This is a genomic window from Terribacillus aidingensis (assembly GCF_040703035.1).
In the GTDB taxonomy this organism is placed as follows: domain Bacteria; phylum Bacillota; class Bacilli; order Bacillales; family Amphibacillaceae; genus Terribacillus.
The window spans coordinates 2,243,250-2,358,592 of record NZ_CP159996.1; the positions used below are offsets into that span (position 1 = coordinate 2,243,250).

111 protein-coding genes, 3 rRNA genes, 2 riboswitches and 2 other annotated features (2 of these 118 cut by a window edge) are annotated in these 115,343 nt (G+C 44.3%); of the genes, 30 read left to right on the top strand and 84 right to left on the bottom strand.

Features of this window, described 5'->3' with window-relative positions; genetic code table 11:
* Nucleotides 1-1,788 carry the 5' portion of a diguanylate cyclase gene (locus tag ABXS78_RS11880; RefSeq protein ID WP_366247398.1) on the bottom strand. The gene continues 39 nt to the left of window position 1, outside the view, so only the first 1,788 of its 1,827 coding nucleotides appear in the window; it begins with the start codon at nt 1,786-1,788; its stop codon lies off the left edge, out of view.
* Nucleotides 1,789-2,175: 387 nt separating this feature from the next.
* Here ABXS78_RS11880 and rpsD point away from each other — a divergent pair, with 387 nt between their 5' ends.
* Nucleotides 2,176-2,778, top strand: a complete 603-nt coding sequence (rpsD, locus tag ABXS78_RS11885) for a 30S ribosomal protein S4 (RefSeq protein WP_095224590.1) — start codon at nt 2,176-2,178, stop codon at nt 2,776-2,778.
* A gap of 99 nt (nt 2,779-2,877) precedes the next feature.
* Here the strand turns inward: rpsD and ABXS78_RS11890 are convergent, their stop codons facing one another.
* Entirely contained in the window at nt 2,878-3,627 is a 750-nt protein-coding gene (locus ABXS78_RS11890) for a glucose 1-dehydrogenase (protein ID WP_095224589.1), read from the bottom strand.
* A gap of 127 nt (nt 3,628-3,754) precedes the next feature.
* Nucleotides 3,755-4,591, bottom strand: a complete 837-nt coding sequence (locus ABXS78_RS11895) for an STAS domain-containing protein (protein ID WP_366247400.1) — start codon at nt 4,589-4,591, stop codon at nt 3,755-3,757.
* A gap of 191 nt (nt 4,592-4,782) precedes the next feature.
* Here ABXS78_RS11895 and ABXS78_RS11900 point away from each other — a divergent pair, with 191 nt between their 5' ends.
* Nucleotides 4,783-5,646 (top strand): manganese catalase family protein, encoded by an 864-nt coding sequence (locus ABXS78_RS11900; protein ID WP_366247402.1) that lies wholly within the window; start codon nt 4,783-4,785, stop codon nt 5,644-5,646.
* Nucleotides 5,647-5,686: 40 nt separating this feature from the next.
* Here ABXS78_RS11900 and ABXS78_RS11905 read toward each other — a convergent pair whose 3' ends face one another.
* The 11 genes from ABXS78_RS11905 to tyrS all read right to left on the bottom strand — a co-directional run bounded on the left by ABXS78_RS11905 (nt 5,687) and on the right by tyrS (nt 15,915).
* Nucleotides 5,687-6,553, bottom strand: coding sequence for a DUF2382 domain-containing protein (locus ABXS78_RS11905; RefSeq protein ID WP_366247403.1), 867 nt, complete (start codon nt 6,551-6,553; stop codon nt 5,687-5,689).
* 139 nt (nt 6,554-6,692) lie between these two features.
* Nucleotides 6,693-7,736 carry a galactitol-1-phosphate 5-dehydrogenase gene (locus tag ABXS78_RS11910; RefSeq protein WP_366247404.1) on the bottom strand — a complete coding sequence of 348 codons (1,044 nt, stop codon included), beginning with the start codon at nt 7,734-7,736 and terminating at the stop codon, nt 6,693-6,695.
* Between the two features lie 15 nt (nt 7,737-7,751).
* Nucleotides 7,752-7,898 carry a hypothetical protein gene (locus ABXS78_RS11915; protein WP_176465832.1) on the bottom strand — a complete coding sequence of 49 codons (147 nt, stop codon included), beginning with the start codon at nt 7,896-7,898 and terminating at the stop codon, nt 7,752-7,754.
* A 15-nt stretch (nt 7,899-7,913) separates the two neighbouring features.
* Entirely contained in the window at nt 7,914-8,585 is a 672-nt protein-coding gene (gene deoC, locus ABXS78_RS11920; protein ID WP_366249931.1) for a deoxyribose-phosphate aldolase, read from the bottom strand.
* 6 nt (nt 8,586-8,591) lie between these two features.
* Nucleotides 8,592-9,629: a zinc-binding dehydrogenase gene (locus tag ABXS78_RS11925; RefSeq protein ID WP_366247405.1), complete on the bottom strand. Its 1,038-nt coding sequence runs from the start codon at nt 9,627-9,629 to the stop codon at nt 8,592-8,594.
* 20 nt (nt 9,630-9,649) lie between these two features.
* Nucleotides 9,650-10,909 (bottom strand): PTS galactitol transporter subunit IIC, encoded by a 1,260-nt coding sequence (locus ABXS78_RS11930; RefSeq protein WP_366249932.1) that lies wholly within the window; start codon nt 10,907-10,909, stop codon nt 9,650-9,652.
* Nucleotides 10,910-10,971: 62 nt separating this feature from the next.
* Nucleotides 10,972-11,256, bottom strand: a complete 285-nt coding sequence (locus ABXS78_RS11935; protein ID WP_038562271.1) for a PTS sugar transporter subunit IIB — start codon at nt 11,254-11,256, stop codon at nt 10,972-10,974.
* Nucleotides 11,256-11,744: a PTS sugar transporter subunit IIA gene (locus ABXS78_RS11940; RefSeq protein WP_366247406.1), complete on the bottom strand. Its 489-nt coding sequence runs from the start codon at nt 11,742-11,744 to the stop codon at nt 11,256-11,258. The genes ABXS78_RS11935 and ABXS78_RS11940 overlap by 1 nt, the downstream gene beginning before the upstream one ends.
* Nucleotides 11,737-13,821: a BglG family transcription antiterminator gene (locus ABXS78_RS11945; protein WP_366247407.1), complete on the bottom strand. Its 2,085-nt coding sequence runs from the start codon at nt 13,819-13,821 to the stop codon at nt 11,737-11,739. The genes ABXS78_RS11940 and ABXS78_RS11945 overlap by 8 nt, the downstream gene beginning before the upstream one ends.
* A 179-nt stretch (nt 13,822-14,000) precedes the next feature.
* Entirely contained in the window at nt 14,001-14,513 is a 513-nt protein-coding gene (locus ABXS78_RS11950) for a general stress protein (RefSeq protein WP_366247408.1), read from the bottom strand.
* Between the two features lie 124 nt (nt 14,514-14,637).
* Entirely contained in the window at nt 14,638-15,915 is a 1,278-nt protein-coding gene (tyrS, locus tag ABXS78_RS11955; protein ID WP_366247409.1) for a tyrosine--tRNA ligase, read from the bottom strand.
* A 52-nt stretch (nt 15,916-15,967) separates the two neighbouring features.
* Nucleotides 15,968-16,173: a binding site (T-box leader), on the bottom strand.
* A 119-nt stretch (nt 16,174-16,292) separates the two neighbouring features.
* On the opposite strand from tyrS, the gene ABXS78_RS11960 reads away from it, so the two are divergent.
* On the top strand, nt 16,293-19,001 hold the full coding sequence (locus tag ABXS78_RS11960; protein WP_366247410.1) for a transglycosylase domain-containing protein: 2,709 nt from the start codon (nt 16,293-16,295) through the stop codon (nt 18,999-19,001).
* 35 nt (nt 19,002-19,036) lie between these two features.
* On the opposite strand, the gene ccpA is transcribed toward ABXS78_RS11960, so the two are convergent.
* Together ccpA and ABXS78_RS11970 are read right to left on the bottom strand one after the other, a co-directional pair.
* Nucleotides 19,037-20,032: a catabolite control protein A gene (gene ccpA, locus ABXS78_RS11965; protein WP_095224578.1), complete on the bottom strand. Its 996-nt coding sequence runs from the start codon at nt 20,030-20,032 to the stop codon at nt 19,037-19,039.
* Nucleotides 20,033-20,203: 171 nt separating this feature from the next.
* A complete protein-coding gene (locus ABXS78_RS11970; RefSeq protein ID WP_366247411.1) occupies nt 20,204-21,298 on the bottom strand; it encodes a bifunctional 3-deoxy-7-phosphoheptulonate synthase/chorismate mutase in 1,095 nt (364 codons plus the stop codon).
* 168 nt (nt 21,299-21,466) lie between these two features.
* Between ABXS78_RS11970 and ABXS78_RS11975 the strand changes: the two genes are divergently transcribed.
* Nucleotides 21,467-23,590 (top strand): cell division protein FtsA, encoded by a 2,124-nt coding sequence (locus tag ABXS78_RS11975; RefSeq protein ID WP_366247412.1) that lies wholly within the window; start codon nt 21,467-21,469, stop codon nt 23,588-23,590.
* A 29-nt stretch (nt 23,591-23,619) separates the two neighbouring features.
* Here the strand turns inward: ABXS78_RS11975 and ABXS78_RS11980 are convergent, their stop codons facing one another.
* From ABXS78_RS11980 to ABXS78_RS12020, 9 genes are all read right to left on the bottom strand, one after another.
* Nucleotides 23,620-23,754, bottom strand: coding sequence for a hypothetical protein (locus ABXS78_RS11980; protein ID WP_366247413.1), 135 nt, complete (start codon nt 23,752-23,754; stop codon nt 23,620-23,622).
* 11 nt (nt 23,755-23,765) lie between these two features.
* Complete coding sequence (gene ytxJ / locus ABXS78_RS11985) at nt 23,766-24,101, bottom strand: bacillithiol system redox-active protein YtxJ (protein ID WP_366247414.1); 336 nt, start codon at nt 24,099-24,101, stop codon at nt 23,766-23,768.
* A gap of 61 nt (nt 24,102-24,162) precedes the next feature.
* On the bottom strand, nt 24,163-24,597 hold the full coding sequence (locus ABXS78_RS11990) for a YtxH domain-containing protein (RefSeq protein WP_095224573.1): 435 nt from the start codon (nt 24,595-24,597) through the stop codon (nt 24,163-24,165).
* Nucleotides 24,598-24,627: 30 nt separating this feature from the next.
* Nucleotides 24,628-25,110, bottom strand: a complete 483-nt coding sequence (locus tag ABXS78_RS11995) for a DUF948 domain-containing protein (RefSeq protein ID WP_084160718.1) — start codon at nt 25,108-25,110, stop codon at nt 24,628-24,630.
* A 163-nt stretch (nt 25,111-25,273) separates the two neighbouring features.
* Nucleotides 25,274-26,578, bottom strand: a complete 1,305-nt coding sequence (murC, locus tag ABXS78_RS12000; RefSeq protein ID WP_366247415.1) for a UDP-N-acetylmuramate--L-alanine ligase — start codon at nt 26,576-26,578, stop codon at nt 25,274-25,276.
* Nucleotides 26,579-26,821: 243 nt separating this feature from the next.
* Entirely contained in the window at nt 26,822-29,533 is a 2,712-nt protein-coding gene (locus ABXS78_RS12005; RefSeq protein ID WP_366247416.1) for a DNA translocase FtsK, read from the bottom strand.
* Between the two features lie 178 nt (nt 29,534-29,711).
* Entirely contained in the window at nt 29,712-30,311 is a 600-nt protein-coding gene (ytpR, locus tag ABXS78_RS12010; protein ID WP_366247417.1) for a YtpR family tRNA-binding protein, read from the bottom strand.
* A 1-nt stretch (nt 30,312) separates the two neighbouring features.
* Complete coding sequence (locus ABXS78_RS12015) at nt 30,313-31,134, bottom strand: DUF1444 domain-containing protein (RefSeq protein WP_366247418.1); 822 nt, start codon at nt 31,132-31,134, stop codon at nt 30,313-30,315.
* A gap of 18 nt (nt 31,135-31,152) precedes the next feature.
* Nucleotides 31,153-31,470, bottom strand: coding sequence for a thioredoxin family protein (locus ABXS78_RS12020; protein ID WP_366247419.1), 318 nt, complete (start codon nt 31,468-31,470; stop codon nt 31,153-31,155).
* Nucleotides 31,471-31,714: 244 nt separating this feature from the next.
* On the opposite strand from ABXS78_RS12020, the gene ABXS78_RS12025 reads away from it, so the two are divergent.
* Nucleotides 31,715-33,874 (top strand): methyl-accepting chemotaxis protein, encoded by a 2,160-nt coding sequence (locus ABXS78_RS12025; protein WP_366247420.1) that lies wholly within the window; start codon nt 31,715-31,717, stop codon nt 33,872-33,874.
* Nucleotides 33,875-33,892: 18 nt separating this feature from the next.
* Here ABXS78_RS12025 and ABXS78_RS12030 read toward each other — a convergent pair whose 3' ends face one another.
* Nucleotides 33,893-34,420, bottom strand: coding sequence for a DUF84 family protein (locus tag ABXS78_RS12030; protein WP_366247421.1), 528 nt, complete (start codon nt 34,418-34,420; stop codon nt 33,893-33,895).
* 25 nt (nt 34,421-34,445) lie between these two features.
* Nucleotides 34,446-35,513, bottom strand: a complete 1,068-nt coding sequence (locus ABXS78_RS12035; RefSeq protein WP_366247422.1) for a M42 family metallopeptidase — start codon at nt 35,511-35,513, stop codon at nt 34,446-34,448.
* A gap of 143 nt (nt 35,514-35,656) precedes the next feature.
* Here ABXS78_RS12035 and ABXS78_RS12040 point away from each other — a divergent pair, with 143 nt between their 5' ends.
* Nucleotides 35,657-35,974, top strand: coding sequence for a PepSY domain-containing protein (locus tag ABXS78_RS12040; protein WP_038562329.1), 318 nt, complete (start codon nt 35,657-35,659; stop codon nt 35,972-35,974).
* Nucleotides 35,975-36,571: 597 nt separating this feature from the next.
* Here the strand turns inward: ABXS78_RS12040 and trmB are convergent.
* Nucleotides 36,572-37,210 (bottom strand): tRNA (guanosine(46)-N7)-methyltransferase TrmB, encoded by a 639-nt coding sequence (gene trmB / locus ABXS78_RS12045; RefSeq protein ID WP_366247423.1) that lies wholly within the window; start codon nt 37,208-37,210, stop codon nt 36,572-36,574.
* 85 nt (nt 37,211-37,295) lie between these two features.
* Between trmB and ABXS78_RS12050 the strand changes: the two genes are divergently transcribed.
* On the top strand, nt 37,296-37,580 hold the full coding sequence (locus ABXS78_RS12050; RefSeq protein ID WP_366247424.1) for a YtzH-like family protein: 285 nt from the start codon (nt 37,296-37,298) through the stop codon (nt 37,578-37,580).
* Here the strand turns inward: ABXS78_RS12050 and ABXS78_RS12055 are convergent.
* From ABXS78_RS12055 to pepV, 5 genes are all read right to left on the bottom strand, one after another.
* On the bottom strand, nt 37,577-38,362 hold the full coding sequence (locus tag ABXS78_RS12055) for a phosphotransferase family protein (protein WP_366247425.1): 786 nt from the start codon (nt 38,360-38,362) through the stop codon (nt 37,577-37,579). The two genes, ABXS78_RS12050 and ABXS78_RS12055, sit on opposite strands and share 4 nt — an antisense overlap.
* A gap of 164 nt (nt 38,363-38,526) precedes the next feature.
* The gene (locus ABXS78_RS12060; RefSeq protein ID WP_366247426.1) at nt 38,527-39,438 is read right to left on the bottom strand and encodes an NERD domain-containing protein; all 912 of its coding nucleotides are present in this window, start codon (nt 39,436-39,438) and stop codon (nt 38,527-38,529) included.
* Between the two features lie 6 nt (nt 39,439-39,444).
* Nucleotides 39,445-39,996 carry an RNA 2',3'-cyclic phosphodiesterase gene (gene thpR / locus ABXS78_RS12065; protein WP_366247427.1) on the bottom strand — a complete coding sequence of 184 codons (552 nt, stop codon included), beginning with the start codon at nt 39,994-39,996 and terminating at the stop codon, nt 39,445-39,447.
* Complete coding sequence (locus ABXS78_RS12070) at nt 39,993-41,177, bottom strand: MFS transporter (protein ID WP_366247428.1); 1,185 nt, start codon at nt 41,175-41,177, stop codon at nt 39,993-39,995. The genes thpR and ABXS78_RS12070 overlap by 4 nt, the downstream gene beginning before the upstream one ends.
* Nucleotides 41,177-42,592, bottom strand: a complete 1,416-nt coding sequence (gene pepV / locus ABXS78_RS12075; protein ID WP_366247429.1) for a dipeptidase PepV — start codon at nt 42,590-42,592, stop codon at nt 41,177-41,179. Before pepV ends, ABXS78_RS12070 begins: the two co-directional genes overlap by 1 nt.
* Before the next feature lie 168 nt (nt 42,593-42,760).
* Here pepV and ABXS78_RS12080 point away from each other — a divergent pair, with 168 nt between their 5' ends.
* Complete coding sequence (locus tag ABXS78_RS12080) at nt 42,761-42,979, top strand: DeoR family transcriptional regulator (RefSeq protein ID WP_093879353.1); 219 nt, start codon at nt 42,761-42,763, stop codon at nt 42,977-42,979.
* Between the two features lie 62 nt (nt 42,980-43,041).
* On the opposite strand, the gene ABXS78_RS12085 is transcribed toward ABXS78_RS12080, so the two are convergent.
* Together ABXS78_RS12085 and ABXS78_RS12090 are read right to left on the bottom strand one after the other, a co-directional pair.
* Entirely contained in the window at nt 43,042-43,764 is a 723-nt protein-coding gene (locus ABXS78_RS12085) for a pseudouridine synthase (RefSeq protein WP_366249933.1), read from the bottom strand.
* Entirely contained in the window at nt 43,764-45,413 is a 1,650-nt protein-coding gene (locus tag ABXS78_RS12090; RefSeq protein WP_366247430.1) for a polysaccharide biosynthesis protein, read from the bottom strand. Before ABXS78_RS12090 ends, ABXS78_RS12085 begins: the two co-directional genes overlap by 1 nt.
* Nucleotides 45,414-45,518: 105 nt before the next feature.
* Here ABXS78_RS12090 and ABXS78_RS12095 point away from each other — a divergent pair, with 105 nt between their 5' ends.
* Nucleotides 45,519-46,787: an NAD(P)/FAD-dependent oxidoreductase gene (locus tag ABXS78_RS12095; protein WP_366247431.1), complete on the top strand. Its 1,269-nt coding sequence runs from the start codon at nt 45,519-45,521 to the stop codon at nt 46,785-46,787.
* A 48-nt stretch (nt 46,788-46,835) separates the two neighbouring features.
* On the opposite strand, the gene ABXS78_RS12100 is transcribed toward ABXS78_RS12095, so the two are convergent.
* The 8 genes from ABXS78_RS12100 to ABXS78_RS12135 all read right to left on the bottom strand — a co-directional run bounded on the left by ABXS78_RS12100 (nt 46,836) and on the right by ABXS78_RS12135 (nt 58,383).
* Nucleotides 46,836-47,357, bottom strand: a complete 522-nt coding sequence (locus ABXS78_RS12100; protein WP_366247432.1) for a GNAT family N-acetyltransferase — start codon at nt 47,355-47,357, stop codon at nt 46,836-46,838.
* Between the two features lie 70 nt (nt 47,358-47,427).
* A 5S ribosomal RNA gene (rrf, locus tag ABXS78_RS12105) occupies nt 47,428-47,540 on the bottom strand.
* A 237-nt stretch (nt 47,541-47,777) separates the two neighbouring features.
* Nucleotides 47,778-50,702, bottom strand: a 23S ribosomal RNA gene (locus ABXS78_RS12110).
* Between the two features lie 178 nt (nt 50,703-50,880).
* Nucleotides 50,881-52,442 (bottom strand): 16S ribosomal RNA (locus ABXS78_RS12115).
* Together the 16S, 23S and 5S rRNA genes form the textbook arrangement of a ribosomal RNA operon.
* A 217-nt stretch (nt 52,443-52,659) precedes the next feature.
* Nucleotides 52,660-52,965 (bottom strand): rhodanese-like domain-containing protein, encoded by a 306-nt coding sequence (locus ABXS78_RS12120; RefSeq protein ID WP_366247433.1) that lies wholly within the window; start codon nt 52,963-52,965, stop codon nt 52,660-52,662.
* A gap of 59 nt (nt 52,966-53,024) precedes the next feature.
* Nucleotides 53,025-55,439: a leucine--tRNA ligase gene (gene leuS, locus ABXS78_RS12125; protein WP_366247434.1), complete on the bottom strand. Its 2,415-nt coding sequence runs from the start codon at nt 55,437-55,439 to the stop codon at nt 53,025-53,027.
* Nucleotides 55,440-55,513: 74 nt separating this feature from the next.
* Nucleotides 55,514-55,727, bottom strand: a binding site (T-box leader).
* Nucleotides 55,728-55,768: 41 nt separating this feature from the next.
* Nucleotides 55,769-57,430, bottom strand: coding sequence for a methyl-accepting chemotaxis protein (locus ABXS78_RS12130; protein ID WP_366247435.1), 1,662 nt, complete (start codon nt 57,428-57,430; stop codon nt 55,769-55,771).
* 5 nt (nt 57,431-57,435) lie between these two features.
* Nucleotides 57,436-58,383, bottom strand: coding sequence for a BMP family ABC transporter substrate-binding protein (locus tag ABXS78_RS12135; protein WP_366247436.1), 948 nt, complete (start codon nt 58,381-58,383; stop codon nt 57,436-57,438).
* A gap of 182 nt (nt 58,384-58,565) precedes the next feature.
* Between ABXS78_RS12135 and ABXS78_RS12140 the strand changes: the two genes are divergently transcribed.
* Nucleotides 58,566-59,135, top strand: a complete 570-nt coding sequence (locus ABXS78_RS12140; protein WP_366247437.1) for a class I SAM-dependent methyltransferase — start codon at nt 58,566-58,568, stop codon at nt 59,133-59,135.
* A 93-nt stretch (nt 59,136-59,228) separates the two neighbouring features.
* Here ABXS78_RS12140 and ABXS78_RS12145 read toward each other — a convergent pair whose 3' ends face one another.
* From ABXS78_RS12145 to ABXS78_RS12180, 8 genes are all read right to left on the bottom strand, one after another.
* Nucleotides 59,229-60,206 carry an alpha/beta hydrolase gene (locus ABXS78_RS12145; protein ID WP_366247438.1) on the bottom strand — a complete coding sequence of 326 codons (978 nt, stop codon included), beginning with the start codon at nt 60,204-60,206 and terminating at the stop codon, nt 59,229-59,231.
* A gap of 166 nt (nt 60,207-60,372) precedes the next feature.
* A complete protein-coding gene (locus ABXS78_RS12150) occupies nt 60,373-61,656 on the bottom strand; it encodes an SLC13 family permease (RefSeq protein WP_095224275.1) in 1,284 nt (427 codons plus the stop codon).
* Between the two features lie 374 nt (nt 61,657-62,030).
* Nucleotides 62,031-63,194: a sialidase family protein gene (locus ABXS78_RS12155; RefSeq protein WP_366247439.1), complete on the bottom strand. Its 1,164-nt coding sequence runs from the start codon at nt 63,192-63,194 to the stop codon at nt 62,031-62,033.
* Between the two features lie 22 nt (nt 63,195-63,216).
* On the bottom strand, nt 63,217-63,474 hold the full coding sequence (locus ABXS78_RS12160) for a YhcH/YjgK/YiaL family protein (RefSeq protein ID WP_366249934.1): 258 nt from the start codon (nt 63,472-63,474) through the stop codon (nt 63,217-63,219).
* Nucleotides 63,423-63,665 carry a YhcH/YjgK/YiaL family protein gene (locus ABXS78_RS12165; RefSeq protein WP_366247440.1) on the bottom strand — a complete coding sequence of 81 codons (243 nt, stop codon included), beginning with the start codon at nt 63,663-63,665 and terminating at the stop codon, nt 63,423-63,425. Before ABXS78_RS12165 ends, ABXS78_RS12160 begins: the two co-directional genes overlap by 52 nt.
* Before the next feature lie 173 nt (nt 63,666-63,838).
* Complete coding sequence (gene pdxA / locus ABXS78_RS12170; RefSeq protein WP_366249935.1) at nt 63,839-64,843, bottom strand: 4-hydroxythreonine-4-phosphate dehydrogenase PdxA; 1,005 nt, start codon at nt 64,841-64,843, stop codon at nt 63,839-63,841.
* A gap of 78 nt (nt 64,844-64,921) precedes the next feature.
* Complete coding sequence (locus ABXS78_RS12175; RefSeq protein WP_366249936.1) at nt 64,922-66,088, bottom strand: iron-containing alcohol dehydrogenase; 1,167 nt, start codon at nt 66,086-66,088, stop codon at nt 64,922-64,924.
* Nucleotides 66,089-66,528: 440 nt separating this feature from the next.
* Complete coding sequence (locus ABXS78_RS12180; RefSeq protein ID WP_095224279.1) at nt 66,529-67,611, bottom strand: tetraprenyl-beta-curcumene synthase family protein; 1,083 nt, start codon at nt 67,609-67,611, stop codon at nt 66,529-66,531.
* A gap of 88 nt (nt 67,612-67,699) precedes the next feature.
* Here ABXS78_RS12180 and ABXS78_RS12185 point away from each other — a divergent pair, with 88 nt between their 5' ends.
* Nucleotides 67,700-68,209, top strand: coding sequence for a gamma carbonic anhydrase family protein (locus ABXS78_RS12185; RefSeq protein ID WP_366247441.1), 510 nt, complete (start codon nt 67,700-67,702; stop codon nt 68,207-68,209).
* A 35-nt stretch (nt 68,210-68,244) separates the two neighbouring features.
* On the opposite strand, the gene asnB is transcribed toward ABXS78_RS12185, so the two are convergent.
* Both asnB and metK read right to left on the bottom strand, forming a co-directional pair.
* On the bottom strand, nt 68,245-70,152 hold the full coding sequence (asnB, locus tag ABXS78_RS12190) for an asparagine synthase (glutamine-hydrolyzing) (RefSeq protein WP_366247442.1): 1,908 nt from the start codon (nt 70,150-70,152) through the stop codon (nt 68,245-68,247).
* A 134-nt stretch (nt 70,153-70,286) separates the two neighbouring features.
* Complete coding sequence (metK, locus tag ABXS78_RS12195) at nt 70,287-71,486, bottom strand: methionine adenosyltransferase (RefSeq protein ID WP_366247443.1); 1,200 nt, start codon at nt 71,484-71,486, stop codon at nt 70,287-70,289.
* 183 nt (nt 71,487-71,669) lie between these two features.
* A riboswitch (SAM riboswitch) is annotated at nt 71,670-71,774 on the bottom strand.
* 196 nt (nt 71,775-71,970) lie between these two features.
* Between metK and pckA the strand changes: the two genes are divergently transcribed.
* The gene (gene pckA, locus ABXS78_RS12200; RefSeq protein WP_366249937.1) at nt 71,971-73,545 is read left to right on the top strand and encodes a phosphoenolpyruvate carboxykinase (ATP); all 1,575 of its coding nucleotides are present in this window, start codon (nt 71,971-71,973) and stop codon (nt 73,543-73,545) included.
* 31 nt (nt 73,546-73,576) lie between these two features.
* On the opposite strand, the gene ytkD is transcribed toward pckA, so the two are convergent.
* Together ytkD and ABXS78_RS12210 are read right to left on the bottom strand one after the other, a co-directional pair.
* Nucleotides 73,577-74,053 (bottom strand): RNA deprotection pyrophosphohydrolase, encoded by a 477-nt coding sequence (gene ytkD, locus ABXS78_RS12205; protein ID WP_095224284.1) that lies wholly within the window; start codon nt 74,051-74,053, stop codon nt 73,577-73,579.
* A gap of 27 nt (nt 74,054-74,080) precedes the next feature.
* Nucleotides 74,081-74,596: a hypothetical protein gene (locus ABXS78_RS12210; RefSeq protein ID WP_095224285.1), complete on the bottom strand. Its 516-nt coding sequence runs from the start codon at nt 74,594-74,596 to the stop codon at nt 74,081-74,083.
* A gap of 296 nt (nt 74,597-74,892) precedes the next feature.
* On the opposite strand from ABXS78_RS12210, the gene ABXS78_RS12215 reads away from it, so the two are divergent.
* Complete coding sequence (locus tag ABXS78_RS12215; RefSeq protein ID WP_366247444.1) at nt 74,893-75,021, top strand: hypothetical protein; 129 nt, start codon at nt 74,893-74,895, stop codon at nt 75,019-75,021.
* A 563-nt stretch (nt 75,022-75,584) separates the two neighbouring features.
* A complete protein-coding gene (locus tag ABXS78_RS12220) occupies nt 75,585-76,406 on the top strand; it encodes a DUF6612 family protein (protein WP_366247445.1) in 822 nt (273 codons plus the stop codon).
* A 38-nt stretch (nt 76,407-76,444) separates the two neighbouring features.
* Here the strand turns inward: ABXS78_RS12220 and ABXS78_RS12225 are convergent, their stop codons facing one another.
* From ABXS78_RS12225 to ABXS78_RS12260, 8 genes are all read right to left on the bottom strand, one after another.
* On the bottom strand, nt 76,445-77,197 hold the full coding sequence (locus tag ABXS78_RS12225; RefSeq protein WP_366247446.1) for a SurA N-terminal domain-containing protein: 753 nt from the start codon (nt 77,195-77,197) through the stop codon (nt 76,445-76,447).
* A 123-nt stretch (nt 77,198-77,320) separates the two neighbouring features.
* The gene (locus ABXS78_RS12230; RefSeq protein ID WP_366249938.1) at nt 77,321-77,488 is read right to left on the bottom strand and encodes a YqaE/Pmp3 family membrane protein; all 168 of its coding nucleotides are present in this window, start codon (nt 77,486-77,488) and stop codon (nt 77,321-77,323) included.
* Between the two features lie 67 nt (nt 77,489-77,555).
* The gene (gene menC, locus ABXS78_RS12235; protein ID WP_366247447.1) at nt 77,556-78,653 is read right to left on the bottom strand and encodes an o-succinylbenzoate synthase; all 1,098 of its coding nucleotides are present in this window, start codon (nt 78,651-78,653) and stop codon (nt 77,556-77,558) included.
* Complete coding sequence (locus ABXS78_RS12240) at nt 78,653-80,128, bottom strand: o-succinylbenzoate--CoA ligase (protein ID WP_366247448.1); 1,476 nt, start codon at nt 80,126-80,128, stop codon at nt 78,653-78,655. The genes menC and ABXS78_RS12240 overlap by 1 nt, the downstream gene beginning before the upstream one ends.
* Before the next feature lie 71 nt (nt 80,129-80,199).
* Nucleotides 80,200-81,018: a 1,4-dihydroxy-2-naphthoyl-CoA synthase gene (menB, locus tag ABXS78_RS12245; protein WP_038565044.1), complete on the bottom strand. Its 819-nt coding sequence runs from the start codon at nt 81,016-81,018 to the stop codon at nt 80,200-80,202.
* The gene (gene menH, locus ABXS78_RS12250) at nt 81,018-81,833 is read right to left on the bottom strand and encodes a 2-succinyl-6-hydroxy-2,4-cyclohexadiene-1-carboxylate synthase (protein ID WP_366247449.1); all 816 of its coding nucleotides are present in this window, start codon (nt 81,831-81,833) and stop codon (nt 81,018-81,020) included. Before menH ends, menB begins: the two co-directional genes overlap by 1 nt.
* Nucleotides 81,826-83,571 carry a 2-succinyl-5-enolpyruvyl-6-hydroxy-3-cyclohexene-1-carboxylic-acid synthase gene (gene menD, locus ABXS78_RS12255; protein WP_366247450.1) on the bottom strand — a complete coding sequence of 582 codons (1,746 nt, stop codon included), beginning with the start codon at nt 83,569-83,571 and terminating at the stop codon, nt 81,826-81,828. Before menD ends, menH begins: the two co-directional genes overlap by 8 nt.
* Nucleotides 83,568-84,923, bottom strand: coding sequence for an isochorismate synthase (locus ABXS78_RS12260; RefSeq protein WP_366247451.1), 1,356 nt, complete (start codon nt 84,921-84,923; stop codon nt 83,568-83,570). The genes menD and ABXS78_RS12260 overlap by 4 nt, the downstream gene beginning before the upstream one ends.
* A 212-nt stretch (nt 84,924-85,135) precedes the next feature.
* Between ABXS78_RS12260 and ABXS78_RS12265 the strand changes: the two genes are divergently transcribed.
* The 3 genes from ABXS78_RS12265 to ABXS78_RS12275 all read left to right on the top strand — a co-directional run bounded on the left by ABXS78_RS12265 (nt 85,136) and on the right by ABXS78_RS12275 (nt 86,962).
* Nucleotides 85,136-86,083, top strand: coding sequence for a 1,4-dihydroxy-2-naphthoate polyprenyltransferase (locus ABXS78_RS12265; protein WP_175074694.1), 948 nt, complete (start codon nt 85,136-85,138; stop codon nt 86,081-86,083).
* Nucleotides 86,084-86,175: 92 nt separating this feature from the next.
* Nucleotides 86,176-86,562 carry a PaaI family thioesterase gene (locus ABXS78_RS12270; RefSeq protein ID WP_366247452.1) on the top strand — a complete coding sequence of 129 codons (387 nt, stop codon included), beginning with the start codon at nt 86,176-86,178 and terminating at the stop codon, nt 86,560-86,562.
* A gap of 16 nt (nt 86,563-86,578) precedes the next feature.
* Nucleotides 86,579-86,962 carry a TraR/DksA C4-type zinc finger protein gene (locus tag ABXS78_RS12275; protein WP_366247453.1) on the top strand — a complete coding sequence of 128 codons (384 nt, stop codon included), beginning with the start codon at nt 86,579-86,581 and terminating at the stop codon, nt 86,960-86,962.
* 205 nt (nt 86,963-87,167) lie between these two features.
* Here the strand turns inward: ABXS78_RS12275 and ABXS78_RS12280 are convergent, their stop codons facing one another.
* Nucleotides 87,168-87,746, bottom strand: a complete 579-nt coding sequence (locus ABXS78_RS12280) for an ECF transporter S component (RefSeq protein WP_366247454.1) — start codon at nt 87,744-87,746, stop codon at nt 87,168-87,170.
* Between the two features lie 189 nt (nt 87,747-87,935).
* Nucleotides 87,936-88,081, bottom strand: a riboswitch (FMN riboswitch).
* Between the two features lie 58 nt (nt 88,082-88,139).
* Nucleotides 88,140-89,198: a M20/M25/M40 family metallo-hydrolase gene (locus tag ABXS78_RS12285; protein ID WP_366247455.1), complete on the bottom strand. Its 1,059-nt coding sequence runs from the start codon at nt 89,196-89,198 to the stop codon at nt 88,140-88,142.
* Between the two features lie 110 nt (nt 89,199-89,308).
* Here ABXS78_RS12285 and ABXS78_RS12290 point away from each other — a divergent pair, with 110 nt between their 5' ends.
* The gene (locus ABXS78_RS12290; protein ID WP_366247456.1) at nt 89,309-89,866 is read left to right on the top strand and encodes a thioredoxin family protein; all 558 of its coding nucleotides are present in this window, start codon (nt 89,309-89,311) and stop codon (nt 89,864-89,866) included.
* 80 nt (nt 89,867-89,946) lie between these two features.
* On the opposite strand, the gene ABXS78_RS12295 is transcribed toward ABXS78_RS12290, so the two are convergent.
* On the bottom strand, nt 89,947-90,738 hold the full coding sequence (locus ABXS78_RS12295) for an aminoglycoside phosphotransferase family protein (protein WP_366249939.1): 792 nt from the start codon (nt 90,736-90,738) through the stop codon (nt 89,947-89,949).
* 79 nt (nt 90,739-90,817) lie between these two features.
* Here ABXS78_RS12295 and ABXS78_RS12300 point away from each other — a divergent pair, with 79 nt between their 5' ends.
* Nucleotides 90,818-91,819 (top strand): potassium channel family protein, encoded by a 1,002-nt coding sequence (locus ABXS78_RS12300; protein WP_176465812.1) that lies wholly within the window; start codon nt 90,818-90,820, stop codon nt 91,817-91,819.
* Nucleotides 91,820-91,858: 39 nt separating this feature from the next.
* Here the strand turns inward: ABXS78_RS12300 and ABXS78_RS12305 are convergent, their stop codons facing one another.
* Nucleotides 91,859-93,205: a glucose-6-phosphate isomerase gene (locus tag ABXS78_RS12305; protein ID WP_095224302.1), complete on the bottom strand. Its 1,347-nt coding sequence runs from the start codon at nt 93,203-93,205 to the stop codon at nt 91,859-91,861.
* A 145-nt stretch (nt 93,206-93,350) separates the two neighbouring features.
* On the opposite strand from ABXS78_RS12305, the gene ABXS78_RS12310 reads away from it, so the two are divergent.
* On the top strand, nt 93,351-93,584 hold the full coding sequence (locus ABXS78_RS12310) for a DUF378 domain-containing protein (protein WP_095224303.1): 234 nt from the start codon (nt 93,351-93,353) through the stop codon (nt 93,582-93,584).
* Between the two features lie 44 nt (nt 93,585-93,628).
* On the opposite strand, the gene yugI is transcribed toward ABXS78_RS12310, so the two are convergent.
* Complete coding sequence (gene yugI / locus ABXS78_RS12315) at nt 93,629-94,000, bottom strand: S1 domain-containing post-transcriptional regulator GSP13 (RefSeq protein WP_366247457.1); 372 nt, start codon at nt 93,998-94,000, stop codon at nt 93,629-93,631.
* A gap of 266 nt (nt 94,001-94,266) precedes the next feature.
* On the opposite strand from yugI, the gene ABXS78_RS12320 reads away from it, so the two are divergent.
* The 3 genes from ABXS78_RS12320 to kapB all read left to right on the top strand — a co-directional run bounded on the left by ABXS78_RS12320 (nt 94,267) and on the right by kapB (nt 96,704).
* Nucleotides 94,267-95,079 carry an alpha/beta hydrolase gene (locus ABXS78_RS12320; RefSeq protein WP_366247458.1) on the top strand — a complete coding sequence of 271 codons (813 nt, stop codon included), beginning with the start codon at nt 94,267-94,269 and terminating at the stop codon, nt 95,077-95,079.
* A 69-nt stretch (nt 95,080-95,148) separates the two neighbouring features.
* Entirely contained in the window at nt 95,149-96,327 is a 1,179-nt protein-coding gene (locus tag ABXS78_RS12325) for a PatB family C-S lyase (RefSeq protein ID WP_366247459.1), read from the top strand.
* Nucleotides 96,324-96,704 carry a sporulation phosphorelay system protein KapB gene (kapB, locus tag ABXS78_RS12330; protein ID WP_366247460.1) on the top strand — a complete coding sequence of 127 codons (381 nt, stop codon included), beginning with the start codon at nt 96,324-96,326 and terminating at the stop codon, nt 96,702-96,704. Before ABXS78_RS12325 ends, kapB begins: the two co-directional genes overlap by 4 nt.
* A gap of 34 nt (nt 96,705-96,738) precedes the next feature.
* Here kapB and ABXS78_RS12335 read toward each other — a convergent pair whose 3' ends face one another.
* The 3 genes from ABXS78_RS12335 to ABXS78_RS12345 form a co-directional block, all read right to left on the bottom strand.
* Nucleotides 96,739-97,917: a cation:proton antiporter gene (locus ABXS78_RS12335; protein ID WP_366249940.1), complete on the bottom strand. Its 1,179-nt coding sequence runs from the start codon at nt 97,915-97,917 to the stop codon at nt 96,739-96,741.
* Nucleotides 97,918-97,919: 2 nt separating this feature from the next.
* Entirely contained in the window at nt 97,920-98,417 is a 498-nt protein-coding gene (locus ABXS78_RS12340; protein WP_366247461.1) for a TrkA C-terminal domain-containing protein, read from the bottom strand.
* 80 nt (nt 98,418-98,497) lie between these two features.
* Nucleotides 98,498-98,758, bottom strand: a complete 261-nt coding sequence (locus ABXS78_RS12345) for a phosphocarrier protein HPr (protein WP_038564989.1) — start codon at nt 98,756-98,758, stop codon at nt 98,498-98,500.
* A 192-nt stretch (nt 98,759-98,950) separates the two neighbouring features.
* Here ABXS78_RS12345 and deoD point away from each other — a divergent pair, with 192 nt between their 5' ends.
* The 3 genes from deoD to ABXS78_RS12360 all read left to right on the top strand — a co-directional run bounded on the left by deoD (nt 98,951) and on the right by ABXS78_RS12360 (nt 100,910).
* Nucleotides 98,951-99,661 carry a purine-nucleoside phosphorylase gene (gene deoD, locus ABXS78_RS12350; protein ID WP_038564986.1) on the top strand — a complete coding sequence of 237 codons (711 nt, stop codon included), beginning with the start codon at nt 98,951-98,953 and terminating at the stop codon, nt 99,659-99,661.
* A 108-nt stretch (nt 99,662-99,769) separates the two neighbouring features.
* Nucleotides 99,770-100,360: a biotin transporter BioY gene (locus ABXS78_RS12355; RefSeq protein ID WP_366247462.1), complete on the top strand. Its 591-nt coding sequence runs from the start codon at nt 99,770-99,772 to the stop codon at nt 100,358-100,360.
* Nucleotides 100,361-100,436: 76 nt separating this feature from the next.
* Nucleotides 100,437-100,910 (top strand): divergent PAP2 family protein, encoded by a 474-nt coding sequence (locus ABXS78_RS12360; RefSeq protein ID WP_366247463.1) that lies wholly within the window; start codon nt 100,437-100,439, stop codon nt 100,908-100,910.
* Here ABXS78_RS12360 and ABXS78_RS12365 read toward each other — a convergent pair.
* Together ABXS78_RS12365 and ABXS78_RS12370 are read right to left on the bottom strand one after the other, a co-directional pair.
* A complete protein-coding gene (locus tag ABXS78_RS12365) occupies nt 100,887-101,075 on the bottom strand; it encodes a hypothetical protein (protein ID WP_366247464.1) in 189 nt (62 codons plus the stop codon). The two genes, ABXS78_RS12360 and ABXS78_RS12365, sit on opposite strands and share 24 nt — an antisense overlap.
* 80 nt (nt 101,076-101,155) lie before the next feature.
* Nucleotides 101,156-102,373 (bottom strand): NAD(P)/FAD-dependent oxidoreductase, encoded by a 1,218-nt coding sequence (locus tag ABXS78_RS12370; protein ID WP_366247465.1) that lies wholly within the window; start codon nt 102,371-102,373, stop codon nt 101,156-101,158.
* Between the two features lie 299 nt (nt 102,374-102,672).
* Between ABXS78_RS12370 and ABXS78_RS12375 the strand changes: the two genes are divergently transcribed.
* Together ABXS78_RS12375 and ABXS78_RS12380 are read left to right on the top strand one after the other, a co-directional pair.
* Nucleotides 102,673-103,656, top strand: a complete 984-nt coding sequence (locus ABXS78_RS12375; protein WP_366247466.1) for an NAD(P)/FAD-dependent oxidoreductase — start codon at nt 102,673-102,675, stop codon at nt 103,654-103,656.
* Between the two features lie 103 nt (nt 103,657-103,759).
* A complete protein-coding gene (locus ABXS78_RS12380) occupies nt 103,760-104,557 on the top strand; it encodes an MBL fold metallo-hydrolase (protein WP_366247467.1) in 798 nt (265 codons plus the stop codon).
* Between the two features lie 9 nt (nt 104,558-104,566).
* On the opposite strand, the gene ABXS78_RS12385 is transcribed toward ABXS78_RS12380, so the two are convergent.
* From ABXS78_RS12385 to ABXS78_RS12395, 3 genes are all read right to left on the bottom strand, one after another.
* On the bottom strand, nt 104,567-106,042 hold the full coding sequence (locus ABXS78_RS12385) for a sugar porter family MFS transporter (RefSeq protein WP_366247468.1): 1,476 nt from the start codon (nt 106,040-106,042) through the stop codon (nt 104,567-104,569).
* A 261-nt stretch (nt 106,043-106,303) separates the two neighbouring features.
* The gene (locus ABXS78_RS12390; RefSeq protein ID WP_366249941.1) at nt 106,304-107,740 is read right to left on the bottom strand and encodes a sugar porter family MFS transporter; all 1,437 of its coding nucleotides are present in this window, start codon (nt 107,738-107,740) and stop codon (nt 106,304-106,306) included.
* 212 nt (nt 107,741-107,952) lie between these two features.
* Nucleotides 107,953-108,417, bottom strand: a complete 465-nt coding sequence (locus tag ABXS78_RS12395) for a GNAT family N-acetyltransferase (RefSeq protein WP_366247469.1) — start codon at nt 108,415-108,417, stop codon at nt 107,953-107,955.
* Nucleotides 108,418-108,680: 263 nt separating this feature from the next.
* On the opposite strand from ABXS78_RS12395, the gene ABXS78_RS12400 reads away from it, so the two are divergent.
* Nucleotides 108,681-109,286, top strand: coding sequence for an alpha/beta fold hydrolase (locus tag ABXS78_RS12400; RefSeq protein WP_366247470.1), 606 nt, complete (start codon nt 108,681-108,683; stop codon nt 109,284-109,286).
* Nucleotides 109,287-109,356: 70 nt separating this feature from the next.
* Here the strand turns inward: ABXS78_RS12400 and ABXS78_RS12405 are convergent, their stop codons facing one another.
* The 4 genes from ABXS78_RS12405 to ABXS78_RS12420 all read right to left on the bottom strand — a co-directional run bounded on the left by ABXS78_RS12405 (nt 109,357) and on the right by ABXS78_RS12420 (nt 111,320).
* Entirely contained in the window at nt 109,357-109,716 is a 360-nt protein-coding gene (locus ABXS78_RS12405; protein WP_095224319.1) for an iron-sulfur cluster assembly accessory protein, read from the bottom strand.
* Nucleotides 109,717-109,774: 58 nt separating this feature from the next.
* Nucleotides 109,775-110,638: a diaminopimelate epimerase gene (gene dapF, locus ABXS78_RS12410; RefSeq protein ID WP_366247471.1), complete on the bottom strand. Its 864-nt coding sequence runs from the start codon at nt 110,636-110,638 to the stop codon at nt 109,775-109,777.
* Nucleotides 110,639-110,698: 60 nt separating this feature from the next.
* The gene (locus ABXS78_RS12415; RefSeq protein ID WP_038564957.1) at nt 110,699-110,935 is read right to left on the bottom strand and encodes a YuzB family protein; all 237 of its coding nucleotides are present in this window, start codon (nt 110,933-110,935) and stop codon (nt 110,699-110,701) included.
* 73 nt (nt 110,936-111,008) lie between these two features.
* On the bottom strand, nt 111,009-111,320 hold the full coding sequence (locus tag ABXS78_RS12420; RefSeq protein ID WP_366247472.1) for a YuzD family protein: 312 nt from the start codon (nt 111,318-111,320) through the stop codon (nt 111,009-111,011).
* A 157-nt stretch (nt 111,321-111,477) separates the two neighbouring features.
* Between ABXS78_RS12420 and ABXS78_RS12425 the strand changes: the two genes are divergently transcribed.
* Nucleotides 111,478-111,702: a NifU family protein gene (locus ABXS78_RS12425; protein ID WP_038564952.1), complete on the top strand. Its 225-nt coding sequence runs from the start codon at nt 111,478-111,480 to the stop codon at nt 111,700-111,702.
* A gap of 118 nt (nt 111,703-111,820) precedes the next feature.
* On the opposite strand, the gene thrB is transcribed toward ABXS78_RS12425, so the two are convergent.
* The 4 genes from thrB to ABXS78_RS12445 form a co-directional block, all read right to left on the bottom strand.
* Nucleotides 111,821-112,723, bottom strand: coding sequence for a homoserine kinase (gene thrB / locus ABXS78_RS12430; protein ID WP_366247473.1), 903 nt, complete (start codon nt 112,721-112,723; stop codon nt 111,821-111,823).
* Nucleotides 112,723-113,778, bottom strand: coding sequence for a threonine synthase (thrC, locus tag ABXS78_RS12435; protein ID WP_366247474.1), 1,056 nt, complete (start codon nt 113,776-113,778; stop codon nt 112,723-112,725). The genes thrB and thrC overlap by 1 nt, the downstream gene beginning before the upstream one ends.
* 5 nt (nt 113,779-113,783) lie before the next feature.
* A complete protein-coding gene (locus ABXS78_RS12440) occupies nt 113,784-115,079 on the bottom strand; it encodes a homoserine dehydrogenase (RefSeq protein WP_366247475.1) in 1,296 nt (431 codons plus the stop codon).
* An 88-nt stretch (nt 115,080-115,167) separates the two neighbouring features.
* Nucleotides 115,168-115,343 carry the 3' end of a hypothetical protein gene (locus tag ABXS78_RS12445; RefSeq protein ID WP_366247476.1) on the bottom strand. Its footprint extends 775 nt past the window's final position, so the window shows 176 of its 951 coding nt (coding positions 776-951); its start codon lies off the right edge, out of view; its stop codon occupies nt 115,168-115,170.

The window sequence follows — 115,343 nt, forward strand, 5'->3', positions numbered from 1 at the left end:
ATAAAGCTTACGGTCCGCTCTGGAGAACAGGTTATGTACGGCCGGACGATCTTCATCTGTCCATGTAGATACCCCGCAGGAAACCGTAACTGCAGGACGTGTCGAGCCCGCAATACTTTGAACGATTCTTTCTGCCTTCTTTATTGTCTGATCAAAAGACGCATGTGGCAGGTAGATTGCAAGCTCTTCTCCGCCCCATCTTGCTGCCACATCTGACGGGCCGAGCAAATCCTTGATAAGATTGGCCACTTGGATCAGGAGATAATCACCCGTGTTATGCCCATACGTATCATTCACTTTTTTGAAGTCATCCACATCAATCAGGATAAAGCCGCCTTGCGCATCTTCCTGTATATGCTCACGCATCCGTTCATCCAGATAACTTCTTGAAAATAGATTCGTAAGATAGTCTGTAATGACTAAATTCTCAAGCCTCTCACGAAGCATGGAATTGACTATCGACAACGAAGAATGCTGCACAAGTGATTCGATCAAACGGAATGATTCAAAAGTGAAAAAGCTAGGGTTGCGATGAAGTACAAGCACTACACCTTGCAGCTGTTCCGACCTTACCATCGGAATCGCCAGTAAAGACCGATAAGGAAGCGGCACATTCGGATATCGTTCCTGGAAATTGCTGATAAACATCGCTTCTCCTTGTGCATTCCGGCAATGCTGTGCAATCCATTCCAGGAAACCCCGGGAATTTTTTTCAAAGAAAAAACCTGTACTGCCATTCAATATGTCACCTGCGTCTTGATCTCCTCTATATAGGATGAATCCAATTTCTTCCCCGCCGAACGTATCTCGAATTTGCTGATGCATCAAACTGATTGTATCTGATAGACGCAAGTTGGCATTCATTTTCTTTGATGTTTCATTAATTAGCTGCAGATCACTTATCAGTTTCTTGGAGTGTTGATACAATCTGGCATTCTCAAGTGCATTCCCTGCCGAATCAGCTAGCTTCGTAATAAAACTATGATCCGCTTTTGTATATGCAATAGCTGTTGGAACCGAGATATGCAATACACCATATATACCCTGCTTTCCGTTCAAAGGCACATACCGATTGACCACTTCTCCATTTGCACTCGCTTCCACTTGCACTTCACCTGTCATATATGCCCGCGTACTGGCTTCATGGACAGAATAATCATAAACCAAATTTTTGATTGGCAAATCTGTATCACCGTGATAATCTTGGGCGAGTAAAAGTGCATAAACAAATTGCGGATAAGTGCGCTGCAAAGTCGTGATCAACACTCTCAGCACATCATGCATATCAATAGAAGCATGCAGATTTGTCGTTGCTTCATATAATTGTACAGTATGCTTTTCATCTTCTTTCGCTTGAAACGTACGGATAAGGTGCGTAACATAACTACCGATTTCCCAGGCAAGTTCCCTGCAATCAGGAATCTTTTCTCCGCCTCCCCCGATATACAGAAATCCGATGACTTCTTCATTCGGACGATGTAAGGGTAAGACTCTATCCAATACATGCGGGAATTCCCTTAACATATCAGGTATACAAACCCCCTGGCGAATATAACCAATAGATAGACGGAATCCGCTCTGCCTCGGCCCGGCGTAGCTTATTCGGTCCAATTGCTGCTGCCATTCATCATATAAATATAGCGCCATACTGTCTGCCTGCAGGAGATTCTTCATATTTTCGGTCATAAGCGCAAGTATCTCTCTGTAACTATAGCTTTCTCCCGATACGAGGAGCTGGTAGAAATAAAGCTTTGCTTGTTCAAGATTACTGTCAGTTAGCCGCTCCATTTGCATCTCCCCTACATTTTGGTAGTTTTATTCTATTATATAAGATAATAGACTCAATTCTCAATTGATATCCTAGTTCTTTTTACTTACAATCATATTCATAATATCTCCTTTGTCTAATTACCTTGACTTTAACCAGACAGAAAGCTTATAATACTCTTTGTGTAAAATAAATGGCGGCCTATGTGAACTCCCATTTGTCTGATTTTGTTCCTTTCTTGGCAAGGTGTACTAAGAGACGAATCTTCGTTTCTCCTTGTTTCAGAAGGTGTATCGTGTAACTCTCTGCTGTCGGAGCGATGGTACATGAAAACATAATCAACAGGTGATTCGAGCACACTCTGTTTTTATTTTATGCAAATAAAATAATAAAGGTGGAATTTATCCATGGCACGTTATACAGGTCCATTATGGAAAAAATCCCGTCGTCTTGGTATCTCCCTAAGCGGAACAGGTAAAGAGCTTGACAAACGCCCTTACCCACCAGGACAACACGGTCCAAACCAACGCAGAAAGCAATCCGAATACGGTTTGCAGCAAGCTGAGAAACAAAAACTTCGTTACATGTACAACATGAACGAACGCCAATTCCGTCGTGCATTCGAGGAAGCTGGTAAAATGAAAGGTATCCATGGTGAGAACTTCATGACACTTCTTGAGTCTCGTCTTGATAACCTTGTATTCCGTCTAGGCTTGGCTCGTACTCGCAGACAAGCTCGTCAGATCGTTGGCCACGGCCACATCACTGTAGACGGTAAACGCGTAGATATCCCATCTTACCGCGTAAAACCTGGTCAAGTTATCGGTGTTCGTGAGAAATCACTTAAACTTGATATCATCGCTAGTTCTGTTGAAGCGAATAACTTCGTACCAGATTACTTGACATTCGATGCAAACAGCTTGCAAGGAACTTACTCTCGTTACCCAGAGCGTTCTGAGCTTCCAGCTGAAATCAACGAAGCACTTATCGTAGAGTTCTACTCCCGTTAATTGCTTGAAAGACTCCGGATTGCCCTTAGGCATCTCCGGAGTTTTTTTATGTATAAAAAAGACGCCTTACTATAAGCAAGACGCCTCCTTTTTATAAAATTATTTCGTATTCGTAAAACCGCCATCAATACGGATAACTTCCCCATTGATGTACTGTGCTTTAGAAGTAAGAAGGAATGTAACAAGTTCTGCTACTTCTTCCGGTGTTCCAAGACGTTTCTGCGGGATGCCGCCAGTCGCATTTTCTTTCATTTTCGGATTGGCAGCATAAAACTCTGCCACCATCTTCGTTTCTGTAGGACCTGGCGCTATTGCGTTTACACGCAAACCATCCTTCGCATATTCTGCAACCAAGCTTTTGGTCATACCGACTATCGCATGTTTTGTCGCTGCATACGTCACAACAGAGTCCTGACCGATTACACCAGCACTGGATGATGTATTAACGATGGAACCTCCGCCATTTTTCACCATTACTTCTGCTACATAACGGACACCATAAAGTGCACCTAGCAAATTGATCGCAACGATGCGTTCAATTTCTGCAACATCAGAATCCAAGAAATATTTACCGCTTCCTGAAATCCCGGCATTATTGAAGAAGTAATCGATAGAACCGAAATGCTCGACAGTTTTATCTACATAATTCTTAACATCTGCTTCTTTGGAAACATCTGCTTGGATGAAGATTGCTTCTGCTCCAGCTTGTTTCACTAATTCAACAGTCTCGCCAGCACCTTTTTCACTTACGTCAACCACAGCAATGTTCACGCCTTCTTCCGCAAGTCGTACAGCCGTAGCTTGGCCTAAACCGCTGCCTGCCCCTGTAATGATTGCTACTTTACTCATATGTAACCCCTCCGATAGTAGATAGTTTGAACTATACAAATACTATTGTACTACTTTCTCCTGAAATTATGAAGAAAGTCGACTTTTGTCGAAAAAATAAGAGCACTTTAGAAGTGCTCTCTTTCAATCACTTTATTTTCTGCAGCATAATCTTCTCTACTGCATTCTTCAAGGAATGCGTCGTCTTCAGCTGGTTGAACGGAATACCTAGCTGGGTGGAAGTTTGGGCGATTTCAGGACGCATACCGGAAATAATAGTCTCGACTCCGAGCAGCTTCAACGATTCAATAATAGAGAAAATCCGCTGGGCCACCATCGTGTCGATAACGACGACACCCGACATATCAATGAACAGATGATCGACTCCCAGCTTCGAGCAGCTATGCAGTACGTTATCCATCATATACTGAGCTCGATTCGTATCGATTTCTCCTACAAGCGGCAATAGCGCCACAGTAGGTGTCAATGAAATTACAGGTGTGCTAAGCTCCAGTATCATATCCTGCTGTGCCTGTAATTTGAACTCAGATTGCTTTGCATTTTCACGGATGAACCAGACGATCACCTGACTAAACGAATCGGTTATTTTCTGATAATAATCCAAAGCTGTCTGCGCATCTACTTTCTTCTCCGTGCAGAATTCCCGAAGAACCTCGAGATACAATGCCTGATTGCGATAAAATTCATTTATGATTGCTTCAATCGGTGTATCCAAGTGCCGATCATCCTTGGCAATAGAAACGATCCAATCCTCAAATGCATCACACGAATTAGTGGTATCCTGATTCAAAACTTCACAAAATTGCTCGTGAAATCCTCTATTCTGTGCTTTCAGCTGTGCAATTGCGTCCGGATCTGTTACCGAATATACGCCGCTCGATTTGTCAGCTGCAGCGTACCACTTCTCTACTAAGTGATCTATATTTTCCAGATAGTGCTGATGTAATTCCTGTTGATATAGCATTTCTCTGCTCCTTATTTCTTTCTTCAAGTAATCTAAACACATTTTACTATAGCATCTTTTTTTGATGTAAATCTATACAGAACAGATGATATAAAGGAAAAATAATACCATTTTCCTAAGTTAAGATGAATAATGGGAAACATGACAGAGGACAATAAGATTAAATCGACAGGAAGTTGAGGTGCTCTTCAATGTATTATTACAAAGAGGAATTAATCAATATCATCAAACCGGATAAGCCCGATCCCGCTGCTGCGAAAGTATTGCAGGAAATCCTAGGCGGTCATTATGGAGAAATGCGTACTATGATGCAATTCTTCTTCCAAAGCTCGAACTTCCGCGGAAAACAGAAACAGTTCCGTGATCTTCTGCGCGGTATCTTCCTGGAAGAAATAGCTCATGTTGAGCTAGTGCAAAATACAATCAATGCCTTGCTGGACGAGTCTGGTGAAGGTGGAGCAGGAAACACTGCGCCCGATGGAGCTCCACTTGATGGTCCAATCGAACAGACGCCTAACGTAAACCCGCATCACTATATCATCGGTGCACAGTCTTCTATTCCATTTGATGCGGCAGGTAATCCATGGAATGGCTCATGGGTTTACAGCCATGGCAACTTGATTGCTGACCTGCTAAATAACGTCGTGCTGGAATCAACTGGCGTTTTGCAGAAGACACGTATATATGAAATGAGTTCCAATGCTACATTCCGGGAAACTTTAGCTTTCCTTATCGTTCGGGATAATGCACACCAGAACGCTTTTGCAAAAGCATTGGAAACACTCGGTGTGGATTGGGGCAGAATCTTACCGGTGCCGAATTATGACATCAACAAATATCCCGAATGTAAAAAATTCGTAGATATGGGCTTCCATAATACACAATTCAATTTCCGTCTTGATCAAACCCGTATCGCAGAAATTATCCAGGGAACCGTACCTAGCAGAAATGGCGGGGAATTCTCAGTTTCCCAACCGCCAGCTGGCTACCCTGTACCTGAATTGCCGGAACTTCCAAATGAGCATAGCACCGGAATAAGTGACTTGAATCGATAAGACAAAAAAGCTCACCAGCATATACTGGTGAGCTTTTGGATTATTTTAGACCATTATTTTTATTTGTAGTATCTTTAATCTCTGCTTCTTCACGTCTTACGTTTTCACGTACATGGACATTTTCTTTGACGTCTTTCTTGTTGACGACAATCTCTTCTTTAATGACGTCTTTCTTATCCACATCTACTTTTTCTTCGAATACCGGCACATGAATTTCATCTTTTTCTGTGTAAGCTTCAGCTGTTTTACCTCGTTCACTTACTTTATTGACTGGGCGGCGTTCGATACTCACTTCCTGTTTTGTTACAGGAACCTCAAATTCTTCTTGATCCGTCACCGTACGTTTATCAATATTAACCTCACCGGATTTCACTGTATTCGTATCAACATCGACTACCTCTTCATGCAATTCCATTTGTTCTGTCTGGGATGCATTAGGTTGTCCTGTTTTACCGCTATTCAAATCCGCAAAAGCAGTATTGCCAGTTTGTGTTGTGTTATTTCCAGGTGTTGTATTTTTTTCTTGTGCTCTTAATGTGTCACTATTTGTTGCTGAGACATCTGCCTGCAATTTTTGCTGTGCTGAGGGATGAACAAACAACAGGATTTTTCCGCTCTTCAATTCATCTACATAACGGTCAGTTTCTTTTTGGTTCAAGTTAAGATCCTCTAATGCCTTCTCCTCTGGATCATCTCCGGAAAACAAAGCAGATACCTTATCGCCAAAGGAACCTTTAGCCTCCTTATAGTTCACGCTCAATCTGTCAGCCAGAATAGAAGACTCAGGTTTCTTGTCTGTAATGACTGTTACTTTGTTTTCTTGAATACCTTTGGATTTCAATTCGTTCACTCTTACAATCACATCATTTTCATTTTGGAAGGTTTCGATTTTATTTTGCGCTAACATGTTGTATGCCTCCTAAATAGTTTTGAAGTGTTTCATGTTTTTTGTATTCCCGGCATAGCATTTTATAAACATGCCCTCTAATTTTCAGACCTCATTGCACAAAAAAGAAGATGTATTCTCATACATCTTCTTAGTTATATTACGGATGAAATAGCACCTTCACGGCATCAATACTTCGATCGGTAAGCTGCTTAAAAATTGCAGGACCTTCACTTAAAGGTATGTGATGACTTATCATTTTCTCTCCATTTATTTGGCCAGTTTTCATGTAATGAATAGCATTTGTCCACTCTTGACCAGGAAATGGAGCAGATAAAGCATTCCAAGAGCCGTGAATTGTAAGCTCATTTCTGACGATTTTCTCAAAATAAAATCTCTCAATTCGTATATCAGCGTATGGGATACCCAAATAGACAATCTCTCCACCTTTTTTAGGAAGTGATAATACTTGTGCAGATGTCACTGGTGAACCGGCTGATTCGATTGCCAGGTCAACTCCAGTTCCATCTTTGTATGCCAGTATCGCTTCATGAGGTTCAGCTGCCGAACCATCAATCACATAATCGGCACCAATTTCTAAAGCAATATCCAATTTTCTTTTATCGATATCGATGGCAATGACTGTCTTCGCTCCAAAGATTCTAGCCCATTGTATCGCAAGCAGCCCGATACTTCCGGCTCCCATTACAGCAACAGTTGCTCCAGGTTTGATTTGTGTCCGATAGAAACCATGAGCTACAACAGCAGCAGGCTCAATAAGTGCTGCCGTCTCATCATTCACTTCAGGAGGAAGTGGTATAACATGATTTGCTGGCAGCTTTACATACTCTGCAAAAGCACCAGGTACCTTGGATCCGATGACCATTAAATCCTCACATCGCGAAGGCTGACCGCTCTTGCAATAGCAGCAGTTTCCACATGCATGTGTCGGACAGGCAGCCACTCTATCTCCTCTTTTTACATTAGTGACAGCCGCTCCCGTTTCCTCCACCACCCCTGAGAATTCATGACCGAATGTCATACCAGCTCTATAGGGACCAAGCTTTTTATAACGCGACAGATCGGAACCGCAAATACCTGCAGCAGTGATTTTTATGATTACATCGTTTTCCGCTTCAATCGTTGGGCGCGGAGATTGTTCAAACCTTATATCTTCAACTCCATACAGATTCAGCGTCTTCATTCATGTCCCATCCTTTTATGTCTGCTTCGTTCTCTTCTTCGTGAACAGTTTCAGGCATACGCCACCTATAATTAGGCCATTAAAAATCAATTGATGTGCAAAATAGAAGGCACTTACTTCCCTCAAGGATCCGAGCATAAAATCAAGCATCATATCTACCATCTTTACACCTCCAAATTAGTAGTCGGCTTTTGATTTTCTGTTCTGAATAATTGCTACAGCCCCGCTTGCACCGATTCGCGTTGCACCTGCCTCAATCATTTTGACTGTATCTTCATAGGTTCTAATGCCTCCCGCAGCCTTTACACCTATCTTACCTTGTGAAATGTTGGATAAAAGTTCAATATCCTCTACTGTCGCACCTCCACCGTTGAATCCGGTCGCTGTTTTAACAAAATCCGCTCCTGCTGCCATGACAATTTCCGTCACCTCTCGTTTCTCAGCTAGGTTTAACAAAGAGGTCTCGATGATGACCTTCGTTGTCAATCCTCCCGCAGCTCTTACCACAGCATCGATATCCTGATAAACAGCATTGAATTCTCTGGATTTCACCGCTCCCAGGTTCACAAGCATATCGATTTCCGAAGCTCCATCTTCAATCGCCGCTTTCGTTTCTTCTACTTTAACTCTTGTAGTGGCACCGCCTAGCGAAAAGCCAATAGGTGCTCCTACTTTAATGCCATGGGGTGACAGGATTGTATAAGCATAGGGGACATACCATGGATTTACGAAGACTGTCCGGAATCCATGAGTTATCGCTTCTAGACAAAATGTTTTTATAATCTCTTTACTGGCAACTGGAGACAGCAGTGTGTAATCGATCAACTCAATCAGCTTTTCTTTTTCCATCATTTTTCACCTTTCTTTCGTTGGTGTCAGAAGGACTTTAATTGCTTCTCCCGATTTGATTAATTGATAAGCCTTCTCCCATTCTGTTATATCGAAAATGTGGGTGACAAGCGCAGCTGCATCCACGGCACCGCTCTCCATCAGATGCAGCGAAGGTTCCCAGTCAGCGGGCTTCTGGCTCCTGCTGCCAATGATCTTCAATTCCTTTTGAATAACCTGCTCCATATCAAACGGAATGGCTGCCTCGGCAAACAAACCTACTTGAGCGTACTGTCCCTTTTTTCGAAGAAGTGACAACCCCTGACGCGCAGCTGGAATCGCACCTGAACATTCAAAAACGACATCCGCTCCATATCCATCTGTCAGTCCTGAAATAATCTCTTCCAGCGATTCTTCCTGTACGTTGATCACATAGTCAATTCCAAGCTCCTTTGCTTTTTCCAACCGAACTGTATCAGATGACAAGCCGGTGATAAGTACCGTAGCCCCTTTGCTTTTAGCAACTTGCGCGGTCAAAAGACCAATAGGCCCTGGTCCTATAACGACTACAATGTCATTTGGTCTAATCGTTGTTTTAGCTACTGCATGATGTGTGCAAGCTAGCGCTTCTGTCATTGCTGCTGACTGATCATCAACATTATCCGGAATATGGTGAATGCTTTCAGCCCTTGCAATCACATAAGTTGCAAAGCCGCCATCCTGCTGTGTTCCAAGTCCTTTTCGATACTTGCATAAGTTATAATCCTTCTGCTGACAATAGCTGCATTGCCCGCATATATAGAAAGTCGTCTCGGAAGTAACCCGATCTCCTGGCTTCAGATGGCTTACATTACTCCCTACATCGACTACGACGCCAGCAAATTCATGTCCTAATGTGACAGGAGCAGCTACTCGGTAGCTTCCTTCATACGTGTGGATATCAGATCCGCATATGCCAGCATAAGTAACTTTTATTTTTACTTGATCATCTTCTGGGTAAGGCTCCGGTTTATTTTCAATGATAAGGTTGCCAAAGCCTAACTCCTTTTTCACTAAAGCATGCATGTAGAGCTCCTCCTAATTCATTAATTGAATATTGCGAAAACCTTCCATATAATCCAGTTGACTAAGTTGCCTCCCTGATCAATGCTAGATACCATCGCCGAGCCTTCTGGCATTTCAATATTGGCAGCAGTTGTCATGTCTGTGAAAATAGGAGCTATATCTGTGGCCATATACAGAGATAAGGCAATCATGATTGTACCAGTTATTACAGAATGGATAATGTTTCCTTTGGCTGCTCCAACGATGAAAGCAACGATAAATGGTATAGTGGCCAAATCCGCAAAAGGCAAAACGGCATTTCCAGGCAGGATAACTGCCAGCAGAACGGTAATTGGCGTTAAGATCAGAGCGGTCGAGATGACTGCTGGATGCCCCAATAATACTGCTGCATCCAACCCGATATTAATTTCACTGTTACCGAATCGCTTACTTAGCCAGTTCCTGGCAGACTCTGATACTGGCATCAGCCCTTCCATAAGAATTTTCACCATTCGAGGCATCAAAACCATGACAGCAGCCATTGCCATTCCGATTTCAATAATATCTCCAATTCCATAACCGGCTAATGCACCTATAGCAGCGCCTAGTAATAATCCAATTACCATCGAGTCCCCGAAAATACCGAATCTCTTTTGAATCGTTTCAGGATCGGCATGTATCTTATTCAGGCCTGGTATCTTCTCAATCAGCTTAACAATGAGTATCCCCGGAGCATAAGAAATTGTACTGCCTGTCGCAACAGTCACGCCTGGCATCTCATAGAACTCCTCTACCATTGGCTGCGTCCAATCCGCCACTTTCAAACAGACAATCTGAAAAATGACAGCTGCGATAAGCCCTTGTACTACACTTCCAGAAACGGTATATACAACTGCAGCCATAAATGTATAGTGCCAATAATTCCAAATATCCACGTTCATAGTTTTTGTCGTCTTCGTTACGAGCATGATGACATTGACAACAAGACCAAGCGGTATAATAAATGCAGCCACGACAGATGCCCAGGCTATAGAAGAAGTGGCTGGCCATCCAACATCGATTACATTAAGATCTACTCCCAAACGATCAACCATCTGCTGTGCAGCAGGTCCTAGGTTCAGCGTCAGCAAGTCGACGACGAGGAATATACCGACAAAAGCGACTCCGATTGTAAGCCCAGAACGGAATGCCTTCCCTGGCTTCTGACCGAATAAAAGTCCCAGAAGAAAGATTGCTACCGGCAGTATAACGGTAGCACCCAAATCAAGAAATCCTTGTAAAAAATTCACAAATGTATCCATCATTCAGCCCCACTTCTTGAAATGAGGTCGATCCCAGTTAGATTGGAACCGACTCCCACTTTTCATTTTTTCAGTTCTTTTAAGATCTCTTCCTTCGTTTCTTCCAAACCGATTCCTGTCAAGAATGAGCGTGCATTGATCACTGGGAATGGATAAGCTGTTTTTACCATGGCAGTGGTTACTAGTAAATCTGCCGTATCCACATAAGTATTCACTTCGGCAATTTTAATTTGGATCAGGTTAACATCAATCTTATTCTCTTTCGCCATCTCTTCAATCGCACTATTCACGACAGTTGAAGTGGCAATACCAGCACCACAGGCAACCAATACTTGTTTTTTGGCCATTATCTGTCACCTCCTTTAGTGGCAGACAAGCTAAGCTTCCTATCTATCAGCTTGACTACATCTTCTTTTGATTTGGAATCAAACAATGCTTGCAACGTCGTTTCATTTTGGAGAAAGTCCATCAAATCTCTTAATAATGTCAGCTGTGCATGCGACTGCTTCATCGCCAGCATGAAAATGATGCTCACAGGTGTATCCATGGAAGCTTCCCCCATCACTCGGAAGGCAACAGGTTCCTTCAATAGGGCGATGCTAATTGCATCCTTTTTTACATGCTCAATGTCCGTATGCGGAATAGCGACTGATAGAGAGGATGAAGTCGGCAGCCCTGTTGGATATTCCTTCTCCCTCTCAATAACTCCAGTCACAAAGCTAGTTTTGACGAGTTCCTCTTTAACAAGGTTTTCTGCCATTTCTCGTAATATCTCTTCTCGCGTACCTTTTGCTTGCAGGAATACTAGATTCTCATCCAGATAAAAATCAGCCATAATGGAACTCCTTCTCCTTTACTATGTCATCGGAATATTGTTGAATGATCCGCTTCATCTCCGGTATGGTGGTACCATTTATCAAAGCTTTCATATCAGCTTCGGACTTTGATAGCTTCATCAACTGCATTAGTGCATGGATATGCTCCTTCTTATCCTTTGCCGCGATGACTACGATAATATGGATACGATGATTCAAATACTGTACGCCATTTTTGATCTTCAACAGGCTCATTCCAGTACGGACGACACCATCTTCTGGTGAAGCATGCGGGATAGCTATGCCAGGTCCGATCACGATATACGGATCTTCTTCACAGCCCTTAATCATGGCATCAATATATCTTTCTTCGATAATTCCTTTATCAAGCAAGATATTGGCACAAGATCGAACAGCATCTTCCCATGATCCTAATTGATATGTCATTTTCAAATGCCTATCTGTAAGAAAGTCACTTAGCTGCAGAGGCTGCGTTTCTTCGGGTGTTGTTGGAACCACATGCTGATCCACTTGGCAGAGATATGCGTGAAGTTCCTCTTCCAATGCTTGCTCGTTTTTCACTATTGAATGATTTTTAATGATTTGCATAATGTCACTTGATCTCACTTCTTTAGAAATAAATCCGTGTATATAAGAAAGAACCTGTTTCCGGAGAAGTCTTTTCTCATGAACATCCAGCATAGTTTTCGTAATGAACAGCTTTCGTGAAGTTTCCAGTAATACCGGAGAAAAAACAAGATCATATTCGAGATTGTATGTGGTGAATTCGCGAACAGACATGCTATCCAAGAATATGAATTCTGGGAATAAGCCACTCAATTCATGGAACATCAGCTTGGATACAGAAACACCATGCGGACACACGACTATTGCTTTCACCTTTTCACCGATACTTTCTCCCTGCTGCCTAATCCATCCCCCGATAAGTAATGTAATATATAATTGCTCATTCTCTGGTATCTCACTATGGATAAAGAGCTCCAATGGTTCAAGAGATCGTTTAACCAGTTGATGCAAAGCTCGAAACTCTCCACTCAATACACCTGGAACAGGCGTAGTGTCTGTAAGATGATATTTGATTCGGTAATAGGCCGGCTTTATATGCTGCATCAATTTATGAAGCAACTGTTTCCTTTCCTGAACACGGATACAAGCTACTTTCTCAAAAAGACTGAGCATACTATCCACAGCTGGATATAGGTCTGGAAATGTATCCGCCGCTTCCATATGAGTTGTTATCACATTGGCAGACAACAGATGGAGTGTGATAAAAAGTCTCTCTGCTTCTGGCAACCCTTCTTGATCAAATAATAATTCCTCCGCAGCTTGATATTCTTTCGTACCTGCCAATTCCTTATTACTAATAGGAGAATCAGTTAAGCACTTACCTTTTCGAATCCGCTCTAGAATCAAGAACAATGTAATTGGCATCGTCTTCATTTTCTCATCTGTGTATTTAATAGATAGTTTTTGCTCTACCTGTTCAATTCTACTGCGGAAGTCATACAAGCAATTTTCTTCCAATTCTAAAACATCCATCAAAATGGAATGTCCACCGTCCGTCCCGATCAGTTCCATCAGAGTGGACATTAAAGCATTCCGAATCTGCATTTCATTGCCCTCTATATGGTAGCCTTGCTTTCGTGAATATCGAATTTGTAATTGGAAGGGTTCAAGCTGCTTCTGCAGGCTTTTTAAATCTCGAAGAATTGTATTTCTGCTGATATCCAACGAAATAGAAAAATAATCCAGTGAAAGGTCGTCCTTACTTACCAGCATACAAAGAAGCAGATGCATACGTTGACGGACAGACAATATAGAAGAATGACTTTGCTCAACAGACTCCTTCACATGGTTTAGCGTTGTAAATACTTTTTCGTCGATAAGGAAATAGCCTTGTGAAGTTCGCTCGATCAATGGCAAGCCCATTTGATTGAGCCAGCTGTTGACCTTATTAATGGTGTAGCCTAACTGTCTTTTTGAAAGGTCGAATCTTTTTTCGATTAAGTTACTCGATACACTTGGATTACTGAGTAAAGCATCCAGGATAGCTGCGTTACGTTCATTAAGATTCATCAAATCCTCCTTTCTATAAATAGCTTAGCATGCGTTCCACATATTTGTGTATGCGCTTTCATTATCATCAATGGGAGAATGAATGTACAGCATGAGACGGAACCCCATCTTTATTTGATTTGATTGCACATAAAAAGGCTTCATCAGCACCTAGGCACTGATGAAGCCTTTAAATAATACTATCTTCTCGTTCTATTCAGTTCATTTGCGTTCTGATCGTTTGTATTTGGTTCTGCATGCAAACCGTCATTTGGTTTATCGGTTGCATATAGACCATCTGCCGTCAAGCCTTTTTCTCCTTCTGTTGCATGGTCACTTCGATCCTTTGGAGTTGCTGTGCTGGCAGCAGCAGTAGTAGGGTTTACAGGTTTATTTTCTGCATACAGCAATACTTTCCCTGCTTTTAGTTCATCAGCATAACGGTCTTTCTCCGTTTCTGAAAGACTCAGGTTCTTCAGGACTTTCTCTTCTGGATCTTCACTGGAAAAGAAGGACGCGAATTTTGTGCCAAAGGAACCATTTGCTTCCTTATAATGAACATCTCTCTTATTTCCTAGAATACTATTATCAGGTTTCTTATCTACAATGACCGTGATATCCTCCTCCGGTACGCCAGCAGAGATCAATTCATTTACTCGTACAATTGCATCGCTCTCATTGATGAATGTTTCGATTGTATTTGTATTAACCATTATTGTTGCCTCCTATTTAATTTACGTTCTGGTAAATGCGAAAGCACTAGATGGTTATTACATTCCCGCTCCTCTTCTAATGAAACATAAAAAGCACTGTCCGGCTGGGACAGTGCTTTTCATATTAAGCAAATTTCAATAATGTATACTTTTTCTTTCCGCGGCGGATGATGATGAATCGTTCGTCGATTCGATCCGCTTTTGTGAGAACACGGGATACGTCTTCTTCTTTTTCACCGTTGATTCGGATTGCACCATTAGAGATGTCTTCTCTTGCCTGGCGTTTTGAAGAAGAGATTCCTGCTTCCACTAACATATCAACAAGCGGTTTGTCTTCGTCGGCTGCCGTATGAGACGGGACATCCTTGAATCCTTGTTCGATTTCAGCACCATTCAGGGAAGCAATATCTCCGCTGAATAGAGCCTGTGAAATCTTGATTGCCTGCTCCAATGCTTCTTTACCATGTACAAGCGTTGTCATCTCTTCCGCCAGCTTCGTTTGAGCAAGACGTTTTTCCGGCTCATTTTCCACGCTTTGTTCATACGCTGCTATTTCCTCAAGAGACATGAAAGTGAAATATTTCATGAACTTGATTACATCGCGATCATCTGTGTTGAACCAGAATTGGTAGAATTCATAAGGAGTTGTACGTTCTGGGCTTAGCCACACAGCTCCCCCAGCTGTTTTACCGAATTTTGTCCCGTCAGCTTTCGTAATAAGCGGAACAGTTAGGGCAAATGCCTTATCCTGCTCTTCTTCATTATTGCCAGCGTGAGTCCGGCGGATCAATTCCATTCCAGCTGTAATATTCCCCCATTGATCACTTCCGCCAATTTGCAGCGTCACATTTTCTTTTTCGTACAAGCGCAGGTAATCCAAGGATTGTAAGATCATGTACGTGAATTCGGTAAAGGAAATACCATTTGCCAATCTGGACTCGACTGAATCTTTCGCCAGCATATAATTGACTCCAAAATGTTTCCCGATATCGCGAAGGAAATCAATGATGCTCATAGCCCCGAGCCAGTCTGCGTTATTCACTGCTTTGGCAGCATTTTCACCTTCATCAAAGTTCAAAATGCTGGCAAGCTGTTTCTGGATACCTTGGCTGAAGCTTTCTACTGTTGCGACATCATTTAAGTTGCGTTCATCAGAACGTCCGCTTGGATCCCCGATCATTCCTGTGCCTCCGCCGATAAGCGCTATCGGACGGTGACCTGCTTGCTGGAATCGTTTCAGCATAAGCATAGGAACAAGATGTCCGATATGCAAGCTGTCGGCTGTTGGGTCAAACCCACAGTACAAACTTACCTGCTGGCTGGATAGATGCTTCTCCAATCCTGCATCATCACTCGTCTGCTGAACCAGACCTCTGTCTTTCAAATCCTGTAAAATAGACATATTGACCACTCCTCACTCACATTTGAGAATAAAAAAAACCCCATCCCTAAAAAAAAGGGACGAGGAATAACTCGCGGTACCACCCTTGTTGCAGTGTAAACTGCCACTCGGTTTGCTAACGGATATACATCCGTCCCCTGCTTGAACAGGAGAAGCTCCAGCTTGTAATTGGCAAAACAACTGTATACTGACTCGCACCGGCCGTCAGCTCTCTGCAACAGGGAATCGTTCCGCTACTATAACCTTCAACGCAATATTTTATAATGACTGTTCCTACATTATTACCATATGCTTGATTAAAATGCAACACGGATTTTGGACTCACTACGGAAATTGACTATTATGGTATAATAGACAAACCAATTCGGGGGTGAAATATGCAAATCAAAGTAATATGGACGAGAATTAGCAAAAGAATTGCGGAAGCTTGGAAAGCAGGCCGAATTCAGCGGAATTCTCGTATCACATATGACGTCATCTGGAACTTATTCCTCTTTTTCCTGCTTATAGCTGGCGTCGGAATTTTCTTTGCTGCTGGGGCCGGTGCAGGTTATTTTGCATCACTTGTGAAAAATGAGCCTGTTCGTTCCTATGACTCTATGAAAGAAGATATCTACAATTACGAGGAGACCTCTTCCATCTTCTTTGCTGATAATGTTTTCCTCGGCGATATCAAAACTGACCTTTATCGTGAAGATGTGAAGCTGGATGACATTTCTCCATATGTCATCCATGGAATAATCGCAACGGAGGATGATAATTTCGAAACGCATGATGGTGTTGTGCCGAAATCTATTCTCCGTGCACTGATGCAGGAAGCGACGAATTCAGAAACAAAAACCGGTGGCAGTACGCTGACACAGCAGCTTGTCAAAAATCAGATACTGACCAACGAAGTATCCTTTGAACGGAAAGCGAAGGAAATCATTCTGGCGATGCGCTTGGAAAAAGTGATGAATAAGGATGAGATTCTGGAAGCTTACATGAATATCGTTCCGTTCGGGAGAAATCTTTCCGGGCATAATATTGCCGGCGTACAGACAGCCGCTCAAGGTATCTTCGGTGTGGATGCAAAAGATCTCTCCCTGCCTCAAGCTGCTTTCTTAGCAGGATTGCCACAAAGTCCGACGGCTTATTCACCGTTTACGAATAGCGGAGAGATAAAGGAAGAAACTGCCCTTCAGCCGGGTTTGAACAGGATGAAGCAAGTGCTTAACCGGATGCTGGATGAAGGCTATATCAACCAGAACGAATATGACGAAGCAATTGGTTATGATATAACTAAAGATTTTGCAGAAGCGAAACCTGCATCCGATGACGACTATGGCTATTTGACTACCGAGGTCGAGCAGCGTGCCGCAGATATTATTGCGATTCAGCTCGCTGAACAGGATGGTCATTCCGAGAAAGACTTGAACAAAGATAATGACCTGAAAAACGAATATCTTGAAAAAGCAGAACGAGATATTCGCCAAAAAGGTTACCAAATCCATACGACAATTAATAAAGATATGTATGTGGCGCAGCAGAAAATAGCGAAAGACTATGCGTATTATCAGCCTGATCACTGGGTGGAACGGACGAATAGTGACGGGAAAACAGAAACTGTTTCAGAGCCTATTGAAGCTGGATCCATCATGATTGAAAATAAGACTGGTAAAATACTAAGTTTTGTCGGCGGACGTGATTATGAGAAAAACCAAGTCAATCATGCAACTGATACGAAGCGCTCAAACGGCAGTACGATGAAACCGCTGCTTGTATATGCTCCAGCAATGGAAGAAGGTACTTTGCAGCCGGGGAGTGTAATGGGTGACTTAAGTAAGAAATTCACTGTACCAGGCCAGACAAAAACATGGAACCCTGGAAACTACGGTGGTGTATATCATGGACTTGTGACTGCACGAAAAGCTTTGGAGGAATCTTATAATGTACCTGCAGCTAAAGCCTATAAGTCGATAGTCAACCTAGATCCTGCTAGCAAGTACTTAGAGAAAATGGGGATCACAACTTTGACCGAAGGAGATCACTCACAACTTGCTGCTTCCTTAGGCGGCTTGGACTATGGTACAACAGTAGAGGAAAACGTAAACGCCTATGCAACATTTGGTAACAACGGAGAATTCACAGATGCTTATATGATTGAATCTATCACGACAAAGGACGGCAAGGAAGTATACAAGCATGAGTCCAAGTCGAATAAAGTATTCAGCCCGCAGACAAATTATTTAATGCTAGATATGATGCGCGGCGTTCTTGATAACGGAACAGCAACCTATGCTAAATCACAGCTCTCCAATAAGAATGTCGATTGGGCAGGTAAAACTGGTACATCCCAGGATTATCATGATTCCTGGTTCGTTGCTACCAATCCGAATGTTACTGTCGGTGTATGGATGGGTTATGATAAACAAGATTCCATTCAAACATCAGGAATGGGATATAGCCAGCGAAATCAGCTGCTTTGGACACAGTTAGTAAACAGTGCAACCAAAATCGATTCCGAACTAATGGCTCCAAGCCAATCATTCAAGCAGCCAGATGGATTGACGAAGGCGTCTTATTGCGCAATTGGCGGCGGGAAACCAACTGATCTTTGTAAGCAAGCCGGAATGGTTAAAACCGATCTGTTCGATAAAGATCATGTACCAGCCAAAGCAGATGACAGCTTGATTAAACAAAACGGTAAAATCGTTCTCAACCCTGATTTTGTAAAAGAGAACGAATTACAGGGAGTAAGCATCGAACAGCTCTTCCCTAACAATGAGAAAGTTCAAAAACTCATTGGAACTGCTGCAAGCGGCAGCACTGCAAAAAAATCGGATGATACAAATGACACTGTGAAGACCAGTTCCGGTGCACCGCTTCCGCCAACAAATGTCTCAAAAGCGGAGAACAAGCTGACGTGGACGCAGTCAAAGACTGATGACGTGAAAGGATATCGCATTCTGCAAAAGCAGGGAAATGATTTCAAGCAGATCGGATTCAGCGATCAATCCTCGTTTAATCTTCCTGACACTGATTCCACTTATCAAATCAAAGCTGTTGGCAAGGACGACAAAGAATCCGAAACAATTACCCTATAAAAAAAACTAGCGTATCCGATTGGATACGCTAGTTTTTATTTTGTGGAATTTCGTTCGATGATGCGATGAGGAAGGATAACGTTCTTTTCTGATACTTCCTCTTTATTCATAAGCTTCGTCAATAGACGCATTGCTACCGCGCCTATATCGTAAGTAGGCTGTACAACGGTGGAAAGTGTCGGACGGACCATCGTTGCAAGTCTTGTATTGTCATACCCTACCACTTCAATATCCTCTGGTACACGCAAGCCATTATCCTGGAAGCCATGGATGACACCAAGCGCCATTTCATCAGAAGATACGAATACAGCAGAAGGACGATCTGCCAAGTCTGCCAGCTGTTTCGCAGCTTCAAGACCGGAATTGTACGTATTGTTAGCTTTTACGATGTATTCCTGTTTCACTTCGCCATTATTTTCCGTTACAGCGCGAAGATAACCTTTGTATTTTTGGTTATTCGTTTCAGCTTCTGCCGTTCCTGCAACGAATGCCGGATGCTTATGATTGTGATCGACAAGCAATTTAGTTGCTTCATAAGCTGCTTGTTCATAGTCGATAGCGACAGTTGGTATCTCGCCTGTACCTTGCCCAGTTGCTGCAATGACGATTGGTACAGGGGATTTATCGAACTGCTGCAGCAGCTCATCGCTGATCTTACCGCCCATAAAGACGATACCGTCCACTTGTTTCTCCAGCATGCTGTTGAAGAGTGTCAATTCTTTGTCCGGGTTTTGATCGGAATTGCTCAGGATCATATTGTATTTATACATGGTTGCAATATCTTCGATCCCGCGCGCAAGCTCGGAGAAGAAAATACTGGAGATATCCGGTATGATTGCTCCGACTGTTGTAGTTCGTTTGCTTGCAAGCCCCCTAGCTACTGCATTCGGACGATAACCTAGCTGTTCAATTGTGCTAAGTACCTTTTTCCGAGTTGCAGGTTTTACGTTCGGGTTGCCGTTTACCACACGGGAGACAGTTGCCATCGATACGTTCGCTTCGCGGGCAACGTCGTATATGGTTACATTCATTGTGTCATTTCCTCCTATATACCTTACACGATTCCAATCACCTAAAGATGATAATAACAATTTGTATGTTTATTCACATATTCTTTACCCATTATACCAGAGTTTAGAGCATTTCAGTAGAAAGAGATTCAAAAAACCCTTGATACTATAGGATTGCTACGATACCAGCTGTCAATTTCCGGAAGGGACACGACTGGCATAACTGCTATGGGCAATAAGATCACGATAAAATGCATCAAAGCGCGGTAAATCCATTTGCTGGGCTGCATCAGAAAGGGCAACCGCCGGATCTGGATGAACCTCTGCCATGATACCGTCAGCTCCGATTGCTAGAGCTGCTTTTGCTGCCGGAAGCAGCAAATCGCGCCGGCCAGTGGAATGCGTGACGTCAACCATTACCGGAAGATGCGTTTCTTGTTTCAGAATCGGTACAGCAGTAATGTCCAACGTGTTCCTTGTTGCAGTCTCATACGTACGGATACCTCGTTCACAAAGGATAATGTCATTATTTCCGCGGGAGCTGATATATTCTGCTGCATGTATGAACTCAGAAATGGTAGAACTCATGCCGCGCTTTAAGAGAATCGGTTTCTTTATGTCCCCAGCTGCTTTCAGGAGCTCGAAGTTCTGCATATTTCGGGCACCAATCTGGATGACATCCAAATACTCGGCTGCTTTTTCGATATCCTCGGGTGCTACAATCTCACTGATGACAGCCAAATCATACGTATCGGCAATCTTTTTCAATATCCGAAGTCCTTCTTCACCCAATCCTTGAAAATCATAAGGTGAAGTACGCGGCTTGAAAGCCCCGCCACGCAGGAGCTTCAGGCCCTTCTCCTGCAACGATTCGGCAACTTTGGCTGTTTGCTGATAGCTCTCCACAGAACATGGTCCGAAAACGAACTGCGGCTCTCCATCTCCGATTTTCGTGCCTTTAATGGTAATAACGGTGTTTTCTGGTTTGCGGCGCCGTGATACAAGCAGTGCCTTATGCATCTCATCTTCCTGCAGCTCAAGGCTTGCTTTGAAAATTTCCTTGAACAAATGCTGAAGTGTAGCATCCTGGAATGGCCCTTTATTGTTATCGGATATGACATTCAGCATATCTCTTTCCCGCACCGGATCAAAGCGCTTCGTGCCTTGTTTTTTCTTCACTTCGCCAATTTCCTGGACTAGTTTGCCTCGTTCGTTTATCAAAGCAAGCAGCTCAAGGTTCACTTCATCCAATTTCTGTCGCAATACCGTTAATTCATCCATATTCATCGCTCTCTCCCACTCTCTATCTAGTATATCCAGCTCAGGTAATTAGCAATCATTATAGCTAAAAGTTTACGCGCTGTCATCCACAAATAGTGTAGAATAATATGTAGGAGTTTCATCAGGCTTCGCGTTCAGTGAAGCTAAGAGTTCAATGCAGAAAGGAATATCGTTTTGAAGGAAAGAATTTTCGCTTTGGATATTGGAACTAGATCCGTTGTCGGCATGCTTCTAGAAGAAGATGCTGGTGTTTATACATTGATAGATTACGAGATGGTTGAACATGATGAGCGTTCCATGCTTGATGGCCAGATCCATGATGTAGTAGCCGTCGCACAAGTTATCTCGGAAGTGAAACATAAACTTGAGGAAAAACACGGGCAGCTGCATAAAGTATGTGTCGCAGCTGCAGGTCGTTCGCTGCAGACAAAACGTACCAAGATACAGCATTCGATAGCGGAACGAGGAGTTTTGGATAAAGAGCAAGTGCAGCATCTGGAGCTAAGTGCTGTACAGCAGGCACAGTATGAAATCGCCCAGTCAAAAGATAAAAGTACCGATTATTATTGTGTCGGTTACTCTGTTCTGCATTATCAGCTCGATGAGCAGGAAATTGGATCGCTGATAGATCAGCAAGGTAATGAAGCAAGTGTAGAGATTATTGCCACCTTCCTGCCGAAGGTCGTTGTGGAATCTTTGATATCAGCTTTGAAACGCAGTGATTTGGAGATGGATGCTCTTACATTGGAGCCAATTGCTGCAATCAGCGTCTTAATCCCACCATCTATGCGTCGTTTGAATGTGGCATTAGTTGATATCGGCGCTGGTACGAGCGACATTGCCATTACGAATGAAGGAACAATTACTGCTTATGGTATGGTTCCAAAAGCAGGTGATGAAATTACAGAAGCAATAAGTGATCATTATTTGCTTGATTTCCATGTAGCCGAAGCTGCAAAACGTGATTGGGCTGAAAAAGGTACTATCACAACAATGGATATACTCGGCTTCGAACAGCAGCTGGAAGCAGAACAAGTTAAACAGGACGTAGGGCATGCGGTGGATCAGCTTGCAGAAGCAATTGCAGGATCGATCATTCAGTTGAATGCAGTCGCACCAAAAGCCGTCATGCTCGTCGGTGGCGGAAGCCAGACACCGGGACTGGCTGCACACCTGGCAAGACAGCTTGAATTACCAGAGAATAGAGTCGCTATTCGAGGAACAGAAGCAATACAGCAGCTTGCGAAAACAGATAATGTACCATCAGGTCCTGCGTTCATTACTCCGATTGGCATTGCCTTAGCTGCAAAACAAAATCCTGTCCATTACGTAAGCATACAGGTTAACGGACGCGTCACACGTCTATTTGACATGAAAAAACTGACAATAGGTGATGCATTGCTGGCAGCCGGGATTCAGGTAGCGCGTCTTTATGGGAAACCTGGGGCTGCCTGTATGATCACTTTCCAAGGAAAGCCGCTAACCCTTCCTGGCACACTAGGACAAGCGCCAGTTATAAGGCTCAACCAACAGCCTGCTAATCTTGATTCACCGATCCAGGATGGAGACAAGCTGGATGTAGAAGCTGGAGTAGATGGCTCGCCGCCGCAAGTGACTGTAAGTGATATTACGGGAGATTTAGACCCGATTACAGTCTTTTATAATGGAAAAGCTTATCAGGTGAAACAGCAGCTGCTTGTAAATGGACAGCCCGTCCATCCTGCGCATCAGCTCAAAGACAGGGATGAAGTAAACTTACAGCGAACAACAACTGTAGAACGCTTCTTGCATGAACAGCAGCTTCCTTTGCCAGCTTTGCCTGATGACATGGAATATAACGTCTACATAAATGATAAGCTTGTATCCATTGACTCGTTCAGTCAGGTGTTTACCATTAATGAAATTCCAGCCCGATTACGTGATCAGGTGAAAGATGGAGATAGCATCCGCATCCGTGAACGCAGCTTGCCTACTGCCTCTGAGCTGCTTTCTCATCTGCAAACGGAAAACCAAGCGACCTTGACAGTTGAATTCAACGGAAAAACACTTAAGCTTACACCTCCAGCTGCACAGCTATATATTGGAGATAAGCCGGTGGAACAGGAAGAGCGGATTCCAAGTGGTACCCGACTTCAAATGCGTGTAGCTACAGATCAATTCATCATCCAGGACATTTTTCGCTTTGTTGATATAGATTTGACAAAGATCAGCGGAAACTTCCAATTATTAAAAAATGGAGACAAAGCTTCCTTCCATGATGCTTTGTCTCCACACGATAAAATCGAGCTGACTACTTAAAAAAGCTGTACGCATTAGCGTACAGCTTTTTAGTGATTTTTACTATAGCGTTTATAGTGAATATCGTGGACAAGACGGATCTGATATGGACGCTTGAAAAAGATACCATATTCGCCCACTCGGAGAACTTCTTCATTTTTACCCGATTTGTGTTCATGTTTCATGTATAACCCACCTACTGATTGAATCTTTTTTCCTGTTCCCGTAAAACGGTCTCTGTAATGTCATGGTGTGATGTATGCCAGATCACTTGATTATTTGCAAAAAGCAATGCCTGCGGAGATTCGTGTCTCACCTCATAGCGGTCTGCAATCGTATTGGATAGATCCCGTGCTTCTTGGACATATAACGTGTACATCGGTATCTGTGTATCTAGACTGTATCGGTCATATTCCTGCTTCGCCCTTGCACTGATCGGGCAAGTCAGACTATGCTTGAGCACGTAAAATGATGCATCCCTGTTCAGGACATCTTGAAATTCCTCTTGGCTTTGAATGACTTTTGCTTCCATTTGTCAAAACTCCCTTCGAAAATAAACAGACTCCTAAGCGAGATGCTTAGGAGTCTTATAATTAAAGATCCTTATTACGTTCAATCGTGGATTTTTGCTGTTCCATTTCCAATTCCCTTGCAGCTTCCTCGATTGCGCGTGCTACTTCTTCCGCTGCATCTTCTGCTTCCTTATCGTTTGAAGCTGTGTCATCTGCTTGGTCTTTGGATGTTAGGTTTTTGACTTTGTCCTGTACAGTCTGAGAGGATTCTTTCACCTTATCAGCTACTACACGGGATTTCTCAGTGACAACATCTTTCCATTGTGCACCTTTTTCACTGTACTGTGTTTTCATTTCGCCCGCGCGCCCTTTCAGGGAGCTAGCTTGTTCCGTAATATCACTGCGTAGTTCTTTACCGGATTTAGGTGCAAGAACTAGAGCTGTCACAGCTCCTACTACGCTGCCGATGATCGAACCAATCAGAAAATCTCTTCCGTTCGTCTTTTTCGTTGACATACTGCATTGCCTCCTATCGCGTCGCTTGGTTTAATGGGATGTTTCTTTTACTGGTAGCGGCTGCTCTGTTGGCTGCACTGCAGGTACAGAGGCGACCTCATTGGCTTCATTCTGCTTCTTTTTCTTCCATAAGTCAAGTATAACTGAGCCCCATTTTAGTACTTGGCCAGTTTGTTCTGTATGCTGTTCTGCTGATAGAGCCACTTTGTTGGACACATTGCGAATAGAATTGTTGAGGCTGTGTACTGTATCACCGATGCCTTCAATTCCGTCAACAAGAGTGTTAAGCTTCTGCGCTTTCTCTCCGATGTCTTCTGCAAGGTGATTTGTCTTGCTGAGCAGTTCTGCTGTTTCGCTCGTAATACCCTGCATTTGCTTTTCGACACCTTCCAATGTGCTTGCTACATCATTTAGTGTGCGTGAAGCAGCTTTCAATGTTTTTGCGAGGTAGATTACTAAGACTGCGAATGCGATTGCTGCAATCAATGCAGCGATGTACCCTAGAATTTCCATAATGATTAGTCAGCTCCTTCTTGGTATGTAGTATGAGTAGTTGAAGCACATCTCATGCTTTATACTCCTTCGTCTAACTACGTTATTCCCCAGGTGTACGTCGTTAAACATAAAAGTATAAATAAAAAAAGGGAGTATTACTCCCTTTTTTAAGTGTAATGGATTATTGGACAGCTTGCAACGACTCTTCATAGCGAGCCTGGAATTTCTGTATGTCACCGGCTCCCATGAATAGAAGGACACTGTCTTCATACTGCTTAAGTACGTTTACATCTTCAAGCTGCAGCACCTCACAGCCTGGTATAAGCTCCTGGAGATCCTGGATAGACAAATTTCCTTTTGCTTCCCGTGCAGAGCCAAAAATATCACAAAGATAAACGACATCTGCATTTTTCAGACTATCTGCAAACTCTTGCAGGAAAGTCTTTGTCCTTGAGAAGGTATGAGGCTGGAATACCGCAACAATCTGCTTATCTGGGTATTTCTTTTGAGCAGATTCGATTGTTACTTCGATCTCCTTCGGATGATGAGCATAGTCATCCACCAATACTTGGCTGCCGGCTTTCTTTTCAGAGAACCGTCGTTTCACACCTGTGAAACCATACATTTCCTTGATTTGATCAGGTGTCATACCTTCTTGATGACATACTGCTGTCACTGCCAGTGCATTAAGAACTTGGTGGTTCCCGTATCCTGGAATGGTAAACGTATGGTAGAAGCTGCCTTCTATATATACGTCGAATGTCGTGCCATTCGGCTCTTCATGTACATTCTTGGCCTGGTACGTATTAGAAGCATCAAATCCATAATAATGAACTGGTACATTTGCTTGAAGGTCACGCAAATATGGATCATCACCGCAAGCAATGATACCGTACTTCACTTGATCAGCTAATTGCTGAAAAGCCTGAAAAACGTCCTCGATATTCTGGAAATAATCAGGATGATCGAAATCGATATTCAGCATGACCGCATAATCCGGCTTGTAAGCCAGGAAGTGGCGGCGATATTCACATGCCTCAAAAACAAAGTAGTCACTCTTCGGCTGTCCGCTTCCAGTTCCATCTCCGATCAAATAGGAAATCGGGTGAGACTGTTTCAGTGTATACGCCAAGAGACCTGTAGTAGATGTTTTACCATGTGCTCCGGTAACTGCTATACTGCGGAATTTATCAGCATATGCACCTAGGAAGTCATGATAGCGGTAGATCGGGAGACCAAGTCGTTTGGCTTCCACGATTTCCTCGTGTTCATCAGAGAACGCGTTCCCTGCAATAATTGTCAGATTAGGTTTGATATTATCTTTAGTAAATGGCAAGATTGTAATGTTTTTATCTTTCAGAGCCTGATCCGTGAAGAAAACTTTCTCCACATCGGAGCCTTGGACTTTCTCACCTGCATCATGCAGGATCTGCGCCAATGCACTCATACCAGATCCTTTAATACCAACGAAATGGTAAGTTGTCATAATAGGAACCTCCACATAGTAATATATCGCTTTTGTATGGTGTCAGTATAAGTATGTAAAGCGTTGTGTGTCACATATACATGAAAAAAAGCATACTAGCAACAGTATAGCATTTTGTCGGTATTTTATAAATGCAGAATCTCTTCTGTTACGCTTTTTACAGTATATACATAGCACCCTTTATTGGTGTCTCGGATAACAATACAGCCTGGACGGTCCATAGGACAACATCCAGGCTGTCATTCATTCCGCTTGAAGCTGAGCCAGCGAGACGAGTACGTCACGCGGCTTGCTCCCTTTCTGTTCGGAGATGACACCTCTCATCTCCATATGATCAATCAATCTGGCAGCACGATTGTAACCGATCTTGAAACGGCGCTGCAGCAAGCTTGCACTCGCACTATTGTGCTCGATAACAAACTCGACTGCATCCCGATACAACTCGTCTTCGTCCTCCTCGGACTCTCGTCGCTCAAGCAGATCCTCATGCTGGAAAAGATACTCAGGCGGTGCTGTCTGTTTCACATACTGCACAACCCGTTCGATCTCTTCATCAGACACAAAAGCACCTTGGATACGCTGAGCTTGCCGTGCTCCATTTTCAATGAAGAGCATATCACCTTTACCAAGCAATTTCTCTGCACCATTATTGTCGATGATTGTCCGGGAATCGATTGCAGAAGAAACACTGAAAGCAATTCGTGTCGGGATATTTGCTTTGATCAAGCCTGTAATAACATCCACGGACGGACGCTGTGTCGCCAGCAGCAGATGGATTCCGGCTGCCCGCGCTTTTTGGGCAATCCGGCAGATGGAATCTTCAACATCCTGAGGAGCTACCATCATCAGATCAGCCAGTTCGTCGATGACGATGACCAAATATGGCATCTTATCAGCGTAACGTCCTTGCTTATCGAGTTTCTCATTGTAACGACCGATATCGCGGACTCCTTCGCCGACGAACTTCATGTAGCGTTCTTCCATTTCATTTACCGCCCATTTCAAGGCTGCAGTAGCTGCTTTAGTGTCGGTAATAACTGGTGAGACTAGATGAGGCAGGTCGTTGTAAGGAGCAAGCTCCACCATCTTCGGATCGATCAGCAGGAATTTCACCTGCTTATGATTCGCCTTATACAATAGACTTAGCAGAATAGTATTGATACATACACTTTTTCCGGAACCTGTTGCTCCAGCTATTAGACCGTGCGGCATCTTCTGCAGGTTCGTCACAATCGGATTGCCGGAAATATTCAAGCCTAAGCCGACTGAAAGCGGCGAGCTGTTTCCCTGAAAATCTTCGGTCTCCAGTATTTCCTGTAAGCCGACTTGCTTCGATACGGCATTCGGCACTTCAATTCCGATGGCATTCTTCCCTGGAATCGGTGCTTCCATCCGGATGTCCTTGGCTGCCATGTTCAGCTTGATATCATCTGTCAGGCTCTTGATTTTACTAACCTTGACTCCAAGATCAGGCTGAACCTCAAAACGTGTGACTGACGGGCCTTGCATTGCATTGACCACGTGAGCATTTACGTTGAAGTGTTCCAAAGTAGTCTCTAAAAGCTGACTTTGCTGGTCGACCCAAGCATCATTTTCGATCGTCTGTTCGACAGGATCATTCAGAAGATGCATCGGAGGTTTGGCAAAGCTCGGTTCTGTCTGCTGCGGGATATCCTGTACAACAGGCTCCGTTTTCTCCGGCTCCTTGCGAGTGGGCACCTGCTGATGATTTCGTTTATCTCTTGGCGTCATGAACACGTTGAAAGGCACTGATTTCCTCACTGTACTGCCAGTTTCGCGAATTTGGGAATTTGTTGTTTCCGTGCTCTCTTCCGCTTGCAGGACTTCTTTTTCATCTGTTTGTTTTGATGATTTTACTGTTTCAACATCAAAAGAATCAGGCTGCGCAATAGACTCGCTGATCATTTCAGAACCATGGCTAGACGTATTACTTTCTGCTGCACTAGATGCTACTTCGTCCGGAACAGCTTCTTCTGCTGTCGGATCATTCGCATTGCGCATAGCTGTGCTATCCTCTGCTAAGTCCGGTACACGAGTCTCTTCTATCCTATTAATCGATTGATCCGGATCAAACTTTTCTGTTAAGTCATCTTCTGCTTCAATCGAAGCAGTTTCCTCTATAACGGTCGATGGGTCCAAACCAGTCTCTTCTATGCTAGCTGACTCATCAAGCTGAATAGGTTCAGCTTGATGATTTTCCGTTGTTTCAGGAACAGATATCTCCTCGATCATCTCTCCCTCTGCAACGCTCGTATCTTTATTTTCTAAAAATGATTCCTTACTTAATTCTGCTGCCGCAATGTCCGTTTTTTCTTTACGTTCTATTACAGGCTCTTCAAGCGTGATTTCTTCGACTGGATCCTGTTCAACGTGAATATCGAACTTTTTTTCTTCCTGTACTTCAGGATTAACCGTATTAGCAGATGCTGCGATTCTTTTCCAATCTGCTCGGTCTTGAATAGAAGCCAATGTTACAATATCAGCGACCTCTTCTTTCCGCTTGCGGAAACCGTATACAGGGGATGGAACTTCTGTCGGCTGGAAGGGTTTCTTTTCTTCCTTTGGTACCGGATTCTTTATTTCTGGCTTGCGCTGCCAGTTTACACTGGAAGGCCGTTCTTGCATTTTCGGTTTTTCAGGCTGACGAGGCAGCCGCTTTTCTGGTATCTTTGTATCTGGTTGGGCTCGACGTACTGGCCGCACGTTTGAGGCTGGCGGTTTTGCACTTCCAGACTCGTCCGGTATCATTGGAAACCGGAAAGCGCGTTCCTTTGGGTATGTATAAGCCATTTTTGCTTGTGGCTGCTGATTTGTCTGATACTGTTTCTGTACTTTCTGTTCAGAAGCGTTCCGTGATTTCAGCTCTGGTTCTTCTTCCACTACTACTTCGGTCATAAAAAAGTTGCTTAGAGCTTGCTTAAGACGCTCCCACATAGTAAATCTTCCTTTTTCAGTATAATATCTTCATTTTAGCAGGTTTTCACAAACCGTGAATAGCTTTACCCTAAAAACATTCCATCAAAACTTAAAAAATATGGCGGTTACTCGCCATTTCCGTTCCATTTTCCTAAAAAAACACCGGATACGTTTGTATCCGGTGTTCATTTCCCTATTAAAAGTCAAATACCTGGCCAACTTTATAGGAATCATCCAGCACATAAATCCCTTTTTCTTCCGGTGCATTCGGCAGACCTAGCTCTTTTTGAGAGCAGATCATTCCAAAACTATCTTCACCGCGTAAATTGCCGGCTTTGATTTCCAAACCGCTTGGCATGATTGCGCCCACTTTCGCGACGACCACTTTTTGGCCTGCATCTACATTTGGTGCACCACAAACGATTTGTACTGTTTCATCACCAAGGTCGACTTGGCAGACACTTAATTTATCAGCGTTGCTATGCTTTACTTTTTCCTTAACAAAGCCGACAACGAATTTAGGTGTAAGATCTACCTCAAACGTATCTTCCAAGTTGTTCTGACGGAAAATATCACGAATCTTGCCCGCGAAATCCTCATCCATTTGCACCTTGCCAGCTGTTGTGATTTTCAAGTATTCGGAAGCGCGGAAGATATTATAACCGACTAGCTCATCCTTATCTGTAATACGGACAACATCTCCGAATCTCTCTTCTTTAATGGAATGACGGTCTCCTTGCTTAATGGCGAGCAGCAATACGTCACCGATCCCTTGCTTGTTATAGAATGCTTGCATCTTACTTTTCCTCTCCCTTGGCAGACTCCGGTCTATTGCGAGCCATAATGAAAACTGGCTCTAATTTCTTTTCTTCATAAATGAATGGTAAAGATGTAATTGGTACGCGGCCTTCTGCGAAATATTTCATGGTTACCTGTGCTAATATATCATAACCAGTCTTATTTTCAATATCCGCCAATATCAGCACATCCTGGTGAGGAACAGCAACAAGGACATCTCCCTTTGCATTGGCACGGAATCCTTCCAGCAGAGACTCGTTCAGTATGCGGCTGGCATCGTAGCCATCCTGCGTCGCAATAAAGTAAAAGGAATTCCCTGCAACCCTGTCTTCCTTTAATTCTGTGGAAAGACTTCTAGCGTTAAATGCAGCAATTTCCCGAAGACGTTCGATGGTCCAGCCTTGCTCTTCCATCATTTGTTCGTCAATGAGGCGGTACGATTTACCAAGGTCAAGTGCGTAATAGATTCTCGTTTCAGCCGTATGCTCCGAATATACCATCTTCAGTCCGGCTTTCGTTTTCGAAGGGAAAGAAGTGGCTCGTATCACTGGAAAGACATGCTGTTCATTTCCTTCCAAATGCTGCTCTTCATGCATGACACGCAAAGCTTCTTTTACATGCTGTTCGAGTTCATCCAGCGCTTTTTCGCCTCGTGTCTCATATTTTGCAATAATATTCGGAAGCGCCAGCGTCACGCCTTCGTTCGTATCCTGCCATTCTACTCGGAACTTACTTTTATCCCGGTCATACGAAGTGCGCCAGGAAGGATCCTGCAAACGCTCCTCCAGTTTTTTCTTCATTTTCAAAGCCGTCATTTTCATAAGCTATGCTCCTTGCAATTATTGCGGTAAGGATTCGATGAAAGACTCGATTTCCTCTTTAGACTTACGATCCTTCGATACGAATCGTCCGATTTCTTCGTCCTGGTTGAAGGCAACAAAACTCGGAATACCGAATACGTCATATTGCTGACAAACATCGATGAATTGGTCACGGTCTACATGAATGAATTCGAATTCGCTGTATTTTGCTTCAATTTCCGGCAGTTCCGGCTCGATGATTCGGCAGTCCGGACACCAGTCAGCAGAAAACATCAAGATTGTTTTGCCGTTTTGAAGTACTTCTTTTAGTTGTGCTTCTGATTCTAGATTTTTCATTTTTAAATGCCCCCATTAATCTTTTCTTCATTTTATCAAAGCACTGAACCAAAAGCGAATATACTGCGCAGCAGCTGTCATTTATCTTCCTGCTTCCTATTTATACATAGGAATATTCAGGTCTAGCAGCAAATATGGGTCGAATCAATCAGTTAAATTATCAAACTTTTATTAATTTATTGTAAATATGGTAGGTTATACCTATAATGAAAGGGAGCACACAAAAGCATTAGGGGGGAAATATATGCACACCATTCGACAGAGAATCCGATTGATTATGTTCTCTTCACTGGCAAGTATTCTGGTACTTGGAGCATTCAGTTTTTATTATTTCTACCAGCAGAATCAAATGTCAGAGGAAACGCAGCGATACCAAGAAGCCTATGTGTCCAGTCAGTATATCAAGGATGATATGCTCGATACACTGGAGAAGCAACAGACATACTTTGCCCAGCCTTCTGTATCCAACGCCGAAGCTGTACTAGGCGCTATAGCCGGCATTGAAAAACAAGCTTCTACATATGAAGCAAAATACCAGGATGAAAAAGATTTGCAAGCGTACTTCACGCAAATCAAGGAAGGTGCAGCATCTTATGAAAAGGAACTCGAAAAAGTCACGAGTATGAATGAAACAATCGGCTACACTTCCGATGAGGGACTGCGAAAGATCATAAGTGATGCCTCGGAGAATTTTCGCAGCCTTGCTGAAAATGCAGGAAATGATGTCTCTGCTGCTTTGGAGAACGTTACGCGGACCGAACAAGGTATCATCCAGCCTCCAAATGGTGCTGCTCCAGATAAAGATGCATTCGATGGAGCAGTAGATGCATTCAAGACAGCGATTTCCGATTCCGATTTGGATAGTGACGCGGTTAGTGAGATAAACTCCAGTCTTTTGAAATACACATCAGCAATGTCCACCCTTTCGAACACACGCACCCAGGCAACTGAGCTGGCAGCGAATTTCGAAACAGCCGCTTTGGAAGTCACAACGACTGTGGACAGTGTCGGCGAAACAGCCATCGAACAAACTGACAATTTAAAACAATCAAACGAAAGGACCTCTACCATTCTTGGCATCGTCCTACTTGCTGTCATCATTCTTAGTTTCCTGCTCGTACTTTGTATCGGCTGGCCGTTAATCCGCGCCATCGCAAAATCAATACGTCAGCTAAAAGAAGCTACGGAAATTATCGGAAATGGTAATCTGGCTTATCGTGTACCAATTACCACAAAGGACGAGATGGCAGATTTGGGTGAAACATTTAATCAGATGGCAGGGAAAATGGAGCAATCCATGATTAAAGTGAAAGAAGCATCCGAAGTATTGGATGATTCCTCTTCGTATCTGGCTGCAGCTTCCCAGCAGACAGCAGCTCAATATGAAGAAGTGAACCAAGCTATCGGTCAGGTGGCTGGCGGCGCGCAGGCTCAGGCTGCTCAACTCGAAGAAAGTAATATGATGCTGGATAAGGTACGCCAGGCTATTACAATGATGAAGGATGAAACAGCACTAGTCAGTCAGGCGATGAAACTAGCAGAGCGGGAAGGAAGCAATGGTATCAATCAGATGCAAAAACTGCATGAAACCTCTGATAGCTTCTTGACGCTCGCTCAAAAACTGACAGAAGAAATCCAAAGTGCTGTACAGCAGGCAAACCAAATTCGCTCCATCGTCCAAACAATTGAAGAGATTTCAGAAAGCACAAACCTGCTCGCGCTGAATGCTGCTATCGAATCTGCTCGTGCAGGTGAGCATGGCCGAGGATTTGCTGTAGTAGCAGATGAAGTGAAGAAGCTGGCAGAACGCTCCAAACAAGAAGCACAGCAGATCCACAAGCTTGTTGGCACAATGAATCAGCAGATGACCAATTTGGCAGAAGAAGCTAAAGCCTTTGATGCTTATCAGCAAGTCCAAGCATCAAGTGTTGAAGAAACGACAAATGCATTTGATCGAATTCATAAACAGCTGCAGCAAGGTAATTCGAAAATGAAGGACATTTCTGCTTCTGTTTCAGAAGTCGCCGCAAGTAATGATACTGTTGCGAGCATGCTTGGCCATATCAACCAGATTGCCGATGAAGCAGCCGCAACAGCTCAGGAAGTAGCTTCCTCAAGTGATACGCAGGCCGCATCGATTGATATCCTGACAAACGCAGCCGCCCAGCTGCAGCAGCTGGCAAAGGAATTGGCTGTCGAGGTAGCTCAATTCGAATTCGCCTATGCTTCGGATAATCCAGCTGAATCCAGCGGAGTAGAAGATTCAAATACATCCGAATCCACTGTAACAGATGCCACCGAAACAGAAGGCATTGCTGACGAGCTTTTCGAAGCAGATCAGCAAGATTCCCCTGTCATCGGTGATGATAAAGATGATTCGACCGAATATAAAAAGACATCATAAAAAAGAAGGAAGCGGATATTAAAATTCCGCTTCCTTCTTTTTGTTTAACTCATAAAAGCTATATTGCCCTTTCAACAGCAAACAAATATGCTCAAACATAGCAGAGCGGGACATATGCCCATTGGTAAAGACGCCGACCGCTCCTTCTGTCGTCGAGATATCCTGCCTGCTTGTAAATGTCCGCATAACTGGTCCCAGTTCTTCGCCTGCAAGCACTGGTTCGGCGATGAAGTCAGGCAAAAGCAGTTTTGCACCGCTCGCGCTCCATACCTTGTCCCCGACTGCTAAAGCACCCCAGTTACATATATACAGACCGTCATCCATCTTTGTGACGCCACCCTCCAAACCGATACCAGCAGCTGCTCCTTCCAGCTTGCTGCATGCTATCGCACGTTGGATTGCTCCTTGGCGTGTCTCTGCATCGCTCATCGGCTGTTCACTCACGCCGGATTCAACCGCTGCACTTTCAAGCTCCCACCGAGCTCCGAAAACTGCTGAAACCGCCTGAACTTTGGCAGGATTTTTAGATCCGACTATCATTTTCATCAGTTGCGCTTCCTTTCCGACGAGATCAATCGTTCGAAGTAATAAGATCCACTGTCGACTGATCCGTCGCCCGTACAAGCTTGATCAGAAGCTCTTTTGCAGCTGCATAATCATCAACATGAATGATGCTTGCACTTGTGTGGACATAGCGGGAAACTATCCCGATTACAGCTGATGGAACACCTTCGTGTGCTAAATGGACACGTCCGGCATCCGTTCCGCCTTTGCCAACATAGTATTGGTAGTTGATATTATTGGATTCCGCAGTATCAAGAATGAATTCACGCATATTACGATTCATGATCATGGTGCCGTCAAAAATACGAAGCAATGCTCCCTGCCCCAAATGACCGAAGGCTTGCTTGTCTCCGCTGACATCATTAGCAGGTGAAGCATCCAGTGCATAGAAAATATCAGGATTAATCATATTTGCAGCTACTTGGGCACCGCGAAGACCGACTTCTTCCTGAACCGTCGCACCAGCATACAACTGGTTCGGCAATGTTTCCCCAGCCACTTCTTCCATTAATTCCAGCGCCAATCCACAGCCATAACGATTATCCCAAGCCTTGGCCAAAATCTTCTTCTCATTTGCCATTGGTGTAAACGGCATGTACGGCAGAATTTGCTGTCCCAGCTTCACACCAAGCTCATATGCATCACGCTCATCATCTGCGCCGATATCAATCAGCATACTGTCGATACTGGCAGGCTTACTCCGCTGCTCAGGCGTTAACAAATGAGGAGGTGTAGAGCTGATGACACCCGGAATCGGTCCTTCGTCCGTCATTACCTGCACGCGCTGTGCAAGCAAAACTTGACTCCACCAGCCGCCTAAGGTCTGAAAACGAAGCAGACCATTGGGTGTAATGCCTGTGACCATGAAACCGACCTCATCCATATGTCCAGCAGCCATTACCTTAGGTCCACTGCCTTTCTTTACACCAAAAATACCGCCAAGCTTATCCTGGATGATCTCATCCGCATAAGGCTTCAGCCTTTCCTTCATAAAAGCACGCATCAGCTGTTCGTTACCTGGCGCTGCCTGCAGCTCTGTCAATTGTTTAAATAAATCCAATGTTTTTTGGTTCATGTATATGTACTCCCTTTTTGTCAGACTATTGTATATCTATTGTAAACTATTGCTCCTCAACATGCCATAAAGGTTGTTTCGTTTTATATTTCTAAGGTAATAAGATATAATAGAACATAACTTAAGTTGAAGAGGTGACCAAAATGGGCGTAAAGAAAACAGTAGCAATCGTAGGTGCTGGCCTTGCGGCTGGATACTTGATCCAGAAGCAGATTGCGAAACAACAGAAAGTGACTCCGGAAAAAGCATTGAAATTCGCTAAAGAAGCGTTCAAGAAAGAAGGTCCGATCAGTGGATCTTGGATCTATATGAAACCGGAAGAAAAAGTGAAGCACGGCCTCACGTATACTGTTTACCGTGGCGGTATCTCCCGTACGATCGACGGAAAACCTGCTCAATACGAATTTTTCGTAGATGCAGAAACTGGATCAGTTATCGACGCTGTCGAATCAGCATCCTAATAAAAAGCCGCACCCCAAAAGTTAGTAACTTAACATTTGGGGTGTTTTTTTGTGGACTTTTTGAATGAAATCAGGCTTTTCTGACTCTTAATATAGAGTAGATATCCGAGAGCAAATCTCCCTTCTTATGATCACCTTTGTATAATTAATTTCTTCCCTAATGTGGAATTCGGATTGTTACTTTCCAAGTCAGTCGGTTACAACCCTTGTCTACAAATTGAATCATTATATATACATAGCCGAACTTGTATTCATTCCACCCATCACATAAGTAAACAGTCTAACTTTTGAATCGATCGATGGAGAATATTAGCATAAAGGTACGCAGCGGCATCTTTGCCGGGGGAGAAAAAAATATAATCAAAGACCATTTACACTACATAAAAATATCCCGGAAGTCTGAAATAAACTTCCGGGATATTTTTATTGGTATATGGTTATGATTTCAAACAATCAACCTAATCCTTATTGCAGCTTAATTATGTTATTCACATTTAAAAAGCTGGCTTGAGTTCGGTAATAGACCGTCCTCAAGCCAGCCTACTGGCAATATATAGTAACTTGTTTTCTACACCCTACTTAACTAGCCGAGTTTTTTTATTTGAATGTAGCGACACTGCGATAGATGCGGTAGCCGCGTGAAGAGAATTTCTCCTCATATTCTGTTTTCACATTTAACGGATCGTTCTCTGCATGCAAATCAAGCTTCACTTCCTGCAGAATCATGCCGTATCGGGAGAAACTAGACAAACTATACTCAAATAGCTTCTGATTATCTGTCTTGAAGACCACTTCTCCATCATCTTTTAATACAGATTCATATTGCTTCAAAAAGCTTTTATATGTTAAGCGACGCTTTTCATGCTTATTCTTCGGCCAAGGATCAGAGAAATTCAGATAAATGCTATCCACTTCATTCACTTCAAATAATTCACGGAAATCAGCTGCATTTTCATTCAATAGCCTTACATTCGGAAGATCTGCTTCAGCTGCTTTTTCCACAGCTGTCACAATAATACTTTTCGCTTGTTCAATTCCGATGAAATTGTATTCCGGATGCTGGGCTGCCATGCCAGTGATGAACTGCCCTTTGCCAGATCCAATCTCAACATGCAGCGGCTTATCGTTACCGAATAGCTCTCTCCATTTGCCTTTATAATTTTTCGGTTCTTGTACCACGATATGATCGTTTTCTTTTAAATAATCGTCTGCCCAGGGTTTATGGCGCACACGCATATGTCTCACTCCTATTTCTGCCCACCCGCCTGCATAGTTTGATGCCAAAACGCACACGCTATGCTCAGGAAGGAGGGGAAAATCGATGTCACTTTCCGTTGAAAACCAACTTAGCCTTCTTCGGGATATACTTAGCGAACATTGCGAATCCTGCTGCGGCAGCAAATCCGAATACGAGCAAATATCCCGCCTGGCACGTTCTATTTTATCTAATAAATCAACCGATCAGCAAGAGCTTCTTGCTTTGCTTCCTGGTATCCATTCGTACAGTTCTGCCGGTGAAAAAGCTGCAGATATCAATGCGCACATCACATCGAACAGAGAACATCTCGAGGATTGGGTAGAGACCATCAACAGCTTTCAAGGCTAGCAGGACAGCTGGTGCAGTTCCGTAAGCAGCTGTCCTAATTCTATACTTTTGCGTTTCATGTTATCATCGCGGAGCGACATGATGATACGGGCAGCTTCATACCAATAAATACGTTTTAAAAGTGCATCATTCAGTGGCTTGCCGTATGCTTTCATCCATTCTTCCCAGTCAGGATATGGAACGTACTTCCTAAGCAGCATTCCAATGTCAGCTGCCGGGTCCGCAATGAGAGCACTGTCCCAGTCTACAAGATACAGCTCATTATGCTGGCTTATCATCCAATTATTATGATCGATATCAAAATGACAGACTGCCAATAGCTGATCTGGCATTTCAGGTAAGAATTGCTCCATACTTGCAAGCACCTGTTTTAAAGCAGGCAGCCGATTTTGGAAGCCAGCTGCTTTCTCCCGCAGCTCTTCCATTTTCGTCTCTGGCTGAAGCGGCTTCTTTCCCATACGCATTAGCAAGTTCAGCATCTCGGAGGAATGATGGATTTTGCTAAGTAGCTTTGCCACTCGAGGATCGCTCATTTCTGAGAAGGTCAGACCTCGTCCCATCAGCCATTCCTGAGCCGTAATGACATCCCCGTTTTCCATCCTTTTTGTCCATACCAGCTTCGGCACAATCCCTTCTGCTGAAAGTACAGCCAAAAAAGGAGAAGAATTGCGCTTTAGAAACAGCTGCCTCTCTCCGCTTTTTGCATAATATGCTTCTCCTGTTACACCGCCGGCAGGAGCAATCTTCCACTCATTTCCCAGTATGTGTTCTAACCAATTCACCGTTCATTCCTACTTTCCTAGTGCAATCGCTTTGCATTACTAGCTGTAAACAAGCCCAGCGTGACACAAGGCAAGTACATTCCCGAACAAATTCGACAGACATACTTAAGATTACAACATTTGCTATGGTTTTATCAATACGATAGGACTATAAAACCGTTTATTTAACTAAAAAATTCTTCCTTTTCTTCCTCTTCCCATTCCGGACGGGCAACAGCCTTCGTATATGCGTGGTCCAGCAGCACTTCACTGGCACGAAGCTGCACATGTTTAAGAGCTAACTGCTCCTCTCGCTTGGCCATCAGCCAAGCTGTATGCTTTTGACTGCCGATAAACTGTGTGTTTCTTGGCTCGCTTGCAAAACGAATTTGATTTTCCCTGCTCAAGACTACCTTTTGAACAGGAAGATCGATATCATATTTTCTGAGGATACCTTGTACCAGCTTTTCTGTTCTATTCAACGATAGCATTGGATTGAGGAAAGTAGAAAACTGCCCCTTAGATTCCCGCTTCCATGTTCGTTCCTCACTAGCCCAAAACAATACATCCGGCTTGTCCTCCAGAACGGAAATGATCTCTATGCCCAAAGGATGGATTAAAATCGTTTCTGCCTCCATTGTGGTCTGCTTCACTTCAAAAACAGGCTTATACATTACAAAGAAAGTGTCAGGAAATCGCTTCAGAAAGTATCTGAGAACCGGATCTTTTTTAAATTTTTGATCAAAGAAAGAAAATTCCCCAAGCGTGCTTGTAGCCCATTTTAGCTGAAAATCAAATAGCTCTTCCAAGAAATCCTGCTTCAGGATCTTTTCTGTGGGAGCCACATATGCGAGAGCAGGGTTCGGCTGTTCCACTTCTTCCTCTTTTTTACGGAAGACATGATACCACGATTTCTTTTGGTCTTCTTCCTTTGCTTCGTCTGTAACAAAGGAAGCAGGAGCAGCTTGCTGCTGCTCCCATTCCCTGTGCATTTTCTCCCAATTCTCTTTTTTCAATTTGATGAATTGTCCAGGATATCGGTAAGGATGCTGTTCATAACGAGATATATATTCATGCAGCTTGATCAATTGCGCCACATAGATTCACTCCTTTTCCAAATCTTTGACCAGTACTGGAACGTATTTCGGTCGTTTACCCGGTTCAATACGGTAAAGTGTTACCTTATCCACAAAGAATGGTACGGTCAAATGTTTATCCAGAAGCGGAAGCGGACCCTCCACCTTGCCTGATCCCCATTTCTTCCCGAGTGTTATATGCGGCCGATACGGTCGGTTCTCACGCTGGAATCCAGCTGTCATTGTACTTGCAGTCACTTGCTGATACAGCGCTTGGAGCGGATCAAATGGTTTTAACCCAGCCCATACAACGCGAGGCTGCTTCGGACTGCCGAAAGTGTCCACACCGGCTACTTCCAAGGAAAAAGCATTACCAAAATCCTGCTTCTGCCAAGCTAACTTTATCTTATCCAGCTGTTCATCTGTTGTAGGCCCCAGGAATTGAAGTGTAATATGCAATTCCTCCGGCCTTGGCCATAGCTTCATTGGAACATACGCTTTCAACTCGTCTTGCCATTCAGCCAATGCTGCCTGAATAGATTCATCAGAACCTATACCAATGAAATAATGTGCACTCATGCTACTCCTCTTTTCCCTTTAGCAGTACCCATCATTCTCTTCACGATAAACAAAATACCCACACCAATGAAAGTCGTTGCAGCAAACAATGCATACATGTGGTAAACAGTTGCTATCTCCAGTATCATCCCGCCCATCAGGTTGAACAGCGCATTACCCAGTCCTGTACCGACTGCGGAATAAAGCGCAATGGCAGTAGCTTGTACAGATGATGGCGCAGTACTTCTGATGTAAAGCAAGGCAGCTGGCACATAGAGTCCGATCGACAATCCCTGGACAATGGTTGTAATGAAGATAACAGTAAGAGATGGGTCGAACATATACAAAATCCATCTTGCACCTGATACAGCTGCACTTAATATGACAACATGCAGAATGCTCATCTTACCAATGATCCGATGAGCCAGTTTCATGAACGGCGCTTCACTGCCTGCTCCCAGGAAGAAAGCGATGCCGACAGCGCTTAGTGTTCCTCCAGCCGCTAAAATGAATGTCCCAAAATAGAAATTATTTGCGAGAATTGGGCCGAAAATAAGGAAATTAGATGCAAGGAACAACATGAATGGTTTATTTTTCCTTAATGTACGTAATCCTTCTTTCATTGACACTCTGGCTATGTCATAACCTTGCCGCGGAAATTTACGCAATGCTGGCAGTGCAAGAAGCAGAAACAAACCGTATGCTATGAAAATGACATCCACTGTACCTGCGAAATCTGCTATGTATCCTAACAGGAAGGAAGCAACCGCGAATCCTATAGCTCCCCATAGACGGATGTTCCCGTAAACAAGCTTGTGCTGCTCAACAAAGCTCAACGCCATACTGTCGGACAAAGGAATGACAGCTGCTTGGAATACGGCAATAGCCAGCATTCCGATCAGCAGCAATGCATAATGATCATAAAATAAATAAATGAATGCAAGCGCCGCTGCAGCAAGTAATGCTGCAGCCAAGAGACGCAATGGTTTCTGGGTATAATCGCTAAGAAGCCCCCAGACAGGCTCCATTACCGTATTAACCAATGGAATTGCCGCTACTATCAGACCAACAAGCACAGGATCTAATTGTTTTTCTTCCTGGAGGAAAACAGCAAGCAGCGGAAACAATGATCCATTGGAAAGAAAAGCTGCTAAATAAAAGTACTGAAAAGATCTGTAGGTCTGTTTAGTCGTTGCTTGCATTACTCGCGCTCATCCTTTGTCAGCAAATATAGTGCTTCTGCATAAATGGCGATGGAACGAAGCATATCTTCAACTAAGATGTGCTCATCCTGCTGATGGGCGCTGTCTGATCCGCCTGGGAACAGTGGACCGAATGCCACACCTTTTTTCATCGCTCGTGCATAGGTGCCGCCGCCGATTGCTAAGATATCGGTTTGATCACCTGTTTGACGACGATATACATCGAGCAATGTCTCAACTAGTGGATCATCCTTCTCCACATATAATGAAGCCAAGTGAGAAGTTTCCTGGAATCCGGCACCTGCTTCTGCAAGCTGTGCAAACAATTTAGAAGTGACCGTATCATATTCAGATGTAACTGGATAACGGATATTGACGCCAATTTTCCACGCCTCCGCATCTTTCATGCTGAATTCCCCAAGATTGAGTGTCAACGGTCCTGATACATCATCTGCCAGTCCCAAATCAATGCCATTGCCATTATAATCTTCGAATTTTCCGATAAGCCAGCTTAGCTTGTCTGTCATATTACCGTGTAATGGAAGGGTTACTAAGAATTTGGCCAAGGCCACTACTGCATTGATACCTTTTTCAGGTGTAGAGCCATGAGCTGCTTTACCGGTTAGGCTTAGCAGAATAGCATTTTCTTTGGCTTCAGCTTTACCACTGTACCCTTCTGCAGCCAGGAAGGCCTTGAAAGCTTCTTCAACCTTTACCAAGCTTTCTCCGGAAAGAAGCGCCTCCGCAAGTCCTGGAACCATATTCAGAGCTTTTCCTCCCTCAAAACGGTCAAGTCGAAGCATGTCACTTTGTGCTGCTGCAGGAGGAAGCGAGATATAACCATCGATGATACCTTTTTCTGCGTAGATAAGCGGAAAATCGGCATCTGGTGTAAAGCCGGTATCCGGCATTTCTTCATGCTGGAAGTAATACGTCATGCATTGCCAATCGCGCTCTTCATCGGTTCCCAGAATCAGACGGATACGCTTCTTCGGCTCGTAACCTAAATCTTTTAGCAATTTAATCGCAAAATAAGCTGCTACAACGGGCCCCTTATCATCCAATGTTCCTCTGCCGAATAGATGATCTTCAGCCAGCGTCGGGTTGAATGCTCCATATGTCCATTCCCCATCAGCAGGAACCACATCCAAATGACCAAGTACGCCTACTAAGCCTTTTCCTTGCCCATACTCGATATGACCTGCATAGCCATCGACATATTTAGTAAGGAATCCATTGTTCTTTCCTACTTGCAATATATACTGGAGTGCTTCGTCGATCTTTTTGCCAAAAGGCTGCTTGTCCGTTTTTGTCGATTCATCATACACACTCGGAATCGATACAAGTCCTTTCAGCACTTCTACATAGTCATCCTTATAAGCAGATGCCTTCTCATACCAATTGATTTTTTCCATTTCCTTCTCCTCCTATTTTCTTATCAATAATTTTATTTACTTGTTAAGAATAGAATTAACAGAAAATTAAACCTATCTCCTAGCCATCTTTGCTTAATTATTGTAAAATACGGGTAGAAAGAGATTTAGAGCACCACCGATTCTTATGTAAAACTAAGGAGTGGTTTTTTGAATCAATCAACATCCCGAATGCTAAACCGTGTAAAAGCTGTCTATCTTTACATTAAGGAAAGGGACACAGTTTCTACTACTGAATTGGCTGAAGAATTTGGTATTACGGACCGTACGGTACAGCGCGATTTAAACGTGCTGGAGTATAACGGTTTAGTACAAAGTCCTCATCGGGGGGTTTGGTCAACAACCTCAAAAAAAGTCAAAATCTCTTGATTCAAATCGTACAACCTATGTAATACCTACCTATCTTTAAGGCAAGCTGATCTGTACGCAGATCAGCTTTTTTTTGTATCCTGAATCAGATTGCTTAGCTCTTCATCAGAAAGTTCCCTGTATTCACCTAGCTCCAGATCTTCATCCAGTGCAAGGCTGCCCATGCGCAGACGCTTCAAATAGACAACCTCCATCCCCACAGACTCAAACATGCGCTTGATCTGATGAAACTTTCCTTCCGTTATGGTAACTTCAATTTCTGAAATAGGACCAGCCTCCAGTATTTGCAGAATAGCAGGCTTCGTCACATACCCGTCATCAAGTGTTACGCCTTGATGGAATTGCTTGATCGTTTCCTCGGTTACCTCTCCTTCGATTCGTGCATAGTAAAGTTTCGGTACATGTTTCTTCGGCGATAAAAGCTGGTGAGCAAGCGTTCCATCATTCGTCAATAGCAGCAGGCCTTCTGTATCCTTATCCAATCTGCCGACCGGAAACGGTTCGAATATCCGATCCTCCTGCTGCAGAATATCAACAACTGTTTCATCTCTTTTATCTTCTGTAGCCGAAACCAGACCCGGCGGCTTATGCATCATCAGATAGATGAATTCTCTGTATTCGACGGTTTCCCCATTCACTTGTACAATATCTTTCTTTACATCCACATGGATAGATGGTGATTTGACTTGGGAGCCATTCACCGTAATTGCTCCTTGTTTAAGGAGTGTCTTCACTTCTTTTCTGCTGCCATATCCCATATTGGCAAGCAGCTTATCCATTCTCATCATTTAACCCTTCTTCCTTCTCTTAGACGATCCAAGAACCCAATACGATTACCGAGTACACGTTCGAGCAACGTAGACTTATACGAAAGAATCATATAAACCGCTCCTCCAGCCAATGCACAAACAAGAATGATAACTGCTGACGCAATTTGTCCATCTCGGAACGAAATCGCGAATCCTAGCAAATACTTAGTGAGCAGTACGACAACCGACATGATGGCTGTAAAAATCACAATCAGGATTGTACGTTTGGTAAGCTGACGAATTGGAAATTTTAGTACATGCTTCATTTTAAGGAAATTCAATACCGTCGCAATACCGACTGCCAAAGCCGTTCCAATGATGGCACCTTTTGCTCCGAACGCATGTACAAGCGGAATATTGAAGAATATCTTCACTAATAATCCTGCTGTCAAACTGATGACGGAAAATCGCTGTTCATTTATACCCTGCAAAATGGATGACGTTGTCGTGAATAAAGCAAATAACAGCGCTACTGGTGCGTACCAGACCATAAGTGTTCCTGCGTCTATATCTGGATTTAGGACTGCTTCTGTACCGTAGAATGCTGTATAAGCTTCACTGCCCAGTAAAGCAATACCGATGCTCGCAGGCAAAATCAAGAAAAGAACAATTTGTAATGACTGATTGATTTGCTGTAAATATAATTTACGATCATCGGCGAAAAATGCACGCGTAATGGCTGGTACTGCAGCCAAAGACAACCCGATCGACAATGTCATTGGAATAGTGATGATCTTTTGACCATAAAAGTTGATTACCCCGAAAATATCAACGGCCACATCACCTTGTCCGATAGCTTCCAGTGCACGCGGCACCGTAAACTGATCGATGAACTGATACAGCGATGTTGCAATCCCTGTTACGACGAATGGTCCTGCATAGCTAAGCAATTCTTTGATGATTGTCCTATCCGACATAGGTGCTGGACGAACTGTTTGCTGTCTCATCATCAGTTCAAGATGCGGTTTGCGGGCACGCCAATAGACATAGAGCACTGCGCAGGAAGCCAGTGCTCCAACAAATGCCGCGAATGTAGCATATCCAACTGCTACTGCGATGTTTTCATTGAAGACATGCAGGGCAAGATAGACACTAAGCAATAAGAATACGATACGAGCAATTTGCTCCACAACAGTGGAAATAGCAGAAGGACCCATGGATTGATTCCCTTGGAAGAACCCTCTAACGATACTCATTGCAGGTATGATGAGATTGGCGAAGCTGACTAGCTTAATAACATAAGCAACCGTTTCTGTCGTAAAACCAGACTTTCCATCACCTACACTCCACTGCGCAATCCAATCTGCACCGAAATACATGATGAGGAATGCCACGACACCTGTCACACCCATAATGGTGAAACCCGTCTTGAAGACTCGCTGGCTTGTCCTATAATCGCCGAGGCCATTATACTTAGAAACGAATTTCGATACACCCAACGGAATACCTATTGTGGAGATACTAATCAATATATTATAAGGGGTATATGCAAAATTGAATAAAGCTCCCCCAGACGCACCTACCAGTGCATTGAACGGGATAACGTAGATGATCCCGAGTAACTTCGACAGGAATGTAGCTGCAGTCAGCAGCAATGTCCCGCGAATCATTGTCGACAAAGCCATTATTTCACCTAACTCCTCTTTAAAATCCAATGAATCTATTTTATCATAAAGTAGACCTGATGGAAGAATTCCTTTGGATCCCATCAGCAGAAAGGAAGAACAAGTATGAATTACGATGTAGTAGTGATCGGCGGAGGTCCATCCGGACTAATGGCGGCCATTTCGGCAGCCGAGCATGGAGCTGCCACACTTTTGATTGATAAAGGGAAGAAACTTGGCAACAAACTTGCGATCTCTGGAGGCGGAAGATGCAACGTTACGAATAGACTGCCACAAGATGAAGTAATTAAGCACATTCCTGGTAACGGAAAATTTTTGTATAGTGCATTTTCTATCTTTGACAATTACGATATCATTGATTTCTTCGAGAATCTTGGAGTGAAACTGAAGGAAGAAGACCATGGACGCATGTTTCCGGTAAGTAATTCAGCTAAGTCTGTTGTACAAGCCTTGCTCAATCGATTAGACACACTTCATGTCCGTGTCCGGACAGAAACACCTGTAAAAGCGATTCATTATGGTGACCATGGGCATGAGATAATCTTAAAAGACGGTGAAAAAATCAGCACAGGTGCTGTTATTGTTGCTGTCGGCGGAAAAGCAGTACCACATACAGGAAGTACAGGAGACGGTTATGCATGGGCTAAGAAAGCAGGACATACTATTACAACTCTGTATCCAACTGAAGTGCCTCTGCTTTCCTCAGCAGCCTTCATTAAGCAAAAACAGCTGCAAGGTCTTGCTCTGCGGGATGTAGCGGTCAGTGTACTGAACGAGAAGGGAAAAGCAATTATCACACATCAGATGGACATGCTTTTTACGCACTTTGGTATTTCGGGTCCAGCTGTTTTGCGCTGCTCGCAGTATGTTGTAAAAGAGCTGATGAAAGGCAGGAACGAAGTCCATATTCATATTGACGCAATTCCTGATAAGAAAGCACATATGCTAACGGAAGATATTACTAAATTATTGGAGGATCAGCCTAAAAAGGCTTTTCGCAACCTAGTGAAAGGTATCGTACCAGAGCGGTATCTAGATTTTCTATTAGAACAAGCTGCAATAGTGCCGGATACGAAAGCAGCAAATATTTCCCGGGAAAATGTGCAACAGTTCGTCAGCTTGATCAAAGGCTTTACTTTCCCTGTAAATGGTTCACAGCCTATAGAAAAGGCCTTCGTTACTGGAGGAGGCGTTTCTGTAAAGGAAGTTGTACCGACAACGATGCAATCTAAGTTTATGCATGGATTATATTTCTGCGGAGAAATCCTGGATATTCATGGATATACCGGAGGTTATAACATAACCTCTGCCATGGTGACTGGCAGAGTAGCTGGTATGCATGCAGCTTGGGAAGCTGCTTCTGTTACAAATTAAAATAAAACCCTCCATCTTTCGGGTGGAGGGTTTTTGCTATTGATATATTTACTTGTTCGATAACCTGGCCATGAGTATAGTATCATGATATTTGCCGTCACTTAATTTTTTATCATCTTTCAAGCAGCCTTCGGTCTTAAAACCGTATTTTTCATACAAACGAATGGCTCTATCATTTGATGCAAGAACTGATAAATTGATTTTATGTATTCCTTGATTTTCCGACCACGAAATAACCCTCTCAAGCATTTGTCTGCCTAGACCGCATCCCCAATATTCTTTCAATATAGCAATTCCGAATGTAACTTGATGTGATAGCCGTTTTAAATTATTTCCTTCACATCTGCAATAACCGATTACTTTTTCTTTGTCACAAGCAACAAGACATAAATTGGTCATTTCCTTTCGATCCTTCAAGATCAAATCTTCAAAATCTTTAGGATATAGACATCCCTCTCCTTCTTCCCTATCCATATATTCTGTTTCACCATCTGTTTTCACTCTCAGCCGGGCTAAAGCTTCGGCATCTTTTAACTCTGCTTCCCGGATGGTACTATCTCTTTGTATCATCTCTCATCCCTCCAGCCCACTTTTCTACAACAAAAAATCCCTAATCAATAAGGATCAGGGATTTCATCTTGCCTGGCAGCGTCCTACTCTCGCAGGGCGAACCCAACTACCATCGGCGCTGAAGAGCTTAACTGCTGTGTTCGGCATGGGAACAGGTGTGACCTCTTCGCTATTACCACCAGACAATGCAAGAATTCAATTGAATGAACCCTCAAAACTAGATAAGAAACATGTCCTGCCAGACATTTCATGCGGCCAAGCACCGGAGTGCTTGGACTTTGTTGGCGTTGACTTACTCGTCAGATCCAGCTCCGGGAACCAGAAACTCCAGTCTAAGCGATAGCCCTGCAAGGGTAAAACCACCCTTTCCGGCCTTTCACTTATTCTTGCGTTTCTATGCGGTTCCCTCCGCTTTTCGTTTTAGTTAAGTCCTCGATCGATTAGTATTCGTCAGCTGCACGTGTCACCACGCTTCCACCTCGAACCTATCTACCTCATCGTCTCTGAGGGATCTTACTCATTTAAAATGATGAGAAGTCTCATCTTGAGGGGGGCTTCATGCTTAGATGCTTTCAGCACTTATCCCTTCCGCACGTAGCTACCCAGCTATGCTCCTGGCGGAACAACTGGTGCACCAGCGGTGCGTCCATCCCGGTCCTCTCGTACTAAGGACAGCTCCTCTCAAACTTCTAACGCCCACGACGGATAGGGACCGAACTGTCTCACGACGTTCTGAACCCAGCTCGCGTACCGCTTTAATGGGCGAACAGCCCAACCCTTGGGACCGACTACAGCCCCAGGATGCGATGAGCCGACATCGAGGTGCCAAACCTCCCCGTCGATGTGGACTCTTGGGGGAGATAAGCCTGTTATCCCCGGGGTAGCTTTTATCCGTTGAGCGACGGCCCTTCCATACGGCACCGCCGGATCACTAAGCCCGACTTTCGTCCCTGCTCGACTTGTAGGTCTCGCAGTCAAGCTCCCTTCTGCCTTTGCACGCTACGAATGATTTCCAACCATTCTGAGGGAACCTTTGGGCGCCTCCGTTACTCTTTGGGAGGCGACCGCCCCAGTCAAACTGCCCACCTGACACTGTCTCCGAACCGGATAACGGTTCTGGGTTAGAATGTCAATACAGCCAGGGTGGTATCCCACGGATGCCTCCACCGAAGCTGGCGCTCCGGCTTCTAAGGCTCCCACCTATCCTGTACAAGCTGTACCAACATTCCATATCAGGCTACAGTAAAGCTCCACGGGGTCTTTCCGTCCTGTCGCGGGTAATGCGCATCTTCACGCATAGTATAATTTCACCGGGTCTCTCGTTGAGACAGTGCCCAAGTCGTTGCACCTTTCGTGCGGGTCGGAACTTACCCGACAAGGAATTTCGCTACCTTAGGACCGTTATAGTTACGGCCGCCGTTTACTGGGGCTTCGGTTCACAGCTTCGGGACGAAGTCCCTAACCATTCCCCTTAACCTTCCAGCACCGGGCAGGTGTCAGCCCCTATACTTCGCCTTACGGCTTTGCAGAGACCTGTGTTTTTGCTAAACAGTCGCTTGGGCCTTTTCACTGCGGCTTCTCCTTAAAAGAAGCACCCCTTCTCCCGAAGTTACGGGGTCATTTTGCCGAGTTCCTTAACGAGAGTTCTCCCGATCATCTTCGGTTACTCACCGTGCCTACCTGTGTCGGTTTGCGGTACGGGCACCTATTTCCTCACTAGAGGCTTTTCTTGGCAGTGTGAAATCAGGAACTTCGGTACTAAATTTCCCTCCCCATAACCGCCTGGAATAGTGTTGAGTGGATTTGCCTGCTCAACTTCCTCACGGCTTGGACGCGCATAACCAGCAGCGCGCTTTCCCTATCCTCCTGCGTCCCCCCATCGTTCAAGCGGATTTAGGTGGTACAGGAATATCAACCTGTTGTCCATCGCCTACGCCTTTCGGCCTCGGCTTAGGCCCCGACTAACCCTGAGCGGACGAGCCTTCCTCAGGAAACCTTGGGCTTTCGATGAAAGAGATTCTCACTCTTTTTTCGCTACTCATACCGGCATTCTCACTTCTAAGCGCTCCAGCCGTCCTCACGATCGACCTTCACTGCCCTTAGAACGCTCTCCTACCACTGACATCGTAGATGTCAATCCGCAGCTTCGGTGGTGTGTTTAGCCCCGGTATATTTTCGGCGCAGCGTCACTCGACCAGTGAGCTATTACGCACTCTTTCAATGATGGCTGCTTCTAAGCCAACATCCTGGTTGTCTAAGCAACGCCACATCCTTTTCCACTTAACACACACTTTGGGACCTTAGCTGGCGGTCTGGGCTGTTTCCCTTTCGACCATGAACCTTATCACCCATAGTCTGACTCCCAAAGTAGATTGATTGGCATTCGGAGTTTGACTGAATTCGGTAACCCGATGAGGGCCCCTAGTCCAATCAGTGCTCTACCTCCAACCATCATCCTTTGAGGCTAGCCCTAAAGCTATTTCGGAGAGAACCAGCTATCTCCGTGTTCGATTGGCATTTCACCCCTACCCACACCTCATCCCCGCACTTTTCAACGTGCGTGGGTTCGGGCCTCCAGTCAGTGTTACCTGACCTTCACCCTGGACATGGGTAGATCACACGGTTTCGGGTCTACGACCACCTACTATATCGCCCTATTCAGACTCGCTTTCGCTGCGGCTCCGTCTATACAACTTAACCTTGCAGGGGATCGTAACTCGCCGGTCCATTCTACAAAAGGTACGCCGTCACCCATTAACGGGCTTCGACTACTTGTAGGCACACGGTTTCAGGATCTATTTCACTCCCCTTCCGGGGTGCTTTTCACCTTTCCCTCACGGTACTGGTTCACTATCGGTCACTAGGGAGTATTTAGCCTTGGGAGATGGTCCTCCCGGATTCCGACGGAATTTCACGTGTTCCGCCGTACTCAGGATACACTCCGGAGGAAACCACATTTCAAGTACAGGGCTCTTACCTTCTATGGCGGGCCATTCCAAGCCGCTTCGTCTATATGGTTTCTTTGTAACTCCAAAGGAGTGTCCTACAACCCCAGAAGGCAAGCCTTCTGGTTTGGGCTAATTCCGTTTCGCTCGCCGCTACTCAGGAAATCGCATTTGCTTTCTCTTCCTCCGGGTAATGAGATGTTTCAGTTCCCCGGGTCTGCCTCGTATCACCTATGTATTCAGTGATACGTACTATCCAATAACGGATAGCGGGTTCCCCCATTCGGAAATCTTCGGATCAAAGCTTACTTACAGCTCCCCGAAGCATATCGGTGTTAGTCCCGTCCTTCATCGGCTCCTAGTGCCAAGGCATCCACCGTGCGCCCTTCTTCACTTAACTAATAACGCATGATAAATCTATAAATCGCGACAATAAATTGTCGGCTTTAAAGTTTGATGTTCTGGCATGTTGTTTCTTATCTAGTTTTCAAGGTTCACAAGAGAGATTGATCTCTCAAAACTGAACAAACAACCAATTACGATGTCTACTACGAAGTAGTAGTTCCAATTATCCTTAGAAAGGAGGTGATCCAGCCGCACCTTCCGATACGGCTACCTTGTTACGACTTCACCCCAATCATTGATCCCACCTTCGGCGGCTGGCTCCAAAAGGTTACCTCACCGACTTCGGGTGTTACCAACTCTCGTGGTGTGACGGGCGGTGTGTACAAGGCCCGGGAACGTATTCACCGCGGCATGCTGATCCGCGATTACTAGCGATTCCGGCTTCATGCAGGCGAGTTGCAGCCTGCAATCCGAACTGAGAATGGTTTTATGGGATTCGCTTAGCCTCGCGGCTTTGCTGCCCTTTGTACCATCCATTGTAGCACGTGTGTAGCCCAGGTCATAAGGGGCATGATGATTTGACGTCATCCCCACCTTCCTCCGGTTTGTCACCGGCAGTCACTCTAGAGTGCCCAACTGAATGCTGGCAACTAGAATCAAGGGTTGCGCTCGTTGCGGGACTTAACCCAACATCTCACGACACGAGCTGACGACAACCATGCACCACCTGTCACGCTGTCCCCGAAGGGAACGCTCTGTCTCCAGAGTTGTCAGCGGATGTCAAGACCTGGTAAGGTTCTTCGCGTTGCTTCGAATTAAACCACATGCTCCACCGCTTGTGCGGGCCCCCGTCAATTCTTTTGAGTTTCAGCCTTGCGGCCGTACTCCCCAGGCGGAGTGCTTAATGCGTTAACTTCAGCACTAAGGGGCGGAAACCCCCTAACACCTAGCACTCATCGTTTACGGCGTGGACTACCAGGGTATCTAATCCTGTTTGCTCCCCACGCTTTCGCTCCTCAGCGTCAGTTACAGACCAGAGAGTCGCCTTCGCCACTGGTGTTCCTCCACATATCTACGCATTTCACCGCTACACGTGGAATTCCACTCTCCTCTTCTGCACTCAAGTTCCCCAGTTTCCAATGACCCTCCACAGTTGAGCTGTGGGCTTTCACATCAGACTTAAGAAACCGCCTACGAGCCCTTTACGCCCAATAATTCCGGACAACGCTTGCCCCCTACGTATTACCGCGGCTGCTGGCACGTAGTTAGCCGGGGCTTTCTGGTTAGGTACCGTCAAGGTACGAGCAGTTACTCTCGTACTTGTTCTTCCCTAACAACAGAGCTTTACGACCCGAAGGCCTTCATCGCTCACGCGGCGTTGCTCCGTCAGACTTTCGTCCATTGCGGAAGATTCCCTACTGCTGCCTCCCGTAGGAGTCTGGGCCGTGTCTCAGTCCCAGTGTGGCCGATCACCCTCTCAGGTCGGCTATGCATCGTCGCCTTGGTGGGCCATTACCCCGCCAACTAGCTAATGCACCGCGGGCCCATCTGTAAGTGACAGCCGAAACCGTCTTTCCATTTCCAATCAGGAGAAAGGAAATACTATCCGGTATTAGCTCCGGTTTCCCGAAGTTATCCCAGTCTTACAGGCAGGTTGCCCACGTGTTACTCACCCGTCCGCCGCTCATTCCGCCAGAATCACCCCGAAGGGGTCAACTGGTTTCCTGCGCTCGACTTGCATGTATTAGGCACGCCGCCAGCGTTCGTCCTGAGCCAAGATCAAACTCTCCATGAAAGTTTTGATGCATTGCTCGTTAGAGCTGACGTTGATCTTGCGATCATGTCGTTTAGTTCGTAATTGGTTGTTTTGTTCAGTTTTCAAAGATCAATGACTGCCTTGCGACAGTAACTCTATACTATCACCATGTTTCGATACTGTCAATACTAGTTTAAAAGAAATATAGAATATCTGCGAGGAAGCCGTCGAACCGTCTTCCTCGCAGTGCTTTTACCTATTTAAAGACGAGTTCGCCTTTCCATTCCAGCATTCCGCCATCCATATTGATCACATCATAGCCTTGGTTCTCCATAAACGCAGCAGCATTCATGCTTCGGTGACCGCCGCGGCAGACAAGTACATATGTGTCGTCCATCGGTAATTCAGGCAGTTTCTCAGGTATTTGCTGCAGCGGGATATGAATTGCTCCAGGAATCATACCTTGCTCTACTTCTTCATCTTCCCGTACATCAATCACTTTATAGGAAGAGGTGCCATTTTCAATTAGTTGATCCAATTCTTCCGGTTGTATATTCCGCATGTTCAGTTCCCCTTTACTTAAAATAGAATCCCTTCCGTAAAACAGAAGGGATTCGCTTATCAGTTTGCTACTACATTGACTAGCTTGCCTGGAACGACAATCACTTTACGGACAGTCTTTCCTTCCAGCCAGCTTTTCATTTGTTCGTCGTTTAGTGCTATTTTCTCAAGTTCTTCTTTTGAAGCATCATGAGGCACCATAACTTTTGATCGCACTTTACCCATTGCCTGTAATACGATTTCGATTTCTTGTTCAACAAGCTTCGACTCATCATGGACCGGCCATTCTGCAAACGTTATCGTATCTTCATGACCAAGTTTACTCCATAGCTCCTCTGCAATATGCGGTGCCACCGGTGAAAGTAATTTCATGAATCCTTCCGCAAATTCGCGCGGGATGACAGGAGCTTTGTAACAATCATTGATGAATACCATCAATTGAGAGATACCTGTATTGAAGCGCAAAGCTTCAAAGTCCTCTGTCACTTTTTTGACAGTCTCATGATACGTTTTTTGCAGATCTTCCGACTCTGTGTCCTGTACTTTCTCCGAAAGTTCTCCTGCTTCTGTGATAAACAATCGCCATACACGATCAAGGAATCGACGGGAGCCATCCAATCCATTTTCAGACCAAGCAATGGAAGCATCCAACGGCCCCATGAACATTTCGTATAGACGAAGTGTATCTGCACCGTGGGAATCGATAACATCATCAGGGTTCACCACGTTACCTTTGGATTTACTCATCTTTTCATTATTTTCTCCAAGGATCATTCCTTGATTATATAACTTTTGGAAAGGTTCTTTTGTCGGCACAGCACCGATATCAAACAAGAACTTGTGCCAGAAACGTGCATACAGCAAGTGAAGCACAGCATGCTCTGCTCCCCCGATATAGACGTCAACCGGCAGCCATTTCTTCAGCGTCTCAAAATCAGCAAGCTTCTCCGGGTTCTTCGGATCGATATAACGAAGGAAGTACCAGCAGCTTCCTGCCCATTGCGGCATTGTATGTGTTTCGCGCTTCCCTTTCTTGCCTGTTTCAGGATCAGTGACATTCACCCATTCCGTAATATTTGCAAGCGGGGACTCACCAGTACCGGATGATTTGATTTCATCTGTTTTCGGCAAAACAAGTGGAAGCTCTTCCTCCGGCACACTTGTCATTGTGCCATCTTCCCAATGGATGACTGGAATCGGCTCACCCCAGTAGCGCTGACGGCTGAAAATCCAGTCACGCAGACGGTAGCTGATTTTTTTCGAACCTTGTTTGTTTTCTTCCAGCCAAGCAATTGCTGCAGATATTGCATCTTGTTTATTCATACCATCAAGGAAATCAGAATTGATATGTGCTCCCTCACCAGTATGAGCTTCATTTTCTATGTCAGCACCTTCGATAACTGCCTTGATCGGCAAATCGAAAGTCTTTGCAAATTCATAGTCGCGTTCATCATGAGCAGGTACAGCCATGATAGCTCCGGAACCATAACTCATAAGTACATAATCCGCAATCCAGATCGGCATTTTCTCGCCATTGACCGGGTTGATTGCATATGCTCCTGTAAAGACACCAGTTTTCTCTTTCGCAAGATCTGTACGTTCCAAATCACTTTTCGCAGCAACTTCTTGTTTGTATGCTTCGACAGCCTCCTGTTGTGCCTCAGTAGTAATTTTATCAACTAAAGGGTGCTCTGGGGACAGTACCGCGAATGTAGCACCGAACAAAGTATCCGGACGAGTCGTAAACACATCGAAACTTTCATCAGTGCCTTCTATACGGAATGTTACTTCCGCACCTTCCGAGCGTCCAATCCAATTGCGCTGCATTTCTTTCAAGCTTTCCGGCCAGTCAAGTTCATCCAAGTCTTCTAGCAGGCGATCGGCATAAGCAGTAATACGAAGCACCCATTGCTTCATCGGCTTGCGGATGACAGGATGTCCGCCCCGTTCACTCTTTCCGTCGATGACTTCTTCATTGGAAAGTACAGTACCAAGAGCTGGACACCAGTTCACTGCTACCTCATCCACATAAGCAAGACCCTTTTTATACAATTGAAGGAAAATCCATTGTGTCCATTTATAGTATTCTGGATCTGTCGTATTAACTTCACGATCCCAATCGTAAGAGAACCCAAGCTCCTTGATCTGTCTTGTGAAGGTCGCGATATTCTTTTTCGTGAATTCTTCCGGATCATTTCCAGTGTCGAGCGCGTACTGCTCTGCAGGTAATCCGAAAGCATCCCAACCGATTGGATGCAGTACTTCATAGCCTTGCATCCGTTTCATGCGAGACAGAATATCTGTAGCTGTATAGCCTTCAGGATGCCCTACATGCAAACCCGCACCGGATGGATAAGGAAACATATCCAGGGCATAAAACTTTTGTTTTTCAGAGGAAGTATCTGTTTTGAATGTTTTATTTTCTTCCCAATAAGCTTGCCATTTCTTTTCGATTTCATGATGATTGAATGACATATCGTGTGCCTCCTGTACTCTCTTCAACTTGAACAATCTGACCGTGAAGCAAAGAAAAAAGCCCCTCATCCCAATAATGGGACGAGAGACTTCTCCCGCGGTACCACCCAACTTAGCGCTAATTGCGCCCGCTCGACATTCCTTAACGCGGAAAACGGCAAAAAGTACTGGCAGTTCCCTTTTGCAATTACGAAGGCGAGTTCACAAGATGCTGGGACGGCTTGCACCGGAATGCCGTCTCTCTTAAACCAAGCAGAGCTTGCTACTACTCCTTCTCCTCATCGTTCACAGTATTGTTGTGTCCAGTGTACGGAACTGGACTGCATTTGTCAAGATTCGGCAGCTTCCGTCCGGAACACCGAAACAGCCTCCTGCAGTTCACGTGTTACACGGTCAAGCTGACCGACTGTAATTGCCAGCTGCTCATATGCTCCATACTGGGCATTGGTGGAATGATGGACGATATCGGTCTTCGCAGTATTTTCCTGAAGGGTACTGCTGATTTGTTCTACCCTGCCTAGTACCTCAGCTCCCAGTCGCTCCGATTGGATGCTGCCGCTTTGGATTTGCTGCAGCCGATTCGAGATGGACTGAAACTTTTCTTCAATCTCCATGAATGAGCTTTCCATACTTTCCATAGAAGCTGTTTCCGCTTTGGCAATTTCATGGCCGAATTGCACAGCTTCGGATAAACTCATAGTACCCTGTCGAATCGACCCTACCGTCTGATAAATAGCATCTGCAGATGATTTGGACTCATCCGCCAGTTTTCTAATTTCATCTGCAACGACAGCAAAGCCTTTCCCCGCTTCACCCGCTCTTGCAGCCTCAATTGCGGCGTTTAGCGCAAGCAGATTGGTCTGTTCAGCTACAGAGGATACCGATGCTACCATTTGCTCGATTTGCTGGGAGTATTGGATGAAACCTCGAAGCGATGCTTCCATCAAGTCTCTGCTTTCTCCGTTTTTGACCATGAGCTGCTGCTGGTTATGTACAGTTTCCCTGCCGCGCACCGCTGCCTCAGACGCAAGTTTACCCAGTGCGACTGTTTCTGTAGCAAACGCACTGTTTGCACTGCCTTGCTTATCCATCTGCTCTATCAGCGTCACCGTCTGCTGCAAATCTGCTGAAATACGCTGCGATCCGGAAGTGATTTCCCCAACTGAAGCAGCAATTTCTTTATGGAGCCCCTGTAGATTCTGGTTGTCTTTATCAATTTCAACAGACATTCCAGCTACTTCATCACTGGCCTTCTCAATGGAACCAATCAAATTCTTCAACTGCTCCGTCATTTGTCCGAAGGCTTGGTTCATCTCACTGATTTCCAGACTACCTGTTTTCTCTAACGGTCCCACCGTTAGATCACCCGCTGCAATTTGGTTCGTCCTGGATGCGAGTGCCAATAGGGGATCTGCAATCGACTTACTCGTTCTTCGAGATGTGTAGTTTGTGATAACTATGAGCAGCAATACGCCTATAACAGACACCACAATCACAAATGTAATCTGATTCTGCAGGGCAAGCTGTTCATCCTCATAAGCTGCTGTACTGTATGCGTTCGCCATATAAATATCATTCAGCAGTCCTTGGACACGGCTTGATAACCGCAGCGCATCCATCTCATTCACATTAGTCAGCAGACTCGTTACTTCTGCCTGCCAGTCATCATATTTTTCCTTTCCCGCCTCAAGATATGCTGCTGACTGCCCTTCCGATGATTGCAAAAGCTGCTTGAAGCTTGAATTGCTTTGTTCCATGTAAGAGCGTAAATCAGCCGCGGAAGCATCCGTGCGGATTGTAGTCGTATTCCGCAGTACCTGTCCGGCATTGTTCAGCTGACTGTCAAGCTGTTGGAGGTGAAGGAGATGCTGAACTTGCTCATAACTCGAAGCATTGATCCTTATCATACTGAAAATGATAAAAGCAATGAGCGCCAATGCCAAAGCACTCGTCCCTGCTGCCTGCAGGAATAGTTTCCGTGTCAGTTTCATTTAGCTCACTCCGATTCTAACAGCTTTTGTGTCGCTGTATGGACTTTCCCTTCAACTGTGTCGGTAATACTGACAACAGCGATAGGACTTAACCCGACAGCCTGCTCTTCTAAACCGATCATATGATTTTCAGGCAACTCTTTACCTTTTGATAACCGTTCAAGAAAATCAAATATAATATGATCAATTTGCACCTGAGCAGACGTGACGACATTTTCAGGAGCGAGATAGCTCTGGTCACCTCCAGCGCCGATCGCATATACATTCGCGAGTGCTGCTTGCTGCAGCATTGCCTTTCCAGCATCGCCAGGCTCAGCGAAAAGAATATCTGCTCCTTCAGCAATCATTTCCTTTGCCGCTTTGCTGCCCGCTGCCTTATCATCTGGCGAAGTCTCCCGAACGAGCAGTTCGGTATCCTTGGACGTATCTGCAATTCCTTGTTCGAAACCTTCCAGGTAAGCACTGGACGACTCACCAACGAACCCTGCTTTACCAGACTGCGTCACAGTGGCAGCCGCCACCCCAGCCAAATAACCTGCCTGCTTTGCATCAAATGAGTAGCCGAACAGATTTTCTCCTTTCAGCTCCGTCTCAAAAGCTATGTATGTAATATCGGGATTGACCTTCGACTCACTGGTTACCGCATCCTCCGCTGCTGTTTCCAACGTGATAATCGTGTCCATTCCTTCATCTGCTAGTTCCTTTAATGCTTTCTCATAGGTTAATTCTGCAGTGATCTCTTTATATGAATAAATGATATCAAGTCGGTCTCTCGCTTTTGTCAGTCCCTCGATCGCTAAATCATTCCCTTCCTGATCTCCGAGCCCTGCTTCTGTCAAAACGATACCGATACGTTTTTCTTCATCCAATTTAGCTGCTGCCGGGTTTGCCGCACACCCAGATAAATAACATAGAATCAAGGCACAAATAGGTATTAGGATGTACTTATACATGTCGATATACTCCTTTCTCTTTCTTCATACTAATACTATGGTCCTTACATCGACAGGTTTCTACATATATTTGGTAAATTAATTGTAAATTTTCCTTTACATTAAAGAGATTTGATTTGCTAAATAAGCGCATGTAGCGTAAAAATAAGAGAGAACAATTTGTCAGAGAGAGGATTCAAGAAATGCTAAAACACGTTATCGCTTATGCACACGAACTGATGGAGCAAGTGATTCAGCCAGGAGATACAGTCATTGATGCAACATGCGGAAATGGGAACGATACACTCGTACTCAGCCGTTATGTCGGCGAAGAAGGAAAGGTGCTGGCATTCGATATACAGGAGCAGGCCATCGAAATGACGAGTAAGCACTTAAGCCTGCATGATGTCACGAATACGACTTTGATTCTGGACAGCCACCAGCGTGTCGATCATTATATAACTCCCGAAGATGAAGGGAAGCTTGCTGGAGCCATCTTCAATTTAGGCTATTTGCCAGGGAGCAGTAAAGCTATTACCACCAATGCAGAAAGCACGATTACTGCAATTGAGAAAATCCGTCATGCAATGAAACCCGGCGGCAGAATCGTTTTGGTCGTTTATCATGGCCATCCGGAAGGCGCCATTGAAAAAGAAGGACTGCTTGCCCACGTAAAGGATTATGATCAAAAACATTACGCCGTCTTGCAGTACCGTTTCCTTAACCAAAAGAATACCCCTCCATTCATCATTGCAATCGAGAAGAAAAAGTGAAAGAAGCGCGAGCCCCTGGCCAATCGGGGTACGCGCTTCTTTTTTATAGGGTCTTAGATAGAAACTTGATAATATTCGGCGTTATACATATACTCAAAGTCTGTTTTTTAAAAACTGATACGCCATCTGATCAGCTTCCTCTCCCATTGTGGGGCCGTGATTAGCCTTGGAAGCAGATAGATACATAGCCTCCGCATTTGAAGACACTAGGGCTTTATAAAGATTCTCGCTTTGCTCAATAGGTACCAGAGGGTCTTTACCCCCATGCAAAATCATCATCGGTGGACTATCGGCGCTTGCGTATGTAATCGGACTGCATTTTTTGGCTAATTCTATATACTTCCAATCCAGTTCACTCGTATCACCGCTTTCCAGCAATCCATTCAAATCCAACAACGATTTTCCAGGCTCAGTATATCCAAGAATTTGGGTTATAACAGTATCCATGGACTTGTCTGCATGATCAACTTCTGTTCCAGACAGATTCTTTAATGCTGTATTGGCATCATTTTTGATGAGTTCTACTAAGTCGGATGGCGCATAAAAAATTGCTGCTGCCCTTACCGCACTTGTATATTCTTGGTTACCGCCGACATCCCCTTCCATTTCTCTGCAATTTGCGCTCATTGCGACCATTGCTGCTAGATGTCCTCCAGCAGAGTTCCCCAACACGCCAATTCGTTCAAGATCGATATGGTATCTATTTGAATTCGCTTTCAAATAACGCACCACTCCCTTGCAGTCATGAATGCACGCTGGGAAAACAGACTGACTGGCCAAGCGATAGGATGGAGATACAATGGTGTATCCTTGTTCTACCAACTTTATAAGTTCCCTGAAATAAACTGCTTTCTGGGTAACCTGCTTGTATTCTCCATACATCCACCCACCACCAAAATAGTAAATGATGCAGGGACCTGGAGTTTTCTGGTTAAGGTCTTGATAAATGTCCATTTTCAGTGTGTATGACTCACCAGTATCAAGCGCGACCTCGGCAAAGGGTATATCTTCGTAGCGCGGCGGACGGCCTGGCGGACATAATGGTTTTACATTAGAAATCTGTTGTCCCATACACGTTTCCTCCCAATATATATTTCAGTCTTTTATAGACCGCCTAGTTGATAAGAAGGGTTCATCCTGATTTGGAATCAAGGTCTCTATCAGGTTAAAACAAAAACGACTCTAGCTTAATCCTCGTTATACAAGCTAATCCCCATCAGTTCCTGTTATTACATAATCAACTTACAGGGAACATAATCATCGCACCAACACTTAGCGCGAAAATTCGAATCACATACATAGGAACGGAGAACAGCCAGAACTGCGGCAGCTTATACTTACCCATACCTAAGATCATAGCAGGCATACCATCGACTGGCATGTAGCCGCCGTTCCATGCAGATATTACAACTGCAACTGCTGCAGCAGTTGGATCAAGACCCAAACTCAGGCTTGTTGCAATAGCGATCGGTGCAAAGATATATACAGAACCCATATTTGAACCAGTAAACGTAGCACATGTACTAGTTAAAAGAGCAAAAATGAAGATCAGCATGAATGGACTGATATTAGTCCCTAATGAATTTGCCACGTAGTCTCCTACCATAGCTGTGAATCCAGTCTCAGCCAACGCATTGGCAACCCCTATAACACCAGCCATTAACAGGATGACGGGTGCACCCATATTATCTCGAACTTCCTTGAAGTCAAGTACATTAATTATCAGCAAGAATGCCCCAGCCAGGCCAGGTATTACATAAGCCGCTTCGCCAAACAAATTCATGAGCATCATGCCTGCTACACTTAAGACAAAAGCTGCTATCGTAGCGTATTCTTTCCATTGAGGCATGGTATTGATCTCAGAAGCAACTGCCACCTCATCAAATCCAGAATCTTCCGAAATCGGATGATCCGGCAGTAGACGATAAGCAACCAAAGCCCATGCCAAGAAACCAAGGGTCAAGATGAAATTCACCACTGCAAACTTAGACATAGAAAGCCCGCCGGTAAATCCAGCTGTTTCTAGTACACTGACAGTAACACCATAAAACAGCGCCACATTAAAAGGAATCAAAGGATGGTTAGTCGCAAATCCCAAAGGCATCATTAATTTAGACGTAGGCATTTTTTTATTGTAAGGGATAGTAGATATCAAAGATAAAATAAGCACGTAGTATCCAGTGGAACCAGGTCCAGCTAAACTGGCACCAAACATAACCACTACAATCAAAAGAGCATAACTTTTGTATCCTCCCTTATTCACCAAAGCAAGCATAGAACTTTGAACCTTACCAATTACACTCGTCTTCATTAGTCCCGCCATGACAACCATAAAGCCGGCGACCATGATAACGCTTGAGTTTACAAAGCCGGCGAAAGCCTCGGGAACTGTGGCCAGACCTGTCACTACAAGCAAAAGGGAAGCTATGAGTGGTGGTGCGCCGAAGGCAAACTTATCTGACATGATCATCACAATCATCAGCACCAAGATACCAAGTGCAAGATACATATCCATTGTCATTTTTGTTACTCCTCTCTTAAGCGATGACACTTTGCCGTCATCTGAAGACTTCCTAGAGTCTTCTATGGGTTGTACATCATACTCCCTAATAATCCCGAGCTAATCCTTTCCGGTGAAGCGGTTACATTATATGGCGCTCCAACGGATAATTTTATATAGGAGCATGTTAAACCGATGTCTCAGATTGCTCTGCTGCAATCAAACTGCGCACCTTTACTAACAATGTGTTTAAACTATATGCGACAGCGTTGCATGAAAGTGTGCTGCGGCTGCTATGCAAACGCAGCACACCGATGCTAGAGTATTAGGAGTCAGCCGCTATGTGTCGCTCCACACTCTATTCATTTGTTGGTAGATTCATCTCGCCTTTCTACTTAGCTTATTTCTCCAGAAGTTGGGTTGTAGACCCCTTCGTATTCGCGCTTTGCGCCATAAATGTCCTCAACTGTAAAACCATTATATTTTACACACATTCTATTCTTATACGCGTAGACTAGGTGTAGATACCCTTGCGGATCTTGATAAATAGTTGGATATTCGAACTGTGAATTGTTCGTTTTATTCTCCACTCCAATGAAACCTTCAGCGTGTTCAATAATCCGGCCAATCGGCCAAGTTTTACCTGCATCCTCCGACACTGAAACTACGACAGGGTTTCTTAATCCAGGCCAAGCTACTTTGCCTTTTTCAGGGTTATTAGCTGAATTAGCGTTATATGCAATCGCAATTGCACCGTTATCCAATTTGATTGCGCTTACACTTGAATTGTTATTTGGCAAGGTTGTTGGCTCGGGAGCTGTCCAAGAATCTCCATAATCGGTCGACTCACTTCTATATATATAATCTGCGAATCTGCTTCTCATAAATGCCACTAGATGACCATTCTCCAATTCTATGACGTTGGCATGTACTCGTCCATTACTATCAGGCATACGTACTTCCTTCCAAGTTAGTCCTTCATCGTCCGACACATGCATTACTGTGGGATCATTCGTTAGACCAAATTCGGAATCTTCACATACCCACGTGCTGAAAATCCATCTGCCATTACTTAATACTTGAATAGCTTGTCGTGCAAAAGTACCTTGCTGGTTGAACAACACTTCTGGCTCGGACCAACTTTCACCATTGTCACTTGTTTTTTGATACTTAATAATGGAAGTGAATTGCATATTATCTTTGTCTGGCTGTCTGCCTTCCTGGGAAGTATAGATCAACCAAACGGAATTATCAGGTGCATGGAAGAATGATGGGTTTTGCTCACTGCGCGTATCGTCCTGTGAGATGATTTTCGGTTCGTTCCACTCTTGGGAGAGATGATCGAATTTAGATAATACAATTGAAATATCCGGGCTGCCTTCAAATGAACCAGCAAACCATGCACATAGCAAATCACCATTTTCCAACTTTGTAACAGTCGGTGCATGTGCAGTTGAAAATGGTCCAGATGGAATCAAAGAAAAATCAATATTTGTATATGCATCATGATATAATTTACCGTTTGGAATTGACTCGTTAATTACTATTTTATTACTCATACTATTCACCTTATCTTTCTATTTAAATTTCGATTTTAATAACTGCTTTTTTATAACTCGTCGCTTTATCTATATGTTTTAGAGATTTATGTCCATCGTGAGGCAGACAAATGTAGGCCATGCCTTTATTGATTTTCATAGTCATTTTCGGACTGCCGTTTAATCGAACGACATCTTTTTCGGCATTGTATGTAACATCTACTGCTAATTGATCAATGGGTGCCCATGCTACATATTCCGATATTCCGATCCATCCAATACAATTTGAATATCGATATATTTTTTATGAGCTTCAAATGTCCCTTCATCTATGGGAGTCGTAGATCCTTCCTGAAAGAACAAATAGCCTCCATCAAAATCAAATCGCTTATTATAATCTATCTCTGCTTCTTTGAATTTCTTTAAACCGTTGTCGATTTTTGGATTTAAGGATTTATACTCATCCAAATTCTCTATTACATCGAAAATCACGCAATTCACTCGTTTCTGCATTAACGTTATGAGCTATCTTCTTCCCCAGAGAAGGGGTTACATTTTTCACATAAGCTTCTTTGAAAACTTCTTGAGTAAGATTCTAGGTTCGACACCCATACTGAGATTTTTGGGGATCAAGCACCCATTTTGCATAATGACTATTTTAATTTTTATTTCAAAACTTCCTTTGGAGACAAGTCAGCTGCCGATTGGATAGCTGCAAGCATACTTCTTTCATCTGCAATATTTTTCCCGGCAATATCAAATGCAGTACCATGGTCTACAGAGGTACGAATAACACCGCCATTTAAACCAACCGTGATATTGACCCCCTCTTCCAAGCCTAAGACCTTTATCGGAACATGGCCTTGATCATGATAACAGGCAACGATCAGATCAAAATCACCACGAACTGCTCGGAAAAACACAGTGTCTGCAGGATGCGGACCGCTTACATTTATGCCTTCAGAAAATGCTTCCTGTATTCCAGGAACTAGTTTTTCTTCTTCTTCCCCTTCACCAAACAACCCATTTTCACCCGCGTGTGGATTAATTCCGCAAACCGCGATGCTTGGATTTGTATATCCTGCACGTGTCAACGTTTCGTGAGCAAGCTTTACAACCTTATACGTACGTTCTGGCGTGATAGACTCTACTGCTTTAATCAAGCCAACGTGTGTGGTTAAATGGATGACTTTTAGTTTTGGCGAAGATAACATCATGGAATAATCAGCTGTTTCCGTTAACTCTGCAAGAATTTCAGTATGTCCTGGATATAGATGTCCTCCTTTGTGAAGGGCTTCTTTATTTAATGGCGCGGTACAGATTGATTGAATCTCCTTCTTTTTAGCTAACTCAACTGCCTTTTTCAAATATTGGAAGGCAGCATCTCCTGCTTTTGGGGATAACTCTCCAAAAGGTAAATCAGCTGGCAATAAATCCAAATCAATACAATCGATTCTGCCAAATTCAAATTTACTATCTGAGACAGATGAAACAGTCTCAACGGTTAATGGAGATTGTGTGATGCGGATGGCTCTTTCAATTATTTTCGCATCACCGATCACAATTGGTCTGCATATTTCGTAAACAGCTGTATGGCTCAAGGCTTTTACAATAATTTCAGGACCTACACCTGCGGCATCTCCCATGGTAATCCCTATAATCGGCTTCATCATATTCCCTCCCACGAACTTCATACTCGGCCTGTCAACATGACTTTCTCTTAGCCATGCTGAAAGCTATAGTAACAACTAAACTAATAATTTGCGATAAATCGCTTCCATATCCTCTACACTTACATCCTTTGGATTGTTATCCAACAAACGTGTGACTTTAGAAGCCGAAATAGCTAATTCCGGGATATCTTCTTCTGTTACGCCATATTCCTTCAAGTTTTGTGGAATTTCCAGTATGTTCGTCCATTCTACAATACGGTCCACTACATTTTGAGCCACTTCTTCTTTTGAAAGTCCTTGAATTTCAATGTCCATTGGTTCAGCTACAAGGTACAATCGATCTATAATGCTATCCATATTAAATTCCATGACATGAGGTAAAAGCATTGAATTTGCTACACCATGAGGAATTTTGAACTTTCCTCCCAATGGATAAGCCAGTGCATGTACAGCTGCTGTACCCGCTGCCGTCAGGGCCATCCCGCCATACATAGAACCAACAAGCATTTTTTCTCTCGCTTCAACAGACTGTCCATTTTGATAGGCTTCAACGATACTTGCCGAGATAAGGCGAATAGATTCTAACGCAACCATGTCACTGATTAAGTTTGCTTTGTTTGAGATAAATGATTCCAGTGAATGGGTAAACGCATCCATTCCTGTTGCAGCTGTAATAGGCTTTGGTAACCCTAAAGTTAAAAGTGGATCAAGGATTACAATGTTCGGCAGAAGATGCTTGCTTACTATTCCGACTTTTAATTCTTCATCAGGCAATGTAACTATTGCATTTGGCGTTACTTCAGCTCCTGTACCTGAAGTAGTGGGGATTAACACTGTTGGAGTACCAGGTTTTTCAACTAAATCTGTTCCTAATAGTTCACGGACTGATTTATCATTCGTTCTTAATACAGATAGAATTTTAGTGGTATCAAGAACGCTACCTCCTCCAATACCAATTAATACGTCGTAATTTTCAGTGGATGTACTTTGAAATACTTCTTCGATGTTTTCAACTGTTGGTTCAGGAAGGATGTTCGTATTAACTTCCGCCTTTATACCCTTTGCTGATAGTTGGTTTGTTATTTGATCTACAAACCCTAAATCTTTCATTGGTGGCTGTGTAATAATTAAAGCCGACTGTATTTTTGTGCCTACTAAATGAAGTTGCTCTCCTAAATCACCAAGAGAATTTGGTCCGGCAATAATATGGTCTGCTGTTTGAAATTTATATAACTTTTGCATTGTCGTTTGCATTGTCATTACCTCATTTCCTTCACTTTTTATGAATGCAATGGAGTATAGTGTCACTAGCACTGGCATTATTATTTAAATTCCGCTAATACTGCTCCATTCAAACATCTAATGTTTAATATTTAAACACCATTCATTTTTATAACGCTTTCATAAATTCATTATATATACCGTTGTTTAATTTATCAACATGTTTTTTGAAATTTACATGCACTGTCACCGGGAGATGGTATGGAAGCAGATCGAGATACACCTATCACAGTTACAATGCAATTTCCGAATGGTGTCATCCTGATATAATGGGGATTAGAAATGATCTTAGAATATTTTAACGGTTAACGGAGTATGTACAGAAATTCCTGTTGTTCGACCTGCTCATGTGTTTTTGGCAGCCGTTCATCAGAGAGAAAAAATGAAAGAAGCGCGAGCCCCTAGCCAATCGGGGTACGCGCTTCTTTCATTTTATTGTATGCCTTGATATTCAAATGGAAAAACTTCGATTTGTTGCCGCTTGCCTTGAGCAATGTTTTGATCATCTCTTTACTATCCGAAAGCAGACTCACTTTGCGATCTGCCAAGTACAGTCCGACAAGCCCGTGATGGACCATCTCATGGAATGACGCATGCGGTAGACGCTGGACACTTTCGTTCGTCCGTTCTATGAAGTATAGGAGTCTTTCCTTCATTTCCTCCGAGTCTCGGTAATAATGGCAGAAATTCAGATCGCCTTCCTCTTCATCCTCCATCTGATCAATATAGTAATCCAGCAGAATGTGAAGTCCTTGCATATATGGAAAATAGCTTTGATAGATATCATCAGCCAATTGCTGGTCGATTTCCATCCCCATTCCATAAGATACAAAGCAGAAGATACCGAGTGTCGACCCGCTGCATGCCGAGAATTCATACCACGTAAGATCCCGGTGTTCCTCTTGATGCAGGGCAAACCAGTTTGTCAGTCTTTCAATCCGCTCTTCCTTCGCTACGTGCTTGTGCACTTGCAAATCGCCGTATAATCCAGAAAGTTTCAGCAAATACGGCTGCAGAACTTGCAGATTGGGCTGTTTGCCGAGGATAGTCTGACACGTGAAAACAAGCGAGTGCAAGTATCCACCGTCTTCTTTTTCATCACGCAATGCATAATAATCCTTCAGCTTTTCACCTGGCTGCAATGCATCCAGCATTGATTGATGCAGCAGGCGAAAATCGTCTGGATCGAGTGAAGTACTGCGATCACATAAATTATCGAGATAGTCACTGATAGTCTGATAGGCAATAATGAACTTGATTGCCTGCTTCCAAGCATCACCAGCAAGCAGACTGTACACCGCTCCGCCCTGGCAATGGAAGCGTTTGGTCCGAATACTCTCCAGCGCCTGCTTTCGCAGTTCCGGATCCGGTATCGCTTCTGCCCTCTGTGTCCATAGTTCCAATTCTTTATGTACTTCCGGGAATATTTTCCGATATACTTGATGCATAAGTAAAACCGATGACTTTGGTATTTGTTGGGTCATAATGTGATTTCGCTCCTCGAATCCGGGATTGTCTTCATTCCAAAAAATCTATTAATTCTATAAGAACATAAACGAAGGGAGTATTCAAATGATATACGAATACGACAAGAAACGTCCACATGTTCACAAAGATGCTTATGTTGCCCCTGATGCTGTTATTACAGGGGAAGTTACGATTGAAAAAGATGCCAGTATATGGTTTAAGACAGTTATACGCGGAGACGTTGCTCCAGTTGTGATCGGTGAAGGCGCCAATGTCCAAGATCTTTGCGTCCTTCATCAAAGCCCTGACCTTCCTCTTATTATAAAGGAAGGAGCCACGATTGGTCATCAAGTTACGCTGCATTCTTGCACAATAGGGAAAAATTCCCTTGTAGGCATGGGCTCACTCGTCCTTGATGGTGCGATCATCGAGGATGGCGCATATGTAGGTGCGGGGTCACTCGTGCCTCCTGGCAAAACGATTCCTTCCGGCAAGCTCGCATTCGGCAGACCTGCTAAAGTCATTCGTGATTTGACCGAAACCGATTACAAAGATATGGAGCGCATACGAATGGAATATATCAAGAAAAGTAAACAGTATAAAGAAACAACATAAAAAAAGCCGCCCCTTTCACAGGAACGGCTTTTTTATTATGTGGTCTGCAGCTTGCTTTCCACTCTGTCGACTTTTTGGAACTCCGCAAAGTCATACTTACGTTCAACATAAATCTGGTGCCATAGCATGAAGGCAAGTACAGTCCAAATTTTACGGCTGTAGTCTCCCTTGCCTTGACAATGTGCATCCAACAGATTCAAGATATAGTCCTTATGCAAAAGATGATCTGTTTGGCTTTCATAGATGAGCGTCTTCGCCCAGCCATTCAATTCGTTTTTCAGCCAGTGGCGCATTGGTACTGGGAAACCAAGTTTTTTACGATGTAAAACATGATCCGGCACAATGCCTTCTACTGCTTCACGAAGCAAGCTCTTTGTTGTGTTGTTAGCGATTTTCAGATCTTCCGGAATCTCACGGGCAACACGGAATACTTCTTTATCCAGGAATGGTACGCGAAGCTCAAGTGAATGTGCCATTGTCATCTTATCCGCTTTCAATAGGATGTCTCCGCGCATCCATGTATGAATGTCGATATACTGCATCTGATCGACAAGGGATTCGTTTTTCACATTCGCATACAATGGGGCAGTGATCTGTTGATAATGAATTGCATCATTGTATGTTTTCAATAGCTTCTGCTTGTCTGCATCTTCAAACATTTTAGCATTTCCGATATAGCGATCCTTCAATGGTATTGTACCACGCTCTAGGAAGCTCTTACCGCGTACACCTTCTGGCAAGATTTTGGCCACTCTTGCAAGCAAAGCTTTTGCAGGTCCAGGAATGCTGTCGAACATGCGCAAGGATTCTGGCTCACGGTAAATATTGTAACCGCCGAATAGCTCATCGGAACCTTCACCAGAAAGTACAACCGTTACATGTTTGCTAGCTTCTCTTGCCACAAAATAAAGGGCCACAGCGGATGGATCAGCCAATGGATCATCCATATGCCACATGATTTTCGGAAGTTTCTCTAAATATTCTTCTGGTGTGATGATATGGGAATAGTTTTCTACTCCGAGTTTTTCAGCCGTTTCTTTCGCGACATCAACTTCGGAGAATCCTTCCCGTTCAAAACCTACAGAGAATGTTTTCAAATTCGGATTAAATTGCTTCGCAATGGCTACAATGATGCTGGAATCAATTCCGCCGGAAAGGAAGGAACCGACCGGCACATCACTTCGCATATGCTTGCTCACAGAATCATGAAGAACATCCTGGATACGCGTGATCCAAGCTTGCTTGTCCATGATCTTCGGCGAGAATGTCGCATGCCAGTATCGATGGAATTCTATCGGTTCACCTTCACGCTTCACGAAGTAATGACCAGGCTCCACTTTCTTGATACCTTCTGTCATCGTGAATGGCTCCGGTACATACTGGTAGCTCAAATAATGCTGCAGCGCTTCGGTATCAACTGTTTCTGATTCTTCCAGAAGTGTGATGCTCTTCTTCTCAGAAGCGAAGAAAATCTCATCTTCTGTCTCCTTATAAAAGAGCGGTTTGATGCCGAATGGATCACGTGCTCCGAAAAGTGTTTTCTTTTCTTTATCCCATAGCAAGATGCTGAACATACCGCGAAGCTCTTTAAATGCTTCCGTTCCGTATGTATGGTACATCGCAGCGATGACCTCGGTATCGGATTCAGTTTTGAACTCTGCGCCTTTTTTCAGCAATTCTTCACGAAGCTCTACGTAGTTGTAGATTTCTCCGTTGAAGACCATCCAGATTTTTTCGTCGTCATAGCTTAATGGCTGAACACCAGCCTCGATATCAATAATACTCAAGCGGCGGAAACCGAATGATACATGCTCGTCATGGTAATATCCTTCATCATCCGGACCGCGGTGCGTGATGATGTTGTTCTGTTGTTTGAATTTATCCTTATCAGCTTGCGTTAGTTGTTTTACGTTCTTTCTAATTACGCCAATCAAACCACACATTACTTATTAGCCTCTCTTTCATTACTTCTAGCCATTAATTATAGCATAAAACAATTCGGTTCTTGAAGGAAGATTATGGGCGCCGACACAAAAAAAAGCAAGAGCGTAATTATCGCTCTTGCCTTTCAAGCAGATTATGCAAATGTATAGCTTTCCAGCTGTACTGCTTTGTCAGTCTGCTCCCAAGGGAAGTTTTTATCTGTACGTCCGAAGTGACCGTATGCAGCTGTATCTTTGTAGATTGGCTGACGCAGGTTCAGCATTTTGATGATGCCGGCAGGACGAAGATCGAATAGATCGCGTACTGCTTTTACCAATGCCTCTTCGGATTGTTTGCTTGTTCCGAAAGTATCGATACTGATGGAAACTGGTTCAGCAACACCGATTGCATAAGCAAGCTGTACTTCACATTTATCAGCAAGACCTGCTGCAACAATGTTCTTCGCCACATAACGTGCTGCATAAGCACCGGAACGGTCCACTTTCGTAGCATCTTTTCCGCTGAATGCTCCGCCGCCGTGACGAGCATAGCCGCCATACGTATCAACGATGATTTTACGGCCAGTCAGACCTGCATCACCTTGCGGCCCGCCGATAACGAAACGACCTGTCGGGTTGATGATGTATTTCGTATTTTCGTCCAGCAATTCAGCTGGAACAACAGGTTTGATAACAAGCTCTTTCAAATCAGTATGAATCTGAGCTTGCTCTACTTCCGGATGATGCTGCGTGGAGATGACAATCGTATCAATACGTACTGGCTGATCGTTTTCATCATATTCTACTGTTACTTGTGTTTTCCCATCCGGGCGCAAGTAATCCACAGTTTCATCTTTCCGTATCTTCGCCAATTGCTTGGATAGACGGTGCGCCAGTGAAATTGGCAGAGGCATGTATTCTGGTGTTTCATTGCTTGCATAGCCAAACATCAAGCCTTGGTCACCTGCGCCGATTGCATCGATTTCTTCGTCCGTCATCAGCCCTTCACGAGCCTCAAGCGCCTGATCGACACCGCCTGCGATATCAGGAGATTGCTCATCGATTGCTGTCAATACAGCACATGTATCAGCATCAAAGCCATATTTCGCACGTGTATAACCAATTTCCTTGATTGTTTTACGGACGATACTTTGGATATCAACATAAGCACTTGTTGTGATTTCACCTGCAACAAGTACAAGACCTGTCGTAACAGTCGTCTCACAAGCAACACGGGCATTCGGATCCTTAGCTAGTATTTCATCTAATATAGCATCCGAAATCTGGTCACAGATTTTATCCGGATGGCCTTCAGTAACGGATTCTGAGGTAAATAATCGACGATTAGCAGTCATTCTGCCAAATCCCCCTTCAACTACGATTAATACGGAAGTTTTACTCTTTCCAAGTATGTTATTAAGAAACTTGATAATGGGTGAAGGTTGAAAGAGCACTACCAATAGTATTGCTCTTTTTCTGTTATTAAGCCGTTACATAAAAAAAACCTTCCATCATAACAGAAGGATGGCTTATTCCCTCTCTTATCGTTCAAGGTATCCCTTGCTCAGGTTGAGCACCATTTCACAAATGTGACGGTTGCCGGGTTTCTTAGGGCCTGTCCCTCCGCCTACTCTGAATAAGAGTGTTTTCCGTTCGCAACTATGTTATCGGAACAGCCTACAGAAGTCAACAAAATCATGTTAATACCAACTAAAAACCTCGGAATTATTAATCAATAAAGCATGCACTTATTGATTGCATTTTTAAATAGTATGTATTAATATTTTAATGTGTTATACTAATCAAAAATTAAAAAAAGGCGGGATCCAGATGCGAATGATGCACGCGTTAACAGCGTTAGAAGAAATGCGCTCCCAATCCAATGTAAGAAAAAACCTATCCGCGGCTCAGCTGACGGAGGCGGCATTGTCCCGCCAGGAAGCACGTCTGACAAAAACTGGTGCTCTGCGGGCTGCGACAGGAAAATATACCGGCCGCTCACCAAAAGATAAATTCATCGTCAAAGACGAGCTTTCCGAAAACAAAGTGGATTGGGGAAAAGTCAACCAGCCTATCAGCGAAGAAATATTTGAACACTTATTAGGTAAAGTCGTTGACTACCTGCAGGCACAGGAAGAAGTTTTCTCATTCCAAGGCTTTGCCGGAGCTGATGAACGCTACCACCTTCCGATACAGGTAATCAATGAATACGCTTGGCATAACCTGTTTGCCCACCAATTGTTCATCCGGCCTAATGAAGAAGAGCTGGCTGCACATAAACCTGCATTCACTGTCATCTCTGCTCCTGGTGTGAAAGCAGATCCGCTAGTCGATGGCACTAATTCAGAAGCATTTGTAATCGTCTCTTTCAAACAGCGCGTAATCGTGATAGGCGGTACAGAATATGCTGGGGAAATGAAGAAATCCATTTTCTCCGTAATGAATTTTCTCCTGCCGCAGCAGGAGATCCTTCCGATGCACTGCTCTGCCAACGTCGGACCGGATGGTGATACAGCCCTCTTCTTCGGTTTATCCGGAACAGGTAAGACGACACTATCAGCTGATCCGAACAGACCTTTGATCGGGGATGACGAACACGGCTGGTCACCTGATGGTATCTTCAATATCGAAGGCGGCTGTTACGCTAAGTGCATCAATCTTTCCGCTGAAAAAGAGCCGGAAATTCATGGTGCCATCAAATTTGGTACGATTCTTGAAAATGTAGCAGTTGATGAAGCTGGTGTTTGTGATTATGAAGATGGATCTGTTACGGAAAACACACGTGCAGCTTACCCGATTGACTACATCAAGGGCAGCCTGCCGAAGAGCTTGGCAGGTCATCCAAAGACAATCGTCTTCCTGACAGCAGATGCGACCGGCGTCCTGCCGCCAATCAGTAAACTGACAACTGAACAGGCAATGTATCACTTCCTTAGCGGCTATACGAGCAAGCTTGCCGGAACAGAGCGAGGCGTCACAGAACCTGAAGCAACATTCTCGACTTGCTTTGGTGCTCCATTCCTGCCGCTGGCACCTTCTGTTTATGCTGATATGCTCGGAGAAAAAATCAGTGAGCATCAAGCTGAGGTATATCTAGTCAATACCGGCTGGACGGGTGGAGATTATCACTCCGGTTCCCGAATGAAGCTTGCCTTTACAAGAGCGATGGTTCAGGCTGCTCTCAGCGGAGAACTGCATGATACAGAGACTACGCAAGATCCGATCTTCGGCCTGCATGTTCCTGTTTCTATTGCAAATGTACCAGCAGAGCTGCTGATGCCGGAAAATGCATGGGAAGATAAAGCTGCTTACAAAGCGAAGGCACAAGAACTTGCAGTAAAATTCCATCAAAATTTTGCTAAATTCGATTTCATTGATGAAGCTGTCCGTCAAGCGGGACCGCTATACAGATAAAAAGAACTGCCCCACAATCGGGGCAGTTCTTTTACATTGTCTTTTCAAACTTATCTATATGGTGCAATGCACTAGGCAGCACCTTATCTTTCATCATGAAGCTGTATTCTGCATGCTGTGCCAGATGGGAAGGGAACTTCTCGACCAGTACTGGTCCATATGTTTCCAAGTAATTGGATTTCTTTTTCAGTTCCGAGATGATGGCATAATAGACATTCTTTACGATATGTCCAGCCTTGCCAGCTACAAAGTACTGACCGACATACTTCAGCTGCTGAACCACACCGCCAGTCTCCTCCATTACCTCCCGCAAAGCAGCGTGCTCAGCGGTTTCTCCTTTTTCCACCTTGCCGCCTGGGAACTCCAATCCCCGATCCTTATGACGAGTGAGCAGCCATTTGCTGCCGTATCGGCAAATCACCCACACATGTTTAGGCTGATCAGAAAATGGATGATCGGCAAAAGACATCTTCACTTCATTATTGTAGTAATCTCTGAACGTAATCATCTTCCCACTGCCTTCTTCACATCAAACCTACAAGTATTTGACTGCTGCTATCTTCCAGCCTCCGTCATACAAGAATTTGATCTCGATTGTATAGTTACCGTGCAAATCATCGGTATTGCTTTGTGTAATTGTAACATACTTATCGGAGTCTGTTTCCACTTTGTATGAATTATCAGGATTGAACCAAGCAGGTGTCTCCGTTGGCAAAATATACAAGCCATCCGCTTCCTCTGTGAAATAGAAATCGACAATCGGCCCGCTTACATCTCTAGTAGCCACTTCGTCAAAACTTTTTAGCAAATCTTCCTTAGTACTATAATTTAGAACTTTGTAATTTGTATCAATGTCCTGTGTGACTTTATCCATAAATGCATCTGTCAGTTGTACTATTTGTTCTTTATTCAGTTCCGCCTTCTCGACAGTCTCATTTTTTTCAGCTGTAACTGCAGATATATTGTCTGTTTGGTATGATAGCGCGAATGTAAATGGGACTAGGAGCATGATAATTGCAGCTATTGCTTTTTTCCAAGTTGGTTGAAGCATAAATAGTCCTCCTTATGTAGTCATGTTATAGGTATTCCTCATCTGTAAGCATTTAAAACCCTGAATGTTTGTAGGATTTTCATACTGTTTGTCGCCATCTGACACTTAACTTCAATTTAGTATTCAAACGCTATATTTGAAAAAGTGTTGTTCCTAAAAAGAATGCGCGCCTAATTTGTAAAATAAAGGGAATGACATATGAATTACAAATGGCTTGATGAAGAATTACATACTACACGCTTAACTCAAAATCCTTTCTAATATCTGGCCAACAAAATTATATTGGATGGTTATTCTTGAAGAAGCACTGGTATCTAAGTTTGTTTATACTAGTCAGCCACCACTATTTCCAATCCTGTGGTGCAGATGATTCTTCCAGTGAAGCAGAAGCGGATCAGAATAAAACAATTCGGCTGATGATATAAAGTTTCGAAAACTTATCTATGCAGCTTACATCGATAAAGCCTCTCACTTGCCACAATACATAAATTTACAGATGGTAATAGATGCTTCTGCAGACGGAGAGTCAGCTGCGATTGATATCGATCAGCTATAACATAGGAAGACTCCAATCGTATGGAACCGATTCAGATACTGCCGAAGCTCGAAATACCCCGGACATAACAGCTTACACATCCTCTGACTTCTAATGTATCCAGACTTCGTTTAGATGCCAGCTTTATAATGACGTGAGTATTAACAACTGCTGTTCCCTAAAGTAAGTATTTAACCTGACTCTAGTGCTGACGTCTCACTCCTCATCTAGGTATTATGCTTCCCTTTTGTAATCATTTCCAAAAAAATCGTAGTTACTTATTACTGAATGTAGAATTTTGTAGGAAATTGTGAAGCAAATTCATGTAAAATACGTAATGAATTGATAAGCTTTCCATACGGACTAATTTTTTACATCTATTGTAATAAGACATACTCCGTTTGTAATAAGGTAACGGGGTCCGTGAAAAGCAAATTATTTTGGAGGGATTAGATGAAATCGGTAAAACACCTTGGCTGGTTAGTATTAGCACTGGCTCTATTCTTGACTGGATGCGGAACAGACAGCGCTTCTACAGATGCGGAAGGCAAAGAAAAGAAAGGCCCGACGCCGGAAGAAATCCTGCAAAAATCCGCCGAAGCCAATGAAAACTTGAATAGCTATGATATGGATATGACAATGGATATGGACGTTAAAGCTTCTGGAATGGATCAATCCATGACTACAACAGCAGACGGTACTATCGTGATGGATCCACTTTCCTCAAAACTCAGCATGGATTCCATGGGACAGCAATTCGATATGTACATCCAGGACAATATGATTTATATGTATGAGCCAGCATCCGATATGTGGATGAAGATGGATGCTGAATCAGAGATCGGCGCTTCACTTGGAACCGATCAGGTTGCACAGCCTTTGGATGAGCAGATCCAGCAAGTTAAAGATTTGGCAGAAAGTATCAAAGTATCCGAAACGGATACGGAGTATGTACTTGATGTTGTAGTAGCAGAAGATAAGATGATGAGTTTTATGGAAGAACAGATGGGTGCAGCAGGCGAAAGCCTCGAGAGCATGGGTAACTTTACTTTTGATAAGTTCAATTACACGATCTCCATCGATAAAGAGACAAATTATCCGAAGAATATCAAATTGGATATGGTCATGAAGATGGAAGAAGCCGGTGACGAAGCGACCGTCAATGCATTGATGGATATGAATTACGAAAACTACAATGCAGCAGACAGCATCGAAATTCCAGCTGAAGCAGATAGCGCAGTAGACATCTCTGATCAACCAGCTGCAACTTACTAAACAAGAAAGGCACCAGGATACCCTGGTGCCTTTTCACTTTAAATATTATATTTCACATCTGCATCTTTTTCGAGCTCGTCCACTTTTTCAAGCATGACTGTCTGCAGGTTCTGCTGTTCCATTGTTGCTTTCAGCTGATCTTTGATGTCATCATATTTTGGCAGGCTGTCTTCCTGTTCACTTTCTTTAGCCTGTTTTTCCATTTCTTCATAATATGTCTTCATATCGTCTTCTGTCACTTCTTTTGGTGACAGCTCTTCATCGACATATTTATTTACAAGCAAACCTTCTTTCAAACGCTGTTTGTACTCATCTTCTGTTGTACCGGCAGCTTCCAAAGCTTCCTTGAATTTGTCTTCATTTTCGAACTGTTCTTTTGCAGATTGCATTTGCTCATCCACTTCTTTATCAGAAACCTCGTAGTTTTTCTTCTCCGCTTCCTGGAAAAGCAGTTCATTTCCTACAAGACTTTTCAACACTTGGTCCTTTAGTTCCTTCGCACCATCATCAGTTGTCGGATCCTCTCCGTTTGCCTGTGATTGCTGTTGAGCAGAAGAAAGAAGTGAATTATACTCTTCGCCTTTAATCTCCGTACCGTTAACAGTCGCAACTGTCTCTTCCGGATCTACTTGCTGTTCCTCCATCTTTTTCTGCATTTCTTCCATTTGCTTTTGTGCTTCTTCCTGGTCAGCTGTGGAAGCATTGTCAGATGATTTATCCTCATCATTCCCGCATGCAGCCAATACGATAGCTAGTACCAGCATCAGGCATAGGGTTGTAATACGTTTCATAAAATAGAAACCCCTCTCTTCGTGTATGGTTACGAATGTAACATCTATTAGCTGTCAACTCAAGTATACCACGTATTTTTAGTAGAAAAGTAAGAGAAAGGCGCCCAGTTAGAGGGCGCCTTTTTAAGCATACTGTTTTTTACTATTTTTATGATCTTTCACTACCAGGGCGGCATGTACGGCTCCCGGAACGAAAAAGAAGAGCGTCAATACTAGATTAAGCAATGCTTTAAATGGCTTGCCCGTGAACAAAACGGCAACAGGCGGCAATACAATTGCCAGCAGGTACATAAACATTAGGTACTCCTCCTCTAAGCAGCATTACTATAGAAGTACCCTTATCTGCTCCCTTTGACACCTATTCGCCAGCAGATACCTCTTTGGACACGTGCAGCAAGTAATCCAAATCCACCTCTACCCCGATTCCAGGTCCATCTGGAACTTGGATGCTTCCTTGTTCCACTCGCAGCGGCTTTATCAGCAGGTCTCGGTCGAAATAGCGATCAGATCCAGACAGATCACCAGGAATTGAAAATCCAGGCAAGGAGGCAAGCGCCAGATTATGCGCCTTCGATATACCAGTTTCCACCATTCCGCCGCACCAGACCGCTAAGCCAGCTTGCTGGCATAAATCATGAATTCGGATCGCTTCCGTCAAGCCTCCTACCCTGCCTATCTTGATATTGATGGTACGGCACGCTCCCATTTCAAGAGCCTGCCACGCATCCGAAAAGCTCTCCACTGTTTCATCAAGACAAATAGGCGTGTCCATGCGCTGCTGCAAGCGATGATGTAAAATTACATCTCCAGGCAAAAATGGCTGTTCGATCATCTGTAAGTTCAAACTGTCCAATTCGGCAAGCAAGGGGATATCCTCTTCCTTGTACATCCCATTACCGTCAATCATAAGCGGCAGCTCTGGATCAATTTCCTTGACCAGCTCAATGGCCTTGCGCTCGTTATATTTTGTCACTTTCAGCTTGGCACGCTCAAAGCCTTGGCTGCGTATCATCTCTATAGTCTGTTCAAGATCATCGGACAAGCTGATGACCGCTCCTGCTTTCACTTTCGTCCTTGTACCGCCGATGCAAGAAGCGAGGCTCTTACCCTGCTGCTTCGCGTATAAATCCCATACCGCTCCTTCGACAGCAGCCTTTGCCATTTGATTGCCGACAATGCCGGCAAACAGCTGCGGAACTTCTGTCGGATGATTTAGCTTATTGGCGAATAAAAACGGAAGTAAGGATTCCTGAAGCAAGCTCCAGCTGGATGAAACTGTTTCACTCGTATAAAAAGGAGCAGCAAAAGCAACTCCCTCGCCAAAGCCAGAACGCCCATCATGATCCTGAAGCTCGACAATGATGCCTTCTCTTTCGTGCAATGCACCAGCATGAGTCGTGAAAGGCTGTTTAAGCGGCAGCGTGTATCGGAATAGACGATAGCTTCTAAGTTCCATCACGCACTCCCCTCATCTACCAGGTGCTGCAGCTTATAGCGCATCAGTTTATTACTGGCGTTACGCGGAAGCTCATCCACAAAGTGCCAGTACTTTGGAATTTTATAGCGGGCCAGTTTTTCCTGGCAATACGCCTGTAATTCATCGGCGCTCACTTCTGCACTTTTTACAAGGAATGCTACTGGTACAGATCCCCAATTCGTATCAGCTTTCCCGATGACAGCTGCCTCTTTTATGCCAGGGTGACTTGTCAAAACACCTTCCACTTCTGCAGGATAGATATTTTCACCACCGGAAATAATCAGGTCTTTCCGCCGGTCAAGCACATACAAGTATCCCTCTTTATCTGTGTAGCCAATATCTCCTGTCGCAAGCCAGCCTTCCCGGAAAGCTCCATCTGTTGCGTCTGGATTCCGATAATATCCTTTTGTAATCATAGGACCTTTCACTTGGATTTCCCCGGGCTCTTCCGGCTTGGCAAACCCGGACTCGGTCATGATGCGCAGCTGGGCAGGAACTAGTGCTTTTCCGGCAGATCCTAACTTACGAATACTATCCTCAGGGCTTAACGTCACGATTTGTGACGCAGTTTCGGTCATCCCATACGATTGGAATACAGGGATATCACGCGTTTTTGATTCCTCAAGCAAATGGAGCGGAGCAGGTCCTCCGCCCAAAAGCATGCAGCGGAATTTCTCGGGATATGTGACGCCGTCTTCCTCCTGCAGCCGCAGCAGGCGCTGAAGCATGACCGTCACAACAGAAACGATGGTCACTCCCCGCTCCATGATCGCTGTTTGTACGACTTTTTCATCGAAGCTCTCGGTCACGTATAATGGCATCCCGTAAATGGCGCTTTTGAAAATGGTCGATAATCCACCTACATGGAACATCGGCAGAGGAGACAGCCATTTATCCTCCTGTGAAAGACCGAGATTCAAGGCAGACCCTATAGCACTCCACCAGTGGTTGCCATAAGTATGCTCGACGCCTTTCGGATTGCCTGTTGTGCCGGAAGTATAGATGATAGTGAACACATCATCTAATTGCAGCTCTGTGCAGCATGTATACTCCTTTTCAGGCTGGTTGTGCAGCATTTCGATTGTCACTGAAGGAACACCAGTATCTTTTGCCTGCTTTTCAAATCTTGCCTCAGTGAGCAATAATTCAGCTTCACTATCCTGCAGCTGGAATGACCATTCAGCAGTTGTCAATCTCGTATTAAGCAGGATCAATGTTGCCCCGATATAGCTCATAGCATGGACAAGCATCACCATCTCCACACTGTTATGGGACAGCACAGCGACCCGGGATCCTTGCTTTACACCTAGCGAAGTGAGCTTCCGAGCCCGGATATCGACTGCTTTATGCAAATCACCGAATGTTATTGTCGTTCCCTCGGGCGTCTCCAAAGCTAAACGCCCTGGACTAAGATCAGCCTGCTTCTGCAGCCAATGCGGGATGATTTCCGTCATGTTACATCCATTCCTTTCTGTCATAAAGAAGAACCTTTGCAATATGCTGCAAAGGTTCTTGGTGATATCTATTAAGGGAAACGCGGGAATTTCTTGAAGTCAGGCGTGCGTTTTTCCTTGAACGCATCGCGGCCTTCCTTCGCTTCATCCGTTGTATAGTAAAGCAATGTCGCATCTCCGCCCATTTGCTGCAAACCAGCAAGTCCATCTGTATCCGCATTAAGAGAAGCTTTCAAGAAACGCAATGCTGTCGGAGACATGGAAAGCATCTCTTCACACCATTTAACTGTTTCTGCTTCAAGCTGATCCAATGGAACAACTGTGTTGACCAAGCCCATATCCAATGCTTCTTGTGCATTGTACTGACGGCATAGGAACCAGATTTCGCGAGCTTTCTTCTGGCCGATGTTACGTGCAAGAAGACCAGCGCCATAACCAGCGTCAAAGCTTCCGACACGAGGACCTGTTTGGCCAAAGATTGCGTTATCAGCAGCAATCGTCAAGTCACAGACAACATGAAGCACATGTCCGCCGCCAATTGCATAACCAGATACTTCAGCAACGACTGGTTTCGGAATAACACGAATCAAACGCTGCAAATCCAGTACATTCAAGCGAGGAATTTGATCTTCTCCTACATAGCCGCCATGACCGCGTACCTTTTGGTCACCACCGGAACAGAATGCTTTATCACCGACACCAGCAAGTACGATAACGCCGATGTTAGAGTCGTCACGTGCGTATGTAAACGCATCAATCAGTTCATTTACCGTTTGCGGACGGAACGCATTGCGAACTTCCGGACGGTTGATTGAAATTTTTGCTATTTGATTGTATTCTTCGTACAAAATATCTTCGTACGTACGGGTAGCTTCCCATGTAATTGCCATTATGATTCCTCCAATATATCCGCTTCATTATGAAGCAAGTATCTTCTTACTATTTTATCAAAGATTCGCGGTTGTTCAACATGGATGCAATGACCGGCCGATGCTACGATGTGTAATTCTGCTGCAGACAGCCGTTTTTCCATCTCCTGATTGATACCGACGAATTTATGATCCATTGATCCAGCAACTAAAACGACTGGTTTATCCAAATAGGACAGCTTGTCCCAATAGGAGTCTTGTTTGCCCGTTCCCATAGTCCGTAATGAACTTGCCAAACCGGTTGCTTGCTGCGATAAGCGTTCTTCCCTGATGATCTGCTGGATAAACTCAGGCAAGTTTTTTTGTGTATCAAAAAGCGGGATGTTCTCCCAAAAGTTTACAAACTGCTCTAAACCATCCGTTTCAAGCCGACTGGCCAGCCGTTCGTCCTGTTTTTGCCTGGCCAGCCTTTCTTCTTCTGTTCGCAGTCCGGGGGATGCACTTTCCAACAGTAGTTCACTTACTCTGTCAGGATAATGGCAGGCAAAGGCAAGTGCTGCCCTGCCTCCCATAGAATACCCGAGCAGCTTTACATCCGCAATTTCTTGTTGGACAAGAAAATCAGCAACATCATCCGTAAACCGGTCCATTGTCAGGTCATCCTGAATGGCAGTCTTACCATGGCCTGGCATATCCACAGCGATCACATGATGTTTCTCACTCCATGATTCCAGGAAAGGCAGCCACGTTTGATGCGTGCCAGTAAATCCATGAAACAGCAGGAGTGTATCTGATGCTGAATCACTGCCGCTTTCGATATAGTGAAACTTAGGCATGATCAGCATCCAAATAATCCAGCAGCTGCCGCTCAGCTTTTTGCCATATTTCACGGTGCCAGCTAACATTAGCGTCCCGCTCGGTACGCACCTCGATGATATGCATGCCCTTTTTATTATAACTCTCCTGCAAAGCACTGGAAAATGCTGCACGATCATCTGCCAGTGTATAAGGCAGCTGATATAAATGGGCTGTATGCGCAAAGTCCAAGTTCGTAGGTGTACCGAAAAGTGCCTCAAAATGAGCTGCCTCCTGCGCTTGCGGAAGGAAGGAGAAGATACCTCCGCCATTATTGTTGATCACAACAATGGTGAGATCCAGATCATAATTGCGGCCTAGCATCAGCCCGTTCATATCGTGATAGAAGGAAAGATCCCCGATTACGAGTGTAGTGCGCTTACCGCTGGCAGCAACACCCAATGCTGTGGAAACAACACCATCGATACCATTTGTTCCGCGGTTGCACCATGGCTGTATTCCTTTATCTGTTGCAAAGAAGAAGCTGTCCAAATCACGGATCGGCATACTGTTACCAACGAACACATGACTATCCTCCGGTGTTTCACGCAGCATGTCCTGCACAGCTATTCCCTCAGTCAGCTCTTTTGTTTCCATATCATTATGCAATACGTCCTGCGCGATGCGGTTCATTTCCTGCCATGTTGGCAGCCATGTTTCCCTCTTAACGGCAGGAATTAATGCTAACGACATACAAAGCTTAGCCGGATCAGCATAAATAAATTGCGTGTTCACCCCGACTGGTTCACGGTAGCCTGCGTGTTTTTCTACTACAATATGGTTATTGCCAGTATATTCTTTCATAAGAAATAGATATGGCTTGGAAACAGGCATAGCACCAAACCGGATAATAAAGTCTGGCTGCAGCTTTGCACGTACTGATTCCGATTTCAGGATCGTATCATATGTTTCAATAATAACATCCTTCGCATGTGCACCGCTTCGTAATTGCGATAACGGATCTGCCAGGATTGGCAGCTGCCACTTCTCCGCAAAATCAACGACTGCATCAGCAAATCCTTTATCCTCCTGCGGACCGACTACGATCAAGCCTTTTTTAGAGGTTTCAAGTATTTCCGCAAACTGCTGTACAAGGGTTGCGTCCAATTGTGCTGATCCATACAGAGCAGGCTTTACAGCTGTTTCTCCTGAGGACCATATGTTCTCAATGGTAAAATCAGGTGTAAGCGGCTCGCGGAACGGAAAATTAAGATGCACTGGACCTGGATTTCCTTCCAATGCCTGCTGCATCGCTCTGCCCGCTTGCTGCTGTACATATCGCAGTGCTGCCGGATTCGATTCGGGCAGCATCATCTCATGGAACCATTTGACGAAGCCGCCATACATCTGGATTTGATTGATGGCCTGCGGCGCACCTACATCCCGCAGTTCATGCGGGCGGTCAGCTGTCAAAAGAATCAATGGGATACGACTGTAAAAAGCCTCGACAACTGCAGGCATATAGTTCGCTGCAGCAGTACCTGATGTGCAGACAAGCGCTACCGGCTTTTGGCTTTCTTTCGCAAGACCGAGCGCGAAGAAAGCAGCGGAACGCTCATCCAGATTCACCCATTGTTTCATTTGTGGATGCTCGGTCATCATAAGAGCTAAGGGTGTAGAACGAGAACCAGGAGAAATAACGACCTGCTCCACACCGCTTCGCCAAAGTGCGTCCACAAAATGTCCAACATATTTGGTCAATGTTTCAATATGACTCATTCTGATACCTCCAAAGCTTCCAGCATCGGACGGAATTTGATTGCCGTCTCTTCGAATTCCATATCTGGATCTGAATCCTTCACGACACCACAGCCTGCAAATAGCACAGCCTGCTTCCCGTTCAGCAGACCAGAACGGATAGCAACGGCTGTATCACCATTACGATAGCTGTCCATCCAGCCTACCGGCGCACCGTACCAGCCTCGTTCAAGTGGTTCTTTCTTTTCAATGAAATCCAATGCTTCCTGCTTTGGCAAACCGCCCAGTGCAGGTGTTGGATGCAGTTCCTGTACAATCTGCTGCAGCGAGGCTCCAGGCATGAGTGTGGCAGAAACTGGAGTATGCAAGTGCTGAAGCTGCCGCAGTTTCAATAGCTGCGGTCCCTCAGGTACAAGCAAGTCCTTGCTGTATTTGCTGATTACATCGGTAATCATCTTCACAACGTATTGATGTTCTTCACGATTTTTACTATCTTGCAGCAGCGCATTTCCGATCACTTTATCATCTGTCTCATTTTTACCGCGCGGAGCAGTTCCAGCGACACAGCTTGTATGCAGTGTGCCAGACTCAACACGCACCAGACGCTCCGGCGTTGCCCCAAGGAAACATGCTGAGCCATTTTCGACAGCAAAAATAAAACTGTCCTTTTGGGAGTCCAGCAAATTCCGAAGCACACCCGCTGCCTGAAGCTTTTCTTCAAATACAAGTTTCATCGCCCGTGCCAGTACGACTTTATCCAATTCAGTCGACTTTATTGTGTCCGTTGCTTCTTTAATTAATCGCTTCCACGCTTGTGACTCAAGCTCTTCTTTACTTATGAGCTCAGTCTGCAGTACAGGAATATCATTTTCAGAGAACAGCTGCTCAAGCTGCTCAAGTATACTTGTGATTTGACTCTCGATATTTGAGCTGTCCACTAATTGATTGATGGTTACATAATATTCTTTTTCCGTTTTGGTCAAAGTAAAAGCAGGTATGCGATATTGTGTGTCAGGAAAGTCCTGCCACAGCTCACGTTCGCGCTCCTGCTGAAAGTTCATTCCACTGAAAGCAACAGGGCCTGTTCCAGCTATCGCAGAAAGATTGTGAACAACTGCACTTTCTATAACATGCTCCCATTCTTCAGCAGTGCGCATATCCAATATTGCTGGTCCTGCACCAACCAAGCAAAAATCATCTTTTTGGCTGTACCAGAAATGGCGGTTTCCTTCCAAAGAGGAACCGTTAGCAAAGAAACGGAGAGGATCTATCGCTCCGACTTTCTCAGTCCAGCTGACAAGTATTTGCTGTTGCTGCTTAACAGCAGCTTTTCGAAGAAAAGACTCGAAATCTGTCTTATATTGTTGAATCATATTTTCCGACCTCCACATTACTGCAAGGACAATTAAGTTCGTTTACGTTCATTTTCTGATGTCCTTCCCTATTCTATTCCCTTTTTCGCCGATAAACAAGGAGTAGCACTTGATAACTTATTTTAAGTAAGCAATTAGCGTTGACATGCTATCTTTGTTTCCCTAAAATTAATATGATATAATGCCCTGCATTTTTAAGGAGAGAAAGTATTATGCAATCCATCGGTAACGATAACGTGCGACAAGCACTTAATGAGCGCGAAGGCTTCCAAATTTGGTGGCGTCTCATGCGTCCTCATACTTTGACAGCTTCCTTCGTGCCTGTCTTTATAGGAACAATGCTTGCTGCATTGGACGGCAAGATCAACTGGCTGCTTTTCGGAGCTATGCTGCTTGCTTGTATGCTCATTCAATGTGCGACAAATATGTTCAATGAGTATTATGATTTTGTACGCGGACTGGATAATGAACAGTCTGTCGGAATCGGCGGTACGATCGTACGTGACGGTATCAAGCCGAAAACCGTTTTGTCACTTGCACTGACATTCTATGCTATCAGCATGCTGTTAGGCGTGTATATTTGCATGGAATCCAGCTGGTATATCGCCTTAATAGGACTGGCATGTATGCTTTGCGGTTATTTGTATACAGGAGGTCCATATCCGATTTCCTATACACCTTTTGGTGAATTGACATCTGGCGTTTTTATGGGTGCTATCATCATCTGCATCACCTATTACATTCAGACGTTGACGCTTACTGGAGACGTCGTATTGATCAGTATCCCAGTGACTATTTTCATCGCGTGTATCAATTTTGCCAATAACCTGCGTGACCATGATGGGGACAAAGTGAACGGCAGAAGAACAGTAGCTATCCTGCTCGGACGTAAAAAAGGTGTTACCTTCCTTGGTATTTGTTTCATTGTCAGCTATGTTATTACTGCTGTGTTCATTGCTGTAGGATTACTTCCAATTTGGGCTGTCATTACTTTCCTGAGCATTAAAAAAGCCCGTGATGCTTACCGCGGTTTCATCGGCAAGACAATGCCGCTTGAGATGATGCCTGCAATGAAAGCAACGGGACAAACGAATACGATTTATGGTTTATTGCTTGTGATTGCTTTACTGATCCAGCAATTCGTACCACTTTCATTCTAATTATAGAAGCGGGCATCCTGCCCGCTTTTTTATATAGGTTTAATACAGCCTAGTACGGGAAATACATTACATACAGAAAGCAGGTTACTATTATGGACTTCTCAGATACATTAATGGAGCAGCTGCAAATGCGGGTGGTCGAAGCAAGCAAGGATCAGGTTGTGATGGAAATGCCCGTCGGGCCGCATAACCGGCAGCCAATGGGTTTCTTGCACGGAGGCGCCAGCGTAGCTCTGGCAGAGACAGCAGCAAGTATCGGCGGCAACCTGCACGCAGACCCATCAACACAGGCTGTGTTTGGACTGGAGATCAATGCAAACCATATTCGCAGTGTCCGGTCCGGTATCGTAACTGCGGTCGCTTCTCCGATTCATATTGGAAAATCGACGATGGTATGGCAAATAACGATTTCAGATGAGAATAAGGACCTGCTCTCTATCGCCCGCTGTACGCTGGCCGTGAAAACGAAAAGGCAATAAAGGAGATGGATTGAAAATGGATAAAAATAAATTGGATTATTTCCGCAAGCAATTGCTTGCAATGAAGGAAGAAGCAGAGGAACAAATGAAAGGGAATGACAGCTATAACAGCGCCAAGGAATTCCCTAATGATTCTACCGGGGAACTCTCGACAATCGTCAATCATCCAGGCGACCTTGGCACGGAGATGCATGACCGTGAGACAGCCGAAACATTGAAAGAAGTTGCACGTGAACGACTTCGCGATATTGAAGATGCACTAGATCGAATCGAAGAAGGCACTTACGGAGTAAGTGAGAAATCAGGCGAACCTATTCCGGAGGAGCGGCTGAAGGCTGAACCGACTGCCCGTTTACTTGTAGATGAACAAGCTGAATTAGAAGAAGCCAGAAGAGCTTAAAAAAGAGCATAAGAAAAGGCACCCTCGCAGGGTGCCTTTGTTAATTGCGGCGTATAAAGCCGTGCGGCCACATCCGCACGTGTCTAAGACGCGCTTTACCGACTTATGCAATTCAGCTCATCGCTAGACTATTGTAGCATGGACTACCCTTCTTTGCAACAACTGTTTTTAGGTCATAAAAAAAGCTCCCAACCGGGAGCTTCTCTTATGCTGCAGCTGTTCTTTTACGCTTCGCAAACCAAGGTTTCAATTTTGCAAATAGCGGTACGAAGACAATCGCAATGATGATACCTTTCAAAAGATTAAACGGCAGGATACCAGCAATGACTGCTGCCCATTTTGCATCAGCGCTCATTACAGGAGATCCTAAGAAGATGCTATATAACGGCAGGACAACAAAGTAATTCAACACACCCATTCCGACTGCCATGGTAACTGTACCCGTAGCCAATCCTGAAATAAGTGTTTTCTTGCCTGCTTTGAATTTATGATAAAAGTATGCTACCGGCATTACGAAAAGCATGCCTGCCAGGAAATTCGCTACGACGCCAACCGGGTCACCAGCACCTGTAAAGATAAGATATAATAAGTTCTTGATTGCCTCGACAGCAACACCTGCAAGTGGTGAAAACAGCAGTGCTGCAATCAGTACCGGAATTTCACTGAAGTCTATCTTCAAGTAAGGCGGCAGGAATGGAAGCGGGAAATTCAGCAGCATGAGCACCATGCTGATCGCTCCCAATAAAGCGAAAGTGATTGTTTTAGTTAACTTGGATGAACGCATAATCGTTCTCCTCCTTCATCTTGTTTATCGATTCTAACTCTTGATGAAGGGGAAGCTGCCTATCTACGTTAAAAAGCCCCGGAGCATAATGCTCTGGGGCTTGGAATATACGCAAATAAGCATGAAGATGTTAAACATACGGATACCGTATGGAAACAAGGATAGCCCGTTCGGCATCCCTCTTCTGCTTCGTATCTTCTCCCATCCAGACTTTCACTGTCGGTCCCGGACTTGCACCGGATCAGCCGCAGAACTACGTTCTGCGGGTCACGGACTTCAGCAGTTTTCCTGCTGTCACCGTCGGTCGGGAATTGCACCCTGCCCCGAAGATAGAATCGATTTAGTTTTGTTATTATATTATAACTGCTTTCTGCGCATTTGCAACCCCTATGCTCACAGATCCAATGGATTCAAGCTTTCTTCACCTGTAAGGTTTATCAGGAATTTTACCAATAGATCGATTTCCTGCTGGATGACCTGCAAACTTACTGTTTCTACCGGAGAGTGCATATAGCGAAGCGGCAAGGATACGAGCGCAGTCGACACACCTTTACCTGTATAGCGCATCTTATCTGCGTCCGTACCGGTGATTCGCGGCGTCAATTCGTATTGCAGCGGAATGTCCAGTTCCTTCGCTGCTTGCTCCAGCAAAAGATTTGCTTTACGGTTGATAGGTGCGCCTTTCGCCAGCACGGGACCCCCGTCCAAGCTGACATCCACTGCTTTACGCTTATTGACACCTGGATGGTCAGTCGCAAATGTAACGTCACAGGCAATCGCTAAATCCGGCTGGATTCCAGCTGCTGCGAAGTACGCACCTCCCATATTCGTTTCTTCATTCACTGTGCTGACTGCATATACGCCAACATTGACGTTCTCTTGCTTAAGCCGTCGGACAACTTCTCCTACGATGAATGAACCTGTACGGTTATCCAAACCTCGCCCAGTAACATAACGATCCATCAGCACTGATGGCTGCCGCTGGTACACGATCAAGTCACCTACTTGCACGTATTGCTCCATTTCCTGTTTAGACTTAGCTCCGCAATCAATATACAGATCTGGCAGTTCAAAGTCTCCCTTTACGCCTCCGAGATGCATCGCATTTACACCTACGACACCTGGAATCGTCTTGTTATAGCCTATGACCTGTACGGTCATACCGAGTGCAGCTTTTGCATTGAAGCGTCCCATTTCATCAATCTGCAGGAAACCGTTCTGGTCTATCCCCGTTACGACCATCGCAATTTCATCACAATGACCAGCAAGCAGCACTTTGAATTCTGCATCTGGATTCACTACTGCAATGGCATTACCTGACACATCTGTACGCATCTCATCTGCGTATGGAGCATATTCCTTCATCCACTTCTTCTGTATATCCATTTCATAGCTGGACGGAGATGCCGTCCGCAGCAGCTCCATTAAAAATCCCTGATTCTCTAGTTGCATATCTATCCGCCTTTTTATGTAGTCTTCTATCACTGTAGCATATTCAGAGGCTTATTTGTTTAGTTTATCCTACCGCTCGGGTAAACTAAACATCAGAAAGGATGAGGCACATGACGACATTAAACGAATGGTTTGAAAAAGGTATTAATATCGATGCGTATTTGGACTCCATGCAAACACATAAAGAAAATACAATGCATATCTACGATCACTACGAGCTTCCAGCTGACACAGAGTTTTTCAACACACTCCGCTCCCAAAAACTTCGAGCTATCGTACTGACAGAAGACTGGTGCGGGGATGCCATGCTGAATTTGCCGATTTTTTATCATATCGCACAAGCTGGAGCAATTGATGTTCGCATCCTTCGCCGTGATGAGAACTTGGAATTGATGGATCAATATCTGACTAATGGTAAAAGCCGTTCCATTCCGATCATCATCTTTATCAATCAAAATGGAGATGAAGTTGCGAAATGGGGTCCGCGAGCTCCAGAACTGCAAGTTTATATTGATGAATCCTTCAGCAGTCTGCCAGATAAGGATGCACCTGAATATGAGGAAAAACGCAGCCAAATGCTCACTTTTATTACAAAATCCTATCGTGACAATACAGACTTCTGGCAGCGAGTCTATGCAAGCTTGAAAAGAGGCCTTGAAGAAGCATAAAAACATCCATCTCGGATGTTTTTTGCTTTGTATTAAATCACTGCGGGGGTACAGTTGCTATTCAAAATAAGTATCCCATATTAAACAAATCGGCTCTCCATTTCAGCTAATAGCTCACTGTTAGGTCCATATTCAAGCAGCTCATAATATAAGCCTAGTTTGGATAATTGCTCTGCCCGCCGAAAAATCATTTCCTTATCGTCAGCATCATACGCGTACAGTACTTGTTGCAAGAAAACCTTGCTTATCTCACTGATTCCAGCAAAATCGATAGCTGGATCACCGACATGCATATCACTGAAATCAATGATACCGACTTGGCAGGACGATTCCTCCCACAAAATATGCGCTGATCGTAAATCTCCATGCACAACAGCGGTACAAACTGGTTCTAATTCCGCAAACAATCTTTCCGTGTAATTAATGACAAAAGCAGGTAAACTCGGATAAAAGCTGCTTATTCCTTCCAAAAGCCGATCATAATAAGATTTGTCTCGTTTCGGTAACCTGTACATGGAAGCGTCCAGTTGGTGGAGTTTCGAGAGAAAGGCACCCAACTGGCTCGCGGCCACCTCAAGAACTATATCTGACATGTTTGCAGATAGAGGATGTCCCGGTATGTATGGATAAAGTGCAGCATCGCTTCCCTTCGGAGTCGTTAAGATAGTGAATGCTGGCAGTGCAATGTTTGTTTTAACTTGTAATTCCTTGAGCAGCTTCTTCTCTTCCTGATTGATTGCTCCACCCTTCTTCGGCACTCGTAATACCCAGCTGTTATTCAGTACATATACGTCATGATCCCAGCCCATATCAATAGTTTCTACATGCCAGATTGCTTCCTGCAAGTAGCTTTCCAGCCATCCAGCTGTCATTTTATCCAACTCTTCCCCCTCCTGTCCGTTTAAACAATGTGAATAAACATATACTAACAAAAAAATGAGGAGGGATAGTATGGTCACGCAGTTTTTGCGACGTTTCTATTTCCGCCTTCCCATATTTGTCCGTCTTTTCTCCACTATACTTATCGTAATGGTGATATTCGGAATATGCATGCGCCACATAGAACCGGAGCAGTTTCCCACCTATTTTGATGGTGTCTGGTGGGCATTTGTCACCGCATCCACAGTCGGCTATGGGGATTTGATCCCTGAAACATTTTCCGGCAAGATTCTTGCGATTGTCCTTATCCTTTCAGGAGCGGGTCTCGTCACTTTTTATTTGGCCACTATTGCTGCTGGAACTGTAAAGTATACCCAGGATCTTTCGAAAGGACTAACCGAATTCAAAGGAAGCAATCATATAATCATTATCGGCTGGAATGAGCGGGCCAGAGCACTGCTTGAAAAGCTAACCGAAAAACATCCTGAACAATCTGTCGTCTTAATTGATCAGTCATTGACTATGCTCCCCTACCGGGAACACCCTTTACACTTCATCCGCGGCGACGCTTCTGAAGATAAGACTCTTCAAAAAGCGAATATCCAGCATGCCAAGACCGCTATCATCACTGCCAACGCTGGCAAAAACGAGAAACAAATTGATTACATGACGATTCTGACGACGATTGCCTTGCGGGGCAACAATCCAAAGCTTCACATCGTAGCGGAAGTTCTGACATTTAGTCAAAAGGAAAATCTCCGACGCGCAGGAGCAGATGTCGTCATTCGATCTAACGATTTTGTGAGTACATTGTTTTTCCACGAAGTGTATCATAAAGAAAAGAAAAGTCATTTGGAACTTCTTTTGCATTTTCTGCGAGAACAGGAAATCAGAATCATCTCCTTGCCCAATGAATTAGCGGGTAAAAGCTACTTTGAAGCTAGTCGTTATTTTGCCCGCAAGGAAAAAACGGTAATCGGCTATATGCGAGGAGAAAGTATGGATATGAACCCAGACTTCCAGGAGCCGATGCATCAAGAGGACTGCATCATTACCTTACAGCATATCGAATAAAAAATCCCTTCAGCCATTAAGGCAAGAAGGGATTTTTTATTATAATCTTTTTTCTAATTTTGCTTTTTCTTCTTCATAGCCAGGTTTGCCAAGCAGCGCAAACATGTTCTTCTTATATGCTTCCACTCCTGGCTGATCGAACGGATTCACACCAAGCAAGTAGCCGCTGATTGCACAAGCTTTCTCGAAGAAGTATACAAGATACCCGAAACTGAAAGAATCGAGTGCCGGAACTTCTACGACTAAGTTTGGTACGTCACCATCTGTATGAGCAAGCAATGTACCCTGGAAGGCTTTATGGTTCACTTGATCAACCGTTTGACCTGCAAGATAGTTCAGTCCATCTAAGTCTTCCTCTTCCGCTTCTATCGTCACATCAGAGACCGGCTGTTTCACATGTACGACTGTTTCGAACAAGTCACGACGGCCTTCCTGTACGTATTGACCAAGGGAATGTAAATCGGTAGAGAAGTTAGCAGATGCCGGGAACAACCCTTTCAAATCCTTCCCTTCACTCTCTCCGAACAATTGCTTCCACCATTCATTGAAGTACTGCAATGACGGTTCATAGTTCACAAGCAGTTCGATATTCTTGCCTTTGTTATACAGGACATTACGAATAGCTGCATACTGATATGCCGGGTTCTCCTTCAAATCGGATACAGAAAGTTCTTCCTGCGCCTTTTGTGCGCCTGACATGATGCTGTCGATATCGACACCAGCTGCCGCAATTGGCAATAGTCCAACGGCTGTCAGGACAGAGAAACGGCCGCCAACATCATCAGGTATGACGAACGACTCGTAGCCTTCTTTGCTGGCAAGTGTTTTCAGAGCACCTCTTGCCTTATCCGTTGTGGCATAAATACGTTTGCGTGCTTCATCCACTCCGTATTTTTCTTCCAGGTACTTCTTAAAGACACGGAAGGCAATTGCTGGTTCCGTCGTCGTACCGCTCTTGGAAATGACATTCACGCTGACATCTTTGCCCTTGATTGCATCAAGCAGCTGATTCAAATAAGGGGCGCTGATGCTATTGCCGACAAAGAATACTTGCGGCGCTTTGCGGTCTTCTTTGGAAAGTACGTTGAAAAAGCTGTGCGTCAGTGCCTCGATCGCCGCACGGGCCCCAAGATAAGAACCGCCGATTCCGACAACGAGCAGGACATCCGAATCTGATTGGATCTTCGCTGCAGCCTGCTTGATACGAGCGAATTCCTCTTTGTCATAATCCGTCGGCAAATCAAGCCAGCCAAGGAAATCATTGCCGGCACCTGTTTTATTATGTAATTGGTCATGCGCAGCCTGTACGAGCGGTGCAAGGTAATCAAGCTCCTGCTCCCCGATATATGGCATCGCTTTCTTATAATCGAATCCGATATGTGTCATATTCATCCTCCTTGAAACTGCTTACTACTGCAACTTTACCGAAACTGGACAAGTAAAGCAAGAATTGTTGCAGGAATATAATCAGCCAACAAAGGCATGCTAAGAAAGATTTATCATCCCGCTTCATGAAATGGAGGTTATGCAGTTGAATATGGTACAGCGTATCGCTCTTGTTCTTGTCATAATCGGCGCGATTAACTGGGGACTAGTCGGTTTATTCAACTACGACTTGGTTGCAGGTATCTTTGGTAACGGCAGTCAAGCTGCTGCTTTTCCACGGATCATTTACAGTCTTGTCGGCTTGGCTGGTCTTGTGTCGATTTCCGCTCTGTTCCTAGAGCGCAAAGAAGTGGAAGAAGCGTCAACTACCAAGGCATAAACGGATAAATCAAAAAAGACCCCCTTCAATGGGGGTCTTTCTAATTATTTGCGGTTGCCTTCAGTTTGTTTGATCCAGTCTTGAAGTTTATCCTTCAACGTATTGAATCCTGCTGGAGCATCCTCAGAAACAGCTTGCTTCTGGCTGCTATCTTGCTGCTGTTTTGCAGGTGCTTCTTCAGTAGCACGGATAGAAAGGGAATATTTACCGCTTTCTTCGTTGATATCAAGGATTCTAACTTTAACTTCATCGCCCACGGATAGGTGCTCATTGATGTCTTTTACGAAACCGTGAGTCACCTCGGAAATGTGAACCAAACCTTGAACCTGCTCATCCAATGCGACAAACGCACCGTAAGGCTGGATTCCTGTTACTTTACCTGTCAATACTTGTCCTGTTTCGAACTTCTCTGCCATACTAAACAACTCCTGATTTTTTCTACTTTTATACGCAATAAATAATTCTATCACAGTAAGTTGGTTTCGGCAAAAATTTATCTAAGTATGATTTTTTTATCGGAACAGGTTTGCAAAGGAGCAATTTGGGCAATACATAGTACTGTAAGACTTTCTCGTATTCCCCCTGTAGGCAAAGCGATCCGTATCGCTTTGCTATTTTTTTTTGCATATAAAGTATGAAATGACCGAGACTAAAACTAATTGCAGGCAAAGGGGCAGCTAGAATGTTTTACTCGAACCATACCTTCCATTACAAAAAAATAGCTATCGATTACCGTATTTACCCTTCTCACAATACTGACTCATCCCGTACAATCCTTCTTCTTCACGGTTTCCTTGCCTCAGGAAGCTGCTTTCATCGCATGATACCCGAGCTGCGTCAACGTTACCAGGTAATAACATTGGATTTCCCTCCCTTCGGAAATAGTGAAAAATCAACGGAAATAGCTTTTTCCTATGAAGACTATACCGACCTTGCTGCATCTCTTCTTGATCACTTGCAAATAAAAAATCTGGATATTGGCGGTCACTCAATGGGCGGTCAAATTGCTATGCGTCTCGCATATTGCTACCCAGAACGTATTAATAAACTATTTCTATTTGCACCATCAAGCTATATGCTGCCAACGGACACATTTTCAAGCATGATCGCTTCTGCCAGCATCTTTCCTGCGATTATGCAACTCGTATTCGAAGCTACCAGCGTCGTCGGTTTCCTCCGCCACCTTGTTGCAGACCCTGAAAAGGTCACCCTTCGGATGGTGATTGCATACAGCATTCCCTTTATGGCCAAGGAACTTTTTCCAAGTCTGGCTCATTTTATCCGATCACGAGGCGGCGATTTGCCGAACGACAGCCTGCAGCAAATAAAAGCAAAAACAATCATTTTCTGGGGAAAAGAAGACCCATTACTGCCCCCTTCCATTGGCTATCGGTTGCTTGCAGAGCTGCCCCATGCGACGCTCCATATCCTGCCTGATGCCGGTCATCTCTTACCCGAAGAAACACCGGAAACGATTGTTTCGTATATAGAATGATCAGGCCTTTCGCTTTTCGAAGCATTTCTTTATATAATGGGAAAAGAAATGATGGAAGGAGTACGGACTATGCATAATTTCGAAATAGTACATGACCGCAGAAAGACGCGGTCCGTCAAATGGGACAATCTCAAAGCATTATATGGAGGAGAAGATGTTCTGCCGATGTGGGTCGCAGATATGGATTTCCAGGCGCCTCAAGCCGTGATAGATGCCTTGAAGAGCAGAGCTGAACACGGCATCTATGGTTACACAATCACAGATGCGAGTATTTCCAAGACCGTATCCAATTGGGTTGAAAAACGTCATGGCTGGCGCATTAAGCCAAGCTGGCTTCTATACAGCCCGGGCGTCGTGACGAGTTTGCATATGGCCATCCAGACATTTACCGAACCTGGTGAACAAGTTGTGATTCAAACACCTGTCTATGCTCCTTTTTACAGTGTGGTTACAGCTCATGATCGTGAAATCGTCGAAAACCCTCTGCTTGAAGATAATGGTACATATCAAATGGATTTCGAACACTTGGAGACATGTTTCCGAGAAGGAGCAAAGGCGATGATTCTTTGCAACCCGCATAATCCAGTTGGACGCGTCTGGACGAAAGAAGAACTGGAGCGCTTAGCAAAGCTGTGCGAAACGTATGATGTTTTGCTCCTGTCAGATGAGATCCATGCTGATTTGATTCATGAAGGATATCAGCATATACCCATTGCTTCCTTGTCTGAGGACATGGGCAAACGGACGATCACATTCCTTTCTCCGTCAAAAACATTCAACTTAGCAGGATTGCAGGTATCTTACAGCATCGTTCAGCAGGAAGATATGCGTCAGCAGCTGCAGGAGACGTTCTCGAAGCAAGGCTTCCATATGCTGAATGCGATGGCAGTTGCCGCAATGGAAGCTGCTTATACTGACGGTGAGGAATGGCTGGAAGGACTGCTGGACATACTGGCCGTCAATCGAAAGCTGACGGAAGAAGCATTGGCAGATACTTCCCTGATCCAAATTGCACCTCTGGAAGGCACCTATTTGATGTGGCTGGATTGCCGCCAGATGCAGCTGGAACAAAATGAATTGATGGACTTCTTTGCCAAGAAAGCGAAGCTCGGATTCAATGATGGCATTCAGTTCGGAGAAGCGGGTGCTGGATTTGTTCGGATGAACATTGCCTGTCCGCCTGAAACGATGCGCGATGCCCTGCAGCGGCTGACAAACAGCCTTAAGGAATTCGAGGCAGCAAAATGACTATGGAAATCGGCAGCGTCGTAAAAGCACGCTACAAAACTGGTTCCTATGTCGGAAAAATCAAAGAGGAACGCGGCAAGTTCTATTTGGTGGAGATACTGGCCGTTCTCAAGCATCCGCAACAAGGTGATCTGCACCACCCAAAGGAAACAGAAGATGTTTTCTTCCATGAACGCCGCGCATTGGCTCAGCATGAAAAAGCGAATATACCGAAAACAGCTGTATCAGAATTTGCAGACGAAGTACCGGACTACTCCGCTTCTCTACGTACTGCACTTCAGCAGCTTAGAAACGACTTGGAGGAACAATCCGCCTCGCGCTATCAAGAACTCGCGCTTGCAAACGTTGATACACTGGAAAAGGATTACTTCAAATAAACAAAAAAGGCAGGAGCTTAGCTTCTGCCTTTTTTCAGTCATAAGAGCCTGGCACTTTCAGATTACGTTTTTTCGTCATAGGCTTACCAAAAATCTTGTTTGTTACCTGCGGGGCAAATTCGAACAGCAATACACCGATGAAGGCTGCCAGGACAATGTAGATGCCAGCAAATACTTTTGCCGTACCCATTGCAATACTGGCTATTACAACACTGAATTCTCCTCTGGCACATATAGACAATCCGCCGCGAAAAGCGACTCGCTTCGGCAATCCGTACATCAATCCTCCAAAGTAGCCTGTCATCACTTTGGCTGCTATTGTCCAGATCAGGACAATCAATAGCAATAACGGCATTGGTACACCGTCGCCGAAATCTATGGTTGTTCCAAAATAGATGAAAAACGTCGGCAGCAGTAAATCTCGAATTGGTATCACAGCATGTTCCACACGCTCGATTTTACCTGATTCCGCTAAAATCATCCCGGCCAGGAAGGCACCCAGCACCTCGGATAATCCAAGGTAGACAGCAAGCCCGCCATATGTCAAAGCTATCCCGATCAACAGCACAATTTTAAAGTCCTCGTCTTCAAGCTTATCCATGAAGGTATCAAATCTGCGGAAGACTGTTTTGCTGAGAACAACTGCCCCTGCAGCTAGGGCAAGTATTTTCAGCACAAGATACACAGCACTAACCGGATCAAAGCTTCCCGAACTGCTGATACCAATTAGCACAGCTACTAAAATCGGCGCGATGATATCCTCGAAAATTAGGAGTGCCAATATGAATTCTGTCTCCATATTGGCCATTCTGCTTTTGTCATCCAGCAGCTTAGCAGTAATGGAGGAGCTTGTAGCATATGCCACCGCACCAATAAGGAATGATGTAAATAAATCAACCTTCAAAATGAGGCATATCCCCATCGTAACACCAAGACTCAAGGCCACATCCAGCAGTCCGGTTGACCAGATTTTCTTAGCTATTCCGCCAAGTCTCGAAATACTGAATTCTAAACCGAGCACAAAGAAAAGCAAAACGATTCCGACCTCACTGGAAAAGTGAAGAATTTCATTATGAACGAGAAGATCAGCAAGAATGATGCCAAACAAGATATACAGAATGACATTAGGAAAACGGATTTTGATGGAAAGAAAACCTAAATAGAAAATGCCGAGCAAAACAAGGCCAGCTCCAAGCAGCGTTGGCAGCTGCACACTCAAGTCTGTTCATCCTTACCTGCACAAAGGTCAATCATCGCATCTATTTGCACTTTCTTTCCAATGGACATCAGTACGTCCCCAGGATGCAAAATTGTATCCGGCTCGGGAATGGCAATTGTCTCATCACCTTGGATGATCCCGATAACAGTTACCCCGGTTTTAGAACGTACCGCCGCTTCTCCTAGCGTCTTATTCGCAATCTCTGATGATTCTGATAATTCAATGTAATCTACGATGATTTGCTTACGAAAGAGCTTCAGCTGATCGGTATCAACTGGCTGATACGTTGCACCTAGAAGCTGTGCGCCTAGTTCCCGTGTTTCATCTGCTGTCAAATCCATTGCGAAATCCGCTTCATCACTGGAAGCATCCTCGAAGAAATACAGCTCCCGTTTGCCAGAATGGTGGACGATGATGACAACCATACCCTCTTCTCCAGTGCGCAGCGTAATTTTGCTTCCGATACCAGGAAGCTGTGATATATGACATTTCATCAGCCAGGACTCCCCTACGGTGTATTAAACTCCTTGAGAAAAGTATAAAAAAAGCTGGAGAAAATCTCCAGCTTTTTCGATCAGCTCAAATGGTTTTCCAACACTTCCTGGATACCTTCTAACGCTGCTTCCTCATCATTTCCGTCTGCTGTAATAACAACCTGTGCTCCTTGCGGTACACCTAGTGACATGACACCCATAATCGATTTCAAGTTCACTTTTCTTTCTTTGAATGCAAGCTCAATCTCAGAGTTGAACTGGCCGGCTTTATTAACGAGCAGCGTTGCAGGTCTCGCATGGATTCCTGTTTCGCTAGTAATGGTGAATGTTTTCTCTTGCATCGTAATTCCCTCCAAAGCAAATAGCTCATGTATGTAAATGTGAAAGTGGTAACATAATTATTATAGGAGAAAAGAAAGCGGTTTTAAATAAATATGCCACTTTTTTAAGTTTAAAAATAGCTTCTTGGCATAAGATTGAGTTTCTCCAGTATTTATGGTAATTTTGACACATCTAGAAAAAGGAGTGCTGTCATGAGTGTACATATAAATGCAGAGGCTGGCCAGATTGCAGACAAGATCCTGCTTCCTGGCGATCCACTTCGCGCAAAATACATCGCCGAAACATTTTTAGAAGATGCAAAGCTTTATAACGAAGTAAGAGGAATGTATGGCTATACTGGTACATACAAAGGAGAAAGAATCTCCGTTCAAGGTACTGGTATGGGTGTCCCTTCCATCAGCATCTATGTAAATGAATTGATTCAAAGCTACGGTGTGAAAAAACTGATCCGTGTTGGTACTGCCGGCGCTATTCAGAAAGATGTAAAAGTTCGTGATGTAATCTTAGCATCCACGTCCAGCTCTGATTCCCAAATAAACCGACAGGAATTCGGCACAGTCGATTTTGCACCTACAGCTGACTTTGATTTATTGTTGAAAGCCTATCAGGCTGGACAAGCAAAAGGCTTGAATATCCGTGTTGGCAACGTGTTTACAAGCGATCGTTTCTATCGTGACAACACATTGGAATTCTACGGAAAATTGGCAGATTACAAAGTCTTGGCTGTCGAAATGGAAACGACTGCACTCTACACGATAGCTGCGAAACATGATTGTCAAGCGCTATCTGTTCTTACAGTCAGCGATCACATCCTCACTGGCGAAGAAACAACTGCCGAGGAACGTCAGACTACTTTTGGCGATATGATGGAAATTGCATTGGATGCAGCAATTCAGGCATAGAAGAAGGCTTCTATGCCTTTTTCTATGCCTACATTGTAAACCTTAATAAAATTAAAGTTGACAATAATAGTAGTGTCGTTTACTATTTCTGCAAGGAGTTGATAAGTTATGAGTCGTACTGGTAAATTGACTGCAAGCGCGATGTTTGTTGGCTTGATGACAGTCGGAGCAAACATTTCGGTCTGGCTTCCGTTTCTTGCTGTACCAATCGGAGGACAAACCGTACCATTATCATTGCAGCCGTTCTTTGCTTTACTTGCTGGATTGCTGTTAGGCTATAAATGGGGAGCCTACAGTATGATCTGTTACGTATTGCTTGGTCTGACGGGGTTGCCGATATTCGCAGATCTCTCAGGAGGATTTGGTGTCTTTGCTGGTCCCACTGGCGGTTTCTTGCTATCTTTCATACCTATTGCCTTTATCGCTGGATTCATCATGGAAAAGACATCTATACGATACCGTGCTTTCGGGGCGGTGATTGCTGGTATATTTGTAAATTATCTTTTGGGTGTCACGTATATGTATGGTGCCATGCACCTTTGGATGGGTGTGGATATCAGCTACTTAGCTGCTTGGATCAGTATGATTCCATTCTTTATCAAAGATTTCTGTTTCGCTATACTTGCAGCCCTATTTTACCCTAGAGTGGCTCATGCTTTCAAAAAAGGAAAAGTGACATATAATACTTCGTTTAAATGACATTTTCTCAGGGAAATTTAGTTATAATGAGTACATCATATATTATAGCTTTTTCTCTGAAAGGATGTAGCAGTACATGTCATTGTTACAAAATATGCCACTATGGAGTGCGTTGATTGCCATCGTTTTCGCACAAGTAATAAAAGTACCCATCCGCGCGATTGCCGATAAGCGCATCCAGGCCGATCTTGCATTCAGTACGGGCGGTATGCCAAGCAGTCATTCAGCAGCAGTGGCTGCCCTGACAACCTCGATCGGCATTGAAAGCGGACTTGATTCCCCTATCTTTGCAGCATCCTTTGTCTTTAGCATCATCATCATGTTCGATGCATCTGGTGTAAGAAGACAAGCTGGTGAACAAGCGGTATTGCTTAATTTGCTATTGAAGGATTTCCAGCGCTTTGTAGACGAAGCAAAACACTGGGGCAGTAAACAAGAGTTCGAAAAGAATCGTGAAATCAGGGAGATGCTCGGACATCAGCCGATTGAAGTCTTTTTCGGCGCCCTGACCGGCATTGGTATTTCTCTAGTCATCTATTTGCTGTTTTAATTGCATATGCAGCTGCTTGCTTCCGAAATCACGCACAGGAAGCTGCCTCTGTTCATATTGGATGACGTCCTCTGCAGTTAAATTCGTCAGCTGGCTCCATGTCACATACATAGCTGTAAGCCAGAGGGTACAAAGGAGTGCTCTAATGCACCATCGTCGTATCATATCTTTCACCTCTGGTACCAGCATCGACAAATGAGAATATCCCTATACAAAAGAAAAGCAGCCATATGGCTGCTTTTTGTTTAGCTGAAGATATTGAATTTCCCTTTTTTCAAAACCAGTCCTACACCGCCAAGCTGATAAAGATAGCGATTATCCGATGCCTTCTTCATCACATCTGCAGGCTTTCCGAACAGCTTCTTGCCCATTACCATACCCATGGCATCACCGCCTCCCAAGGAAGCCAGTGTACCTTTGATTTCTGGCACGAATTTTTGAGTGTTTCTTTCTTTACGGATGAGTGCTTTTAGATTTTGGGCACAGTTGTAGCCCATCTGTGTAGCTATTTGTGCAGTCGGCGGATATGGTTTTCCGGTTTCATCATTTATCACAGCAGCACAATCGCCGACAATAAATATATCGTCATGTTGCGGGTCTCGCAGATCGTCTGTGACCATTACCTTACCGCGATTTACTTCAAATCCAGATTCCTCCAAAATCGAATTTCCTTTGACACCGGCTGCCCAAACAGTTGTATTGGTTTTGACCGTATGCCTCTCGCCTGCTTTTTCATAAACGATGCTGTCGGCCGTCACTTCCTTAAGGAAAGCATTCGTCTGGAATTCTATACCGCGGGATTCCAGTGAGTTCAAGGCGTATTCTACAAGCTGCGGATCAAATCCCATCATGACGGAAGCACCTGCTTCCACAACGATAACACGTACTTTATCGCGGTCGATATCATATTCCTTACACAGTTCTGGTATACGTTCTGCTAGTTCTCCAGCAAATTCAATGCCCGTGAAGCCGCCTCCGCCGATCACGATATTAAGACGCTCTTCTTTCTTTTCTGTTTCATTGTTATACACAGCGAAATTGTGCTCGATATGCTCTCGAATCAAACGGGAAGAATTGATGCTCCGAATCATGTACGCATGGTCAAGCAGTCCATCTATCCCGAAATTCGCTGGTTCAAAACCTAAGCCTACAACAAGATAATCATAGGAGATTTCGCCGTTTTGCATCACCAGCTTTTTTTCGTCCGGTTTGATCTTCGTTACCGTATCCTGTACAAAATTGACTTTTTTTGCATCGATAACATCCTTGATGGCAATCCGTGTCTGATCATGATGTCTCGTCCCTGCTGCGTTTTCATGGAGCCATGTTGTCTGATAATGGTAATCATGCTTATTGACGAGTGTAATGCTCGCCTCGTCCGCTCCAATCAGTTTCTGAAGTTTCACTGTCGTAATCAGGCCGCCGTAACCAGCACCTGCAATCACAATTTTGGGTTTGCTCATCTTCGATCACATCCATTAACATAGTTTGGTTTTTCCTAAGCTTCAGCAACCTAACAACACATTAATTTTTTTGTTTGTGATACTATTCACTTTATAAAGCAGATGAAAACATAAAACTGTCACAAAACCGTCATCAATATTATGGTAAACGTTTTCTTTCCTTTTATCAACCGAAAAAGGGGAAGCTTATCACGTACCAGGGCAACTACCATACATTAAAAATCCTTCTTCTTACTCATATTTCAGCAACTATGATAAAATACCAGGTGTTACGTTTAAAAATACTAGGAGGAACCGGTATGTCAGATCAAGTATATGATGTGACCATCATCGGTGCAGGTCCAGTCGGACTTTTCACCGCATTCTATGGTGGGATGCGTCAGCAAAGTGTCAAAATCATTGAAAGCCTTCCCCAAGTGGGCGGACAGCTTTCTGCTTTATACCCAGAAAAATACATCTACGATATTGCAGGCTTCCCCCAAGTCCGCGCGCAGGAATTAGTGGACAACCTGATGGAACAGCTTAAACGCTTCGATCCAACGATCGCTCTTGGTGAGTCTGTAGATAAAGTCGAGCGTTTGGAAGATAATACATTCCGCATCGAAACAGATAAAGACGTACACTTCTCGAAAACGATCATTATCACAGCAGGAAACGGTGCCTTCCAGCCGCGTCGCCTGACTGTTGAACGATGTGACGAGTTCGAGGGTGTCAACCTTAATTACTATGTGGATAATATGCAGAAATACGCTGGCAAGCGTGTTCTATTAGCAGGTGGCGGCGATTCGGCTGTAGACTGGGCGCTGATGCTTGAACCGATTGCCAAAGAAGTCATTCTCGTGCATCGCCGCGATGAATTCCGTGCCCATGAGCACAGTGTGGAACGACTCATGCAATCCAATGTTAGAATCATGACTCCTTATACACCAGTTGAAATGCTTGGTACTGATCGCATCGAACAGGTTGTTCTGCAGAAGGTGAAAAGCGAAGAAACTGAAACGATCGATGTGGACGAAGTACTCGTCAATTACGGCTTCATTTCTTCCTTAGGTCCGATCAAGCAATGGGATCTGGAAATCGAGAAAAACAGCATTGTTGTAAATTCGAAACAAGAAACGAATATTCCCGGCATCTACGCTGCAGGTGATATTTGCACATATCCTGGCAAGGTTAACCTGATCGCCTCTGGTTTCGGCGAAGGCCCGACTGCCATCAACAATGCCAAAACATACATTGATCCAGACGCACGTGTACAGCCTAAACATTCCACAAGCATGTTTTAAATAACACCGCACCGGTTACCTTTATGGAAACCGGTGTTTTTTTATACTTTTTGTATAAGGAAGCCCGTCTATCACACACTAGTATCGATAAAGGAGGAGCTGTATGGAAAACGAATTTGAACATCGCTTAATTCCGCTTGCCTCAATAAAGAGCGGAACAGAAACAACCGTCTCCCCAACTGTTCATGGCTATCTTGACAGAATAGTGAATGTTTTTTTCATCGAAAATCCTGTTACAAAAGAATGGGTGCTTGTCGATGCTGGAGTCCCTGATACAGCAGGCAATATCAAGAAAGCTGCTGCTGAACTATTCGGAGAAGGCGCCAAACCAGCATGCATCATCCTCACACATGGTCACTTTGACCATGTCGGCAGCATCATAGAGCTGGTAAAGGAATGGGATGTTCCTGTATATGCGCATGAGCTCGAGCTTCCATATCTAACTGGACAGCTAGATTACCCGGAAGCTAAGACAGATGCTGGCGGCGGGATGATCACCAAGCTGTCCAAAACGTTTCCGAATGCCGGGATCGATTTAAGCAAGCATGTACGGCTCGTTCCTCTCGACCATCAAGTACCGCATCTTCCTGGCTGGGAATGGATCCATACGCCTGGCCATACTCCCGGACATATCAGCTTATTCCATACAGAAGACAAAGTCTTGATTGCGGGCGATGCGTTTACGACTGTGCAGCAGGAATCCCTGCACAAAGTGCTCACGCAGCAAAAGGAATTCAATGGTCCTCCCCGCTACTTTACAATGGACGAGCAAGAGTCCTTCCACTCCATCCGTAAGCTGCAAGAGCTGCATCCGCAAGCGGCAGGTACTGGACATGGAATGCCTGTATTTTTTGAGGAATTGGAAGCGGGCTTAAAGAAACTAACTGAAACAAAAAAATAGGAGAAGGGATTATACCCTTTCTCCTAATTCTGCTTTCTTCTTCAATTTTGGTACTGATTTGCGGATTGTCATCTGACGGAAATCCTGCTCCAATTCTTCTAGTGTCCGATCCTTTGTTTCCGGAAGGAACTTTTGGATAAAGAGTATGGCAGCAATCCCCAGGACAACGAAAATCAGGAAAGTGCTGGATAGACCAATTGCACTTAACAGTACCGGGAACGTCAAACTAATCGTGAAGTTCGTCATCCATTGGAAGAATACTGCGATTCCCATCCCCATTCCACGCAGTCTGGAAGGGAAAATCTCTGCCAGCATCAGCCATGTGACTGGTGAAACAGCTCCCTGCTGGAAGGCAAGGAATGTGACAGTAAGAGCTAGCACCATGTACGGAAGTGCTGTTGTTCCTTCAAAGAAAGTAGCAGCTATCGTAATAAGCAGCAGCGCACTAGTTGTACCGATAAAACCAACTGTCAGCATCTGCCTGCGCCCTACTCTGCCTAGCAGCCAGATACCAACAAATGTGGCAAGTACAGAAATGACACCATTAGCAATATTACCGATTAATGCTGCTTTTGTTCCAAATCCTGCATTACTCAGAATCTCTGTTCCGTAATACATAATGGAGTTAACCCCGGTGATCTGCTGAATAATACCAATACCCATACCAATAAAAACAATTTTTCTGATCCATGGTATTGCAAGGTCTTTGTACGTAGCCTTATCTTGCTTCTCCTCTTTTTCCACTGTCTTCCGAATTTCCGCCATTTCCTGTTTCGCCTGGTTTCTGCGGCGTATCTTCGAAAGAATTTGGAAAGCTGTTTTCAGCATACCTTGCTGTGCAAGCCATCTGGGGCTTTCCGGCATGACTAGCATCCCGAACCAAAGGACGATAGCTGGCAAGGTCGCAATAACCAGCATATAGCGCCAGATATGACCTGTATCACCGAACAAATTCCCGAGTGCAGCGTTGGAAGTATAAGCAAGCAGCTGACCAGTTACGATCATCAATTCATTTTGCGTTACCATTCGTCCGCGTTTCGCTGCTGGTGACATCTCCGCAAGGTAAGCCGGGACTGTTACAGAAGCACCACCGACGGCCAGACCAAGCAGTACGCGGAAGATAACCATCGTCTCCGTATTTGGAGCGAATGAACAGCCCAATGTCGCAATAAAGAATAAAACAGCAAGATATAATATAATACGTCGACGACCAATCTTATCGGCAAGCTTCCCGCCGAATACAGCACCAAATGCTGCTCCTAACAGCAGGGAGCTGGCAACAACACCTTCTGTAAGCGGGGTCAGGTTAAGCTGATCGGTCTGCCGCATAAACGGCAGAGCACCATTGATGACTCCTGTATCATATCCAAACAATAATCCTCCGAAAGTAGATATGATGGCAATCCATCTCAGCCTTCGCTTCGAATGTTTTCCATCATCCTCATTCTGTGGGACGTGCCCTTTTTCAGTCTCGTGTTTGTCCATATTTTTCTCCTCCATTTACGCATTTGACTGTTGCATGAATCATGCTTTTACCCTTGTTTGTATGTAGAGGGTGGTAGAAGTTATATACCCGTCTTTTATCAAAATAATCACTTTTGTTATATTACAACTCTATTTCAATTGTACAGTTGTACCACAGCAAACATATTAATTGGCATTTTCACCCATGAAAATTGCATAACAATATCTTTCTTTATAAAAGAAAATCCCCTCCTGACAGCAGCCAGGAAGGGATCTTTCTCTTTACACTCTTTCACTTAGTTCAGTTTTTTTATTCAGTTTAGGTACAGTTTTGCGGATCTTTTTATTACGGAAGTCTTGTTCCAATTCCTCCAGTGTACGGTTTTTTGTTTCTGGCAGGAATTTTCGGATAAAGATAATCGCACAGACACCTAGTACAACGAAGATAAGGAAAGTACTTGATAATCCAATTGCGCTAAGCAGTACCGGGAATGTCAAACTTACAGTGAAGTTCGTCATCCAGTGGAAGAATACAGCGATCCCCATACCCATTCCACGAATACGGGAAGGGAAGATTTCAGATAGCATCAGCCACGTAACCGGGGAAACAGCACCTTGCTGGAATCCTAAGAATGTAACCGTAAGTCCCAGTACCATATATGGCAGCGCAGGACTACCCTCAAAGAAGGTTGTGACGATGGTAAGCAAAAGCAATGCACTTGTTGTTCCGATAAACCCGATTGTAAGCATCGGTCTCCGGCGAACCTTACCTAATAACCAAATACCGAAAATAGCGGCTGTAACGGAAATGATACCATTTGCGATATTACCAATAAGTGCCGCATCACGGCCAAATCCGGTTTCACTTAAAATCTGCGTACCATAATACATAATGGAGTTTACACCAGTTATTTGCTGGATGACACCAATACCCAAACCAATCAGCACAATGTTTCTGATCCATGGGATAGTCAAGTCTTTGAAGGAAGCTTTATCCAGCTTCTTCTCTCTTTCAACAGTTTTCTTAATTTGTTCAATTTCCTGTTTCGCGCGGTTTTTACGGCGAATCTTTAATAATATCTGAAAAGCGGTCTTCAGCATGCCTTGCTGCGCCAACCATCTAGGGCTTTCCGGCATAACAAGCATTCCGAACCACAATACAAGTGCAGGTATTGTTGCAATTACAAGCATATAACGCCAAATATGAGCAGTATCTCCGAACATGTTTCCAAGGAATGCGTTAGAAGAATAAGCAAGCAACTGACCGGTAACGATCATCAAATCATTGATTGTTACCATTTTTCCGCGTGACTCAGATGGAGAAACCTCTGCCAAATAAGCTGGAACAGTTACAGATGCACCACCGACAGCCAGACCAAGCAGGACGCGGAAGACAATCATCGTCTCCGTATTTGGTGCGAATGAACATCCTAAAGTTGCAATAAAGAATAAGACAGCTAAATATAAAATGACGCGACGGCGGCCAATTTTATCTGCCAGGTTCCCGCCGGATACAGCACCAAATGCAGCTCCTAGAAGCAAGGAACTTGCTACCATCCCTTCCGTTAACGGTGTCAGATTCAACTGATCCTCCTGACCCATGAAAGGCAATGCCCCATTGATTACACCTGTATCATAACCGAATAATAATCCACCAAAAGTGGAAATGAATGCGATCAGTCTCAATCTTCGTTTCGAACTTCGGCCATCATCCTCCATTTGGGGGACTTGCCCTTGTCCGTTAGCATGTTTGTCCATCTTTCTCTCTCCTCCATTTTTTGCATATGTCTGTTGCACAAACAAACAATGCTTTCACCCATGATTTATATGGTAGGAGTTATATACCCGTATTTTATTAATATAATCACATTCAAACATTACAATATTTGGTTTTGTACATGAAAGAGGTCTTATAGAGTTCTATAGACTTATCATAGATTTTTGGTCATTGTTACAGTTTCCACGTGAATTCCATTGGGCTTTACGACTGTTTCACTGCCGATTATATGGAATCCATACTTTTTGTATAAACTGATATTTCTTATTTCTGTCAGCCTCACCTTACAGCAAAGCACAGCAAAATTATAGGCTGCTGCAAAATCTTCTAATGCCTGAAGCAGCTGTCCTGCTATTCCTCGGCCTCTTTCTTCTGGAAATACAGACAGGCGAAAGAAATATATAGCATCGTCCTGTTCTTTAAAACGGACCGTTCCTACAGCTGTTTCACCCCGCCAGTATAAGAAGGCTTTTTCATTCTCATTTAAAGAAGTTCTGATCGAGTCCGCTTTTTCATTTAAAGCACTGGAGGGAATCGCCTTATTTCTATATTCCTCAAATGCCGCGAGCATAACGCGGTAGATTTCGGACGCATCCTCAGGTGTTGCCAAAGTAATCATGATAGACCTCCTTTGTTGACATACATGAATTTTTGAACTTCAGTCGAATTCCAGTACACACATTTACCCAGATAAATGGAAAAGCAGAAAACTACACTGAGTTGGGAAATAAAAACTTACTCGATAGCCATTAGGTGATAAAAATTGTTTCTTTATATTATATAAACAAGTGAAACTTCCCTTTATTTTCCCAATACCGGAATTCTAGTTTATATTTTACAATTTAATAGAATTACTCATTTATTGATAGGAGGAAATATAAAATGAAGAAAAGTAAAATCTTAACGCTCTTTTTTATCAGTCTCGCAATGGTGTTCGCATTATCTGTCTACCTGCAGCCTTCTAAAGTCCAAGCGGCCACTGACAACACACCTGTTGTCTTTGTTCACGGTTTAACTGGCTCCGATTCAAATTTTTATTTCATTGAGAGATACCTGCAGGGGCAAGGCTGGTCAGAAGATGAACTTTATTCTATTGATCTTCCAAGCAAGCAAGGGCACCAAGAATTGAATTCAACTGCCATAAAAGGATTTGTCGATGATGTACTAGAGGAAACAGGCAGTGACAAAGTTAATATCGTAGCCCATAGTATGGGTGGAGCAAACAGTCTGTATTACATATTGAATAAAGGCGGAAGTGACAAAGTAGATAAACTGGTAACGCTTGGAGGGGCAAATAGACTGACAACCAGCGCTGCACCTGCTGGAATAGATACTACTTCTATCTATTCTACAAGTGACTATATCGTGAACCCGTCTCTTTCTATCCTATCTGGTGCGGATAATATCCGAATCTACGGTGTATCTCACATCGGCCTTTTAAACAGCTATCAAGTAAATGGCCATATTAAAGCGGCTCTTCAAAATTAAAAGACTTCCGTATCAAAATAAGCCTTCCTGCCGTTTGTAAGAACAAACGGCAGGAAGGCTTATTTATGCATCAGCAATTCTCAGGCGTACCAGCATTCGTCGCTGTCTTAAATGACGAACCACACCCGCAGCTGACGATGGCGTTCGGGTTATCGATCGTGAACCCTCCACCCATCATATTCTGTTTGAAATCGATCGTCGTGCCTTGGATGACCGGGATGTCCATAGAACGGATGATGACCGGGATATCGTTGACCTCTTCGAATGTATCCAACTCTTCATTCTTTTCGTATTCAAAGCCGAGGCTGTAGGAAAGGCCGCTGCAGCCGCCGCCTTTTACGCCAAAGCGCAGCAAAACAGTTTCTGCTTCTTCTTCCTTCATCATTTCCTTGATCTGAAGGCTCGCACTGTCGGTAATATTCAATACCATGTTAAGTTACCTCCCCATTCTAATCTTACTGTAAGTATACGCTCCTATACGCTGATGCTCAAGCACTGTGCTCCCAGTGAAAAATACCAGATACAGTCTTCTCGGCAGCACCGCGCATCCAGACGGAACCATCTTTTTCCCAGCGGATGAACAGATCGCCGCCGCTAAGATGCACGGTTACCTCTTCTCCGTATGGTGCTTTGCCATTTTGAATGGCTGCAACAACTGCTGCACAAGCGCCAGTACCGCATGCCTGGGTAACACCAGAGCCGCGTTCCCATACACGGAAATGCAATTCTTTCTCGGAAACCATTTCGATGAACTCTACGTTAACACCTTCTGGGAATCTGGGATCATTCGTAATAACCGGACCCTGCGTATAAAGCGGTGCTTCCTCAATGTTATCGACAAAGAATACGGCGTGTGGATTGCCCATGCTCACTGCTGTGACTTGAAGCTGTTCTTCACCTGCTTCAAAAGCTTCGTTGACGACTTCCTGACCAGTCTCACCTAGCATCGGAATCAATTCACGCTGTAAAATCGGTGCTCCCATATCAACTGTAACTTCATGCACATGCTCTTTTGTGCCATGGACTTGCGCTTCTACTTGGCCTGCCTTCGTCTGAATCGTGAATGTATCATTTTCTACCAGACCGTTTTCATAAGCATATTTGGCAACACAGCGCAGGCCGTTACCGCAATTCATCGCTTCAGAACCGTCCAGGTTGAAAATACGCATGCCTACGTCACATGTTTCGCTTGGATGGATGAGGATCAAGCCGTCAGATCCGATTCCGGTATTCCTGTCTGCAACAGCAATCGCAAGCGGTGCGAGCATTTCCTCCTCGAGCTGGAATTGAAAGAGATTTACGAAAATGTAGCTGTTTTTTAAGCCATGCAGTTTTACAAAAGGTATGTCCATTGTCATTTCTCCTCTACTATGAAAAAAGCCATGGCCTGCGAAATGCAGACGCACGGCCAATTAAAATAACGGATTTTCTTCGATGAACTTGTAGACATTTTCGACAAGCTCATCAGGTGTCTCAGCTGTCACCGGTTCGCCATTTACGAGTGCGAACATGTGCTGGGCACAAATGCCGCAAAAGCTTGTACAGCCATATTCTATCACATCAAGGCCTGGGTCACTGTCAAGCTTCTCAAAAGCTGCCTGCGAGCCGGAGGCCAGATTATTAACACAAAATTCAATGATCGGATTCATCCCGCTCATCTCCTATTCTAGGATGTAACACTATCAAGTGATAATCCTACCATAAGGCGGGATATCAGCACAACTAGGTTGCGCTGACTGTTTCAACAGCTTTAGTGACTGCCTTAAGGGAAATGATTCCTTCCCCAGCTATTTCATCATTGACAAAAACAACTGGATAGAACAAATCCTCTTCTATAACCTTCGCAGCGAATTGTTTGTGCTTTTCTTCATCAGGCGGCTCATTGATGTCAATGTACTCAAATTGAAACTGTTTGTTTTCGAACTTCCTTGCCAATGCGGCCTGCAGCCATTCATACGTGTCCTTGGAGCTTGGTGCATTCACACAGCTCGCACAGATAATATCAGCTCCATAAACGGTAATAGTCGTGGTCATTCGGCTCCATCCTCTCGTATACTGATAGCTTCAGTTTACCGTAACAATCACGATGTTGGAATTTATTTTTTAATTGATAGAATTTCTCAGTTAGCCAGCGTGGATTTTTTGCCCGAAAGGATTTATAATGAATATATAATCGTAAGGGGGATAATGGATGATGGAAAACCAAGTACAAGAAGTTTTGAATAAATTGCGTCCATTCTTGCTGCGTGATGGCGGCGACGTCGAGCTAGTCGATGTTGATGAAGGTATCGTGCGTCTGCGTCTTATGGGAGCATGCGGCAACTGCCCAAGCTCTACGATCACATTGAAAGCCGGAATTGAACGTGCCTTGATGGCAGAAGTTCCTGGAGTGCGTGAGATCGAGCAAGTATTCTAATACATTGATAGAACCACGGAAAAGTGAAAACTTTCCCGTGGTTCTTTATTTATACGCAAGACATTCCATAAACGACAATGATAAACCCACAGAAATCATCCAGTTTCTGTGGGTTTTGTTAAGCTTCAACAGCCAACTCGACTGCGCAGCTCCCTTTGGCAGCACAAGAAAGCAAAAGCCATTCAAATTCAGGATACAATTTCTGATAGTGTGAATGAACCGCATCCGCTCGGGCTTCATCAACTAAAGCTATCATTGTCGGCCCAGCTCCGCTTAAATAGACACCATATGCTGCTTTCTGAAGTGAGTCCGAGATTTTCTTATAATGGGGAATCATTGACTGCCTGTAAGGCTGATGGAAAAGATCCTTCGTCAACATCTCTCCGAGCAGCTCCCAGTTTTGCTGCAGCAAAGCAGCAACGGCTACATTCGCAATGCCACTTGCCTTTACAGCGTCTTTATACAGGAGCTGATCTGGAAGAACTGCTCTGGCATCTGCTGTTGCGAGCTCGAATGAAGGAATAACTGCCAGGAAGCGTACATCCTTCATCGGTGTCTGCACATAATGGACTTTGTCATCATAATAGCCGATTACACACCCACCTAAAATGGATGGTGCTGCGTTATCAGGATGTCCTTCCAAACTGACAGCGATATCGAGCTTTTCTTCATCACTCAATTGAAGCGCCAAAAGACAATCAGCAAGTTCAATTCCCGCGACAAGAGCGGTGGCACTGCTGCCTAATCCTCTAGCCAGCGGAATATCACTACTCATTCGGACTGTACATGCCGGCAGATCACTATATCCATAGCGATCCGCAACATAAAGTGCCGTTTCATAGATCATATTGTCCTTACCTGCCGGAAGTCCTTGTACAGCTTCCGACATCGGAATGAATTCCCACTCTGATCCAGGCTGGACTTCCAGCTCCAAATACAGATCTAGAGCGATCCCAACCGAATCGAATCCTGGTCCGATATTGGCGGTGCTTGCGGGTACGCTTATTTGCCAGCGTTTCATTACATCCGCTCCCTGATGGCGTCTGCAATCACCTGTTCTTCGTTCGGGAGCACAACCGGCTTGATAGTACTGTATTCTATTGCTGTATTAGGATCCTTCAATCCGTTACCAGTCAGTACACTAACGACTGTTGCACCTTTGGGCACCTCACCCTGCTCCAACGCCTTCAGCAGCCCAGCGAATGAAGCACAAGATCCTGGTTCAGCGAAAATCCCTTCCTCACGGGCGATTTTTTGATAAGCAGCGATAATCTGCTCATCTGTCACTTCATCGATTGTTCCGCCTGATTCATCTCTTGCAGCGGTTGCTTTCTGCCAGCTTGCAGGATTACCAATACGTATGGCAGTACCGACTGTTTCCGGATTGTCGAACACCCTATCATGCACAATCGGAGCTGCTCCGCTTGCTTGGTAGCCTTTCAGTACTGGAAGACTGTATCCTTTTTCTAGTTCATATTCCTTGAAACCTTTCCAGTAAGCACTAATGTTACCTGCATTGCCAACCGGAATGAAGAGATAATCCGGCGCTTGTCCCAGTTGTTCGCACAGCTCGAAGGCCGCCGTCTTCTGTCCTTCGAGACGATATGGATTGACAGAATTTACGAGTGCTACCGGCTCGGTTTCACTTAAATTCCGTACAACACGCAGTGCATCATCAAAATTGCCTTCGATTGAGAAAATTTCCGCTCCGTACATAACAGCCTGTGCCAGTTTCCCTTGTGCAATTTTACCTTCTGGAATGACGACGAAGCAGCGCATACCAGCGCGGGCTGCATATGCAGCTGCTGAAGCAGATGTATTGCCTGTGGAAGCACAGATGACTGCTTTCGCCCCTGCTTCTTTTGCCTTGGCAATGGCCATGACCATACCGCGATCCTTGAAGCTTCCCGTCGGGTTCGCTCCTTCGATTTTCGCATAGGCCTCGATACCATACGCTGCTGACAGCTTTTCAAGTTTTACTAAAGGTGTATTTCCTTCTCCTAAACTTAATGCTGGTGTTTCCTCTGATATCGGTAAATGATTCTTATACGCTTCTAAAAGACCTTTCCATCCCATGCTTCTCAATCCTCTCCGTCTACACGATAGCAGCTGATGACGCGTTTCACGACGTTTAATTGCTCCAGCTGCTGTATGCTGTTTTCGATTTGCTGCTTGCTGTGTTTATGTGTCACCATGACAACTTCTGCTGTTTTTGATTTGGAATGCGGCAGCTGGAGGATTTTCGCAAACGAGACATCCTGGCCTGCAAAGACATTTGTGACGGCATGGAATGCACCTGTCTGATCCTCTGCTTCAACACGAATGAAATACTTGGCGTGCTTTTCTGTATTATCCTTTAAAGCAGTTTTATATTGCGGCTGCACATATGCTTTTCCACTGACTCCTAAGCGAATATTCTTGATGACCTCCATAAGATCTGATACGACTGCTGTCGCTGTTGGCAGACCGCCAGCTCCCGGACCATAAAACATCGTCTCCCCGACAGCGTGCCCATACACATAAACGGCATTGAACTCATTCTTCACTTGTGCCAGCGGATGTGCTTCCGGCAGCAAAGTGGGCTCGACGCTGACTTCGACTTTTCCCTCATCAATTGCAGCGATACCGATCAGCTTCACAATATAGCCGAGTTTTCCTGCAAACTCGATATCTTCCTGAGAGATGGAAGTGATACCAGCAACTTGGACATCACTATATGCCACTGGCATCTTGAAGGCCAAGTTCGCCAGCAATGTCATCTTACGGGCTGCATCCAGACCTTCTACATCCGACGTTGGATCAGCTTCGGCAAATCCAAGTGCCTGCGCTTCCTCCAGCACTGTTTCAAAGGATAGGTTTTCATCTGTCATTTTCGTAAGGATGAAATTCGTCGTTCCATTGACTATTCCCATCACTTTCTCAATTTTATCTGAAGCAAGACCGTCACTGAGTGAACGAAGAATCGGTATGCCGCCGGCCACACTAGCCTCGTAATAAATATCGGTACCATATTCCTGGGATAGTGTAAACAGCTTATCACCATGCTCTGCCATCAAGTCTTTATTGGCTGTCACGATATGTTTTCGATTCCGTATGCCACGTTCCAGCAGCTGAAATGTATCTTCCATGCCGCCCATCACTTCCACAATGATATCAATGTCCGGGTTATCTGTAATATCAGCGGCTTCCGTCGTAAGGATGGAAGCATCCCTGATATACTCCCGTTTCTTCTCCTTATCTTTGACGAGCACTTTCGCTACTTCCACTTCACAGCCGAGCTTATACCGAATCTGTTCCTGGTGATCCTGCAAAATTTGAACCACACCGCTTCCAACTGTGCCAAGGCCGCATAAGCCGATTTGTATCCTTTGTTTCATCTCACCCAGCCTCCTGTCCACCTCAAATAAACAAATGTTTTTATATAAAGGACATTATAACTCTATCAATCTACTATCGCAACCGACTTTACAAATAATTTTCCAATATCGGTATCTCAAGAGTATGCGCATCGACTTGCATACGGTCGAATAATCCGCTGAGACGTTGCTCGTACTTGCTTTGCTGCATGATGAGAGTTTCATACGCTTTTCCAGTCAGACCTTTCTCCATCTGATCGTACAGATGAAGCGGCATGATCAATC

Bases quoted from the DNA above. Each gene is read 5' to 3' on its own strand.
- rpsD (WP_095224590.1), top strand. From the start codon at position 2,176: ATGGCACGTTATACAGGTCCATTATGGAAAAAATCCCGTCGTCTTGGT.
- ABXS78_RS11890 (WP_095224589.1), bottom strand. From the start codon at position 3,627: ATGAGTAAAGTAGCAATCATTACAGGGGCAGGCAGCGGTTTAGGCCAA.
- ABXS78_RS11895 (WP_366247400.1), bottom strand. From the start codon at position 4,591: ATGCTATATCAACAGGAATTACATCAGCACTATCTGGAAAATATAGAT.
- ABXS78_RS11900 (WP_366247402.1), top strand. From the start codon at position 4,783: ATGTATTATTACAAAGAGGAATTAATCAATATCATCAAACCGGATAAG.
- ABXS78_RS11905 (WP_366247403.1), bottom strand. From the start codon at position 6,553: ATGTTAGCGCAAAATAAAATCGAAACCTTCCAAAATGAAAATGATGTG.
- ABXS78_RS11910 (WP_366247404.1), bottom strand. From the start codon at position 7,736: ATGAAGACGCTGAATCTGTATGGAGTTGAAGATATAAGGTTTGAACAA.
- ABXS78_RS11915 (WP_176465832.1), bottom strand. From the start codon at position 7,898: ATGGTAGATATGATGCTTGATTTTATGCTCGGATCCTTGAGGGAAGTA.
- deoC (WP_366249931.1), bottom strand. From the start codon at position 8,585: ATGGAAAAAGAAAAGCTGATTGAGTTGATCGATTACACACTGCTGTCT.
- ABXS78_RS11925 (WP_366247405.1), bottom strand. From the start codon at position 9,629: ATGCATGCTTTAGTGAAAAAGGAGTTAGGCTTTGGCAACCTTATCATT.
- ABXS78_RS11930 (WP_366249932.1), bottom strand. From the start codon at position 10,909: ATGGATACATTTGTGAATTTTTTACAAGGATTTCTTGATTTGGGTGCT.
- ABXS78_RS11935 (WP_038562271.1), bottom strand. From the start codon at position 11,256: ATGGCCAAAAAACAAGTATTGGTTGCCTGTGGTGCTGGTATTGCCACT.
- ABXS78_RS11940 (WP_366247406.1), bottom strand. From the start codon at position 11,744: ATGGCTGATTTTTATCTGGATGAGAATCTAGTATTCCTGCAAGCAAAA.
- ABXS78_RS11945 (WP_366247407.1), bottom strand. From the start codon at position 13,821: ATGAATCTTAATGAACGTAACGCAGCTATCCTGGATGCTTTACTCAGT.
- ABXS78_RS11950 (WP_366247408.1), bottom strand. From the start codon at position 14,513: ATGGTTAATACAAATACAATCGAAACATTCATCAATGAGAGCGATGCA.
- tyrS (WP_366247409.1), bottom strand. From the start codon at position 15,915: ATGTCTATTTTACAGGATTTGAAAGACAGAGGTCTGGTTCAGCAGACG.
- ABXS78_RS11960 (WP_366247410.1), top strand. From the start codon at position 16,293: ATGCAAATCAAAGTAATATGGACGAGAATTAGCAAAAGAATTGCGGAA.
- ccpA (WP_095224578.1), bottom strand. From the start codon at position 20,032: ATGAATGTAACCATATACGACGTTGCCCGCGAAGCGAACGTATCGATG.
- ABXS78_RS11970 (WP_366247411.1), bottom strand. From the start codon at position 21,298: ATGAATATGGATGAATTAACGGTATTGCGACAGAAATTGGATGAAGTG.
- ABXS78_RS11980 (WP_366247413.1), bottom strand. From the start codon at position 23,754: ATGAAACATGAACACAAATCGGGTAAAAATGAAGAAGTTCTCCGAGTG.
- ytxJ (WP_366247414.1), bottom strand. From the start codon at position 24,101: ATGGAAGCAAAAGTCATTCAAAGCCAAGAGGAATTTCAAGATGTCCTG.
- ABXS78_RS11990 (WP_095224573.1), bottom strand. From the start codon at position 24,597: ATGTCAACGAAAAAGACGAACGGAAGAGATTTTCTGATTGGTTCGATC.
- ABXS78_RS11995 (WP_084160718.1), bottom strand. From the start codon at position 25,110: ATGGAAATTCTAGGGTACATCGCTGCATTGATTGCAGCAATCGCATTC.
- murC (WP_366247415.1), bottom strand. From the start codon at position 26,578: ATGACAACTTACCATTTCGTTGGTATTAAAGGATCTGGTATGAGTGCA.
- ABXS78_RS12005 (WP_366247416.1), bottom strand. From the start codon at position 29,533: ATGTGGGAGCGTCTTAAGCAAGCTCTAAGCAACTTTTTTATGACCGAA.
- ytpR (WP_366247417.1), bottom strand. From the start codon at position 30,311: ATGCAAGCATTCTATAACAAGCAAGGGATCGGTGACGTATTGCTGCTC.
- ABXS78_RS12015 (WP_366247418.1), bottom strand. From the start codon at position 31,134: ATGAAAATGACGGCTTTGAAAATGAAGAAAAAACTGGAGGAGCGTTTG.
- ABXS78_RS12020 (WP_366247419.1), bottom strand. From the start codon at position 31,470: ATGAAAAATCTAGAATCAGAAGCACAACTAAAAGAAGTACTTCAAAAC.
- ABXS78_RS12025 (WP_366247420.1), top strand. From the start codon at position 31,715: ATGCACACCATTCGACAGAGAATCCGATTGATTATGTTCTCTTCACTG.
- ABXS78_RS12030 (WP_366247421.1), bottom strand. From the start codon at position 34,420: ATGAAAATGATAGTCGGATCTAAAAATCCTGCCAAAGTTCAGGCGGTT.
- ABXS78_RS12035 (WP_366247422.1), bottom strand. From the start codon at position 35,513: ATGAACCAAAAAACATTGGATTTATTTAAACAATTGACAGAGCTGCAG.
- ABXS78_RS12040 (WP_038562329.1), top strand. From the start codon at position 35,657: ATGGGCGTAAAGAAAACAGTAGCAATCGTAGGTGCTGGCCTTGCGGCT.
- trmB (WP_366247423.1), bottom strand. From the start codon at position 37,210: ATGCGTGTGCGCCATAAACCCTGGGCAGACGATTATTTAAAAGAAAAC.
- ABXS78_RS12050 (WP_366247424.1), top strand. From the start codon at position 37,296: ATGTCACTTTCCGTTGAAAACCAACTTAGCCTTCTTCGGGATATACTT.
- thpR (WP_366247427.1), bottom strand. From the start codon at position 39,996: ATGAGTGCACATTATTTCATTGGTATAGGTTCTGATGAATCTATTCAG.
- ABXS78_RS12070 (WP_366247428.1), bottom strand. From the start codon at position 41,177: ATGCAAGCAACGACTAAACAGACCTACAGATCTTTTCAGTACTTTTAT.
- pepV (WP_366247429.1), bottom strand. From the start codon at position 42,592: ATGGAAAAAATCAATTGGTATGAGAAGGCATCTGCTTATAAGGATGAC.
- ABXS78_RS12085 (WP_366249933.1), bottom strand. From the start codon at position 43,764: ATGAGAATGGATAAGCTGCTTGCCAATATGGGATATGGCAGCAGAAAA.
- ABXS78_RS12090 (WP_366247430.1), bottom strand. From the start codon at position 45,413: ATGGCTTTGTCGACAATGATTCGCGGGACATTGCTGCTGACTGCAGCT.
- ABXS78_RS12095 (WP_366247431.1), top strand. From the start codon at position 45,519: ATGAATTACGATGTAGTAGTGATCGGCGGAGGTCCATCCGGACTAATG.
- ABXS78_RS12100 (WP_366247432.1), bottom strand. From the start codon at position 47,357: ATGATACAAAGAGATAGTACCATCCGGGAAGCAGAGTTAAAAGATGCC.
- ABXS78_RS12120 (WP_366247433.1), bottom strand. From the start codon at position 52,965: ATGCGGAATATACAACCGGAAGAATTGGATCAACTAATTGAAAATGGC.
- leuS (WP_366247434.1), bottom strand. From the start codon at position 55,439: ATGTCATTCAATCATCATGAAATCGAAAAGAAATGGCAAGCTTATTGG.
- ABXS78_RS12130 (WP_366247435.1), bottom strand. From the start codon at position 57,430: ATGAAACTGACACGGAAACTATTCCTGCAGGCAGCAGGGACGAGTGCT.
- ABXS78_RS12135 (WP_366247436.1), bottom strand. From the start codon at position 58,383: ATGTATAAGTACATCCTAATACCTATTTGTGCCTTGATTCTATGTTAT.
- ABXS78_RS12140 (WP_366247437.1), top strand. From the start codon at position 58,566: ATGCTAAAACACGTTATCGCTTATGCACACGAACTGATGGAGCAAGTG.
- ABXS78_RS12145 (WP_366247438.1), bottom strand. From the start codon at position 60,206: ATGGGACAACAGATTTCTAATGTAAAACCATTATGTCCGCCAGGCCGT.
- ABXS78_RS12150 (WP_095224275.1), bottom strand. From the start codon at position 61,656: ATGACAATGGATATGTATCTTGCACTTGGTATCTTGGTGCTGATGATT.
- ABXS78_RS12155 (WP_366247439.1), bottom strand. From the start codon at position 63,194: ATGAGTAATAAAATAGTAATTAACGAGTCAATTCCAAACGGTAAATTA.
- pdxA (WP_366249935.1), bottom strand. From the start codon at position 64,843: ATGAAGCCGATTATAGGGATTACCATGGGAGATGCCGCAGGTGTAGGT.
- ABXS78_RS12175 (WP_366249936.1), bottom strand. From the start codon at position 66,088: ATGCAAAAGTTATATAAATTTCAAACAGCAGACCATATTATTGCCGGA.
- ABXS78_RS12180 (WP_095224279.1), bottom strand. From the start codon at position 67,611: ATGACCCAACAAATACCAAAGTCATCGGTTTTACTTATGCATCAAGTA.
- ABXS78_RS12185 (WP_366247441.1), top strand. From the start codon at position 67,700: ATGATATACGAATACGACAAGAAACGTCCACATGTTCACAAAGATGCT.
- asnB (WP_366247442.1), bottom strand. From the start codon at position 70,152: ATGTGTGGTTTGATTGGCGTAATTAGAAAGAACGTAAAACAACTAACG.
- metK (WP_366247443.1), bottom strand. From the start codon at position 71,486: ATGACTGCTAATCGTCGATTATTTACCTCAGAATCCGTTACTGAAGGC.
- pckA (WP_366249937.1), top strand. From the start codon at position 71,971: ATGCACGCGTTAACAGCGTTAGAAGAAATGCGCTCCCAATCCAATGTA.
- ytkD (WP_095224284.1), bottom strand. From the start codon at position 74,053: ATGATTACGTTCAGAGATTACTACAATAATGAAGTGAAGATGTCTTTT.
- ABXS78_RS12210 (WP_095224285.1), bottom strand. From the start codon at position 74,596: ATGCTTCAACCAACTTGGAAAAAAGCAATAGCTGCAATTATCATGCTC.
- ABXS78_RS12220 (WP_366247445.1), top strand. From the start codon at position 75,585: ATGAAATCGGTAAAACACCTTGGCTGGTTAGTATTAGCACTGGCTCTA.
- ABXS78_RS12225 (WP_366247446.1), bottom strand. From the start codon at position 77,197: ATGAAACGTATTACAACCCTATGCCTGATGCTGGTACTAGCTATCGTA.
- ABXS78_RS12230 (WP_366249938.1), bottom strand. From the start codon at position 77,488: ATGTACCTGCTGGCAATTGTATTGCCGCCTGTTGCCGTTTTGTTCACG.
- menC (WP_366247447.1), bottom strand. From the start codon at position 78,653: ATGGAACTTAGAAGCTATCGTCTATTCCGATACACGCTGCCGCTTAAA.
- ABXS78_RS12240 (WP_366247448.1), bottom strand. From the start codon at position 80,128: ATGACGGAAATCATCCCGCATTGGCTGCAGAAGCAGGCTGATCTTAGT.
- menB (WP_038565044.1), bottom strand. From the start codon at position 81,018: ATGGCAATTACATGGGAAGCTACCCGTACGTACGAAGATATTTTGTAC.
- menH (WP_366247449.1), bottom strand. From the start codon at position 81,833: ATGCCTAAGTTTCACTATATCGAAAGCGGCAGTGATTCAGCATCAGAT.
- menD (WP_366247450.1), bottom strand. From the start codon at position 83,571: ATGAGTCATATTGAAACATTGACCAAATATGTTGGACATTTTGTGGAC.
- ABXS78_RS12260 (WP_366247451.1), bottom strand. From the start codon at position 84,923: ATGATTCAACAATATAAGACAGATTTCGAGTCTTTTCTTCGAAAAGCT.
- ABXS78_RS12265 (WP_175074694.1), top strand. From the start codon at position 85,136: ATGCAATCCATCGGTAACGATAACGTGCGACAAGCACTTAATGAGCGC.
- ABXS78_RS12270 (WP_366247452.1), top strand. From the start codon at position 86,176: ATGGACTTCTCAGATACATTAATGGAGCAGCTGCAAATGCGGGTGGTC.
- ABXS78_RS12275 (WP_366247453.1), top strand. From the start codon at position 86,579: ATGGATAAAAATAAATTGGATTATTTCCGCAAGCAATTGCTTGCAATG.
- ABXS78_RS12280 (WP_366247454.1), bottom strand. From the start codon at position 87,746: ATGCGTTCATCCAAGTTAACTAAAACAATCACTTTCGCTTTATTGGGA.
- ABXS78_RS12285 (WP_366247455.1), bottom strand. From the start codon at position 89,198: ATGCAACTAGAGAATCAGGGATTTTTAATGGAGCTGCTGCGGACGGCA.
- ABXS78_RS12290 (WP_366247456.1), top strand. From the start codon at position 89,309: ATGACGACATTAAACGAATGGTTTGAAAAAGGTATTAATATCGATGCG.
- ABXS78_RS12295 (WP_366249939.1), bottom strand. From the start codon at position 90,738: ATGACAGCTGGATGGCTGGAAAGCTACTTGCAGGAAGCAATCTGGCAT.
- ABXS78_RS12300 (WP_176465812.1), top strand. From the start codon at position 90,818: ATGGTCACGCAGTTTTTGCGACGTTTCTATTTCCGCCTTCCCATATTT.
- ABXS78_RS12305 (WP_095224302.1), bottom strand. From the start codon at position 93,205: ATGACACATATCGGATTCGATTATAAGAAAGCGATGCCATATATCGGG.
- yugI (WP_366247457.1), bottom strand. From the start codon at position 94,000: ATGGCAGAGAAGTTCGAAACAGGACAAGTATTGACAGGTAAAGTAACA.
- ABXS78_RS12320 (WP_366247458.1), top strand. From the start codon at position 94,267: ATGTTTTACTCGAACCATACCTTCCATTACAAAAAAATAGCTATCGAT.
- ABXS78_RS12325 (WP_366247459.1), top strand. From the start codon at position 95,149: ATGCATAATTTCGAAATAGTACATGACCGCAGAAAGACGCGGTCCGTC.
- kapB (WP_366247460.1), top strand. From the start codon at position 96,324: ATGACTATGGAAATCGGCAGCGTCGTAAAAGCACGCTACAAAACTGGT.
- ABXS78_RS12340 (WP_366247461.1), bottom strand. From the start codon at position 98,417: ATGAAATGTCATATATCACAGCTTCCTGGTATCGGAAGCAAAATTACG.
- ABXS78_RS12345 (WP_038564989.1), bottom strand. From the start codon at position 98,758: ATGCAAGAGAAAACATTCACCATTACTAGCGAAACAGGAATCCATGCG.
- deoD (WP_038564986.1), top strand. From the start codon at position 98,951: ATGAGTGTACATATAAATGCAGAGGCTGGCCAGATTGCAGACAAGATC.
- ABXS78_RS12355 (WP_366247462.1), top strand. From the start codon at position 99,770: ATGAGTCGTACTGGTAAATTGACTGCAAGCGCGATGTTTGTTGGCTTG.
- ABXS78_RS12360 (WP_366247463.1), top strand. From the start codon at position 100,437: ATGTCATTGTTACAAAATATGCCACTATGGAGTGCGTTGATTGCCATC.
- ABXS78_RS12365 (WP_366247464.1), bottom strand. From the start codon at position 101,075: ATGATACGACGATGGTGCATTAGAGCACTCCTTTGTACCCTCTGGCTT.
- ABXS78_RS12370 (WP_366247465.1), bottom strand. From the start codon at position 102,373: ATGAGCAAACCCAAAATTGTGATTGCAGGTGCTGGTTACGGCGGCCTG.
- ABXS78_RS12375 (WP_366247466.1), top strand. From the start codon at position 102,673: ATGTCAGATCAAGTATATGATGTGACCATCATCGGTGCAGGTCCAGTC.
- ABXS78_RS12380 (WP_366247467.1), top strand. From the start codon at position 103,760: ATGGAAAACGAATTTGAACATCGCTTAATTCCGCTTGCCTCAATAAAG.
- ABXS78_RS12385 (WP_366247468.1), bottom strand. From the start codon at position 106,042: ATGGACAAACACGAGACTGAAAAAGGGCACGTCCCACAGAATGAGGAT.
- ABXS78_RS12390 (WP_366249941.1), bottom strand. From the start codon at position 107,740: ATGGAGGATGATGGCCGAAGTTCGAAACGAAGATTGAGACTGATCGCA.
- ABXS78_RS12395 (WP_366247469.1), bottom strand. From the start codon at position 108,417: ATGATTACTTTGGCAACACCTGAGGATGCGTCCGAAATCTACCGCGTT.
- ABXS78_RS12400 (WP_366247470.1), top strand. From the start codon at position 108,681: ATGAAGAAAAGTAAAATCTTAACGCTCTTTTTTATCAGTCTCGCAATG.
- ABXS78_RS12405 (WP_095224319.1), bottom strand. From the start codon at position 109,716: ATGGTATTGAATATTACCGACAGTGCGAGCCTTCAGATCAAGGAAATG.
- dapF (WP_366247471.1), bottom strand. From the start codon at position 110,638: ATGGACATACCTTTTGTAAAACTGCATGGCTTAAAAAACAGCTACATT.
- ABXS78_RS12415 (WP_038564957.1), bottom strand. From the start codon at position 110,935: ATGAATCCGATCATTGAATTTTGTGTTAATAATCTGGCCTCCGGCTCG.
- ABXS78_RS12420 (WP_366247472.1), bottom strand. From the start codon at position 111,320: ATGACCACGACTATTACCGTTTATGGAGCTGATATTATCTGTGCGAGC.
- ABXS78_RS12425 (WP_038564952.1), top strand. From the start codon at position 111,478: ATGATGGAAAACCAAGTACAAGAAGTTTTGAATAAATTGCGTCCATTC.
- thrB (WP_366247473.1), bottom strand. From the start codon at position 112,723: ATGAAACGCTGGCAAATAAGCGTACCCGCAAGCACCGCCAATATCGGA.
- thrC (WP_366247474.1), bottom strand. From the start codon at position 113,778: ATGGGATGGAAAGGTCTTTTAGAAGCGTATAAGAATCATTTACCGATA.
- ABXS78_RS12440 (WP_366247475.1), bottom strand. From the start codon at position 115,079: ATGAAACAAAGGATACAAATCGGCTTATGCGGCCTTGGCACAGTTGGA.